Below are 113550 nucleotides of genomic sequence, written 5' to 3'. Positions count from 1 at the left end.
GAGGGAACGCTGGAATTTCATCGAAAGGTTTTCCGATGTCCCATGAGAAGATAGTCCATTTTGTCGGCGCCGGTCCCGGAGACGTCGAACTGATCACCGTGAAGGGGGCGCGCCTCCTGGGTGAGGCGGATGTCGTCGTTTATGCCGGCAGCCTCGTCGACCGCGAGCTGGTGCTCACCTATGCACCGGATGCGCGGGTCTACGACTCCGCGGGGATGGACCTGGAACAGACCACCAAGGTGCTGGTCGAGGCTGTGCTGGCGGGGCAGGTCGCGGTGCGGCTGCACACCGGCGACCCGTCTATCTACGGCGCCATCCAGGAGCAGATGGAGGAACTTGACAAGGTCGGCATCGGCTACGAGGTGGTTCCTGGCGTGACCAGCGCCTTCGCCGCCGCGGCCACCCTGAAACAGGAACTGACCCTTCCAGAGGTCTCTCAGACCGTGGTGATCACGCGCCTGGCCGGGCGGACGCCCGTACCCGAACGGGAGCAGTTGGGCAACATCGCCCAGATCGGCGCTACCTTGGTGATCTACCTTTCCATCTCCATGATCGAGAAGGTGGTGCAGGAACTCCTCTCCGGCGCCTACCAGGAGGACACGCCGGTCGCCGTGGTGGCCAAGGCTTCCTGGGCCGACGAGCAGGTGCTGACCGGGACGCTGGCGGATATCGCCGCCAAGGTCCGTGACGCGGGCATCGGGAAGCAGGCGCTCATCGTGGTCGGCGACGTGCTGCGGGCGCGCAGCGAGGGGATGAAGGCGAAGTCGCTCCTCTACGACAAGGGGTTCAGCCACGGGTGCCGGGAAGGGATCGTCACCTAGCAGCTGTTACAGGTTCTGCGTTACCCCTGGCCCTCACCCCGACCCTCTCCCGGAGGGAGAGGGGGGAATGGGGGGAGTGGGGGGAGTGGGGGGAGACACTGGGATTTACCCTCGCCCCTCGGGAGAGGGTGGCCGAAGGCCGGGTGAGGGCGGTGCCCCGATGAGACCAGTCCCCACGGCTGCGGCGGGAGAAGAACCAACTCTATGCGTGTTGCCATCATAGCCATAACCGCCAACGGCGCCAAGTTGGGGGCGACGCTCAAGCGCGGCCTGCCGCAGGGCACGCTCTTCGTCCTCGACAAACACGCGTCGTGCGACGGGGTGCCTTTCTCGGAACGTGTACCGGCACTCTTGGCGCGGTTGTGGCCGGAGTTCGAGGGTTTCGTCTGCATCATGGCCACCGGCATCGTGGTCCGCTCCATTGCGACGCTGCTGCAGGGCAAAGATAAGGACCCGGCCGTGGTGGTTATGGACGATGCCGGGCGCTTCGCTATCTCCCTCCTCTCAGGCCATCTCGGGGGCGCCAACGCGCTTGCCACGCAGTGCGCCGACCTTGCCGGCGCCACCGCGGTGATTACCACCGCGACCGACGTCAACGACCTCCCTTCCTTCGACATGCTGGCACAGGAAAACGGCTGGCGCATCGACGACCTGTCCCGGGTAAAGGTGCTCAACGCACTGCTCCTGGAGGGCAAGCAGATCGCAGTGGTCGACCCGACCGGGAAGGTGGCGGAGTACTGCGGCGGGAAGGGAAATCTCCTGTTCGTGGATGACTGCGAACTGGCGGCCCAAAGCGGCGCCAAGGGCGTGGTCCTGGTGACCAACAGGCTTGTGCCGGCCGGATTCAACCTGGAGCGGACCTTGGTACTGCGGCCGGTCGATCTTTGCCTCGGTATCGGCTGCAACCGGGGCACTACTGCCGACGAGATCGAGTCGGTGGTCACCCGTCACCTGGCGCAGCTCTCCCTGTCCGAGCGGAGCATCAAGTGCCTGGCGAGCGCAGAGGCGAAGGCTGATGAAGAAGGGTTGTTGGCCTATGCCAGTGACAAGGGTATCCCAGTGATCTTCTTCCGCAGCGACGAGTTGAACGGCGTCAGCGTTCCCTCGCCGCCGTCGGAGCATGCTTTCGCTGCCATAGGGGCGCGCGGGGTTGCCGAACCGGCCGCGCTCTTGGCCGCCGCGGGAGGCAAACTGCTGCTGCACAAGGTGAAGGACGGCAACGTCACCCTTGCTGTTGCGCAGGTAACAACTATGTAGCACCTTCATCCCACCACTCCTCCCCCCGGAGGGGGGAGGCTGGGAGGGGGGAAGTCGCATCAACCAGCCGCTGAGCGCCCCCTCCCCGACCCTCCCCCTCCGGGGGAGGGAGAACAGGTGCGGCAGTCGATGTGCAAAACCGTAATCCAGATAGAGGTTTCTGCTTAATGTCCAAGCTTTACGTAGTAGGCATCGGCCCCGGTGGGCTGAACCACATGACCTTCGAGGCGCGCCAGGCGATCGAGGACGCCGATGTCATTGTCGGCTACCAGGCCTACCTTGATTTCATCCAGCCGCTCCTTGCCGGTAAGATCCTTTACTCTTCGGGCATGATGCGCGAGGTGGAGCGCTGCTCCCAGGCCCTGACCATCGCCGCCACGGGCAAGACCGTTGCCCTGGTTTCCAGCGGCGACGCCGGGATCTACGGCATGGCGGGCTTGGCGCTGGAACTGGCCGACGAGCCGGACGCCCCCTCTGATGTGGAAGTTGTGGTGGTCCCCGGTGTCTCGGCGGTGCAGGCCGCGGCTTCGGTACTCGGCGCGCCACTCATGCACGACTTCGCCGTCATATCCCTTTCCGATCTGCTGACCCCGATCGACAAGATCCGCCAACGCCTCAGGGCTGCCGCCGAGGCTGATTTCGTGGTGGCGCTGTACAACCCGCGCAGCAAGGGGCGCACCACGCAGATCGAGGAGGCTGCCGCCATCCTGATCGCGGCGCGCGGCCCGCAGGTGCCGGTCGGCATCGTCCGTAACGCCTGCCGGGACGGCGAGGAGCGCATCATCACCACGCTGGGGGAGATGCTGAACCACCCCATCGACATGTTCTCCATCGTCATCATCGGCAACGCCTCGACCCGGCTCTGCAAGGACGGCAGGATTGTGACCCCGCGCGGTTACGCCACCCGAGGTGACAGCCAGAATCCCAACCGTAGAAAGCGGAGCGCCGGAGCGAGTAACGATACCCCCAGTAGCGATCCGCATGCGCTCATGTTCTGCGGAACCGGGTCGGACGTGGGGAAATCGGTACTCACGGCTGGTTTCTGCCGCATTCTCAAACGCCACGGTCTCACGGTCGCTCCCTTCAAGTCCCAGAATATGGCGCTTAACTCGGCGGTTACCCCGGAGGGTGGCGAGATCGGGCGTGCCCAGGGCGTGCAGGCCGAGGCGTGCGGCATCCCGCCCCACACCGACATGAACCCGATCCTGCTAAAGCCCAACTCCGATACCGGCAGCCAGGTAATCGTTCAGGGTAAGGTGGTGCGCAACATGGGCGTCAAGGAGTACAACGCCTACAAGCCTGAGGCATTCCTGAAGGTGAGGGAAAGTTTCCAGCGGCTGCGCGAGCGCTACTCTTTCATCGTCATGGAGGGCGCCGGGAGCATCGCCGAGATCAACCTGCGCGAGCACGACATTGCCAACCTCAAAGTGGCGGCCATGGCCGGTGCACCGGTGATCCTGGTGGCGGACATCGACCGCGGCGGTGTCTTCGCCCAGATAGTGGGCACCCTGGAATTGCTCACGCCGGAAGAGAAGGCGCTGGTGAAGGGCGTCATCATCAACAAGTTTCGCGGTGACGTATCGCTGCTCGACTCGGGCATCGAGTACGTCGAGCGGCGCACTGGCGTGCCGGTCCTGGGGGTGCTTCCGTGGTTCAAAGGGCTTGCGCTTCCCGAAGAGGACAGCGTTGCCTTGCAGAAGAAGCCGGCGGCCCCCACTGGGGTGGCGTCGGCTGAGAAACTGCGCGTGGGCGTGGTGAGGTTGCCGCGCATCTCCAACTACACCGACTTTTCCGTCCTCGAGGCAGAGCCCGACGTGGACGTCTACTACATTCACTCGCCGTGGCTGGTGGAGACCATGGACCTCGTCATCATCCCGGGGACCAAGTCGACTATCGCCGACCTCGTCGCCATCAGGGAGCAGGGGATCGCCGATGCCCTGTGCCGCTACCAGGGGCCGGTGGTTGGCATCTGCGGCGGCTACCAGATGCTCGGCGCGACGGTGAACGATCCGGACCGCGTGGAATCCAGCATGGAAAGCACTAAGGGGCTCGGACTTCTGGACGTGGTGACCACCATGCTAAAGGAGAAGCAGACGCACCAGGCCGTGGGGGAACTGCTGCCGGCAGGGCAGGGGGTAGCGCCGGGATGCAGCGCAGCTGTGGCCGGGTACGAGATCCACATGGGCGAAAGCGTGCTCGGCAGCGGTGCGAGCCCGTTCGCGCGGATCAGCAGCCGTTCCGGGGCCGGGACCGACCTGGAGGATGGTGCGGTTTCCGCCGACGGCAGGGTTTTCGGAACCTACCTGCACGGTATCTTCGACAACAACGCTTTCCGGACCGGGTTCCTGAACCGGATCAGGCGACACAAGGGGATCCCGGAGCGGGCGGAAGCAGCGCTCGCGCCCGACCCGTTCGATGAACTCGCCGTGCACATGGAAAAGCACCTCGACCTGGAGCGGATCTTCCAGATCTGCGGCATCTCGCACGGCAGATGACAGTCGCAGAGTCCCCCGTCGCGGTAGTGCTCGGAGCGGTGCTGCTGGACCTGGTCCTGGGTGACCCGCGCGCCTTGCCGCACCCGGTGATCGGTATCGGCGAGTTGATCTCGTCGCTGGAAGGTCCCCTGCGCCGCTTGATCCCGAATGCGCGCGTGGCGGGCGTTGCCCTGCTGGTTATCACCGTTGGCGTCAGTTATGCGCTGGCGGCGTCGCTCATATATGCCGCTTTCCAGCTTGCCCCGGCAGCGTGCTTTGTCGTCAGCCTCTACCTCGCCTGGGTTTCGCTGGCGGCGCGCTCGCTGCACCTGGAGTCGGCCAAGGTGGTGCGGGCGCTGCAGAAAGGCGATCTTCCCGCCGCCAGGGTGGCGCTGTCCTACATCGTCGGCCGCGAGACCACGGACCTGGACGAGCCGGAGATCATCCGGGGAGCGGTGGAGACGGTGGCTGAGAATACCGGCGACGGCGTCATCGCGCCGCTTTTTTACCTGGTGCTGGGCGGCCCCGCGCTGGCCATCGCCTACAAGGCGGTTAACACCCTCGACTCGATGGTGGGTTACAAGAACGACCGGTACCTCGAATTCGGTTGGGCTTCGGCCCGCTTCGACGACGTCGCCAACTATATCCCGGCGCGGCTGACCGGGCTACTCATGGTGCTGGCGGCTCCGCTTTGCGGGTTGAGCGGCGGCGGTGCCTGGCGGATCCTGCGCCGGGACGGCAGGAACCATTCCTCCCCCAACAGCGGCTTTCCCGAAGCGGCGGCCGCCGGAGCGCTCGGCGTCAGGCTGGGTGGGGCGAACCGTTATTTTGGCAGGATCGTGGCGAAACCCACCATTGGTGATCCGCTACAGCCGCTCTCTCAGGCGACGTACGCGGGTGTCGTACGGTTGATGTATGGCAGCGAGGCGCTGCTGGTGGCGGGCTGGCTTTCAGTTTTGGCAATAGCAGGAAGTTTCTGAATGCTGCCTCCCCCCTCCCTGACCCTTCCTCTCCGGGGGCGGGGAAGGATTTGCAGCGAGCAATAAGAACAGCGGGAGCTCGGAAAAAAGGTAAGCCTATGGCAATCCCACATGAACATGGCGGCAACGTTTTTGCCGTGGCCAGGAACCTCGGGCTAGCACCGGAGCGCATCATCGACTTTTCCGCCAGCATCAACCCGCTGGGTATGGCTCCGGGGGTGCGCGAGGCGCTGAATGCAAGCGTGGACCGTTTACTCCATTACCCGGATAAAGGCGCCACCGAGCTGAAACAGGCGCTGGCGGAGTATCACGGGATCGGATCCGCCGAGATCGCCGTCGCCAATGGCTCGACCGAGCTGATACACCTGCTGCCGCGCACCTTCCCTGGCAAAAAGGCGCTGGTGGTCGCGCCTGCCTTTGCGGAATACGCCCTGGCCCTGGAGCGGGCAGGGTGGGAGATCGACTACTACACCCTGTCGTCTGCCGACGATTTCGCCCTCGATACGATTGCACTCGGTCAAAAGCTAGCCGCCGGCTACGACATGCTTTTTCTCTGCAATCCGGGCAATCCGGCGGGGAACCTGCTGCCGCTGCGGGATCTCACCGGGGTGATCGATATCTGCCGGGAGAGCGGCACCTTCCTGGTGCTCGACGAGGCCTTCATCGATTTTTGCGAGGAGGAGTCGGCGAAGCACTTGGTGCGTGGCAACCCGCGTGCGGTCCTGCTCCGCTCCATGACCAAATTCTTCGGCATTCCCGGATTGCGCCTGGGTTACGCTATAGCAGCTGTGGAGACCGTGGCGCAGATAGTCGCGCAGCAGGATCCCTGGAACGTCAACACCGCGGCGCAGGTGGCCGGGGTGGCTTCGCTGGCGGATGATGATTACTGCCGCCGTACCAGAAGCTACATCGATGAGCAGCGTGCACGCCTCGCTACCGCCCTTGCGGGGATCCCGGGACTGCAGGTGTTCCCGGGGCGGGCAAATTACCTGCTGGTGCGGATACTGCGTCAGGGGGTGAGCGCGAGGCAGTTGCGCGAGGCGCTGCTCGCGAAGGGGATACTGATCAGGGACTGCGGCAATTTCCAGGGACTCGATGTCAGCTTCTTCAGGGTCGCGGTGCGGCTCAAGGAGGAAAATGACCTGCTAGTGCGGGCGCTGGCGGCGGAGTTGGGATAGGGGCGGTGCCTGGAGTGGTGGGAAGGCAAATCCCCTCTGTCTCCCCTTCGCAAAGAATAAAAAAAGGCCAACCGGATGCCCGGTTGGCCTTGTCAGTTGCGGCATTACACAAATTATCGCTGTCTTATCAGCGATTACGAAGCGTTGGATAGGGAGTAGAAATCCTTACGGCACAGCCTGATACGCTTGATCTCTTCGTTGCAGACGAAACGGACTATGGCGTCGCGATCCCGCTCGTTGATGTGCATGAACCGCAGGCCGGCGCTGTGGACCACGCCGTCGCCCCTGTCGATCTTCTCACAGTGCATAACCTGGGCGACCACCGGCACTACTTTCGGTTCGGGCAACGGCAGATGGAAGGTGGCATAGACAATGTCATCGCGCGTCATCTCCATCTCCGTCTCGGTGCGTAACCCGCCGCCGCTGATGTTGACGACCCGCGGCAGGCTGCTCTGCGTCGCCACCCGCAACCCGGCGGTGCCGCTTTCCTCGGCGGTCCCCGCGGTCACATTGAACAGGATGACGGGGATGTCGGTGCCGAGGCGGAAGTATTCCCTCTGGTCCTCGGGGGTCACCCGGTCGGTGAAGGCGATGCGGAGGTCTTCTTCGCCCTGGTCGTCGAGCACCACGGCCTTGCAGCGATAGCTGTTGCCACCTACGCCGACCCGGACTACCAGCGGCGCTTCGGGGCGCAGGAACACTCCTTCGGGGAGTTTCTCGCGGGACAGCCTCAGGCGGACCTCGGTGTCGTTTATCTCGGTGACTATCGCGCCGTCATTGAAAACCGTGTCCCCTGATAACGCCACTTCGACCCGCGCTTTCTGGCCGGGCTGAAAGTAGTCCTTATAGTTGTAGGTTCCGTTTTGCATGTGACGCCGCCCACCAAATAAAATAACTGCATAGCAACAGCTGTTTACAGATGCAATACAAACGCCAACGATCCCCACCACGACAATGGGACGTCCAACTAACCGATCTAACGAGGGTACCCCCTTCAGGCCCTCTAATCCTGGCGCCGGTTACTCCGCCAAAGACCGGAAATGTTGTGCCATATCACTGGAAGCGCTGGAATCTTAACGCAAAGTGTCTTTTAATTACAATATTTTTCTTGACAAGAAGACCATGCTGGCTATCCTAAAACGAAATCATTTCTATTTAGAGGCGGGTATGGACCAGCGTCACGCAACGGCCTTGAAGACCGCCGGCATGAAGGCGACGCCGAAAAGGCTGGCGATCCTCGAGATGCTCGAGGCGGAACCGGGATACGCGAGCCCCGAGGAACTGTGGAAGAGGCTGAAGGATCGCTTCGACCGGCTGGGTCTTCCCACGGTGTACCGCAACCTGGAGGAACTCGCCCAAAGCGGCGTCCTTTCCAAGGTGATCCACCCTAACCGCCAGCTTTACTACTATTTCTGCAGCAACCGGGAGCACCATCACCACTTCGTCTGCCTCTCATGCCGCAAGGTCGAGGACATCCCGGCTTGCGGCATCGATGCGTTGGAGCAGGAGGTGTCCAAGCGCAACGGGGGCAAGGTGCTCTCCCATATCCTGCAGTTAAACGGATTGTGCGGCGGCTGCGCCGACAACGGGGACAAACAATGAAATGGCTTATGGCCTTACTGCTGGCGCTGCTCTTGGTGACGCCGGGGTGTAGCAAAGAAAAGCAGCAATCCGACGGGAAACTCCAGGTGGTGGCGACCCTGTTCCCGCTCTACGACTTCGCGAGGACCATCGGCGGCGACCGGGCCACCGTCAGTCTGCTGCTCCCGCCGGGCGTCGAACCGCACTCCTTCGAGCCGCGCCCTGAGGACGTGGTCCGGGTGAACCGTGCCGACCTCTTCATCTACACCAACGCTGCCATGGAGCCCTGGGCGGCCAACATCATCTCCGGCTTGGACCGCGGCAAGGTCGAGGTGGTCGAGGGGGGAAAAGGTATCCCGCTGATGCAGGGGCCGGTGTCGGACCAGCATCGCGGGGAGCATGACGCCCACGAAGGGACCGGGGTGGATCCCCACATCTGGCTGGATTTCGACAACGCCCGTACCATCGCTAGGAACATCCTGGCAGCCTACATCGTGCGCGATGCCGCCAACAAGGCTTTCTACCAGCAGAACGCGGCCAAACTGGATCAGCAACTGGCCGAACTGGACCAGCGCTACAAGGAGACCCTGGCCCAGTGCCCCAAGAAGGTGCTGCTGCACGGCGGCCACTACGCGTTCGGCTATCTCGCCAGGCGTTACGGTCTGAAATACATCTCCGCCTCGGCGGTGAATGCCGATGCCGAGCCCACCCCGACCAAGCTAGCTGAACTGGTGCAGGTGATGCGTCGCGAGCATCTGAACTACGTTTATACCGAGGAACTGCTGAGCCCGCGGATCGCCGAGACCATCGCCCGGGAGACCGGCGCCAAGGTACTCATGCTGCGCGCGGGGCACAACGTCACCAGGGACGACCTGCAGCGCGGCGTCACCTTCATCTCCCTCATGGAAGAAAATCTCCGCAACCTGAAGACGGGACTGCAATGAACGACATAGCTCTCAGCGTGCGCAACCTCTGCGCCGGCTACCATGGCACCGAGGTGCTGCAGGACATCAGCTTCAGCGTGAACGCCGGCGACTACGTCGGGATCTGCGGTCCCAACGGGTCGGGCAAGAGCACCATGATCAAGATCATCCTGCAGCTCCTGGCACCGACCTCGGGCGAGGTGTCCCTCTTGGGGACTCCGCAGGCCTCCTTCCGCGACTGGCACAGGATCGGCTACCTGCCGCAGGGGCTGCAGTTCTTCAACCCGCACTTCCCGGCTACGGTGGACGAGGTGATCCGCCTGGGACGGCTCTCGGCGAAGAAGTTCCCGCGGCGCTTCAACCGCGATGACGCCCGGGCCGTGGAGCGGACCATGGAGTGGATGGGGATCTCCCACATCAGGGGGGCCATGATCGGCGAGTTGTCCGGGGGGCTTCGGCAGCGGGTGCTCTTGGCGCGGGCGCTGGTGAACGACCCGGCGCTGCTGGTCATGGACGAGCCGACTACGGCGCTCGACCCGGAGACCAGGGATAGTTTCTACAAGCTCATCTTCGAGATGAACCGGGAGAAGCGGTGCACCGTGCTCCTGGTCACCCACGACACGGCCACCATCGGCAAGTACGCTTCGCACCTCTTGTACCTGGACAAGAAGGTGGTCTTCTACGGCAGCTTCGACGACTTCTGCAACTCCACCGAAATGACCGGGTTCTTCGGCGAGCACGGCCAGCACCTGGTTTGCCATAGGCACTAGAGGTTTTTGAAATGAATCTGAACGAGATGCTCAGCTACGGCTTCATGCAGAGGGCACTTATCGGCGGGTCGCTGATCGCTATCCTCTGCTCGGTACTCGGGGTGTTCCTGGTGCTGCGCAGGCTTTCGCTGATCGGCGACGGCCTGGCCCACGTCACCTTCGGCAGCGTAGCGCTCGCGCTCTTTTTCCGGCTGCACTCGGTCTACATGACCCTCTCCATCATCCCGGTGGTGCTTGCTTCGGCCATGGGCATCCTCAAGCTTGCCCAGAAGGCGAGGATCTACGGCGACGCCGCCATCGGCATGGTATCTGCCATCGGCATTGCGACCGGTGTCCTCCTGGCCAGCGTCGCCGGCGGCTTCAACGTCGACCTCTTCAGCTACCTCTTCGGCAACATCCTTTCCATCAGTTCCAGCGAGCTCGCCATCGCAGCAGTACTCTTCTTCATCGTCATCGCCGGCGTGGTCATGTTCTACAACGAGCTCTTCGCCAGCACCTTCGACGAGGAACTGGCCAAGAGTTCCGGTCTCAACACGGACCGCATCAACACGGTGCTGGTGCTCTTGACCGCCCTGACCGTGGTGCTGGCCATGAAGGTGGTGGGCATCATGCTGATCTCGGCGCTCCTCATCCTACCGGCCGTCTCGGCCCTTCAGATTGCCAAGGGGTTCAAGACCGCTATCGTGTCCGCGGCCGGGATCGGCGTTGCAACCGTCATCTGCGGCATCTCTTTCTCCTTCGTAATGAACCTCCCCACCGGCGCCACCATCGTGCTGATCAACTTCGCGGTCTTTCTCTGCGCCTTCGCCGCCCGTACCCTGCTGCGTCACCACTGAGGCCTGCCCAGTTTTTTTACCTCCCCGGTTAACTTTCCGGGAGCACCGCCGATAAGGGCAATGGCGGAATTTTCCGCCATAACCTGACGAGGCGGCGGGATGATAGAGGCAAAGGGATGGGTAACTGCGCAGGTCGGCGAGAGATTCGCCGGCCATAACCGGGTGTTGGGAGTGATCGCGTCACTCCTGGTCGGGCTGGTGCTGCTCGACATCTACCTGGTTCCCCTGCCGCATCCCGGCGCCGTGTGGGTGGCTGTTGCTTCGCTCGTCCTGGCGATCTCCCTGCTCATCACGCGGGGGCTGCTCCCCAATGGCCAGCTCAAGGCCTCGCTGGAGCTGGTGCTGCTCCTGGTCTACCTGCTGGCCGTCTGCTGGTTTACTGGCAGGACCGACAGCCCCTTCATCTCGGCCATCTACCTGGTCCTGATGGCGACCTCGCTCACGCTGGGGAGGCGCATCACCTACCTCATGGCCGGGCTGGCCGTCGCCTCCTATTCGCTGCTGGCAGCTGGTGAGTCCCCACCGCTTTGGAGCCAAGTCCCAGGGTACCTGATCCGCGTCTTCCCCTTCATCCTGATTGCCCATGTCGGCGCCATCCTGGCCGGGGAGACCGAGGCCGCCCGCGCCGAGGTGGAGCACCTGTCGCTCACCGACGATCTAACTGAACTCAACAACATGCGCAGTTTCGAGGCGCTTGCCCTGCAGCAGGAGCGACTGGCGCGCCGCTACCAGACCCCCTTCGCCATCTGTATGCTGGACGCCGACAACCTGAAGCAGATCAACGACCGCTACGGCCACCTGGCGGGGACGGAGCTGATCAAGTGGACCGCGCAGGTGGTCCGTTCCAACATCCGGGAGAGTGACATCGCCGCGCGCTTCGGTGGGGACGAATTCATCATCCTGTTTGCCGATCACGACAAGGAGCAGATTCTCCCGGCCGTTGAGCGCATCGTCCGCGCCATGAGTTCCTGTCCTTTCAGTTACGATGGCGACCTGATCGACTGCACCCTTTCGGCGGGTATCGCCTCCTATCCCTGGGATGGTGACGACCTGAAGAGCGTGGTGAAGCAGGCGGACCTGGCCATGTATCGCAGCAAGCGCCTGGGCAAGAACCGGGTGTCACTGGCGGAAACGGATGCTGAGCACGCGGAGGAGCAAGAACACGCGGGGGCGCGGGAGCGAACGGGGGGACGGGAGCAGCTAAAGGTACGGGGAGAAAAGCTTGGCAGCGGCGTCCCGCAGCTTGACGGGAAGCGATCGAGCGTCCATCTCCGCAAGGGTGATCTCACGAGAGAGCGGTAGGATGGCCTGGCAGTGACCCTCGAGCTGGGCGGCGAAGTTCAGGTCGTAAACCTCGAGGTTGAATTCGAAGTTGAGCCTGAGGCTCCTGGGATCGAGGTTGGCGCTGCCGATCAGGCTCCAGCTGCGATCGATCACCATGAACTTGCTGTGCACGAAGGGGGCTGGCTGGGCGTAGATGCGCACCCCCTGTTGCAGCAGCTCCCACAGGTACGAGTTGCTGGCCCACTGCAGGTAGGGGAGATTGTTCACCTCGGGGAGCACCAGGGTGATCTCGACGCCGCGCAGGGCGGCGGTGATCAGGGCCGAGATCAGCGGCCGGTCCGGGATGAAGTAGGGGGTGACGATGGTGACCGTGCGCCTGGCGCAGGAGAGCGCGCCCAGGATGATCCAGTTCAGCTTCCTGAATTCCTTGTCCGGGCCGTCGCTGACCGCCCGCACGAAAGCGGTTCCGGTTCCAGTCAGCTCTGGGAAGTAGCGTGCGTCGGTGAGCTGTTTCCCCTTGGCGAAGTGCCAGTCCTCCAGGAAGGTTCGCTGCAGGTCGGCCACCACCGGCCCGGTCACCTGGAAGTGCAGGTCCTTGACCACCGGTGGCGGCCCCGTCACCATGTGCCTGCTGCCGATGTTCATTCCGCCGGTAAAGCCAATGGTCCCGTCCACCACCATGATCTTGCGGTGGTTGCGCAGGTTCAGGTACCCCCCCGGCCGCAGGGGGAGAAACCGCATGAATTCAACCTTCGACCCCTTCAGCAGCTCCCACGCCGTCGGTACCGAGTACTTCTCCCCCAGGCTGTCCACGATGACCCGCACCTCCACTCCCCGGTTCGCAGCCCGCGTCAGTGACCTGATGAAGCGTTTCCCGGTCTCGTCGCCGTCGAAGATGTAGGTCGAGAGGTGCACCGAGGATTGCGCCGCGTCGATGGCGGCGAGCATGGCGGGGTAGGCTTCCTCGCCGTCCTCGAGGGGGATCAGGTGGTTACCCGGCAAAAGCCTTGTGCTCACCACGCGCTCGGAAAGGTTGCGTAACTCCCGCAGGTAGGCGAGTTCTCCCGGGAGCTTGGTGGGGAGGAGGTCTGCCGGCGGCTGGGGAAGGACAGGGGCGGGGCCGGCTTCCCGGTGCCAGCGCTTGGCGCGGCTGTAGATCCGGTTCACCCCCATGCCCCAGTAGAAGATGGGGCCGAAGAACGGGATGGCGAGGCAGGTGAGGATCCACCCCAGTGCCGAGCGCGGGTCGCGCTTGTTGATCAGCGCGTGGCCGGCGGAAAGGATGGCCAGCGAGGTCAGGGAGACCAGAAGAAGAGTAGTGAAGATGTGGTCCAGCACGTGTGCCATAGGGGTCAGCCTGTCGTCAGCAAAGCATTCGGCGCAAAGGCCGTCATAGCATGTAAAAAGAGGGCGGCATGGCAGCCGCCCTCCGGTTGAACTGGCAACTGATGCGTAGCGCGGCGATCAAAGCAGCGTGAAGGGCTGGGCCCTCTTGGTCCAGTCGCTGTCCGGGTACTCCTTGGAGAGCTGCTGGTAGATGTCCTTCAGCGCCGCGGGGTCGTGGCTCGAACTGAAGCGGGCCACGCCGCGCAGGTAGACCGCCTCGGGCGCCGCCGCGCACTTCGGACAGCCGTTCAAAAGGGTCGTCAACTGGATCACCGCCTCGTTGTACTGGCCGTTGTCCAGGCTCGCCTTGGCCATCCCCAGCAGCACCGAGCCGACGATCTCGTCGGGGGGGAGGTAGCCGACCGTGCGCTGGTGCTCGCGCCCGTACAGGTCGAGGGTGATCAGGGTCGGGGTCCATGAGATGCGGAAATCGCCGGTCTGGGTGGTGGAGGAAACCGGGACCCTTACCGGGATGACGCGGTCCGCGATGAAGTTGACCACGTCCTCGTCGGCGAAGGTGACCTCCTCCATCTGTTTGCAGCCGATACATTGCGGGCTAAAGAATTCCAGCAAGACGGTCTTCTGTTCAGCCTTCGCCCGAGCCAGCGCTTTGCCCATGTCGGTTTCCCAAGGTATCATGGTTAAACCCTCCTCCCGGTTATCATTAAACCCACGCTAAAGGGTAGCCTTTGGATTTCCTGTGTCAAGTCCCCTAACCGCTTGCAGTTTTGGGCAAAATGCATATAATGAATCCGGCCCAGCCCAGACACTCACGCCTGAAAGGAAGTATTTTGTCCAGCAAAAACCCGCGCCGCGCCGCCTTTGAGATCCTGCTCCGCATCGAAAAAGAGAAGTCCTTCGCAGACATCCTGATAGACCACGAACTGTCCAAGGACATGATCAAGGGGGCTGACCGCGGCCTGCTTACCGAACTGGTGTACGGTGTGCTGCGCCGGCAGGGGACCCTGGACCACATCATCGGGCAGTTTTCCAAGCAGAGAACCGACAAGCTCGAGCTCTACGTGCTGCTCCTGCTGCGCCTTGGGCTGTACCAGTGCTTCTTTCTGGACCGCGTCCCGGTTTCGGCTGCGGTGAACGAGACCGTGAAGCTCGCCAAGGAACTCGCGCCGCGCGCCTCCGGCTTTATCAACGCCATCCTGAGAAACGCCGACCGCAACCGCGACAATATCAGCTACCCGGACCGCACCGAGAACCCCGCCGGCTACCTGGCGGTACGCTACTCCCATCCCGCCTGGCTCACCAGGCAGTGGTGCGACCAACTGGGTGTGGACGGGGCCGAGGAACTGGCCACCGCCATGTCAGAGCCGCCCCCGTTCACCATCCGGGTCAACACCCTGCGCGCCTCCCGCGAGGCGCTCATGGCGCGCCTGGCCGAGGAGGGGGTTAACTGCAGCGAGACCCGCTGGTCCCCCGACGGCATCCGGCTGAACCAGTCCGGGCTCATTTCACGGCTTCCCTCGTTCCGCGACGGCCTTTTCACCGTGCAGGACGAGTCCTCGCAGCTGGCGCCCCTGTTCCTGGCGCCGGCAAAGGGTGACCGGGTGCTGGACGCCTGCGCGGCCCCGGGCGGCAAGACCACCCAGATCGCGCAGCTCATGGGGAACTCCGGCGAGATCTATGCCTGCGACGTGAACCACAAGAAGCTAAGACTGATCAAGGAAACCTGCGACCGGCTCGGCATCACCTCGGTGCGCACCTTCACCATGGACGCCACGGCGCCTTCCCCGGCCATCAAGGAGGTCACCTTCCAGCGCATCCTGGTCGACGCCCCCTGCTCGGGGCTCGGCGTGATCCGGCGCAACCCGGAAGGGAAGTGGAGCAAGTCCCCGGATGACTTGCTGCCGCAGGCCCGCACCCAGGTCACCATTCTGGAGAACCTCTGCAAGTACCTGGAGAAGGAGGGGATCCTCCTCTACGCCACCTGCTCCACCAGCGTGCAGGAGAACGAGTACGTTATCGACACCTTCCTGCGCGAGCACCCCGAGTTCGTCGCCGAGGACCTGCGCACGCTCTTCCCCCAGTTCGCGCCGCTGTTCACCGAGCGCGGCTTCTTCAGGAGCTGGCCGCACCGCGACGGCATGGACGGCTTTTTCGCCGCCCGCCTCAAGAAAATCAAGTAGGAGAAGCCATGAAAAAGATCGCACCTTCCATACTTTCCGCCGACTTCGCGCGTCTGGGCGAGGAAATCAAGGCCATCGAGACCGCCGGCGCCGACTATGTCCACATCGACGTCATGGACGGCCAGTTCGTCCCCAACATCACCATCGGCCCGCTGATCGTGGAGGCCGCGCGTAGGGCGACCACACTGCCGCTCGATGTGCACCTGATGATCGTTGACCCGGACCGCTACATCCCGGACTTCGCCAAGGCGGGGAGCGACATCATCGTGGTCCATGCGGAAGCGACCAACCACCTGCACCGCACCATCCAGTTGATCAAGTCCTTCGGCAAGAAGGCGGGCGTGTCGCTCAACCCGGCGACCCCGCTCAACGTGCTCGACTACGTCATGGAGGAGCTGGACCTGATCCTGCTGATGACGGTTAACCCGGGCTTCGGCGGCCAGTCCTTCATCGAGGCCTGCATCCCGAAGATCCAGACGCTGCGCGCCACCATGGACCGTAGGGGCGTGGAGGCTGAGCTCGAGGTGGACGGCGGGGTGAAGACCGACAACATCGCCCGCATCGCCCATGCCGGCGCCGACGTCTTCGTTGCCGGCAGCGCGGTCTTCAATTCCCCCGACTACGCCGCCACCATCGCGGAGCTTAAGCGGCGGGCCAAGGAGCCGGTGCTCTGATAGCCGAGCACGGGCAGGAACGGCCGGGGTCTCCGGCCGCGATCAGGGAGAGGCTGAAGGCCTCTCTCGCCGCGCGCCGGCGCGTCCCCATGGAAGCGGGGCCGGTTCCCGCCGCCGTCCTGCTCCCCCTGTTTTTGAAGAACGGGGAGTACCACATCCTCTTCACCAAGCGCACCACCCACCTCACCCACCATAGCGGCGAGATCTCCTTCCCTGGCGGGCGCTGCGAGGAAAGCGACCGCGACAGCGCCGACACCGCCACCCGCGAGGCGTGGGAGGAGGTCGGCATCGTCCCCTCCGACGTCGAGATTCTCGGCGAACTGGACGACTGCCACTCCATCCACAACTACCTGGTCACCCCCGTGGTCGGTATCTTCCCGGAAAACTACACTCTCACCGTCAACGACGCCGAGATCGAGCGCCTGATCGAGGTGCCCCTGGCGCACTTCTCCAAGCCGGGCGTGTACCGCGTCGAGTACTGGGATCACAAGGGGATCAAGAACTACCCGATGTACTTCTACCTCTACGGGGATGACGAGATCTGGGGTCTGACCGCGCGGATACTGAAGAACTTCCTGGACGTGTTCTGGGGAGTGGAGCAGGCGGGCGAGGAGTCGGAGCAGTTTTAGCGGGCTTTAGCCACTAACATCCTCTTCAGGTCGATGGCCAGCCGCTGCTGATCCTTTTGCAGCACGAAGCCCCGCTTCAGCACTCCCGCCTCGATCCCTTTCATGTGCAGCGCACCCCACGGAATGACGACGGTGTCGTACTTCTTGAGCGCCTCGTCGAGATAGCCGAGCAGCACCTCGTTGCGCCGGGTCAGGATGTCATCCATGATCACCTCCTGCATCTGGGGGGTGACGTTCTGCTCCGCCCAGCGGTTCAGGTTGAGCGCTGCTTCCACAAAGGACGGGCTCTTCTTGAGCTCCTTGCCCACTTGGTCCAGAAAACGCAGCGTCTCCGGACGGAAGGTGCTCAGGTCGGTGTCCGCCACCAGGATGTCCGGCTGGTCCCCCGTCGCCGGCTTGGGCGGCGCCTGCAGCCCCTTCTGATCGATCAGCTTCCCTGAAAAGAGCATTTTGTCCTGCGAGGCAAGCCCGAGGAAGCTCGCCACACCTCGATAGTCGAAATGGTGCCGCAGCACCTGTTTCTTGTCGGTCACCCCTTCCGCCAGCACAACTGTCTGCCCCTTGCCCGGTACCCGTGCCACGTCTTCGTAATATCCCTTCTCCCCTACGTGCACCATGCCGGTGAGCCGAAGCGTCTGGTTCCCTTTGCGGTACACCCGCTCGGTCAGGTAAAGCCCGCGCGGCGTCACCCTGATGAAGCCGGCCGTGTTGCCGAGCGCCCAGGCGTCGGCAAAGAACAGGGTCAGCGTGGCGAGCAGCACGGGCAGGACCACGACGTTGACGCCGGTGAAGACCAGCGTGTTCCGCGCCCCGAAGAAGGGCCCCTCGAAGCGCCATGCGGGCAGCGTCAGCCCCGGATCCTTGGCGTCACGGTAGCGCGCGATCATAAGCGGTGGGACGCAGAGCTGCACGAACGACATGGCCAGCGGGTAAAGCTTGGACTCGCTCAGCACCGGGAACGCCCAGGCCGCAAGGGGACAGACGAACAGGAACGCGATCAGCGGGATGAAGAGATTTTTTGGGAGGCGCCGGTCGATGCCCAGGAAGAAGTAGAGGGGGATGGCCAGGAGCAGCAACGAGTTGGCGACCTGGATCCTGAACAAGGTGAGCGGCGCAACCGGGGCAACCAGTGAGGAGAGCTCATCCAAAACGGAGAGGAAGCCGTCGGCGAAGAAAAGGATCAAAAAGACGTTGGCGAATTTTTTCATGGTGTCCGTAGGTTAAGGAGTCGCGTAGCAGCAGGCCGGGGCAAGCGGGCAGCCGTCACAGGAAGGTTTCTTGCGGCAGTGGCGCTTGCACTGCTCGACGATCAGGGCGTGGTACTCGTTGAACAGCGGGACCTCGGGCGGCAGGTGTCCCATGAACAGGGCGCGCACCCGGTGGTAGTCGTCCTTATCACTGACCAGGCCCAGCCGGGAAAAGAGGCGCCTGGTGTAGGCGTCTACCACGAAGGATGGTTTGCCGCCTGCGTAGAGGAGGATGGAGTCGCAGGTCTCGGGACCGATGCCGGGGACCCTGATCAGTTCGTCGCGCAGCGCCTGCCAACTGCCGGCGAACATGGCGTCCAGGCTGCCGTGGCGGCGCAAGAACCACTCGACAAATCCCTTCAAGCGTACGCTCTTCACGTTGAAGAAGCCGGAGGGGCGGATCAGGTCAGCGAGGCGCTCCTGCGGAATTTCGTGGATCGCTTGCACCGAGATGAGCCCTTCCCGCTTCAGGTTGACTATGGCCTTCTCGACGTTGATCCAGTTGGTGTTCTGGGTCAGGATGGCCCCGATGCAGACCTCGAACGGGGTATCGGCGGGCCACCAGTTGAGGGCGCCGTAGCGCCGGTACAGGGAGTCGAAAATTTCGAGCAGGCGGGTTTGCGGGTCGTTTGCTGCCAATAGATGCTCCGGGCCGGGGAAGTGACGCAGGCGTTAGTGCCGGCGGTCAACGTGGCTACGGTAGCAGCATTGCGCCCTCGGTGTCCAGAGGTTGTTGCGCAGAGGAGCCGGGGGAGAGGGTAGGGGGCTGGGAAGCGCGTACTCGCAGGGGGAATTTGCCTGTGGGCAGTAAAAAGGGCCGGCTGGAAAGAGCCGGCCCTTGTGGGCAACGTGAGCTTTGAAGAGAGTCCTATGGGGTGTTATTGAGGTCCTGCGCCAGGGAGGCCTCATCTTCCAGGAACTCCCTCGAATACCGGACGTAGTTCCCGGCTGAGCGTCCCAGCCAGGCAATCTCGTTTTCGGTCAGGTCCCGCTTGTACTTGGCGGGCGCGCCGACCCAGAGGGTGCCGGGGGGGATGACGGTCCCCTCGGTAACCAGGGCGCGAGCGCCGACCAGGGCCCCCTTGCCGACCACGGCCTTGTCCATGATCATGGCCTGCATGCCGATGAAGGCGCCGTCCTCGATGGTGCAGCCGTGCAGGGTGACGCTGTGCCCGACGGTGACGTCGTTACCGATGATGAGAGGGGCGCCCGGGTCTTCGGCGTGTTTCTTGTGGGTCACGTGCAGCATGGAGAGGTCCTGGATGTTGGTCCGGTCGCCGATGCTAATCGAGTTCACGTCGCCGCGCACCACGCAGTTGTACCAGATGCTTGCTTCCTTGCCGATGGTCACATCGCCGATGACCACAGCCCCCTCCGCGATGAAGGCGGATGGGTCGATCTTGGGATGCATGCCTTTGAAGGATCGGATCATACGTGCTCCTTGCGAAAGAAAGGTTCTACCAGCCCCTAGTCCCTGCCCCCTGCTTTTAGTCCCTCGGGATGGCGAGCATCCGGTCCAGGGCGCGCTTGGCGGGGATGCGGACCTCTTCGGGGACCTTGACCACCGGGGTCATGCTGGTGAGCGCCTCGTGCACGTCTTCCAGCGAGGTGAGTTTCATGTTGGGACAGATGAGGGCGGGGGAGGCGAGGATGAACTCCTTGTCCGGGTTCTCGCGCTTGAGCCTCCAGAGGATGCCCGCCTCGGTGCCGATGATGAAGCGTTTGGCGTCGCTCTTATTACAGTAGTCGTACATGCCGGTGGTGGAGCAGACGTGGTCGGCGAGTGCCACGACGGCCGGATTGCACTCCGGGTGGCAGACGAAAGGCGCGCCCGGATTCTGCTCCTTCAGTTCCTTGACCACCTCGGGCCGGAGCCTCTCGTGGGTGGGGCAGTACCCTTCCCAGAGGTGGAACTTCTTGTCGGTGAAGCGGGCCACATAGCTCCCCAGGTTCTTGTCCGGAGCGAAGATGATCTCCTGCTCGCTCATGGACTGGACCACCTTGAGGGCATTGGCGGAGGTGCAGCAGATGTCGCTCTCGGCCTTGACCGCGGCGGAGGAATTCACGTAGGTCACCACCGGCACACCGGGCAGTTTAGCCTTGAGCTGCTTCAACTCATCGGCCGAGACCATGTCGGCCATGGGGCACCCCGCGTCCAGGCGGGGGAGCAGTACGGTCTTCTCCGGTGCCAGGATCGAGGCCGATTCGGCCATGAAATGGACGCCGCAGAAGACGATCACCTCGGCGTCAGTCTTGGCCGCCTCAATGGAAAGAGCTAGCGAGTCACCGGTTATGTCAGCGATCTCCTGCACTTCGTCGCGCATGTAGTTGTGCGCCAGGAGCACTGCTTTGCGCTCCTTGAGCAGCGCTTTAATGTTGGCTTTTAAAGAGTCCTGCGTCATGTCTGTCACCACCAAACTGTCGTTCTCATTTGAAATATATGGTAAACAGGACCGATCTTAGACAATGTTCGGGATCATGTCAAACCAATTAAGGTCCTACCTTTGCAAGCTTGACACCTGTCGGTAAAACCTCTATTATTTTCTGGACTTTTTGTATGACAAACGCGTGTTTGAACGCATACCAAGCGAGGTAAATAGTATGTTCGGAATCGGGATGCCTGAACTGGTCATCATTTTGGTCATAGCACTCATCGTCATCGGCCCGCAGAAGCTGCCGGACCTGGCGAAGTCGCTCGGGAAGGGGTTGGCGGAGTTCAAGAAGGCCACCGATGACTTCAAGCAGACCATCGAGGCTGACAGCAGGACCGAAGAAGAGAAGGAGCACCTGGCCAAGCTGGCCGAGGCCAAGAAGAAGGCCGAGGAGGAGAAGGTGCGCGAGGCCGAGGAGCTCAAAGCCAAGGTCGAAGGCACCACCGTCGCTGCCGAGCCGGTACCGGCCACCGCGGCCGCCGCGGAAGGCGAGAAGAAGGCCTAGTTTTCGCCGGATATCCGGACGCGAAAAAGGCGGGGTCACCCCGCCTTTTTTCTTACCCGCACGCTGCATTATGTGATGATCGGTCCTGAGTGGGCACAGGTGACGCCATGTTCAACTGGTTCAGGAAAAACAAAGAGGAACTGAAGTTCCCCGACAGCGCCGCCGCCTTTGCCCACGCCTGCTCCATTGGCTACACGCCGCTCATCGGCGGGCTGGTTCCGGCACTGGTAGAGGAATCGGGCGGCCTGAACCGGGACGGCGAGCGCACCTTCCTGGTCCGCCTGGCCTCCCCTGAGCGGCCGTTGCAGCTTTGGAGCTGCACACTGAAGGGGGCGCCGGGGTACCCGGAAGAGGGGGAATTCGTCGGCTTTCGCGTAGTGACCATCGCCTCGGACCTCCCCGAACCCGCCAACCTGATCGGCTACATCGCCTGCCGGCTGGAACCGAGACTGGTGCCGGGCAAGGGATGGGCCGTGGCCCAGAGTTATACCCCCGAGAACATCAAGCCCGATTTTCGCCCCATGTAGGCAAGGCGGGCGAATGATTGTTCGCCCCTACACCCCGAAGAAGCCTAACTCAGCTCTCCCCACCCATGCTCTCTATTTCTGCGCCAGCACCAACTCGGCCGGGACCGGGTCACTCTCCCAGGTAATCTCCGGGTAGAGCGACTTGTCCAGCTTCAGGTAGGTGCCGTCCACCCCCGTCTCAGCCCACCAGCATTCGTTCCCCTTCACCGGGAGTTTGTCGAAAAGGTACAGGTCGTTGTTCTTGTCTCTGGCGAGGAACATGGTGCTCTCCTTTTTCCGTGGCGGCCGCAGCCGCAAACGGGAAGGCCCTCCCGCTCTGGCAGGAGGGCCTTCCGGTAATCAGTCAGTAGCTTACAGCTACTTGATCTTGAACTTGTCTCTGGCGATCTTCGCCTCTTCTGACTTCGGGTGCTCGTCAACCAGCTTCTTCAGGATGTAGGCGGCGCTCTTGTTGTCACCCAGTTCCCTGAAGGCCATGCCCTGTTTCAGCATGGCGGCCGGAGCCTTCTCCTTGCCCGGGTAGTTCTTGATCACTTCCTGGAACTCCAGCACCGCCTGCTCGTAGTTCTTTTCCTGGTAGTAGCTCTCGCCGATCCAGTACTGGGCGTTGGCGGCCAGGGGGTGCTTGGGGTACTGCACAAGGAAGCTGGCGAAGTACTCGCGGGCTTTCGCCCCCTGTCCCGCTTTCAAGGCATCCTGCCCCTGCTGGTAGAGCGCCTCGGGGGATTTGAGGGCCGCTTGCGCCTTGGCCTGCTGCTCCTCGATCCCCTTCTCCAGCTTGGTCATGCGCGCTTCCAGCGCGGCCAGCCTCTTGTTCAGATCTTCCTTAAGAAGGGCGACGTCGTCGGCCGGTTTCTGCGCCAGGATGCGCACGTCGTCCACCTTGCCGGTCAGAAGCTGCATATCCACCCTGGCACTCTCCAGGGTCGCCTGCAGGTCCGCGCCACCCTTACGGATGGACGCCATGTCCTTCTGATATCCGGCCATGTCCGCCTGCAGCGCCTCAAGGCTCTGCCGGTAACCGGCCAGCGATTTCTCCACCCCTTCTTTCACCTCGCCGCGGACCTCGTTCAGACCCCGGTCCAGTGTGAAGAGGCGGTTCTTGATCTCATCGTTATCGCGGCGCACCGACTCCAGGTCGCTCTGGCTGGCACAGCCGAAAAACGTGAGCAGAACCAGCGCTCCCAGCGCCCCCCTCGTAAACCTCATGACAAAACCTCCTTTAAGGCCGGTCGATAAAAAAAGGAGCCCGTAGGCTCCTTTGAGCTGCGTGGCACTCGTCACTTCACAACGACGAATTCGTCCCTTCTGTTCTTGGCCCAGGCCGCCTCGTCGTGGCCGGCATCGACCGGTTTCTCTTCGCCGTAGCTGATGATGCTGATGCGCTCGGAGGAGATGCCCAGGTTGACCAGGTAATCCTTGGCTGCCTTGGCCCTTCTCTCGCCCAGCGCCATGTTGTAGTCGTCGGAACCGCGCTCGTCGCAGTTACCCTCGATGCGGATCTTGATAGACGGCTGCTTGCTCAGGTACTCGGCGTTCCGGGTCAGGATGTTGCGCGAGTCCTCGGAGAGGTCGGAAGAGTCGAAGTTGAAGTAGATCTTCTGCAACTGCCCCTGCAGGTCCCCCGTCGTCGCCTTGGGCGTCTCGCGTACCGGCTCCTGTGCCACCACCGGCTCGCGCACCGGGGTCTGCTCGGTGACCGGCGCCTTGGGCGTCGTGGTTTCCTTGGACGGCTTAGCTGCTTCGGGGGCGGGGGCCGTGACCGACGGAGCTGCCTCCTCGGGCTTGACCATGTCTTTCTTGGCGCAGCCTCCCGCTACCAAAGCTCCCATGCAGAGAACAACCAGGCATCCGGCGATATTCTTGCGCATTCCCCACTCCTTTTCATCTATGGAATATGGGCACCGCTGCTGCCGATGCCCCTTACAAAAAAACGACTGAAAGTATACCCACCTTTTTCAGGTTAGGCAACGGTAATGCTCCCGTCTTTACCAGTTCACCGACCAGGTCGGGTGGGTATTCTGCGCCCGGTCCGGGGAGATCCTGGTCTGGCCGCTGCCGTCGGCGCGCATCAGGTACAGCCCTTCGCCGCCGTCGCGGGTGGAGCTGAAAACGATGAAACGGCCGTCGGGGGAGTAGCGGGGATGTTCGTTGTTCCCCACGCTGGTGAGCTGGGTGTCGCCGGAGCCGTCCGGGTTGATGGCGTAGATCTGGAATCCACCCTCTTTGCGCGCGTAGACGATGCGGTCACCCTTGGGAGACCAGCGCGGGGTGACGTTGTAGGCGCCGTTGGTGGTGAGCCGCCTGACGTTGCTGCCGTTGGCGTCCATCACGAAGAGCTGCGGCTTGCCCAGCCGGTCGGAGACGAAGGCGATCCTGGAGCCGTCGGGAGACCATGCGGGGGAGACGTCGATGGCGTGGCTGTTGGTGAGCCGCACCAGGTTCTTGCCGTCCCGGCTCATCTGGTAGATCTCCGAGTTGCCGTCCTTGGAGAGGACCAGGGCGATCTTGTTGCCGTCGGGGGAGAAGACGCCCATGGCATTCAGGCCGCTCCTGGAGGAGAGGCGCGCCTCCTGGCCGGTGAACAACTCGCGGCGGTACAGATCCGGATTCCCCTTCTTATAGGAGGTGTAGATGATCTCCTTGCCCGAGGGGGCGAAGTCGGGGTAGAGGTTGATCGAGCCGTTGTTGGTGAGCCGCTGCGGGTTGTGCCCGTCGTAATCCATGATGAAGATCTCCTTGTTGCCGGAGGCCTTGGATACGTAGGCGATCTTGCCGGTGAACGGGCCCTTGGCGCCGGTCAGCACGCGCAGCACCTCGTCGGAGAAGGCGTGACCCATGCGGCGCAGATCCTTCACGCGGCCGCTGTAGCGCTTGGCGATGAGTTCCCGGTTCAGCACCTGGTCCACCAGGCGGCATTCCAGGATGGCCGTCTCCCCCTGCACACTGTAGGCGCTCTTTAAGAGCAGCGCGCCTGCAGCCTCGCTGGGGGCGATCTCGAAGGGGCCGGCGATGCCGAGGTCGAAGCCGAACAGTTCGGGGAGCTCACGCGCCACGTCACCGGGAACGGACCCGGAGAGTGCCGTGGTGGCCCCGATGGCCAGCTTCATTTTCCCGGAGGTTGGGGCGGTGACGTCGAGGTAGCTCTCCGCCGCGAAGCCCTGTGGACCGAGGACCAGTAACAGCAAAATAAGAAGGATTCTCATCATATCTATTTCACCCCTTCAGGCATGAAGCGAAACACGCGTTTGTACTGGGTGCGGTTGGGCGGCGGCACCAGTGTCTTGCCCGCCAGCGCGACCGCCCTTTGCACGGCCTCGTCGAAGAACGGATCTCCTGATCCCTTTTCCACTCGGTAGTCGATGCTCCCATCAGGAGAGACCGTGATGGTGGCGATCACCTGCGGCGCCTTGGTCTGCGTGGCGATGACCTGCTTGAGAGCGTCCCTGAGCCGGGACTGTAGGTACGAAGAATAATCGCTCCCCGCCTGGTTCCCGGTTGCCCCGGGCATCCCGGTGCGGGTGCTTCCTCTTTTCTTGAGGGCATCCAGCACCGCGGCCTGGCGGCGGTCCTCGGCCTTTTGCTGCAGCTTGGCCATCCGATCGTTGAAAGCCTTGTCCTCGGCCTCTTTCTGCTGCTGCTCGCTTTTGGCCTGGGATTTTTGGGGCGGCGTCTTGGCTGCGGGCTTGGTCGGCAGCGCCATGGCCGGCTTGGCAGGAGCCGGGGGGGCTGGGGGCGGCGCGGCGGGAGCCTTGGCCTCGGCCGGCGCCGGCGCTTGCGGCATGCCACTTTGCGGCGCAGCGACCGGCAGCGTCACCATGTCAACGTAGGTGACCGGGTTTTCGTCCCGATGGAACTCAGGGAGGAAGTGCCAGTTCGCGATGATCAGGAATACGACCAGGTGGCAGGCGAGGGAGAACGCCATCATCCCCCCCGGCCCCGGGTAGTTGCGCGTGAACGCGGTTTTCATCGGCGTTGCGGGGACTCCGTCACCATGCCCAGGCGCTCCACACCGGCTCCCTTGATCTGGGCCATGACCCGGACTACGTCGCCGTAGGGAACCGCCTGGTCCGCCTTGAGGAATACCTCGCGCTTCTCGCGGCCGGCCAGCATGGTGGTCAGTTTATCTTTGAGTTGGTCGGCCGGTACCTCGGTCGAGTTGATGAAGGTCTTGCCAGACTGCTCCACGGAGACCACCAGGGTGTCCTCCTTGGGCGCCAGCGCCTTGGTGTCCGCCTTCGGGAGGTTAACCTGAACCCCCTGCTGCATCATCGGCGCGGTGACCATGAAGATGATCAAGAGCACCAGCATGACGTCGACCAGAGGCGTGACGTTTATCTGCGACATGGTGCCGCGATCGCCGTTATCCCTGTTGCCGAACTCCATGGCTTATCTCCCCGCGAAGTTACGCTGTACGATGTTGAGGAATTCGGTGGAGAAGCTGTCCATCTCGGAGATGAGCACCTTGATCTTGTGCTGGAAGTGGTTGTAGCCCATAACCGCCGGGATCGCGGCGACCAAGCCGATGGCGGTGGCGATCAGCGCCTCGGCGATGCCCGGGGCTACGACTGCCAGGGATGCGGAGCCGCTCTGGCCGATCTTCTCGAAGGCGGTCATGATGCCCCAGACGGTGCCGAAGAGGCCGACGAACGGTGCGGTGGCGCCGGTGGTGGCCAGGAAGGTCAGGTATTTCTCCAGGCGGGTGATCTCGATGGTGGTGGCGCGGCGCAGGGCGCGGGCGATGTTGTCGATCCCGCCCAGGTCGGTACTGACGATGTTCGGGTCAGCCTTCTCCTCGACCTTTTCCTGCAGTTTCCGGAGCTCACCGTAGCCCTCCTGGAACAAGACGGTGAGGGGGGAGTGCTCGAAGCGGTCCAGTTGCGAGTTGATGGCGTCGAAGCGCTTTGCTTTCCAGAAGAATTCCAGGAAGCGCTCAGAGGCGCCATTGGCGCGGTACACCTGCAGCAGCTTGTAGAAGATGATGCCCCAGGATACCACCGAGAAATAGAGCAACAGCAAAAGTACCAGTTTTACGACCAGGCCGGTCGAAGCAAGCATGCCCACGTAACACCCTCCGCGGTTAGATGGAAATCAAACTGAAAAAATATGCTGAACCATTGGGGAAGTCAACAGGAAACACGTGCCGTACGGCGCTGGCGCGCGAACCCCGGAAATTTAACGCAAAGGCGCCAAGGCGCAAAGGTAAAACCTTTTTAGTGACTTTTGGTTCCTGCTTCTCTTCGCGCCTTGGCGTTCCTTAATTGTCTTTAGTCTTTAGTAGCACTCCGGGCGCCGGTCCTGGAAGCAGTTGATGCTTGCGCGCCAGGAGGTGATCTCGGCGGGGTCGAGAATGGCGGTCGGCTCGCAGTTCTCGTAGCCACCTTCGGCGAGGAGCTCTCCCTTCGGGTTGACGATCAGGGACGAACCGAAGAAGTCGAGTTTGCCGATCATGCCGCAGGTGTTGGTGGCGACCACGAAGAGCTGGTTCTCGATGGCGCGGGCGCGGATCAGGGTGCGCCAGTGCTCTTCGCGCGGCTTGGGCCACTCGCCGGTGATGACCAGGATCTCAGCGCCGTCGACGGCGAGCCTGCGTGAGAGCTCGGGGAAGCGAAGGTCGTAGCAGATGATGACGCCGATCTTGCCGACGCTCGTGTCGAGCAGGCAGACCGAGTCCCCGCGGTCCAGGTGCCGGTCCTCGTGCATCAGGCCGAAGAGGTGCATCTTCCGGTAGCTACCGACCAGCTTGCCGCGGTCGGCGACGTAGGAGGTGTTGTAGACCTTCTCGCCGTGGGGTTCCGGGAGGCTGCCGATGATTGTCATGCCGAGCTCGCCGGAAAGATCCACTACCTGCTCCACCAGGGCCGGGGTCCGCAGGGCCAGCTGGTTCAGCTGACGGTAGTCGAAAGCGCAACTCCACATCTCCGGCAGAACCGCAAGCTCCACCCCGTCCTTGGCGAGCTGGTGCAGCTTCTCCGTCACGTACGCGAGGTTCTTGTCGATGTCCCCCAGCGCTATGTTGAACTGCAGCGCGGCGGCTTTGATGCTCTTCTGCATGTCCCCTCCTGGTTTTCCCTTTGCGCCTTTGCGTCTTCGCGTGAGGGACTTGAGGTTTTGGGTTCTTACGGCGCTCGGAGTGTAATATTACTCCTCGGTAATTTCAAGCATCTTCGTGCAGTTGCAGCGCTTTTGCGTGACAAGGAGAAGGGTGATCTGCTAGAACGTTAGCTGGCGTGAAAGGAGCGCCGTACCCATGAGAGCCGGCCTCTATATACATTTCCCCTTCTGCCTTAAGAAATGCCTGTACTGCGACTTCAACTCCACCGCCTGGTCCGGCGGCGAGCTGGACGGCTACGTCGAGCTGTTGCTGCGCGAGATGGAGCTGCGCCAGGAGGCCCTTCCCGAGCCGGTGCAGGCGCCCACCCTGTACCTTGGGGGTGGGACGCCGTCGCTCATGGCGCCGGAGCTAGTGGGGCGTCTGGTCGAGCAGACGGCGCTCCGTTTCGGCCTGGAACAGGGGGCGGAGGTGACGCTGGAGGCGAACCCGGGCACGCTCACGCCGGAGCGGTTGGCCGGCTACCGGGCTGCGGGCGTGAACCGCCTGTCGCTCGGCATCCAGTCCTTCGAGGAGCGCTTGCTCGCGCGGCTTGGCCGGGTGCATACGGTGGACGAGGCGCTGGCGGCCTTTGAGCAGGCGCGCCGCACCGGCTTCGACAACATAAGCATCGACCTGATGCACTCCCTCCCCGGGCAGACCCTCAACGACTGGCGCGCCGCGCTGGCCCAAGGCATCGCGCTCGCCCCCGAGCATGTCTCCGCCTATGCGCTCTCCATTGAGGAGGGGACCCCCTTCGAAAGCCTCTACCAGCGCGGGGAACTCCAGCTACCGGGGGAGGAGGAGGCCGCGCGCATGTTCGAAGCGACCGCCGAGATGCTCACCGGGGCCGGCTATCTGCACTACGAGATCTCCAACTTTGGCCTCCCGGGCCGCTTTTCCCGCCACAACCAATCCTACTGGAGCCGGCAGAGCTACCTCGGCTTCGGCTCCGGGGCCCATTCCTTCTGGAACCCCGACGGCCTGGGGCGCCGCTGGAACAACGCCGCCGACCTCGACGGCTACCGCGCTGCCATCGCCGCCGGCACCCTTCCGGAGCGGGACGAGGTGCGGCTCTCACTCGATGATGCTGTCGCCGAGAGCTTTTTTCTCGGGCTGCGCGTCCTCACCGGGCTCGACCTTGCCCCCCTCAAGGTGCGCTTTGGCGAGCAGGCGCTGGTGGGCCAACTTGCAGAAGTGGAGCGGCTCCTTGGCGCCGGCCTCCTGGTCGCCGACGGCGATCGCATCCGCCTCGCCGACAGCTCGGTAATCATCGCCAACAGCATCTTTTCCCGCTTTCTGTAAATCCGCCACAATCCCGCCAGAGAACCCCTTGACAAAGCCCAGGTGCATTGCTAACTTGAAGCTCGTTTAGCACTCGAACTTTTTGAGTGCTAAAAGCTTTTGAGGGTCAAGGTTATGGAAGAGCAACTTTCTGAACGCGGTAAAAGGATCCTCGAAGCGGTTATCGAGGACTACATAGCGACTGCCGAACCGGTGGGGAGCAGGACCATCACGCGCAGCCATGCGCTGGCGCTTTCGCCGGCCACGGTGCGCAACGTCATGGCCGACCTGGAGGAGATGGGGCTGCTTGCCTCGCCGCATACCTCCGCCGGTCGCATCCCCACCGACAAGGCCTACCGCCTCTACGTCAATTCGATCCTGGAGGCGAAGCAGAACCTCATGCCCGGCAAGCGTGACGAAATCCGCAGGCGCTGCCGCATGGCGGGCAAGGACCCGGCCGAGATGCTCAAGGAAGCGAGCCGGCTCCTCTCCACCACCTCGAGCTACATGGGGGTGGTGATGGCGCCGCGCATGGCCGCCAACGTCTTCCACCAGATGGAATTCGTCAAGCTGTCCAGCCACCGCATCCTGGCCATCCTGGTGTCGCAGAACGGGACCGTGCAGAACCGGCTCCTGGAAACCGAGGAGGAGATCCCGCAGGAGGACCTGGTCCGCATGGCCAACTACCTGAACGGGATGCTTCAGGGGTTGACCATTGCGCAGGTACGCGAGCGGCTCCTGGCCGAGATGCAGAGCGAGAAGGTGCGCTACGACTCCCTGATGGCGCGGGCGCTCGCGCTTTCCGAGCAGACCATCAGGACCGACAGCACCGAGATCTTCCTGGAGGGGCAGGCGAACATCCTGGACCAGCCGGAATTCTCCGACGCCGCCAGGATGCGCGAGATCTTCCGGGCCTTCGAGAAGAAGAGTCTCCTTCTGGACCTGTTGGACCGCTCCATGCAGGCCGAGGGGGTGCAGATTTTCATTGGCTCGGAATCCCCCCTGCTCAAGATGGAGGGGATGAGCCTGGTTACCTCCACCTACCTGACCGGGAAGGACACGGTCGGGGTGCTGGGGGTCATCGGCCCGACCCGCATGGGTTACGGCCGAGTGATACCGATCGTCGACTATACCGCCAAATTGATAAGCCGCCTGCTCGAAAGCGAGTAGGGGAGAAAAGGAGAGTACAAGAGGATGGACAAGAAAAAACACGATGCGCACCAGCACGACAAAAAGGCAGAGGCGGCACAGGACAACGTGGAACTCGTCCAGCCGCTGTCGGATGCGGATCGGATCAAGGAACTCGAAGAGGCCCTGGCCGCCAAGGGGCTTGAGTCGGCGAGCAACTGGGACAAGTACCTGCGCGAGCGGGCTGACCTGGAGAACTATCGCAAGCGGGTGCAGAAGGAAAAGGAAGAGATCCTGAAGTACGGCAACGAGCAGATCATCATGGAACTGCTCCCCTCGGTGGACAACCTGGAGCGCGCCATAGATCACGCCAGTCAGGACGACCCCATCATCGAGGGGGTCAAGCTCACCCTGAACATGCTCCTTTCCACCCTGAAGAAGTTCGGTGTTACCCCGGTGGAGACCCCGGCCGGAACTCCGTTCGATCCCGCCTTCCACCAGGCCATGACACAGGTGCCGAGTGAGGAGCAGGAGCCCAATACCATCGTCAACGTATTCCAGAAGGGGTACATGCTGAACGACCGGTTGCTCCGCCCCGCCATGGTTACCGTCGCCGTTAAGCCTGCGGCTTAGACGGCAGATTGAGATGAAGATTAAGATATAGAAACTGCTTTTACTTAGTCTTAATCGTTGTCTTTATCTTTTTTTTTACCCCGCCCCTTGTTTTTTGCAGGGGGCATGACTAGCTTGCTGAGTGACAGTTACCATATGAGGAGGCAATCACATGAGTAGAGTAATAGGAATAGACCTCGGGACCACCAACTCCTGCGTGGCAGTGATGGAAGGTGGGGAGCCGGTTGTCATAGCGAACGCAGAAGGAAGCCGCACCACCCCTTCCATGATCGCTTTCGCCGAGAACGGCGAGCGGCTGGTGGGCCAGCAGGCCAAGCGCCAGGCGGTCACTAACCCCGAGAACACCCTGTACGCCATCAAGCGCCTGATCGGGCGCAAGTACGATACCGAGGCGGTCAAGAAGGACATCGCCATCTCCCCGTTCAAGATCGTCAAGGCCGATAACGCCGACGCGTGGGTCGAGGTGCGCGGTCAGAAATACTCTCCGCCCGAGATTTCGGCCATGGTGCTGATGAAGATGAAAAAGACCGCCGAGGATTACCTTGGTGAGACCGTCACCGACGCGGTCATCACCGTCCCGGCGTACTTCGACGACTCCCAGCGCCAGGCAACCAAGGACGCCGGCAAGATCGCGGGCCTCAACGTCCTGCGCATCATCAACGAGCCGACCGCCGCGGCGCTCGCCTACGGCCTGGACAAGAAGAAGGATGAGAAGATCGCCGTGTTCGACCTGGGCGGCGGCACCTTTGACGTTTCCATCCTGGAACTGGGCGAAGGCGTGTTCGAGGTGAAGTCCACCAACGGCGACACCTTCCTGGGCGGTGAGGACTTCGACCAGAAGATCATCGACTACATCGCCGACGAGTTCAAGAAGGACCAGGGCATCGACCTCAGGGGCGACAAGATGGCGCTGCAGAGGCTCAAAGAGGCGGGCGAGAAGGCGAAATGCGAGCTTTCCACCTCGCTCGAGACCGACATCAACCTGCCGTTCATCACCGCCGACGCTTCCGGTCCCAAGCATCTGACCATGAAGCTGACCCGCGCCAAGCTCGAGTCCATCTGCGCCGACCTGATCGCCAAGCTGGAAGGCCCCTGCCGCACCGCCCTCAGGGACGCAGGCCTCTCCGCTTCCGACATCGACGAGGTCATCCTGGTGGGCGGCATGACCCGCATGCCGATCGTGCAGAAGAAGGTGCAGGATATCTTCGGCAAGGTCCCCAACCGCGGCGTCAACCCGGACGAGGTGGTCGCCATCGGCGCTGCCATCCAGGGTGGCGTTCTGCGCGGCGACGTCAAAGACGTGCTGCTCCTCGACGTCACCCCGCTCTCCCTGGGCATCGAGACTCTGGGCGGCGTGATGACCAAGCTGATCGACAAGAACTCCACCATACCGTGCCGCAAGAGCCAGGTGTTCTCCACCGCGGCCGACAACCAGCCGGCGGTTTCCATCCACGTCCTGCAGGGCGAGCGCGAGATGGCGTCCGACAACAAGACCCTGGGCAACTTCGAGTTGTCCGGGATCCCGTCCGCACCGCGCGGGGTGCCGCAGATCGAGGTCACCTTCGACATAGACGCCAACGGCATCGTCCACGTCTCCGCCAAAGACCTCGGCACCGGCAAGGAGCAGTCCATCCGTATCACCGCCTCCTCCGGCCTTTCCAAGGAGGAAGTCGAGAAGATGGTGCGCGACGCCGAGGCCCACGCCGCGGACGACAAGAAGAAGCGTGAGCTGATCGAAGCCAAGAACCAGGGCGACAACCTGATCTACTCCACCGAGAAGTCCCTGAACGAGTTCGGCGACAAGATCGACGCTTCCGAGAAGCAGAAGATCGAGGAAGGGATCGCCGGCCTTAAGAAAGCCCTTGAAGGAAGCGACGCCGACGAGATCAAGAAGGCGAGCGAGACCCTGATGCAGGCGTCCCACAAGCTGGCCGAGGCGGTTTACGCCAAGGCACAGGCCGCCGGCGCCGAGGGTGCCGAGGCGCACGCCGAGCCGGAAGCCGGCGCAGCCAAGGGCGAGAAGGTCGTCGACGCAGACTTCGAGGAAGTGAAGGACGACAAGAAATAAGTAAAAGGTTGCAAACCGGTGCCGCTTTAGTGGAAGATGGCGCTGCATGTAGAAATTGAAAACCGCAACGGGCAGCGTCTCATGAGATGGGACGCTGCTCTTTGTGTTACGAGGGCTTACTTTGGCAAACGGCGACAAACAGGATTACTACGAACTGCTCGAGGTGAACAAGAACGCCTCCGAAACCGAAATCAAGAAGGCGTACCGGCGTCTGGCCATCAAATACCACCCGGACAAGAACCCTGGCGACAAGAGCGCCGAGGACAAGTTCAAAGAGGTCTCCGAGGCCTACGAGGTGCTTTCCGACCCCGAGAAGCGCGCGCGCTACGACCAGTTCGGCCACGCCGGCGTGGGAGGCGGTGGCTTCAACGGCTCTCCCTTCGGCGGTTTCAGCGGCTCCCCCTTCGGGGACATTTTCGGCGACATCTTCGGCGAGGTCTTCGGCGGGCGCCAGAAGAGCTCGCGCGGCAAGCGCGGCGACGACCTGCAGTACAACCTGGAGATCAACTTCGAGGAAGCTGCCTTCGGGGTCGAGAAGAAGATCGACATCCCCTACGCCAAGCGCTGCGAGACCTGTGGCGGTTCCGGCGCCAAGGCCGGCACCCAGCCCAAGACCTGCCCCACCTGTCAGGGCGCGGGGCAGATGCGTTTTCAGCAGGGCTTCTTCAGCGTTTCCAAGACCTGCTCGCACTGCAACGGCGAGGGGCGCGTGGTTGAACATCCCTGCGCGAGCTGCCGCGGCACCGGCACGGTGCGGGACAAGAAGACCATTTCCGTGAAGGTTCCCGCCGGCGTCGAGACCGGCATCCGCCTCAAGCTCTCCGGCGAAGGGGGGCAGGGGATCAAGGGGGGCGGCAACGGCGACCTGTACGTGGCGCTCACCGTGCGCGAGCACTCCATCTTCCGGCGCGAGGATAACGACGTCCTGTGCGAGATCCCCATCAGCTTCACCCAGGCCGCCCTGGGGTGCGAGATCGAGGTGCCCACCCTGGACGGCAGGGTGAACATGAAGATCCCAGAAGGGACCCAGTCCGGCGCCGTCTTCAGGATGCGCGGCAAGGGCGTTCCGGCGCTGCAGGGGTACGGGCGCGGCGACCACCTGGTCATCGCCAAGGTGGAGACCCCGATCAACCTGAACAAGCAGCAGCGTGAACTCCTGGAGGAGCTGGCGCGCATCAGCGGCGAGGACGTGAACCCGATGCGCAGGAACTTCTTCGCCAAGGTGATGGACATCTTCACGTGATCAGGACGCTCGCCCGGTGCATGGCGGGGCTTGTGGCCATGGGGTTCCTGGCCGCCCGTCCCGTGCCGGCCCTGGGTGCCCCCGCACAGGCGACGCTCTTGTCAGACAGTGCCTATTCCGGCGCGCTCCAGAAGCGGATACGCGGGGCCAAAAGGCGCATCATCTGCGCCTTTTACCTTTTCAAGGCGACCGGGCGCAGGGGGAACCTGCCCGCGCAGGTTGCGCAGGACCTGGCCCAGGCCAGGGGGCGCGGGGTGGATGTCACCGTGATCCTCGAAGGTGAAGATTCGGTGGGGAGCGATAACCGCGCCGCCGCCGGTTACCTGGCGCGCCAAGGGGTGCGGGTGATCTTCCCGCGCGGAAGGCGCACCACCCACGCCAAGGCGGTGGTCATCGACGACCGCTACGTCATGATCGGCAGCCACAACCTCTCCCACGCGGCGCTGACCCGGAACCGGGAGCTTTCGGTGCTGCTGGATGCGCCGGAGCTGGCGGCGCAGGTGACCAGGTACCTCGAGGGGGTCCGGTAATAAGGTCACGCCAAGCCGCGAAGCGGCAAAGCAAGACGCGGCATTTTCAGGTTAACCTTTGCGCCTTCGCGTCTTTGCGTGAGGCCTCCCAAAGGAGTAGCACCTTGTTCAAGAAGCTCTTCTCCCCGGTTCTCCTCGGTATCCTCCTGGCGCTCACCTGCGCCGTTTCCGCCCACGCCTCCATCGCGACCTATCCTGAACTCCCGACCGGCTACACCTCGATCCGGGTCTTTGACGGGCAGCAGCGTTACGTCGGGCGCATCCTCCCCACCCAGCGTTACTGGGTCTCCATCGATCGCATCCCGCTTTTCCTGCGCAAGGCCCTGGTCGCCACCGAAGACTCTCGCTTCTACGAGCATGGCGGCATCGACGTGCGCGGCATCGCCCGCGCCCTGGTGAAGGACGTGGTCAAGGGGCGCCTCGCCGAGGGGGGCTCCACCATCACCCAGCAGCTGATCAAGAACAAGTTCCTGACCGGCGAGAAGTCGTTGGACCGCAAGGTGAAGGAAGTGCAGCTGGCCATGGAATTCGAGAAGAAGTACACCAAGGACCAGATCCTGGAGATGTACTTCAACGAGATCTACTTCGGCAATGGCGCTTGGGGCATCGCGCAGGCGGCGCGGCAGTACTTCGACAAGAACCCGGAGGAATTGACCGAGGCGGAATGCGCCATCCTGGCCGGCGTACCCAAGAACCCGGGACGCTACAATCCGTTGGGTGACTTGGCCAAGGTAAGCGCGCGTCGCAGTGTCGTGCTCTCCCGCATGGTCGCGGTCAACATGATCACGGCACAGCAGAAAAGGGCCATCGAGGCGCATCCCGCCACCGTGATCAAGCCGGGGCAGGCGCAGGGGTATCTCGAACTGGTGCGCAAACAGCTAGAGGAGCGCTACGGCGCGCGCATCGTGGAGCAGGGCGGGCTGGACGTGATCTCGGCCATGGACGTGAACCTGCAGAAGCAGGCGGAACAGGTGCTGCGCGACGGGGTCAAGAAGGTGAACCCGAACCTGCAGGGGGCACTTATCTGCATGGATCTGAAGACCGGCGACGTGCTGGCCGCGGTGGGGGGCGTGGATAACGGCAAGGGGGGCTTCAACCGCGCCTTCTTGGCCAAGCGTCAGCCCGGCTCCTCCATCAAGCCGCTCATCTTTGCGGCCGCGCTGGAGCAGGGGTACACCCCGGCGAGCCTTTTGGACGACACCCCGGTTGCCTACAACAAGGGGAACGGCCAGACCTGGCGACCGCACAACTACGAGAAGAAGAGCTTCGGTGAGCTGTCGCTGCGGCAGGCGCTGGCGCACTCCAACAACGTGATCACGGTGAAGCTCCTCGAATCGCTCGGCGTGAACAACTTCGTCACCTTCGCCGGGCGCCTCGGGCTTACCCTGCGCACCCCCAACGACCTCTCGCTTGCCCTCGGCACCGACGAGGTCACCCTGAACGACCTAGTCTCCGCCTACTCGCCTTTGGCCAACAGCGGCATGCGCAGCGAGGGGCGCACCATCATCCGGGTCTACGACCGCAGCCGCAAGAGCTGGAACGAGACCCCGTCCCAGGTGACGCCGGTGCTCTCTCCGGCCACCGCCTTCGTCACCACCTCTATGATGAAGGACGTGCTGACCTACGGGACGGCCAAGGGGCTCAAGAATTTTGCCCGTCAGCGCCCCGCTGCCGGCAAGACCGGCACCACCGACGACTACCGCGACGCCTGGTTCGTGGGGTACACCCCGCAGCTGATCACGGGGGTCTGGGTGGGCTATGACAAGCCCAAGCCGGGTGGCAGGGGCTTCACCGGCGGCGCCGTTTCCGCGCCGATCTGGGAAAAGTTCATGCGGGTCGCCAGCGCCGGGAAGCCGGCGGTCGACTTCACGAAGCCCGACGGTGTAGTCACGGTCAACATCGACCCCACCACTGGCCAACTCGCCACTCCGGAGTGCCCAACTACCAAGGAAGAGGACTTCATCGCCGGGACCGAGCCGACCACGTACTGCTCCAAGCATGGCGGCGACACCATGCCGCCGGTCACGCCGGCCGCGCCGGCCCAGCCGGGTGTCACCGCTCCGGGGGAAGAGGCTCCGATCAACCAACCTGCCGGGGACGGCGCAGAGGACGGTGCTGACGGTGCTACCGGTCTTGAGGGGGATGTACTGCGCTAGGCGGGGCCGCCGGCTTCGGTGGCGTAGTAGTGGCGGATCGGTTTCAAGTCGTCGTCCAGTTCGTATACCAGCGGGGTGCCGGTCGGGATCTCGAGGCCGACGATGTCCGAGTCGGAGACCCGGTCCAGGTACTTAATCAAGGCGCGCAGGCTATTGCCGTGGGCGACGATGAGCGGGCGGCGGCACTCGCGCAATGCAGGGGCGATCACCTGCTGCCAGCACGGCAGCACCCGCTCCACCGTGTCCTGTAGGCACTCGGTCCTCGGGATCAGGTGCTGTGGCAGCCCGGCGTAGCGTGGGTCGTGGCCGGGGTAACGCTGATCCCCATCGGCGAGTGCGGGTGGCCGGACGTGGTAGCTGCGGCGCCACAGCTTCACCTGCTCCTCTCCGTACTTATCCGCGGTCTGCGCCTTGTTCAACCCCTGCAGCGCCCCGTAGTGCCTCTCGTTCAGGCGCCAGTCCTTGTGCTCCGCGATCCACATCAGGTCCATCTCGTGCAGGATAATCCAGAGCGTGCCGATGGCCCGGCGCAGCATGGATGTAAAAGCGACGTCGAAGACGAATCCTTTCTCCTTCAGTAGCCGTCCCGCGTTGTGGCTCTCCTCCTCGCCCCGCGGTGAAAGCTCCACGTCAGTCCAGCCGGTGAAGAGGTTTTCTTGGTTCCAGACGCTCTCGCCGTGTCGAATCAGTACCAGTTGCTGCATCGCTCCACCTCCGGAACTCCCTTTTCCCGGCTACTTGCCGCCTGCCACCTGTTTCGCCTCTTCCAGTTTCCCGATGACGTTGTTCTTAATCCAGGAAGGGTCCCACCACTCGATCGGGTTAACTTCCTGCCCCGAGACCACCACGCCGAAGTGGAGGTGGTCGCCGCCGGCAAGGCCGGTATCCCCAGTGTCGCCGATGATGTCGCCCTTTTTCACCTGGTCCCCTTCCTTGACGGCGATCCGGCTCAAGTGGCCGTAGAGCGTTTGCAGCCCCATGCCATGGTCGATGATGACGCACTGGCCGTAGATGCCGAGGTCTTCGGCCCAGACCACGTGCCCGCTGTTGGCCGCAGGGACCTTGGAATGCGCCAGTGAGGCGAGGTCGATCCCTAGGTGGTATTGCTCGTCCACCTGTTTCCCCTTGTAGAAGTAGCTGCGCAGTTGGCTGAAGCTTCCCCGGGGGGCGGAATTGGGGAGGCGCAGGAATTCGCTTTCCCAAAGCGGGGTGGGGGAGGTCTTGAGACCAACCTGGTCCAGGATCTGCCGGTCCGCCTTGCGCCCTTCCCCGTTGACCTTGAGAAACACCTCCAGCGGCGTCGCCGCCTTGGGGAAGCGGTCCTTGAATTCGCTGGCAACCTTCTCCAGGAACGTGTCGGTAAGCTCGATCCGGTCCCTCGGGAAGGATTTCTCCAGCACGTGGTAGTAGATGCCGGTCAGCCTCTCGTTTCCCGCCTGGTCGACAGCCAGCACCTTGGGGACGAAGCGCTCCTCCGGTAGGTCGCTGGGGAAGGGGAACAGGCAGGCGTAGAAGCCGCCGGGCTGGCGGTAGGCGGGGTAGAAGCGGTCGGCGAAGACCACGCCGGTCCGGACGACCTCGCGGTTCACCGTGTACACCACCAGCCCCGCGCCGCCGCGGGAGATGTTGTGCGCGGTGCTCAGGATGGCGACCGCCGGGGGCTTGTTCTGGTACTCGAAATTGAAGGCGTGCTCGGTGCGGTTGCCGGAGCCGAAACCGAAGATGGAGCGGTCCGCCACCTTCACCTCGAGCCGGACCGGCCCTTCTTTGAGACCGGGCTGGGCCGGCAGCCGGAAGGTCTCCGCCGCGTCCTTCGTGCCGGAGGGGTACTCCTTGGACAGAACGGGGAAGCTCTTCTGCCCCTGCACCAGGTTGACGCTCACGGATCTCAGCCCGGAGCGGTCCCGCAGCCTGAGTGTCACGTCGAGCCTGGAGGAGATGGGTCCGCTTTGCCGGGAGAGCGCGAGGGCGGGGCCCGTAGTGTCGAGAAAATAGTAAACTCCGAAGCCAACAAGAAGCAGGAGGATCAGGATAACCGCCACCGCTATCGTTTTCATGGCTCTCCCCTGGGTACGGCAGAGGCGCTTTCGCCATGCGGGCGCCCGTCGTTGTCAAGAATGGTTAATCCGGGTTAAGGCACCCACGGATTTTAGCACCCGCCACTTCGAAGTCCAGTCTGACGGCGCACGGTCACGGTCAACCCGGCGTGCATGAACCATAAAAAATGTTGCAGCTCTCTGTAAATTTTACAAGCAGGTGGTATATTACTCTCAGCTAGCTAGCTGTAACAGAATGTCTCGGAAAAGGAGGTAGCAGCATCGAGGTAACTTCCACTGAAGAGGATTCTAATTACGAAACAGCTGTACCAGCTTCGACGTCGCAAGCGTCGAGATGACCCCTGTAACGAGGGGATCGAGTAAAAGAAGAGGCCCTGCGGAACAACAGCGGGCCTCTTTTTCATTGTTACTGTTATAGACACGGATTTGAGGAGTGGCCTCAACTTCCTTAACAAGAAGAGAGAGTCTTCTGCTATATTGGTAGGGTCGGGATAGCAACATTTCCCTATTACATTCAACACTCAAGGAGGACGGAGTCATGAAACGAGTGACAGCTGCACTACTTGCCATGGTGGTCGCCATGGTTTCCCTGCAGGGGTGCTACGGCAAGATGGCGCTCACTAAGAAGGTGTATCAGGTTAACGGACAGGTAAGCGACAAGTTCCTGCGCAGCCTGGTGACATGGGCATTCATCATCGTCCCTGTTTACCAGATATCGGCGCTGGTTGACTTTGTTGTTTTCAACACCATCGAGTTCTGGAGCGGGCATAACCCCGTGGCCCAGGGAGAGAAGGACTTCCAGTACAGCGAAAACGGCGATACTTTCAAGGTGCACGCCCAAAAGAGCGGCGACATGCTGCGTTACACCTTCAACCGCTACCATGGTGACACCTATCTCGACACCCTCACCATCGACTGGAACGTGAAGAGCGGCAATTCGGTGGCGTTACTGCGGCAGGGGAACAACGCGACCCAGTTCCAGGCGATGAAAGTGAACGGAAGCGTACAGGTGACGAGTTCCGAGCCTGGTACTTTCGGTCCGGGACGGCAGATGGCGGCTCTGTATCAGTAAATGAGGATATACTCAGAGGTCTGGCAGTGGGATGGTAATGTTAGCGGGTTCAAACTCAGAGGAGAGGCAACTTAAGCAGTATATCCGGAAAAATTTTTTTTGGACAGACTGTTTCTTTGCCGTCACTGATGCTATGTTTGACTCAGCTAGCTAGCTAAGAGGGATCTCGGAAAAAAGGAGGTAATCAGCATCAAAGAAACTCCACCGATTCGGAATCTCACAACCTGAAGCTGTTAACCTCCCGGTGCCCACGGGCACTGGCAACCACCCTTGAAAAGGGTACCCAGTTAGACGCAACAAAGAAGGCCCGCCATCTCGGCGGGCCTTTTCACTTTGGGGTTATATCTGATTTAAGCTCATGACATCCCCCCTCAGAAGTTAACTGTCAAAAAAAACATAAAACCTTTGGCGGCAGGCCTGCTGCGACAGGCTGGAAGTTAGCAGAGCACAGTCTCAAGTACAGCGACAGTTCTCACAAGCCTAGCCCTGCTTTTGTCATAAAGTCGTTTGTGACGCGGGTACCGGACCCTGGCCATGATCAGGCGCCCTGCTGTAGTTGACAGGGTGCAGTGGAGTGGGAAAATAGGAGAATATAAAACATTTACATGCCGTCGACGTTGCACTCGGACTCTGTGATAAGTGTACGCACTGTGAGCAGTAATCGGGGGGCGCAATGAGAACCATTACGCTGCTGGCATCTGTCTTGTTGGCTTTATCTATACACGTTGCGATAAGCAGGGGGGATGACATTTTCCACAACGGCGGTACAGGCAACTGCTCGGGGTGCCATACCGTCCCGCCCCAACTGATCGGGTCCGATGCCGGATCCACCTGCCTTACATGCCACCAAGCCCCCATTGGGGTTGCCATCCCCTCAAAGCATTATGTTTCAACCAATTTGAATACCTTCTCCATCTGTGTTCAGCTTCCTTCTGGCGGAGACTTTTGCTGGCTCAGGAAAACGTACACGTGGTCAACCTTGAACGGAGCAAACGAACTGAGCCGTGGCGAGCGGCATGGACATAACATAGTTGCAGCGGACTTCGGGTATGAGGCCGATAGCACCTTTGCCTATTCTCCGGGTGGAAACTATCCCAGTTCAAGCCTCACCTGTATCAGCTGCCATGATCCTCATGGCAACTACCGGCGACTGGCCGACGGGTCAATCAGCGTTTCCGGCCCCCCAATAATAGCTTCTGGCTCTTATCCCGACAGCCCGGAACCTACCGCATATGTGTCGGTTGGCACCTACCGCCTGCTCGCGGGGAAGGGGTACCTACCCAGGAATGTCTCAGGAGCCCCTCTCCTGTCGGCAGATCCCCCTGCCGCTGTTGCTCCACGTCTTTTCAACAGGTCGGAGAGCAGCCACGATACCCAGATCGCGTACGGAAGTGGTATGTCGGAATGGTGTCTCAACTGTCACCCCGGACTTGCCGGCGTGCACAAACACCCCTCTGGTGTCAGAGCCACCTTTTCGCATGAGATTGTTAGTAACTACAATTCATACATGCGCTCAGGAGATCTAAGTGGAAACCACGACACGTCTTACACTTCGATGGTTCCATACGAGTTGAACACCAAGGATTACAAGTCGTTGAAGTCGGTTGTCGCATCTGCCGATCTTAAACGGAGTGGTCCTAACGGCGGCGAAAACGTTATGTGCCTGTCGTGTCACAGGGCCCACGCAAGCGGGTGGGATGCGAGCACTAGATGGAACACGCAGTCCACCTTCCTCGTGTACGAAGGGATGTATCCCGGCATCGACAACAGCGTCCCTGTTGAATACTCCCAAGGACGTCTCTCCATTGAAACAGCAAAGACTTTTTACGATAGACCTGTAACGAGCTTCTCCAATTTTCAGAAAAGCCTCTGTAATAAGTGCCATTTGAGAGATTGAGCCGGATCTCTCAAATGTAAAATTTGCTCCTGGTAATATCGTATTCTGCGATAAACAGCAGACGTTGACCCACGTTGCTGCAACCATTGGTCGCTTCGCCATCTGTAGTTATTTTTGCACTGCCGGAGTTTAAGGTCGCTTCTTTGTGGGGTGTCAGAGGCTGCAATGATGGCGTTTTGGGATGGAGGATTGCGAAAATATTCCAAACGAAAAGGCTAGGCTTTTTAGCCTAGCCTTTTGATTTTGTTGGAGCCGAAGAGCGGACTCGAACCGCCGACTTGCTGATTACGAATCAGCTACTCTACCAACTGAGTTACTCCGGCTAATTTTCGCGTAACCATTTGTAAACGGGTGGTGGACCTACATACCCTGTTGGCAAGGTTACGAGACACAAACTTTTACCGTAAATGGGCGTAGTCGTCAACCCCATTCTAGTTCTCTTGGCGGTGCAATTCTTTAGGTCTCGGGTCGAAAAGAGCAGCAGGGGGTGTGAATATTTTACTTCTGCGCTGGCAGTGGGAGGTACATCTTTACCTCCAGCCCCTGCCTCCTACGCTGCGCGCGGCGACGCTGCTGCATGCAGGGCGCCTTCTTCTCTGCGATGGGCAGCCAGATGCCGGTAAAAAAACAAAAGCCGCTGTCCCTCGGTGGGGCAGCGGCTTTTGTGTGGAGCAGCGCAGGCGTGCTAGGCGCAGGCGGCGGCGTTGGCGCGCTCGCGCTCGGTGGCGTCGTCCATAACCTTATAGGCGCAGAACTCGCCGCACATGGTGCAGGCACCGTGGTCCGCTACGCCGGACTCGTCGCGCAGACGGCGCGCCTTGACCGGGTCGATTGCCAACGCGAACTGCCCTTCCCAGTCGAGCTTCTTGCGGCAGCGCGCCATCTGGTTGTCCTTCTCGATGGCCCCTTTGACCCCCTTGACGATGTCGGCAGCGTGGGCGGCGATGCGCGACGCCATCACACCTTCACGCACGTCCTCGACGCTCGGCAGCTTCAGGTGTTCGGACGGAGTCACGTAGCAGAGGAAGTCGGCGCCGGCCGCGGCGGCGATGGTCCCGCCGATGGCGGAGGTGATGTGGTCGTAGCCCGGAGCGATGTCAGTGACCAGCGGTCCCAGCACGTAGAACGGCGCGCCGTGGCACAGACGCTTCTGCAGCAGGATGTTGGCCTCGATCTGGTTCAGCGGCATGTGGCCCGGCCCCTCGATCATGACCTGCACGCCGTACTCCTGCGCGCGCTGGGTCAGCTCGCCCAGGATGATCAGCTCGTGGATCTGGGCGCGGTCGGTGGCGTCGGCCAGGCAGCCGGGGCGGAAGCCGTCGCCCAGCGACAGGGTCATGTCGTAAGCCTTGGTGATCTCCAGCAGGCGGTCGAAATGCTCGTAGAGCGGGTTCTCAGCATTGTTGTGCGCCATCCACTCGATGGTGAAGGCGCCGCCGCGGGAGACCACGTCCATGATGCGCCCTTCCTTGCGCATGCGCTCTACGGTAGAACGGGTCACGCCGCAGTGCACGGTGATGAAGTCGACACCGTCTTCGGCGTGCTTGATGACGCCCTGGAAGATGTCCTCAACGGTCATCTCCACGATCGCTTTCTTGTGCTTTCTCACCGCGTCCAGAGCCGCCTGGTACAGCGGCACGGTGCCGATGCAGGCGGAAGTCTCGGCGATGACCGCGCGGCGGATCTCGTCGACCGGGCCGCCGGTGGAGAGGTCCATGATGGCATCGGCGCCGCTGGCTACCGCCACGCGTACCTTCTCCAGCTCCTTCTCGAAATTCAGGTCGTCGGCGGAGCTGCCGATATTGGCGTTGACCTTGGTTCTGAGGCCCTTGCCCACGGCGAGCGGCGTGCCGTTCACGTGCTTGTTGTTATGGCAGATGATGATGTTCCCGGCGGCGATCCCGGCGCGGATGAACTCGGCCTCCACCCCCTCGGCGAGGGCTGCAGTCTTCATCTTGTCGGTGATGATCCCCTTGCGGGCGTATTCCAGCTGGGTCATGGCTACTCCTTTTATGTTCGTGGATCTACACTTTTCGTTTCTATGAGCACTGAGACCATCCGCGTCCACTGTAGGGGCGAATAATCATTCGCCCCCCTTGTTGGCCGGGCGGGTAATCGGCGTGTCCTACTCCCCTTGGTCCCGCGCCGCCAGGAAATGGTTCACCGGCCCGTGTCCTTTGCCCAGGGGCTGCGAGAACTTGATGGCGCGGGTCACGAACAGCTTCGCCCTCAGTATCGCGCTCGGGAGCGGCTCGCCCTGGGCCAGGTTGGTGGCGATGGCAGAGGCCAGGGTGCAGCCGGTGCCGTGGGTGTTGCGGGTGAGCACGCGCGGCGCGCTGAAGCGGGTAAACCCGGTACCGTCGAACAGGATGTCGGTCACCACCCCTTCGGTCAGGTGTCCCCCCTTGACCAGCACGTGCTTGGCCCCCATGAGGTGCAGCGCGCGGGCGGCCAGCTCCATGCCGGCGCTGTCGGTTATGGTGAGGCCGGTGAGTGCCTCCGCCTCCGGGATGTTGGGGGTGACCAGGTAGCTCAGCGGCACCAGTCTTTTCTTCAGCACTGCGAGCGCCTCGTCCTCGAGGAGCGCCACGCCCCCCTTCGCGCTCATCACCGGATCGAGCACCACCATCCTCATCTCGTAGGCGGTCAGCTTGTCCGCGACGATCTCCGCGTTCTCCGGTGACGACAGCATGCCGATTTTCACCACGTCGATGGGGATGTCGGAGAGCACCGCATCGATCTGCTCCGCCAGGAAAGCCGGCGGTGACGAGTGGATGCCGGTGACACCACGGGTGTTCTGGGCGGTGAGGGCGGTGATCGCAGAAGCGCCGTAGCTCCCCAGGAGCGTTATGGTCTTCAGGTCCGCCTGGATCCCCGCCCCGCCGCCGGAGTCGCTGCCGGCGATGGTAAGGACGGCGCCGCGCGGTTGGGTCGTGGTGCGGTTGAAGAGCAGGGAAAGTTCGGTGGCGGCGAGACCGGGCGAGCGGGCGGAAAGGATGGCGGAGATGATCGCGATCGCATCAGCGCCGGCGTCGATCACCGCGCAGGCGTTGTCGCGGGTGATGCCGCCAATGGCCACAATGGGGATCTGTACCTTTTCCCTCAACTGGGCCAGCTCTTCCGGGCTCTGCAGGTGCTCGACGTCCTTGGTCTGGGTGGGATAGAGGGAGCCGAAGCCGATGTAGTCGGCACCCGCCTCCTGAGCGGCGAGCGCTTCTTCCACCGAGTGGGTGGAGATGCCGATCAGCTTCTTAGGGCCCAGGGCGGCGCGGGCCGCGGCCGGGTCGCCGTCCTCCTGGCCCAGATGCAGGCCGTCGGCGTCCAAGGCCAGCGCCAGTTCCAGGTCGTCATTGACGATGAACTGTGCCTGGAACTCCGCGCATAGATGTTTCAGGTCGTTGCCGAGCGTTAGGCGCTCCTCGTAGGTGCGCACCTTGTCGCGGTACTGCAGCAGAGCAACGCCGCCGCTGGCCAGTGCCTCCCGCACCCGCGGCACCAGACGTTCACCCTGGTCCGTGATCAGGTACAGTCCTGCTACGCGCCGCTCCTTCCCGCTATGGTCCACCACGAGTTTTAACAAGGCACACCTCGAAAAAGCATAAAGCCAAACCGGAAACTTCCGTGTGAAGGGGGCCCGGTTTTAAGGTTTAAAAAAACAAAAAGCCGCGACGGGGGTCACGGCTCACGATAAAAGGTCGGAGTACGCGCCGCTTCCCTACGCCGGTACTACCCGGATCAGGTTCAAAGGGTTCAGGAATCGACCTGTCTCAGTTCTGGCGAACTCCCCTAGCTGGCTTTTCGCTGAGGTCGTAAACATAATGGAATCCTCTTGCAAAGTCAATCGCTTTCGGGTTTTTGCCTTTACACTCCTGGGCTAAAGTGGTAGAAAAATCTCTGGCCGGGAATGTCCCGGCCTGATTTCATTCAGATATACCGATACGGGATTTCGAGATGGATAGTCGGCCTACGGTAGTTGAGATAGATCTCGCCGCACTGAGGCACAACTTCGGCCTGGTCCAGAAGAAGGTGCCCCAGGGGTGCGGCATCCTTGCCGTCGTCAAGGCCGATGCCTACGGCCACGGTTTCCAGTACGTCTCCGAGGAGTTGGAAAAGCTGGGAGTGGACGCTTTCGCGGTCGCTTTCCTCGCGGAGGGGGTGCAACTGCGCATGAGCGGCATCTACCGCCCGGTGCTGATCCTCGGCGGCATTTACCCCGGCGAAGAGAGACGCTGCATAGGTCTCAACATCTCCACCGCGCTCTATTCACTGGAGCAGGCGGCAGCGCTGGACCGGGCGGCCTTGGAAATCAAGTGCTACCGCAAGGCCAAGATCCACCTGAAGGTCGATACCGGCATGGGACGCCTCGGCGTCACCTGGGACAAGGTGCCGGAATTTCTGGAGCAGTTGAAGCAGTTCAAGAACCTTGAGATGGAAGGGATTTTCTCCCACTTCGCCAGCGCCGACGAACGCGACCCCGACGGCCTCGCCTTCACCAAGCTGCAGGCGGAGCGTTTCAACGCCGCCGTCATCGAGGCCCGCCGCCAGGGGTTCGATCCCGCCTACGTCCATGTTGCCAACAGCGCCGCCATCCTCGCGGCTGATCTTCCCTTTTGCAACCTGGTCCGGCCGGGGATCATCCTCTACGGCGCCGCCCCTTCCCGGGACTTCGTCGACGAAACAGCCTCGCTGCCCGTCATGAAGCTGAAGAGCCGGGTGGCGATGCTCAAGTGGGTGGAGCCCGGGACCAGTATCAGCTACGGCCGACGCTACGTCGCCGACAAGCGGGCGCTGATCGCCAGCGTTCCCGTGGGGTACGCCGACGGTTATTGCCGCAGTCTGACCAACAAGGGAGAGGCGCTCATCCGCGGCAAGCGTGCCCGCGTAGCCGGCACAGTGTGCATGGACTGGATCATGCTGGACGTGACTGACATCGAGGGCGTCGCGGTCGGGGATGATGTGACCCTGCTGGGTCCCGACCCGATGGGCGATCGCATCACCGCCGAGGAATTGGCCGAGAAAGCCGGCACCATCCCTTACGAGATTATGTGCGGCATCGCCACCCGCCGCGTACGCAGGGTGTATATCGGGTAGAACACGAGAAGAAAAAACGAGAACCTTTCACAAGGAGAAAGCCTGAGAACATCTGAGAAAACCAGGGAGCTTTTGATTTAACCCCAAAGTCTTTGGTTTCTCAGGAAGTGCAGTTCTTAGATATCATCAGAGTTCCTTCCTGTGAGAGGTTTCCGGTTTGTTTTAAGATTTTAGGGGTTTTTATGACTGACAAGGTACGCCTTACGACGATGGTGCAGGCGGCGGGTTGAGCTGCCAAACTGGGCCCGGCGGGCCTGGAAGATGCCATCCGCGACATAACCCGCTCGGACGACCCCAACCTCATCGTAGGTGTCGAGGGCGCCGAGGATGCGGGAATCTACCGCATAGGGGAGAGCCTTGCCCTGGTGGAGACCACCGACATCATCACGCCGCTCGTGGACGATCCCTTCACCTTCGGCCGCATCGCCGCGGCCAACGCCCTCTCCGACGTCTATGCCATGGGGGGCAAACCGGTGACGGCGATGAACCTCGCCTTCTTCCCGGCCTGCTCACTCCCCACCGCCGTGCTCGCCGCCATCCTCGCCGGCGGTGCCGACGCTCTCAAGGAGGCGGGCGCCTGCCTGGTCGGCGGCCACACGGTGGAAGACGACGAATTGAAATTCGGCATGGCGGTCACCGGCCTCATCGATCCCCCCCGCATCGTCAGAAACTGCACCGCCCGCCCCGGCGACGTCCTGGTGCTCACCAAGCCGCTTGGGACCGGTATCGTCTCGACCGCCATCAAGGCCGAGATGATCGACGACGCCCTCGCGACGGAAGCCATCGGCTGGATGACGGCGCTGAACGCCAAGGCATGCGAACTGATGATCGCCTGCAACGCTACCGCCGCCACCGACGTGACCGGCTTCGGTTTCATCGGCCACGCCTGCGAGATGGCGCTTGGCGCCAAGGTGACCTTCCGCATCGAACTCTCCCGGGTTCCGGTCATGGCTGGCGTCCCGGCCCTGATCCACGACGGCATGGTCCCGGCAGGCTGCTACCGCAACCGCCATCATTACGAATCCCACGTGACGGGCTCCGGCGGCGACGCGCTGCTGCCCCTCTTCGATCCGCAGACCTCGGGAGGGCTCCTCATCTCCTTCGCTCCCGGCGACGCCCGTGAATTCCTTGCCCGCGCTGAACAGTCCGGCCTCTTCGCCGTGTCGATCGGCGTGGTCGAACCTGCCGGGGGAAGCGCCATTGTCTTCGTCTAAGGGGCTCGCCGCCGCTTTTGACCTTGGCACCACCACCATAGCTGCGTCGCTTGTCGATCCTGCCACCGGAACCCGCTTGGCCGTCACCGGCGCCATGAACCCCCAGCGCCGTTGGGGAGCTGATGTCTTGGCCCGCCTCACCGCGGGGGGCGATCCCGGAACCCTGCGCGCCATGCAGGCCGCCCTGGCTGCCGAGATGGAGCGCATGACCGACGCACTGCTCGAACAGGCGGGTGCGTCGCACGCAGATCTCGCGCAGGTAGCCATCGCCGGCAACCCTTCCATGGAGACCATCGCGCTGGCCCTGCCGGTAGAGTCGCTGGCCCATCCTCCCTTTCGTCCCCTCTTTTCCGCCGGAAAGGCCGTAACCACCCTCGATCTCGGCTGGAGCCGCAAACACCCTTGCTACCTGCTGCCTCTTCCGGGCGGCTTCGTCGGCGGCGACCTGCTCGCCTTCCTCTTCGGCATGCCCGAGGCGCCCGCGCCCGGTACCCTGTTCCTGGACGTTGGCACCAACGCGGAGATAGCCCTTTTCGACGGCGAACGCTACCTCGCCACATCTGCCGCCGCCGGCCCCGCCTTTGAAGGGGGCAACCTGAAGTGCGGCATGGCGGCCCTTCCCGGTGCCGTGAGCGGCGTTCAGATAAAAGGGGACAGGCTACTTTTATCCACCATCACCGGCGCCGCGCCGAGCGGCATCTGCGGCACGGGCGTGCTGGACACCGTGGCTGCCCTCCTCGAAGCGGGTATCGTGGAAACAACCGGCCGCCTCCTCCCCGCAGCCGAGATAGACTCTAACCTCGGCAACCGCGTGCAGGAGGTGAACGGCATCACCAGTTTCGTACTGCACCGGGACGCCAAAAGTTTCGTCTACCTCGACCAGGAGGATATCCGCGCGCTGCAACTCGCCAAAGGCGCTATGCGGGGCGGAATGGAGATCCTCTTGGAGAAGGCGAACCTTGTGCTGGACGATGTTTCACGCGTGGTGCTCACCGGTTCCTTCGGGGCCGTGCTCTCGCCGGATGTGCTAAAAAAGGTTGGAATTTTCAACGAAAAAATGGTAAGAATCACCGGATTTATCAAGGAGGGGGCGCTGGCCGGCGTGGAGCGTGTATTGCTCAGCGCGGACGGCCGCGAACAGATGGAGGCCCTGGCGCAAAAGGTCCGTGTCATCCCCCTTTCCGGCACACCACTCTTCGAAAAGCACTTCCTGGCCAATATAGATTTCCCCAAAACAAAAGCCTGACTACAGAGGACTCGGAGGTCCATAAAGGTCCCAGAGGAAAGGCATAAGACTTTAAGGTTTTACCCCGATTTACTCTCTGTGTCCTCAGTGAACCTCTGTGTCCTCTGTGATAATACTTTTTCAACACCAAAATGTAGTAACAAAAGGAGTGGGCAAATGGCAAAGATTGGGCGCGCGCTGGTAAGCGTGTCGGAGAAGACTGGAGTGGTGGAATTTTCCCGGGCGTTGGCGGGCTACGGCGTGGAGATCCTCTCCACCGGCGGCACTGCGAAACTGCTGCGCGAGGCAGGTATCCCGGTGAAGGACGTCTCCGAGTTCACCGGTTTCCCCGAGATGCTGGACGGCAGGGTCAAGACGCTGCACCCGAAGGTGCACGGCGGCATCCTCGGCATGAGGGAGAACCCGGCGCACGTGGCCAAGATGCAGGAGCACGGCATCGAGCCGATCGACATGGTGGTGGTCAACCTCTACCCGTTCGAGGCGACCGTGGCCAAGGAGGACTGCACCATGGAAGACGCCATCGAGAATATCGACATCGGCGGCCCGACCATGCTCCGCTCCGCTGCCAAGAACAACCGCGACGTCACTGTCATCGTCGACCACGCCGACTACCAGGTGGTCCTGGACGAGATGAAAGCCAGCGCCGGCAGCGTCTCCCGTGAGACCAACTTCCGTCTCGCCGTCAAGGTGTACCAGCACACCGCCGCCTACGACGGCGCCATTTCCAACTGGCTGGGTGCCCGCACCGGTGAAGGTGTTGCCAAGTACCCGGACACCCTGACCCTGCAGTACCAGCTGGCCCAAGGGATGCGCTACGGCGAGAACCCGCACCAGTCGGGCGCTTTCTACGTCGAGAAGGGGGCCAAGGAGGCTTCCATCTCCACCGCACGCCAGATCCAGGGCAAGGAACTTTCCTACAATAACATCGGCGACACCGACGCGGCGCTTGAGTGCGTGAAGCAGTTCGACCAGCCCGCCTGTGTCATCGTGAAGCACGCCAACCCTTGCGGCGTCGCGGTTGCCGGCAACGTCATGGAAGCCTACGATCTCGCCTACAAGACCGATCCAGAGTCCGCCTTCGGCGGCATCATCGCCTTCAACCGCGAGCTTGACGAGACTACCGCGCGCGCCATCGTGGAGCGCCAGTTCGTCGAGGTGATCATCGCTCCCAAGGTCACCGAGGCAGCCAGCGAGATCGTCGCCGCCAAGAAGAACGTCCGTCTCATGGAGTGCGGCTTTTGGCCGGAGCAGCCCGCTGCCCGCTGCGACTTCAAACGCGTCAACGGCGGCATGCTGGTCCAGGACGCCGACCTTGATCTGTTCGCCGAACTCAAGGTGGTGACCAAGCGCGCTCCGACCGACCAGGAAATGGAGGATCTCCTCTTCACCTGGCGCGTCGCCAAGTTCGTGAAATCCAACGCCATCGTCTACGGCCGCAGCAACGCCACCGTCGGCGTCGGCGCAGGCCAGATGAGCCGCGTCAACTCCGCCCGCATCGCTGCCATCAAGGCCGAGCACGCCGGTATCCCGGTTCAGGGTGCCGTCATGGCCTCCGATGCCTTCTTCCCGTTCCGTGACGGTCTGGACAATGCCGCGAGCGTCGGCGTCACCGCCGTGATCCAGCCTGGCGGCTCCATGCGCGACGCCGAAGTCATCGCCGCCGCCGACGAGCACAACATCGCCATGGTCTTCACCGGGATGAGGCACTTCAGGCACTAAAAACGCAAAGCATTAACCACAGAGGACACAAGGTCCGCAGAGGATACTGCGAAGACAAAAGCCGACAGCCTTTGTTTTTGCTCCAGGAAGTTTTTGGATTCCCTCCGTGATCCTCTGTGTCCTCTGTGGTTCACAGCTTTTGAAGTCAAGGAGATTGATATGAAGGTATTGGTAGTAGGCAGCGGCGGGAGGGAGCACGCGCTGGTCTGGAAGATCGCCCAGTCCCCGCTGGTGGAGAAGGTGTTCTGCGCACCGGGCAACCCGGGCACCGCGACGCTGGCTGAAAACGTGGACATCGCCGTGGACAACCTCCAGGGGCTGCTCGACTTCGCCAAGAAGGAAGGGGTGGAACTGACCGTGGTGGGCCCGGAGCTGCCGCTTTCCATGGGCCTGGTTGACCTGTTCGAAGAGAACGGCCTGAAGGCCTTCGGTGCCCGCAAGAACGCCGCCATCATCGAGGCATCAAAGGCATTCTCCAAGGACCTGATGCAGAAGTACAACGTCCCCACCGCGGCCTACGGCGTCTTCACCGAGATCCCTGCCGCCATCGACTTCATCGACAAAACCGGGATTCCCATCGTGATCAAGGCCGACGGCCTGGCCGCGGGTAAAGGGGTGATTATCGCCCAGACCCGCGACGAGGCGGTGGCAGCGGTCACCGACATGCTTTCCGGTAACGCCTTCGGCGCCGCGGGCTCCCGCGTGGTCGTCGAGGAGTTCCTGAAAGGGGAGGAGGCATCCTTCCTCGCCTTCACCGACGGCGAGCGCATCATCCCGCTCGCCTCCGCCCAGGACCACAAGGCGGTCTATGACGGCGACAAGGGCCCCAACACTGGCGGCATGGGTGCGTACTCCCCGGCACCGGTGGTCACCCCTCCCATTCACGAGAAGGCCATGGCAGAAGTCATGCGCCGCACCGTGGACGGCATGAAGGCAGAAGGGCGCACCTATCGTGGTGTCCTCTACGCCGGCCTCATGATCGACGGCGACTCCGTGAAGACCCTGGAGTTCAACGCCCGTTTCGGCGATCCCGAGTGTCAGCCGCTGCTGATGCGCATGAAGTCCGACATTGTCCCCATCCTGATGGCGGTCGCCTCCGGCAGCCTTGAAGGCGTCGAGATCGAGTGGCACGACAAGGCAGCGGTCTGCGTGGTCCTGGCGGCAGAAGGTTACCCCGCAGACTACCGTAAGGGAGACGTGATCGAGGGGCTCGCAGAAGCGGGCAAGGTTGAGGACCTGGTCGTGTTCCACGCCGGCACCAAGGCCAGCGGCGACGCCATTGTCACCAACGGCGGCCGCGTCTTGGGCGTCACCGCCCTCGGTTCCACTGTTAAGGAAGCCATCGAACGCGCCTATAGCGGCGTGAAACTGATCACCTGGCCCGGCATGCACCACAGGAAAGACATCGGCGCCAAGGCGATGAACCGTTAAAACCCTTTTGTTCAAGGAGATTCCATGTCTGATCCGACCGTTTTGATTCTGATGGGAAGCGATTCCGACCTGACCACCATGGAGGAGACGGCCAGGGTTCTTACCGAATTCGACGTCCCCTACGAGATGCATGTTTCCTCGGCCCACCGCTCCCCCGCCAAGACCTCCAAGCTTACCCGCGAGGCCGAAGGACGCGGCATCCAGGTCATCATCGCCGCCGCCGGCATGGCGGCCCACCTGGCCGGCGTCGTCGCCGCCGAGACGCCGCTTCCGGTCATCGCCGTACCCATGCTGGGCGGCGCGTTGAACGGTGTCGACGCCCTCTACGCGATGGTGCAGATGCCCGGCGGCATGCCGGTTGCCACCATGGCCATCGGCAAGGCCGGCGCCAAAAACGCCGGGCTCCTCGCGGTGCAGATACTCTCCCTGGCCAACACCGGATTGCGCGCCAAGTTCGTCGCTTACAAAACGCGCATGGCCGAAGAGGTAGAAGAGAAGGACCAGGCACTGCAGGCCGCGCTGCGGAAGTGACAACTCGTTTGCGGTTGATTTTGCTTGACAATGAGCTCTAGGTTGTATACCTTCGGGCCGTTTTCAGATCCACAAATAATGGAGGGAACACTCATGAAAAAGATTTTCGCTGCAGTAGCTCTGACCCTCGCCTTTGCCGTTACCGCAATGGCCGCTGATTCCGTCGTTTACCCGGCTAAGAACGGCAACGTCACCTTCAACCACAAGGCTCACCAGGGCAAAAACGAGTGCAAAGTTTGCCACGGCGACGGCGCACCGGCCAAGATCGCTATCAACAAAGATGCGGCACACGGCAAAGCCTGCAAAGAGTGCCACGCTGCCAAGGGCGGCCCGACCAAGTGTGGTGACTGCCACAAGAAGTAATCCCCTTGGGGGAAGTTAAATTGCAGTGTTAGGGGTAACAGGCGAGCCTGTTACCCCTTTTTTTTGTTCCCTAGTGTATTCGTAATTTTTGTTTTGCGCTTATTGACAATTTGTCTATAATGGCAAACCTGCTACGACAGCTGTTACATAACCTTACCGGGAGACGGCCTTGACTACGACGAACAAACGAGGATTTGCACAAGAGGTTTGGGATTTTTTCTGCTCCTTGAAACTTTCGATTTTCCTGCTCATCGGACTGGCGCTGGTGTCGATCATCGGCACGGTAATTCCGCAGGGGCAGCCCCCCCGTGAGTACCTGGCGACCCTGAGCGAGACCAAGATCCGTCTCTACAGTTCCCTCGGCTTCTTCGACATGTACCACTCCTGGTGGTTCATTCTCCTGCTCTATCTGCTCACGCTGAACCTGATCTGCTGCTCTATTAAAAGGCTGCCGCGCGTCTGGAAGGTAGTTTCCGAGCCGGTGCTGGTAATGGACGACGGCTTGGAGAAGACGCTGGCCAACGTGAAGGACCTTAAGCTCAAAGGCTCCAAGGAGGAGTTGAAGGAGCGCATGGCGGCCTTCTTGCGGGCCGAGTTCGCCGCTCCGGTGATCACCGAGAAAAACGGCGAATTTCACCTGTTCGCCCAGAAGAGCCCCTGGTGCCGTCTCGGCGTGTACGTGGTGCACTTCTCCATCATCGTCATCTTCATCGGTGCGCTGGTCGGCTCCTTTTTCGGGTACAAGGCATACGTCAACATCCCTGAGGGGGGCGCGATCAACCAGGTGCAGACCCAAAGCGGCAAGATCATCAACCTGGGCTTCGATGTGCGCTGCGAGAAGTTTTCCGTCTCCTTCTACGACACCGGCGCTCCCAAGGAGTTCAGGAGCGTGCTCACTGTCGCTGAGAACGGCCAGCCGGTCCCCGGCTTCCAGAGCCGTGCCATCATCGTGAACGACCCGCTCACCTACAAGGGGGTCACCTTCTACCAGTCCAGCTACGGCCAGTCCGACGAAGGGTCCCTCTATCACATCACCGTGCGCGACCGCAAGGGTGGTGCGCCGCTCAAGCTGGACGCCCGTCAGGGCGAGCGCCTGGCGCTTCCCGGCGGCGCCTTCCTCTCCGTCATGGAAGCCACCATGGACGTGCGCCCCTTCATGAGGGGGTTCGATGGTCCGGGCGCGCAGGTCGAGTTCACCCCGGCGGGGGGTAACCCGCAGCCGTTTGTGATCCTTTCCGACAAGTACGAGTCCTTCAACGCCCAGCACGGCGGTGACCTCCTTATCAGTTTCGATGGGATGGACCAGAAGTTCTTCACCGGCCTGCAGGTGGCGCATGACCCGGGTGTCTGGGTGGTGTGGTTCGGCTGCTTGTTGATGGTGGTAGGTATCTGCATGGCGTTCTTTATGTCCCACAAGCGGGTGTGGGCGCGCGTTACCGATTCCGGGGTTACCTTGGGCGGTTCCGCCAGCAAGAACCCGGCAGGCTTTGAGATCTGTTTTGATGACCTTGTCGACAAGCTCGACAAGGCTTAAAGGATAACGACCGTAACTGGGGCTAGCCCCCATCGCCGCTCTAACTGAACAACCGGAGGGTAATATCGATGTCCAGTTCCATGTTTTTCAACGTGACCATGGTACTTTACATGGTCTCCACCTGCATATTTTTTGCTTTCCTTGCCTCGCGCAACAAGGCCGTCGGCCTTGCCGGTACCTACGCTGCCCTTTTTGGTTTCCTGGTTCAGACCGTAGCGATCGGTCTGCGCTGGAAGGAATCCTATGACCAAGGGCATGGCCATGCGCCGTTGTCCAACCTGTTCGAGTCCGTGGTCTTCTTTTCCTGGACCATCGTCCTGATCTTCTTGTTCATCGACTTCAAGTACAAGTACCGCGCCATCGGCTTCTTCGTTATTCCGTTTGCACTCTTTGGCATGGCCTGGGCCCAGCTTGGCCTTGACAGCGGTATCGAGCCGCTGGTTCCCGCGCTGCAGAGCAACTGGCTCATGTACCACGTCATCACCTGCTTTCTGGGTTACGCGGCCTTCGCGGTCGCCTGCGGCATCTCGATCATGTACCTGATCAGGGAATCTATGGAAAAAGGGGGCGCCGACGTACAGGCCGGCGGGCTGCTGTCCATGTTCCCCTCCATCAGGGTTCTGGACGACCTGAACTACAAGGCGATCATGATCGGCTTCCCGCTCCTGTCCCTCGGTATCATCACCGGCGCTGCCTGGGCTAACTACGCCTGGGGCACCTACTGGAGCTGGGATCCCAAAGAAACCTGGTCTCTGATCGTCTGGTTTGTCTATGCTGCCTTCCTCCACGCCCGCATTACCCGCGGCTGGGTCGGGCGTCGTGCGGCCATCCTGTCCGTGATCGGCTTTGCCGCCACCATCTTCTGTTACCTGGGGGTAAACCTCTTCCTTTCCGGCCTGCACAGCTACGGCAAGTAGGTTCCCGAGGGATCCGGTTCCATGCGACATTTTCTCCTTGCATACCCTATAGCATTCGTCGCGTCTCTCATCTGCGTCGGCGTCACCCTTTCATCGGGTGACGCCCTCGCAGATTCTTTTGACTGCAGCATTTGCCACAGGGATCTTATCCGCGGGAGCGTAGCGCATAAGCCGGTTGCCGCCGGGAAATGTCTGGATTGCCACCAGCAGTTCAACGATAACCACCCCATGGAGAAGGACAGCATGGGGTTCAAGATTCAGAAGGAGAAACTGTGTGCCTCCTGCCATGGGCAGTTGGTGCAGAAAGCCGTCCTGCACAAGCCGGTTGGCCTCGGCCAGTGTACCCTCTGCCACATGCCTCACAGCGCCGACGTCAAATCTCTCTTGAAGGATCCAAGTCCCACCCTTTGTTTTCGTTGTCATCCCAAGGCTAAATTCACCGGGGCATTCACGCACAAACCCGTTGCTGACGGTGATTGCTTGGCCTGTCACGATGCGCACCAGTCGGAGAGCAAATCCCTTCTGCGCAAGCCAGGCGCAGAGCTTTGTTTCATGTGCCATGATCGCAAGATCGCCACAGGCAAGTCGGTGCACCAGCCGGTGCGCAACGGCGACTGCATCAGCTGCCACCAGATCCACGGCGGCCCCTACAGAAAGCTGCTAAAGGATGATTACCCGACCGTTCTTTACAAGCCGTTCAGTAACGATGCCTTCCCGCTTTGCTTCCGCTGCCACGACCCCAAGCTTGTCTCGGCAGAGACCACTGACACGTTCACCAAGTTCAGAAATGGCCAGCGTAACCTGCATTCGGTTCACGTCAAGAAGGCGGCTAAAGGGCGCTCCTGCAGGATGTGCCACAATCCGCATGCCGAGCAGCAGGATCATCTCATTTATCCCAAAGCGGCCGGGTTCGGTGCCTGGGAAATCCCCATCCGCTACGAGTCAACCCCCGCCGGTGGAGGCTGCACCGTGGGCTGTCACAAAACCTTGCGCTACGACAGAGTGAAGGCTGTTGAACAGTAGCCGTCCATCTCCGGTGCCTCGCCACCTGGGATGCGATCTTCTTTGCCAGCCATCATCGGCCCCCCTGATGCTACCGACATTTTCCATCATAATCCCGATCAAACCTGGGGGGGAAGTGCACGCCCTTGCGGGGCTTGCCACTACGACGTACCCCGCACACCTTTTCGAGGTGCTCATTGCCTACGGGTGTCAGCCAAGCGTGCAGAGAAACGCTGCGGCGCGCGCGGCGCGCGGCGCTATCCTGTATTTTCTGGATGATGACTCGGTCGTAGAGCCTGATTTTCTCGAGAGGGCAGCCTGCCATTACCGGGATGGGCGTGTCGCTGCAGTCGGTGGGCCGTCGCTTACTCCAGCGTCCGATACCCCCCTGCAGCGTGCCATCGGCATTGCCTTTGCCTCGGCGGTTGGTGGCGGCGGCGTCCGGAACCGGTACCGGAAATCCGGCTCAGCACGTTACAGCAGCGACAATGAGTTGATCCTGTGTAACCTGAGCTTCAGGCGAGACTTGTTCCTGGCGCACGAAGGGCTGGACGAGCGGCTCTATCCGAACGAGGAAAACGAACTGATGGACCGGCTTCAGCGGGAAGGGCACCAGTTGGTGCACGACCCGGAACTTGCCGTCGAGCGCAGCCAGCGCCGTAGTTACCGCGCCTTCGTCCGGCAGATGTACGGCTATGGGCGCGGGCGCGGCGAGCAGACCCTCATCGCAGGGGCATTGAAGCCGATCACGCTGGCGCCGTCGCTTTTGCTGATCTACGCGTTAGTTGTACCGCTGCTCGGCATCCCCCTCTTGATGCTGCCGCTGCTGGCGTACTTTGCCATCGCGCTGCTGGCGTCGCTGCAGGGAAGTCTTGCCAGTAAGGATGCCGGTGTTTTCCCACGGCTTTTGCTGGTGTACCCGACCCTGCACCTGGTTTATGGTGCCGGTGTCATTCGCGGCCTGCTCCGCCCCCGCTACCGTGGCGGCAAGCAGACTCATTGGGATGTCGAGGTGCGGCGGGTGAAAGCCTTTTCGGACTAGCGAATTATGCCTGTTCCCTCTTTCTCCGGAAAGGGGGAGATGGGCCCATCTGTATCTTGAATTTGATGAACTTTCGAGGGTGATGAACGTGGACCTAAGCATAGTAGTTCCTATTTACAACGAAGAAGACAACATCCCGATCCTGCATGAGCGGGTCAGCAACGCGCTGGTCGATGCCGGGCTGGAGTACGAACTGATCCTGGTCGATGACGGGTCCTCAGACAACTCGTATCCTGCTTTGAAGCGCCTTGCCTCGAAGGACGACCGCGTCAAGGTGATCCGTCTGCGTCGCAACTTCGGACAGACCGCTGCCATGACCGCCGGGTTCAATTCCGCCAGCGGACGAGTCGTGGTCCCCATGGACGGCGACATGCAGAACGATCCGCTTGATATTCCGCTGCTTTTAAACCGGATAGATGAAGGGTTCGACGTCGTTTCCGGCTGGCGTAAGGACCGCAAGGACACTTTCGTGAACCGGAAGCTCCCGTCCATACTCGCCAACACCATCATCTCGAAGATGACCGGGGTGCACCTGCACGACTACGGCTGCACGCTCAAGGCGTACCGGCGCGAGGTGCTTGACGATGTGAACCTCTACGGCGAGATGCACCGTTTCGTCCCGGCGCTCGCCCACCAGGTGGGCGCGAGGGTGACCGAGATGCCGGTGCGCCACCATGAACGGCTGCACGGCAAGAGCAAGTACGGTATCTCCCGCACCATGAAGGTGATTCTCGATCTAATGACCGTCAAGTTTCTGCTCAGCTATTCGACGAAGCCGATCCAGCTTTTCGGCCGGTGGGGGATCTACACCCTGTGCGCTGGCATGCTGAGTGGGGCCGTGACGATATACATGAAGTTCTTCGAGCACACCAGCATGAACCGCAACCCGCTTTTGATCCTGACTGCCTTCCTGCTCTTCATGGGGGTGCAGTTCATCGTCCTGGGACTGTTGGCTGAGTTGAACGCCCGTACCTATTACGAGGCGCAAGGGAAACCCATCTACAACATCAAGGAAAAAATCAACTTTGGCTGATACCCCGCTGCGCGTTCTGATGCTGGCGCCGACCCCGTTCTTTGCAGATCGCGGCTGCCATGTTCGCATCCTTGAGGAAGCGAAGGCAGCCATCGCCTGCGGGGCGGATGTCCGCCTGATCACCTACCACATTGGGCGCGACGTCCCCGGAGTGCGTATCGAAAGGATCACGGGGGTCTCCTGGTACCGGAAGCTTGAGGCCGGCCCTTCCTGGGTGAAGCCCTTCCTCGATCTACAACTCCTCCTCAAGGCCTTCCAGATCGCACGCGAGTTCAAACCGCACGTGATTCACGCTCATCTCCACGAAGGTGCCTTCTTCGGTGCCTTCCTCAAGATGCTGATCCGCGTCCCCATGCTATTCGACTGCCAGGGGAGTCTCACCGCCGAGATCACCGACCATGGCTTCGTGAAGCCCGGTTCGCTGCTGCAACGCTTCTTCGCCGCACTGGAGTGCTGGATCAACCGCCGCTCCGACTTCATCGTCACCAGCGCCAGTCCGACGGTCGATTTGCTCCTGAAAGGCGGCGTCCCCAAGGATCGGGTGCGCGCTCTGATCGACGGCGTCGACACCGACGAGTTTGCTCCGCAACCCAAGGAGGCCATCCGCGCCAAGCTTGGTCTCCCCGAGAAGCGTCCCGTGGTCGCCTACCTCGGTCTCATGAACAGCTACCAGGGTGTCGACCTCCTTCTGGAAGCCGCAGCGTATCTAAAGGGGCAGGGGGCGAAGCTCCACTATCTGATCATGGGATTCCCCGACGGACCCTACCGGGAGAAAGCCGAGGCGATGGGGATAGCGGACATCATCACCTTCACCGGCAGGATCCCATATGACGAGGCGCCGCTTTATCTGAGTGCCGGCGATCTTGCCGTCTCCCCGAAAGTTTCCCTCACTGAAGCTAATGGTAAGCTTTTTAACTACATCGCCTGTGGCCTCCCCACCGTCGTCTTCGACACCCCCGTCAACCGAGAGATCCTTGGCGATGCTGCCCTCTATGCGAAGTTCGGAGATGCGGCAGACTTGGCCGGAGCCATTGGCCGTCTCGCCGGCGATCACGAATTGCGTGAGGAACTGGGGCAAGAAGGCCGCGCCCGCGCCGTTGAACTCCATTCCTGGCAAGCCCGCGGCCAAGAACTCACCCGCATCTATCGCCACCTCATCAACCCTCAAACCTCTCACAGGGAGAAAATCTGAGAAACCCTTGCCCTGTGCTAATCTTGTAGACTAAGGGCATCCGGCGTCTTCATCTCTAGCTTTTGTTTTTCCCAAAAGGATTTCAAGTTCTCTCCGTTTCTGTCTTTACTCAGATGTCCTCAGATTTTCTCCCTGCTAATGGTTTTAGGTTTTCTTGTTGAAAATTCGGCGAGTTTATACTACTGTTCAGCTCATGAACGGTGACGACGAAAAGGTTTTAGATACTTATCGCTCTTTTCTTCTCCTCTCGGAGATCTCCGGTGATCAGCAACTCTCGCAACGCGAGCTGGCCAAACGCCTCGGCATCGCGTTGGGTCTGGTCAACTCCTACCTCAAGAACCTGGTGGCCAAAGGGTTCGTCCGAGTCAACAACTTCCCCAAGAATCGCTACGCCTATCTCCTCACGCCCAAAGGCTTCGCCGAAAAAAGCCGGCTCGCTTACCAGCACCTGAGCTACTTCTCCGGCCTCTATACCGTTGCCCGCCAGGATTACCTGAAGCTGTTCAAGTCCATGGCGGCCAATGGCGTCAAGCAGGTAGCCTTTTGCGGCGTCGACGAAGTCGCCGAGATCGCCTACCTCTCATTGAAAGAAGCGGGAATGGAATTGACGGTGGCGATGGACGCCGAGGCGGCAGGGCGGAAGTTCTTCGACAAAACCGTGGTCACCCCGGCTATCGGCCTTTTGTCCGGCAACCACAATATCGTCATAACGTCAATGAAACGAGGCGATGCCCTGCGCGATGAGCTGCTGCGCATGGGGGTGGAGCCGATTCGTATTTACCAGGCTGGCCAAATCTGAACTTAGGAATGGTAAAAATGCGTATTTTAATTCTCGGCAGTACCGGTATGTTGGGGCATACGCTCCTCACCAAACTCTCTCGAAGAGCATCGTTGGAGGTGTACGGGACGGCGCGAAGCCGCGAAGGGCTGGATTGCTGGTTTGCACCGCACTTGATCGAGCGGATCCGGCCGGGTGTCGATGCCGACAACTTCGACTCTGTGCTTCGGGTGCTCGGCGAGGTTCGGCCCGATGTCGTGGTGAATTGCATCGGCATTATCAAGCAACTGCCGGTGGCGAAGGATCCTGTCATCTCCATAGGCATTAATGCCCTTTTCCCTAACCGGCTCGCGCTGGCGTGCAAGGTTGCCGGGGCCAGGCTTATCCATATCAGCACGGACTGTGTTTTCCGAGGGGACCGTGGTGGATATACCGAGGCCGATCAGCCCGATGCCGAAGATCTCTACGGGCGGAGCAAATTCCTGGGCGAGGTGGTCGAGCCTCATTGCCTCACCCTGCGCAGTTCCATTATCGGGCATGAACTCAAAGGGGGACACGGTTTGATTGACTGGTTCCTCTCCCAAACGGGAAGCGTTCACGGCTTTACCAAGGCCATCTACACCGGGTTCCCCACGGTCGAGATGGTCCGTATCATTGCCGATTATGTCCTCCCTAATCCCGAGCTGTACGGGCTGTACCAGGTGGCCTCTACCCCGATATCGAAGTACGCGCTTTTGAAGTTGGTAGCCGAGCGCTATGGCATCGCTACCGAAATCATGCCCGACGACAGCTTCCTTTGTGAACGCTCCTTGAACGGTTCAAGGTTTGCTGCTGTAACGGGGTATGTGGCACCGGCATGGCCGGAGATGGTGGATGCGATGTGGCAGGAATACTGTGAAATGAATGCTGCCCGCAGCTAGCGGGGCAGATCCTAACTAGAAGGAGACACCTATGTTTAAGAATAAGACCCTGCTGATAACCGGCGGGACGGGTTCTTTTGGCAATGCGGTGCTGCAGCGTTTCCTGAACACCGACATTGGCGAGATCCGCATCTTCAGCCGGGATGAAAAGAAGCAGGAAGACATGCGCATCGCCCTCAACAACCCGAAGGTGAAGTTCTACATTGGGGATGTGCGCACCTACGAGAGTATTGAATTCGCCATGAAGGGTGTCGATCTCGTTTTTCATGCGGCGGCCCTGAAACAGGTACCATCCTGCGAGTTCTATCCGATGGAGGCGGTGCGGACCAACATCCTCGGTGCCGAGAACGTCCTCAACGCTGCTTACGCCAACAAGGTGAAAAAGGTGATCGTGCTGAGCACGGACAAGGCGGTATATCCCATTAACGCCATGGGCCTTTCCAAGGCGATGATGGAGAAGCTGATGGTGGCAAAGGCGCGTGCCATGTCTGCCGGTGAAACCGTATATTGCGCTACCCGGTACGGCAACGTCATGGCGTCCCGCGGTTCCGTCATTCCTCTGTTTGTGAAGCAGATAAAGGAAGGAAAACCCTTAACCATCACGGATCCCAACATGACGCGTTTCCTCATGTCGCTTGAAGAGTCGGTTGATCTTGTTCTCTATGCCTTCCAACACGCAGCGTCCGGAGACATATTCATCCAGAAGGCGCCGGCGTCGACCATCCTTGACTTGGCCGTTGCCATAAAGGAGATCTTCCAGGCGGACAACGAGATCAAGATCATCGGGACTCGGCACGGGGAGAAACTGTACGAGTCGTTGGTGAATCGGGAGGAAATGGCCCGTAGCATAGATCTTGGCGGCCACTACCGGATTCCGGCGGACAACCGGGACCTCAACTACAACAAGTTCTTCATAGAAGGGCAAGTGGAGATAGCGCAGTTCGAGGATTACACCTCCCACAACACCAACCGTCTCACGGTGCCGCAGGTAAAGGAACTCCTCTTGACACTCCCGTTCATCCAGGAGGAACTGCATGCTTAAGGTTCTTACCATCGTGGGTACCCGGCCGGAGATTGTCAAGCTAAGCCGGGTCATTGCCGAACTGGACCGCCATGTAAAGCACGTCCTGGTGCACACCGGCCAGAATTTCGACTATGAACTGAATGAAATCTTCTTCCAGCAGCTCGAGGTGCGCCGGCCCGACCATTTCCTGGATGCGGCAGGTGAGAACGCGGCCCAGACCATCGGCAACATCATCACCAAGTTTGACCACGTGCTGGAGTTGGAGCAGCCCGACGCGGTACTGCTCCTTGGTGACACCAACAGCGCTCTTGCCGTGATCTCAGCGAAGCGCCGCAAGATACCTATCTTCCATATGGAGGCAGGGAACCGCTGTTTCGATCAGAGGGTGCCGGAGGAAATCAACCGGAAGATCGTCGACCACACAAGCGACATCAACCTGGTCTTTTCCGAGCATGCGAGGCGTTACCTGCTCGCGGAAGGGATCCGTCCCGAGACGGTGATGAAGACCGGTTCGCCGATGAAGGAGGTTCTCGATTACTACCGCCCCAAGGTAGAGGCTTCGAATATCGTGGCGGGTTTGGGGCTTATCCCTTCGCGTTACTTCGTGGTCAGCGCGCACCGCGAAGAGAACGTGGACAGTCCGAGGAACTTCAGCGATCTGCTCGCCTCCCTGAACGCGATGGCGGAGCGTTACGACCTGCCGGTAATCGTGTCGACCCACCCCAGGACGCGCAAGCGTTTGGAATCCCTGGATACGAGCGGTCTCGATGCACGTATCAGGTTCTTGAAACCGCTTGGATTTCTTGACTACGTGAAGCTGCAAAAGAATGCCTTTTGCGTTGTTTCCGACAGCGGCACCATCACCGAGGAGTCGTCCATTGAAGGATTCCCGGCCATCACCATTCGGCAGGCGCACGAGCGTCCCGAGGGGATGGACGAGGCGACCCTCATCATGAGCGGCCTGCAGCCGGAGACCGTGCTGGCGGCGATAGATGTCGTGACAGCTCATTATGCAGGGAGCGAGCGCCCCTTCAAGCTGCTGCCAGATTATGATACGGACAATGTGTCCCGCAAAATGCTACGCATCATCATGAGCTACACCGAGTACGTGAACCGGACGGTCTGGTCGAAGTGACGAGCATATGAACCAGGCGTGGGTTAGCTATCTGCCGGGATTCCTGCGCAAGCGGGTTGAAGGGCGACATGAACTGCAGCGAGTGCTTAACAACACAGGCTGGCTTTTCGGTGACCGCCTGCTCCGGATGGGGGTAGGGCTCCTGGTAGGGATCTGGATCGCCCGCTACCTCGGGCCGTCCCGGTACGGGCTGTTGAGCTACGCGGCGTCGCTGGTGGGGATTTTTACGTCGCTGGCGATTCTCGGGCTGGAGGGGATCATTGTCCGGGACCTGGTGCGTTTCCCGGATCGGGAAGGGGAGATACTGGGTACCACCTTCTCTTTGAGGCTGTTGGCCGGGATCTGTTCCTATCTGCTGGTCATTGCCACGGTCTTTATTCTCCGCTCTGACGATAGTGTCTCGCAGATGATGGTTGCGGTAATGGGGTCCGTGCTGGTCTTTAATTCTGCCGATACCATTGACCTCTGGTTCCAGTCCAAGGTGCGGTCGAAGTATGTGGTCTACGCCAAAAACGGCGCTTTTCTGCTGAGCTCCCTTCTCAGGCTGGCCCTGGTGCTGATGAAGGCTCCGGTGATTGCCTTTGCAACTGCCAACGCGATAGAGGCGGCTCTTGGTGCGGTTGGTCTGTTGTACGTCTATCACCGGGATGGACAAATGGTCAGGCGCTGGAAGACGAGCCTTGCTCTTGCTCGCGAACTGTTGAAGGATTCCTGGCCTTTGGTGCTTTCCGGGGTGGTTTACATGATCTCACTCAGGATAGACCAGGTAATGCTCGGCCAGATGGCCGATACGCATGAAGTCGGTATTTACGCTTCGGCCGTCAAGGTGGCGGAGATCTGGTTCTTCATTCCTACCGCGCTGGTCACTTCTGTCTTTCCCAACATCGTGAAGGCGAAGGAATCGAGCGAGGAGGAATTCTATGGCCGGCTGCAGAAGTTGTATAACCTGCTTGCATTCACAGGGTACGCAATTGCGATTCCGACCACGTTACTGGGCGGCGTCGTCATCCACCTGCTTTACGGCGATGCCTACATCGCCGCCGCACCGATGCTTACCTTCCTGATCTGGAGCGATTTGTTCATTAACATTGGTGTGGCACGAAACTCCTACCTGCTGGCCATGGGATGGTCCTGGTGTTACTTCTGGATGGCCGTCTCGGGGATGGTGATCAACGTCGCGTTAAATCTCGTCCTGATACCCCGTTACGGTGGGGCGGGGGCAGCAATAGCAACCTGTATTTCTTATTGGGTCGCGGCTCATGGTGCTTGTTACTTCTATAAACCTCTGCATAGGTCGGGAGGCATGATAACCAGGGCGCTGCTCTGCCCCAAGTTTTGGTAGATGGCAATGGCACCTCCCCCTTTGAAAAAGATCGGCATCGTATCCCACGTACTGCCGCCGTCGCCTTCGGGGCAATCGATGGTTCTACACCGGCTTTTAAGCCCGATAGGGCCGGAAAGCTATTGTCTCATTTCGAGTGGCCCCAAGCACGACACTGGAGAAGCCGCTTGCGCTCCACTCGATGCCGACTATTTTTACCTGCCAAAGACGAGGCTGTTGCCGCCCGTCGGTCTCCCGTGGCTGTCCGCCCTGTTCGTGTGCATTAACCTGCTGTGGGTAGTGTGGAGGCGATCCCGGCACATAGAAGATGTGGCAAGGCGCGAACAGTGCGAGGCGCTCGTGGCGTGCACTGGGGAATTTTATGATCTGCCAGCCGCGTTTCTGGCTTGTAAGCGCCTGAACATCCCGTTCATTGCGTATGTCTTTGATGACTACGCCTACCAGTGGCTAGGGGTCAGGCGCAGTATCGCAAAGCGGTTGGAGCGCATACTGTTGTCGGCAGCGGCTGCTGTTATCGTCCCCAACGAATACCTGCAGAAGGAGTACGGGGCCAGGCACGGCATCGGCTGCACCGTTATCCACAACCCCTGCGATCTGCCGGATCTGGAAAAGCTGGACAGTGGCCCGAAGGCATTCGGGGAGGGCGTGAGCATTGTATATACAGGTGCCATTTACCATGCCCATTACGACGCCTTTGCCAACCTCATCGATGCACTCCGGGTTTTGAGGCGGCACGACGTGAAGCTGCATCTGTTCACCGCCCAATCCGAACAAGAATTGGCGGAACATGGGATAGCGGGACCACACGTTGTCCATCATCCTCATGTTCCACAGCGCGAAGTCGCGAGGATTTTACGACAAGCCGACATTCTATTCCTCCCGCTGGCATTTCATTCCCCTATACCTGAGGTGATAAGAACGTCCGCACCTGGCAAAACGGGTGAATATCTCGCGGTGGGGCGCCCCGTACTCGTGCATGCATTGCCCGATTCGTTCATTGCCTGGTATTTCCGGGACAACGATTGTGGCGTCGTTGTTGACCGGCATGATGCGAAGATGCTCGCTGGCGCGATTGAAGCATTAGTGTCGAACCCACAACGGATGGCAGAACTGGGGCTCAAAGCAAGGAGACGGGCGCAGATCGATTTCGATGTGGTAGGCGCACGCTCGCAATTCATTGCGGTGTTGAGGGACGCCGGTTCTAGGGGGACAGCATGAAGCTGCTGTTAATTGCTCTTCCGGACAGCGTCCACACCGCGCGGTGGATATCCCAACTCTCAGATTTGGGTTGGGAAATCCACTTGTTCCCAAGTAAGGATCTGGGGCTAATCCATCCACAGATGGCTGGCGTAAAAGCGTATGTTCCTCTGTATGGGAAACGTAGGTGCAGTCGGACAGTCAGGATATGTGGTCTGCCGGTCTTTAACGATTTCCTCTCTAAGGGGATTAGTTCTGCGGTTTCAAAAATGGCGGGGTATCGGCAGTTCCAGTTGAACAGGCTTCTCAGAGTGATCCGAAAGGTGAAGCCGGACCTGATCCATTGTCTCGAGCTACAGCAGGCAGGGTACCTCGCTTTAGAGGCAAAAAAACTTTACAGTGGGACCTTTCCCCCCTTGATAGTGACGAACTGGGGGAGCGACATCTACCTTTTTGGACGTCTGCCTGGGCATGAGTCAAGGATTAGGGAGTTGCTGGCTGCTAGTGACTATTACTCGTGTGAGTGTCGGCGTGATGTCTGCCTTGCCAAGGCTTATGGCTTCAACGGCACCGTGCTTCCTGTGTTCCCTAATGCTGGGGGATTCGACATGGAGCAGGTGCAGCGGTTACGGCAGCGCGGACCAGTTTCTGACCGTCGCTTGATCATGCTTAAGGGGTACCAGCACTGGGCGGGGCGTGCCTTGGTCGGGCTTCGTGCCTTGGAGCGGTGCGCGGATGTCCTTGGAGAATATGAGGTCGCGGTCTATGGGGCATCAGCGGACGTGGTCTTGGCCGCGGAGCTGTTTTCAAAATCAACCGGAATTGCCACGAAGATCATTCCACTTAACTCTCCTCACGAGGAGATTCTGCGCCATCATGGGCTAGCGCGAGTTTCGATAGGGCTCAGCATCAGTGACGGTATCAGTACCTCCCTGTTAGAGGCTTTAGTCATGGGGGCGTTTCCTATACAGTCCTGGACTGCATGTGCTGACGAATGGATCGAAGACGGCGTGACCGGCCTGATGGTCCCCCCCGAAGACCCGGATGTCATTGAAAAGGCGATCCGCAGGGCACTTGCAGATGATGCTATGGTGGAAAATGCAGCCCAACGCAACTACGAGCTTGCACAAAATAGCCTCGCTCACTCGATCTTGAAGCAAAAGGCGGTGGAACTATACCAGACAGTCTTGGATGATCTGAGGTTATCTGGTGATGTGCGTTGTGAGGAGAAGCCTTGAGTCCCTTCAATCCTCGAATTTCCATTGTCATTCCCGTCTACAACGGCTCCGATTTCCTGCGTGAAGCAATAGATAGCGCGTTGGCTCAGACGTATAGGAATATTGAGATCTTGGTCGTCAACGACGGGTCTCGTGACGATGGAAAGACAGAAGCTATAGCAGTCTCATACGGTGACAAAATCCGGTATTTCCCCAAGCAAAACGGCGGCGTTGCGTCCGCCCTAAACCATGGCATCCGGGAGATGACGGGGGCGTATTTTTCTTGGCTTAGCCATGACGACCTTTATTATCCCGCCAAGACTGAAGAACAGGTTCGGCTGCTGGAAACATTGGGCAGGGAAACGATCATCTATAGCGACTTCGAATACATCGACTCCAAAGGAAACTTCCTCGGTATCAAGAAGGCCGGGGCCGCGCAGTCACACGGGATCAAATACTCGCTGGTCATGGAGGGGAGTATCAATGGCTGTACGGTGATGATCCCTCGTCAGTGCTTTGACAAGGTCGGCCTTTTCGATGAATCCCTCAGAACTACGCAGGACTTCGATATGTGGTTCCGGCTTGCTGCGCAATTCCCGTTTTGCCACCAACCGCTGCATCTGGTGAAGTCAAGAGTGCACCCTAATCAGGGGTCGTTGACGATTCCGGGGCACCAGGTGGAGCAGGACGATCTTTACTGTAATGCGATCTCCACCTTTTGTGACAAGGATCTCCCCCCCGGGCAAAGGGGTGCAATGGCGTCCTTCTACATAAAAGCCGCCATCCGTTTTACCAGCATCGGTTGCGATAAGGCGGCTGTTCTGGCCAGGGAAAGGTTTAGGTCCTGCTGGCTCAAGGATTCTCCTGGAAGGATTGCTGCAAATAGTGCTCTGGCTGCAGAACACGCGGTGCTGCGGTTGTTGTATCGGAACGAAGTGGCAAAAAAGGCAGTGAAGAAGCTGAACCGGTTGTTATCGGGGCTGAGGTAAGCATGTCTGTTCTCCTCTCCGTACTGATCCCTGTGTACAACTGGAATGTGTCGCGTCTAGTGCTGCAACTCATTGAAGAGGCTGACGCCTTCGGACTCTGGGAGAAGGTAGAGGTCATCTTGCTGGACGATGGTTCACCTGACCGCGAGGTCGCAGCTACCAACGAGGAGTTTTGTTTAAAGCACCCCCGCCTCCACTTGGAATATGGCTCATTGGGTCGCAATGTCGGGCGGTCTGCCATAAGGAACATGTTGGCCTCTAAGGCGAGCGGCGCTTTCTTGCTGTTTCTGGATTGTGACATCTTGCCGGACAGCGACAGGTTTCTTGGCAGCTACCTCGGGTATGCAGAAACAGATGACTTTGATGCGGTCTGCGGTGGTGTAAGCTACCGGACCCGGGTCCTATATGATGCGGGCTATGACTACCACGCCTATCTTGGCAACAAAAAGGAAGTCAAGTCCGCGTCGAAACGGAACCGGGAGCCTTGGCGTCACATTCTTACCTCCAATATCATGGTCAGAAAAAGCGTCTTTGAGGCTACTACTTTCGATGAGCGTTTTACTGGCTATGGCTATGAAGACATTGAATGGGGGATCCGTCTTTCCCAGCAGTACCGCATCTTGCACGCAGACAACACGGTTTCACACCTTGGGTTGGCATCGAAGGCGACGGTTTACCAGAAGATGCGCGCGTCGGTTCCAAATTACCTACTGCTCAAAGAACTCTGCCCCAAGGCTTTCCATGCTTCTGCTGTCAGCAGGTTGGTCCGCCTGTTGACAGCCGCTCCGGCACCGCTTCTGAGCGCGGCGGATCATTTGTTGAAAAATGCCTTCTCGTCGTGTGGCTCAAACAGGCTTTCTTTTATCTTGTTCCAGATAAACTTCGCAGTTTTGTTGGCAGCTGCCCTCAAGGCAAAAGGTATAGAAGGCCCACCGCGTGATGCCGCCGCTGGAGGTGCATCGTGAAGATCGTGTTTCTGGCGCCGTTCGGGATACGTCCCAAGGGGACCGTCATTGCCCGAATGATACCATTGGCCGCTGAGCTACAGACGTTGGGACATGAAGTCGTTATCGTCGCGCCTCCTTACACCAACCCCGAAGACTCCGGGAAGACCGAGGTGGTTCGAGGGGTGCGGCTTGTCAATGTCGAACTCGGACCTAAGCACAAGGCACTGGCAGCCCCATTTCTTGCCTGGCGCATGTTGCGGGCGGCGCTCAAAGAAAAACCTGATCTCGTCCATCTTTTCAAACCCAAGGGGTATGGCGGCATCACCGCGATGTTTCTCATTTCCTTACAGCGCCTTGGCATACGGACGCCGCCGCTGTTCCTGGATACTGACGACTGGGAAGGGGAAGGAGGCATGAACGAGCTCCATGACTACTCCAGCGTCGAAAAGCGCTTTTACCGTTTCCAGGAGCAATGGATCACCCGGCGTGCCCTGGGGGTAACGTTGGCGAGCCGTGGGTTGGAGCATCTGGTCCGCCAAATGGGGGTGCGGCAAGAGGACCTGCTGTACTTGCCCAATTGCGTCACGGCTGCACCGGCCGGCGACGGCAAGGCGGTCCGCGCCAGGCTGGGGATCGCAGCCGATGCCCCTGTCCTGTTGCTATACACCCGCTTCTTCGAGTTCAGCCAGGAGAAGCTGCATTTTATCTTTGCAGAGATACACAGGCGGGTTGCCGGTGTCCGATTCCTGGTGGTGGGCAAGGGGGGGTACGGCGAGGAAGACCTGTTGCTTCAGGCGGCCAGGGAATCAGGTTTTGACGATGCCTTGGTGATGGCGGGGTGGGTGGCACCTGAAACCATCCCGGATTACCTTGCCGCTGGTGATGTGGCGGTTTACCCGTTCGCCGACACGCTGGTGAACCGCACCAAGTGTCCGGCGAAACTGACGGAGATCCTTTTGGCGGGAACAGCTGTGGTCGCCGATCGGGTGGGCCAACTGGCCGAGTATATCGACGACGGCCGATCAGGTGTGCTGTGCGATCCTGACGACTGGCGCGAAATGGTGGACCGGGCCGTCGATTTGCTTAACTCCGGGGTGCGGCAGCGCGAGTTAGGGGAGGCCGGGCGGGTTCATCTTGTGACAAGGTTCAATTGGCGGGATGCCGCCCAATCCCTCCACCTTTTTTACCAGCGTGCCATGAGGATCATCCCGCACTGATCGTCACGCGTGCCGGTAAAGGTCGTGACGGAGTGTCTTCTCAATTGCACAAACTTGGAATTGTGTGGATAATGCGACGCTGGGCCGTAGCCTTGAACAACAGGCGAGGCCTGGATTTTTGTTTAGATCATGGAGTGTAAAAGTCATGACTGACCGCAAGAAAGACCTGCTGATCCTGTCCGGGCTCCTGGCAGTTCTCTTGATCGTTTTCTCAAAGATTCTTTTCACCACACAGATAGTTCGAGCTCCGGACATCCTCAACGAGTTCTATTGGGGCGTTAAGGATTTTGGCAGCAGGCCGTTGTGGTCGATGTTTAGGGTGGATCTCTCCAGTGCAGGCTGGAACCCGTTCATCAACTCCGGCCACACCAATGAAGGCGGGATGGCTTCCGAGCAATTCCTGTTTTTCCGCAATTTCGTCTTTTGGCTTATTCCAGCCCCGGAGAGCGTCGCCTGGTATATCGTGCTTCAGCTTTTTATCGGTGCTGCCGGTGTCTACTCTTTTTGCAGGCTGCTCGGTGTAGGGGCGTGGGGGTCGGTCCTTGGCGGCCTCGTCTTCGCCATTGCCCCGGAGAATGCCTCTTTGATCAATGCCGGCCACGTCATGAAGATAGCAACCATCACCTTTGCCCCTTGGGCTTTTTACTTCTTTGAAAAGGCGTTCAGGACCAGGAGGCTTATTTACTTTCTGGTGACCGCGTTCGTACTAGCCTACCAGTTCTTCCACACCCACTGGCAGATCGCCTATTACACCTGCCTCGCAATCGCCGTGTATGGTATTGCTCGTTCACTGTGCATCGTCTTTGCCGATGAGGGGGGCAAAAAGGAGTTCGGCCGCTTGCTGGCCTTGAACTTGGCCCTGTTGGTGTTCTTCCTCACGACGGTAGCCATGTCGCTGGTCCCCCTGGCCAACTGGTCCAAGGAGACCAACCGCGGGGTGAACAGCGGGGCAAACGTCACGGCTTCGGCCGGACAGGGTGCAGCGAAGGGTGGGCTTGCGCGGGAAGAGGCAATGTCCTGGTCCCTGCCCCCCGAGGAGACGGCTGCGTTCATCATCCCCGGTATGTTCGGATTCTCGCGCCAGGAGGCTGGGCCGAACCCTTCCAACATCGCCTCCTACTACTGGGGTAGGATGAACTTCACCCAGACGGTGAGCTACATGGGGCTGCTCCCCTGGCTGCTGCTCCCCCTGCCGCTCATCTTCCGCAGGGACCGCTATACGTGGCTGGCTTTCTCGGCGGTCGTGGTAGGGATTTTCTTCTCCATGGGGAAATACACTCCTTTCTACAACCTGCTCTTTGACCACTTCCCCGGCATCAACCGTTTCCGGGTCCCCAAGATGATGATGTTCATCCCTGTGCTGGGGCTGGGTGTGCTCTCCGCGTTGGGCATCGATCTGTTGCTCGACCCGACGGTGCGAGCCAGCCGAGCTTTCAAACGCTACCTGGTCGGCGTGGTAGCGCTTCCGGTGCTGCTGCTGGTGCTGGTTGGTGTGGAGGTGACCACCGGCAACTTCTGGATCGACAAGTTCCTCGACATCCTTGCACAACCGACCAGGTACGAGCCGCAAAGTGAGAAGCTGGTGTTGCAGCGCTGGACCAATTTGGTCAACGAGACCTGGATCGCCGCCGCTCTTGCTGCCATTTTCGCCATGGTCTTCGCCCTGTACGAACGCGGCAAGCTGACCGCGAAGCTGCTCCCCTTCGTGCTCATCGGGCTGTTCCTGGTGGATACCGGGCGGGTCAACGCCAAGTTCATGTTCCTGGTCGATGAGCCGCACAAGGCTACCGCGGCCAAGTCGCCCCTTGTTGCGTTTTTGGCCCAGCAGCCTAAGGAGTTCCGCACCTTGCCGTTGAATGGCGATCCCATGCCCTATGCCGCGGCCGGCATCCCGGTCATGTTCACCGCCAACGCGGTGCAGCAGCGGCGCTGGCAGGAATTCTTGGATAACTTCAACCTCGCCTCCAGCATGCCGGATATGTTGAATGTGCGCTATGTGGTGGCTACCAAGGAGCAGTACGAGCAGGACAAGGCTGGCCTTGCCGGTAAATATATCCCGGTCTTCTATTCTCCTGACGGAGCGATGGTGGTGCTGGAAAACAAGACGGTGCTGCCCAAGGCGTGGCTCGCCCCGGTAGCGGTGCAGGTCCAGAATCCCGCCGATGCCCTGGGGATGCTGCAGAGCCCGCAGTTCGATGCGCGCGTGAACGCCATTGTCGAGTCACCTCCGCCGATCCCGATGCTGGGGCCTGGTGCCACTGCCCCGGCGACCGGTCCCGGACTGGTGCGTATCAACAAGTACGAGGCCGAGAAGATAGATCTCGACGCCACGGTGACGGCGAACTCGATGCTGGTGATGGGGGAGAAATACTACAAGGGGTGGAAGGCGACAGTTGATGGCAAGCTGGCCGAGATCTATCCGGTCAACCACGTGCTGCGTGGCATCTACCTGACCCCCGGGATGCACAAGATCGAGTTTGTCTTCGATCCGACACCCTTCAAGATCGGCAAGACCCTGACCCTGATTTCCTTTGCCGTCTTCGCGATCTTCCTTGGCCGGGAAGTCTGGCAGAAAAGGAAACGTCAATTGACAATGGACAATTGACAAATGACGACGACGATGACCGACAAGCTTATTCATTGTGATGAGCGTGAAACCCTGGACGAACTGTCCGGGTATGACTTGCGCATCATCCAACCGCGGCATGGGTACCGTTTCTCGGTGGACCCGCTGCTTTTGGCGGATTTCGCCGGGGTGCAAGAAGGTGAGTCGTGCGCGGACCTCGGTACCGGCTGCGGCGTGATCGCACTGCTCCTGGCACGCCTGGCGCAAAAATCTTCGGTTACGGCGATCGAGTTTCAACAGGTGATGGCGGACATCGCTAGCCGCAATGTTGCGCTGAACGGGCTGTCCGACCGGGTCCAGATCGTCGAGGACGACGTCATCTCGCTGAAGTCACGCTTCCCGGTGGACAGCTTCGACCTGGTAGTGTCCAACCCGCCGTACCGTCGCCCGGGCACGGGGAAGATCAGCCCGCGTAGAGGGCGCGACGAGGCCCGCCACGAGACGAGCGCCACACTGGCCGATTTCCTGGCGGCGGCGAAATACCTCGTCAAGCCCTCCGGCCGTATCTGTCTCATCTACCATACCTGCCGGCTGGCGGAGCTGATGGCGCAGGCGGCCGGGCAAAAGCTCGCGCCCTTAAGGCTGCGCATGGTGCACGGCAACAGCCAGATGGACGCCCGCATGTTCATGATCGAATTGGCGAAAGGGAGAACCGGAGAGCTGAAGGTGGAGCCACCCTTACTGGTGCGCGGCGAGGACGGCGGGTACAGCAGTGAGAAGTTGAGGATCTATCGGAAAGTCGAAGAGCCGTAGACCCGTTACCAGTGAGTCGGGCAGGAACCTGAGATTTCCGCTTTTCCTCAGATGTCCTCAGATGTTCTCCCTGGTAATGGCTTTAGTCTTTCTTCTGGTGTTCTCTGTCTTTCCGGATCAGATTTTCGAAGACGGCGCGGAGTTCGGGGTCGGTGACGGTTTCGGCTTGCGCCTTGATCCAGACCCGTTCCTCCTCACTCAGCTTGCGCCGCTTGGGCGCCTGTTGCGGCTTGGCGGTAGTTGACCGGACCTTACCCCCCTTGAGCTGGATCTCTTTGATGAGTTCCTCGTCCAGGGCCTCGTTCACCTTGATGATCAACTCTTTCTTCAGGTAGTTGAGCTGCTGCAACCAGGGGGCGCTGTCGACGTGGAGGGTGAGGGTGCCTTCGCGGAAGGCGGCGGGCTGGGCATGGGTCGCGATCTTGGTGCCGACGGCTTCGTCCCAGACTTCCCAGATGCGCCCTTCCTTCAGCCTCACTTCGGCGGGGGTGCCGCGCAGGAGGGCAGTGAGGAGGTCGGTGACCGGCGCCGGCCGCTTCATCTTGGGACGCTTACTGCTCGTCGTCAACGGGGTGTCTCTTGCGGTATATCCTGCCGCCGATGATCTGCCCGAACACGGCGCTGGATATGCTGAAGGGGATGAAGCCCCACCCCAGCCCGGTCTTAATCCTGAAGTAGATGATGGCGGGAATGGAGATGTGGACGTAGAAATACCAGCCGAAAGAGAATTTCGGGTAGGACTGTCTCTGGTACCCCAGGGGAATGTTGATCAATGTGGCCACAACTACGAGCGCAGCTGCGTAAAGCACTGTTTCCATGTTTACCTCTCGGGTCGGTAATACTATGGGTTTGACCTCTCTTTGTCAATGTGCTTCTATTGCGTTGCTTTTCAACCAGGATAAGGAGTTGCCGTGATAAAAGACGGAGATTTCGTGGCCATCTTCAATTCCATCCATCGTGTGATGGAAGCGGAGAGGCTCTTAAAGGATAAGCAGCTCAAAATACAGCTCATTCCGGCACCGCGCGCACTCGCGGCGGATTGCGGCCTCGCCATCAGATACGCGGAGGACGTGAGGGGCGAGGTAGAAGGGGCGCTCGCTGCGGCGGGGCTCTTGCCGCGCGACCTGTACAGAAAAAACGGAGACGGCTTCGTAAAGATAGGAGACGAAAATGAACAAGCTTGACGTGAGGGGAATGGCATGTCCGCTGCCGGTAGTGCAGGTGAAGCGGGCACTCGAGTCGGCGCAGGGTGAGCTGCACGTGCTTCTGGACGACGGCGCACCGCGCGAGAACGTGAAGCGCTTCGCGCAGGGGCGCGGCTACCAGGTATTGGAGGAACAGCTCGAAGACGGCTTCGCCTTCACCATCACCGGCCCGGGCGTCAGCGCTGCGCGGGAAGCGGTCCCCGCACCCGCCGCTGCCGCAGGCCCCACCGTGATGCTGATCGGCTCCGACCGGATGGGGGACGGCGCGGACGAGTTGGGGCGCCTTCTGATGAAGAACTTCATCATGACCCTGTTGGACCTGAACGAGTTGCCGGACCGGATCTTCTTCATCAATTCCGGGGTACTGCTTGCCGCCGAAGGCTCCGAGGTGGTCGAGACGCTCAACGAACTGGGCAACCGCGGCGTCGAGGTCCTCTCCTGCGGTATCTGTCTCGACTTCTACAAGAAGAAGGAGACGCTCGCGGCGGGCGGGGTGACCAACATGTTCACCATTGCCGAAACGATGCTCGCGGCACGCTCGGTGGTGCGGCTGTAACTGAGGTTGTCACCGATAATTTCGCTTGACAATTTGCGACTATATCCACTAAAGTGACTCTCTTGCCGCGGGATACCTGTGCGCTTTTGCCGGCCCGTGCAATTTTTTCTGCAAAATAAACTCGTCATTTCGATGACTTATAGGTTTGTAGATGTTCGCGACTCTTTCCGATAAACTCGACCTGGTCTTCAAGAAGCTCCGCGGTCAGGGGGTGATGACCGAGGACAACGTCAAGGACGCGCTGCGCGAGGTCCGTCTTGCGCTGCTGGAAGCCGACGTTAATTTCAAGGTCGTCAAGGATTTTGTCGAAAAGGTACGCAGCCGTGCCGTCGGCACCGAGGTGCTGCAAAGCCTCGCCCCCGGGCAGCAGGTGATCAAGATCGTTCACGACGAGCTGGTGCTCCTCATGGGCGGCAGCGAGGACAACTCGCTCGACCTGGCGGCCAAGCCGCCGGTAGCGATCATGCTGGTCGGTCTGCAGGGTGCCGGTAAGACGACTTCGTGCGGCAAGCTGGCCAAGTACCTGAAGGCGCAGCGGAAGAAACCGCTCCTCGTCCCGGCCGACGTGTACCGCCCGGCCGCGATCGAACAGCTAAAGGTGCTCGGCCGCCAACTCGACATCGAGGTGTTCGGCTCGCTGGCGACCCAGAAGCCTTTGGACATCTGCCGCGAGGCGCACCGTTACGCGACACTGAACGGCTTCGACGTGGTCATCTTCGATACTGCCGGCCGTCACCAGATCGATGACTACCTGATGGAAGAGCTGGAAGGGATCCGCGACGAGCTGGCTCCGCGCGAGATCCTGTTCGTGGCCGACGCCATGACCGGCCAGGAAGCGGTCAACGTGGCGCAGGGCTTCAACGACCGTCTCGGCATCACCGGCGTCATCCTGACCAAGCTCGACGGCGACGCAAAAGGCGGCGCGGCGCTTTCCATCAAGGCTGTCACCGGAAAACCTGTTAAATTTGTTGGCTTGGGCGAGAAGCTGGACGCGCTGGACGTGTTCCACGCCGACCGACTGGTCTCCCGCATTCTCGGCATGGGCGACGTGCTTACCCTGATCGAGAAGGCGCAGGCCACCTTCGACGAGAAGGAAGCCGAGCGTCTGCAGCAGAAGATGAAGAAGAGCGGGCAGTTCGACCTCGAGGACTTCCGCAACCAGCTGCAGCAGATCAAGAAGATGGGCTCGCTGGAATCGATCATGAACCTGATCCCCGGCATGGGCAAGGCGATGAAGCAGATGCAGGGCGCTCAGCCTTCCGAGAAGGAGTTGAAGCGGATCGAGGCGATCATCGATTCCATGACCCCCAAGGAGCGCGCCAACCACACCATCATCAACGGCAGTCGCCGTTTGAGGATCGCCAAGGGTAGCGGCACCAGCATTCAGGAAGTGAACCAACTTTTGAAGCGTTTCACGGAAGCTCAGAAGGTCGTCAAGCAGTTACAGAAGATGGGACCCAAAGGTCTTATGAAAGGGATGAAAGGCATGGGTAAAGGGATGCTCCCCTTTTAAAGTTGCCTTTGACTATTGCAGCAACTCAGATACAGTTACCAGAATCGTAAACACAATACACGCAATGGCGGATCTCAAGGATCCGAGAATACCAGGAGGAAGAAATGGCAATAAAGATCAGACTTGCACGTGCAGGCGCTAAGAAGAAACCCTTTTACCAGGTAGTGGTTGCTGACTGCCGTAGCCGCAGGGACGGGCGCTTCATCGAGAACGTCGGTACCTACGACCCGAACAAAAACCCGGCGGTGTACAACCTGGAAGAAGGGAAGACTCTGGAGTGGCTCGGCAAAGGCGCTCAGCCGACCGACACGGTCAAGCAGATCCTTAAGAAGACCGGCATCTGGGAGAAGTTCGTCGCCCCTGCCGCTTAATATCTCTTAGTACCGGCCAGCCGGCATTCCACACTACAGAGGATAGCGACATGAAAGAGCTTGTTGAGACCATCGCCAGGGCACTCGTAGACGATCCCACCCAGGTGAGAGCAACCGAGGAGTTGGAAGAAGAGACCAACGTAATCAAGCTGACCGTCGCAAAAGAGGACATGGGGCGTATCATCGGCAAGGAGGGTCGCACGGCAAAAGCGATCCGTACTTTGCTCAACGCTGTCTCAACAAAGGATAACAAGAAAGCCATCCTTAAAATCGTAGAGTGATAGATGTCCGGTAGTAACAAAGTATTGATTGGCAAGATCCAGGGTACACACGGGATCAGGGGACAGTTGCGGGTCATTCCCTTCGCGGGGGATGCCTCGAGTATCTCGCAGTTAAAGTGCGTTTTCATCAAGTCTCCGAAAGGAGCCATGGAGGAATTCTCCGTGGTTTCCGCCAAGCCTAACGGCAAAAGGGTCATCCTGACCCTGAAGCCGTTTGACAACATCAACCAGGTGCTGCACCTGGTCGGCAGCGAGATCTACGCCGACCGGGTGGCGCTCCCGGAACTCCCTGACGACGAGTTCTACTGGTCCGACCTCCTGGGGCTCCAGGTTGTCACGTCGGAGGGGGAAGAGCTGGGTGAGCTGGTCGACATCATTGAAACCGGCAGCAACGACGTCTACGTGGTCAAGTACCACGGGCGCGAGGTGCTCATTCCCGCGCTCGATGACGTCGTATTGTCTGTTGACCTGGCAGCAGGTCGCATGACGGTCTCTCTTCCCGAGGGGCTGCTCGATCTATGAAATTCGACATCCTGACCCTGTTCCCGGCCATGTTCGAGGGTCCGATGACCGAGAGCATCCTGAAGCGCGCGAGCGACAAGGGGCTGATCGATGTCGGCCTGCACAACATCCGCGACTGGGCTTTCGACAAGCACGCCACCGCTGACGACTCGCCTTACGGTGGGGGCGCCGGGATGGTGATGAAGGTCGAGCCGTTGGCCGGCGCCATCGAGGCCGTCAAGCAAAAGCGGCCGGGCTCGAAGGTGATCCTCACTACACCGGGGGGGCGACCCTTCACCCACCAGGTGGCGCAGGAGCTTTCCCGCGAGGAAGGGCTCATCATCATCTGTGGCCGCTACGAAGGGGTCGACGAGAGGGTGCGTACCCTGTTCGTGGATGACGAGATCTCCCTGGGCGACTTCGTCTTGACCGGCGGAGAGATCGCCGCGATGGTGATCGTCGACGCGGTGTCCCGGCTGGTGCCGGGGGTTCTGGGGCACGAGGAGTCGGCCCAGTACGATTCATTTGCAGACGGGCTTTTGGAGTACCCGCAGTACACCAGGCCCCCCGAATTCAGGGGCGAGAAGGTTCCCGACATCCTCCTTTCCGGCAACCATGCCGAGATCGCCAAGTGGCGCAGGAAGGAGCAGATCAGGAGAACGCTCGCCTCCCGTCCCGAGCTCCTCGACGGGGTTGAGTGGAGCAAGCAGGACAAGAAACTTCTGAAAGAGCTGGGGCTGGACCCCCATGTGAGTAAGGGGCAGGCATGACCTCGGCAGCTAACTTCAGCATGGCGCTGATCCACTTCCCGGTGTACGACAAGCACAAGGACGTGGTGGCAACCTCGGTTACCAACCTGGACATTCACGACATGGCGCGGTTGACCCGGACCTTCGGTCTGGCCCGCTACTACATCGTGACTCCGGTTGAGGAGCAGATAAAGCTCGTTGAGAAGGTGCGGGAGCACTGGCTCACCGGTTGGGGCTCTACATACAACCCCAAGCGGAAGATGGCACTGGAAACCCTGCAGTGCGAAGAGTCGCTGGAATCGACCATCGCCGACATCGAGAGCCGCACCGGACGCAGGCCCAAGGTGGTCGTGACCGGAGCCTCCGGCAGGCCCAACAGCGTGACCTTCTCCGAACTGAAGGATCTCATCGACGCGGACCCCGAGCAGCCTTATCTGCTCCTTTTGGGGACCGGTTGGGGACTCATCGAGCAGGTGTTCAACAAAAGCGATCTGGTGCTGGAACCGATCAAGGGGGCGGGGGATTACAACCACCTCTCGGTACGATCCGCGGCATCGATCATGCTGGACAGGCTTTTCGGGCGCTAGGCGCCGGACGCATAGGTTGGTAGTCGAGTAACGCAGGTTCACTGTCAGTATTAAGTCTTATGACTAGAGGTTCCAGATAAGGGAGGAAGTACCAAATGAACAAGATTGACATGATTGAAATGGCACAGATGAAGAAGAACATCCCGGTTTTCGTTCCGGGCGACACCATCAAGGTGCAGGTAAAGATCGTCGAGGGTGACAAGAGCCGTATCCAGGCTTTCCAGGGCGTTTGCCTCGGCCGTCAGAACGGCGGTATCCGTGAGTCCTTCACCGTGAGGAAGATCTCCAACGGCGTTGGCGTTGAGAGGGTATTCCCGCTGCACTCGCCGTCCATCGAGGCGATCGAAGTTGTGACCCGCGGCCAGGTTCGTCGTGCGAAGCTGTACTACCTGCGCAAACTGCGCGGCAAGGCTTCCAGGATCAAGGAAAGGAAGTACGTCGCCGGTCAGTAAATCGGCACGCAGTTCCAAAAAGCCCCGGTCCGGCGACCGGGGCTTTTTTTGTTGAAACCAAAGCGGAAAACCGTTAGTCACGGAATCTGAGAAAATTTGATTGAAGTAAAAGTCTGCGAAGTTCTCAGATTTTCTCCGTGGCCAAAGGTTTCAGGTTTTTATCATGGCCGGTCTTTTCCCCGACAACCCGGATGCTCCTATCGACATGCTTGCCCTGGAGGGGCAGGCCTTGCGGCGCGGCTACACCCGCATTGCCGGTGTGGACGAAGCCGGGCGCGGCCCGTTGGCGGGGCCGGTGGTGGCGGCGGCGGTCATCCTCCCAACGGGGATAATCCTCCCCGAGGTGAACGACTCAAAGCAGCTCACCGAGGAGAAACGGGAAGAGCTCTTCGACGTGATCTACCGGGAAGCCCTGGCGGTGGGGGTCGGCATCGGCGACCACGCCCTCGTCGACCGCATTAACATCCTTCAGGCCACTCTCTCCGCGATGAGCGACGCCGTGCGCGGCCTGAGCATCACCCCCGATTTCCTCCTCATCGACGGCATCTCCAGCGTCCCCATGAACATCCCGCAGCGCACCGTGAAGAAGGGTGACTCGCTGAGTCTTTCCATTGCGGCTGCTTCCATCATTGCCAAGGTCACCCGTGACCGGATGATGGTGCAGTACGACGTGCAGTTCCCCGGCTACGGCTTCGCCAGCCACAAGGGGTATGGCGCCGCCTCGCATCTGGCCGCCATCGCCGAGCTCGGCCCCTGCCCGATCCATCGCAGAAGCTTCAGCGGCGTCAAGGAGCACTGCTCCGTTGATCCGGCTGCCGTAACCGACGCATCCAGCGGCCTTTTCTCCTTCTAACGCCACTATTTTCCCATTCTCAGCTATCCGCTCACTGGACTTGCTGTTACACTGTTGTCTTGTTCACCGGACGGCACTATCTCTGCGAGGGCGGCTATGCCATTCAGCAACAGCAACGGCTCTGTCGGCGGTACCGGCGAATCGATCGCTGCCACCTATCTGAAAGGGCAGGGCTTCAAGATAGTCGAGTGCAACTTCCGCTGTCCCTGCGGCGAGATCGACATCGTGGCGCGCGACGGGCGCACTATCGTCTTTGTCGAGGTGAAGTGCCGCAAGAACGACAACTATGGGCCGCCGCAACTCGCGGTGACGCCGTTCAAGCAGCGCCAGATTTCCAAGGCGGCGCTGGTCTGGCTGTCCAGGAAGAAGCTTTACGACGCCGAGGCCCGCTTCGACGTGGTCGCCATCATGCTGCACGACCACGATCTGCCTGACATAGAGCACATCAGGAATGCTTTCGACCTCGCCTACTGATATAGGCGAAGACAGTAGGGGCGAATAATCATTCGCCCTGCTTTAACTGGACCACTCAAGGAGGAAACGTAATGCAGGTCGTCGCAGCAATCTACCGTCTCGCCATCTCCCTTTGGCTGGGAGGAGCCGCTCTCTTCACCTTCGTGCTCACTCCCATCCTGTTCCGCTCCGAAAGCCGCGACGTCGCGGCACGCATCGTCGGGCTGTTCTTTCCAGGGTACTTCCGCTGGGGTGTTGCCTGCGGCCTCGTCGCCATCATCTGCCGTATCGTCATGGCAGGGAAGGGGACGGTACCGGCGGCCGTCATCATCGCGGTTATGCTGACGCTCGCTTCCGTCCAGGCGTTCTACATCGAGCCCAAGGCAGCCGAGATCAAGAAGCAGATCCCGTCTTTCGAGACCACTCCGAAGGAAGATCCCATGCGCCGCCAGTTCTCCAAGCTGCACGGCGTCTCAGCGGTCTGCAACCTCTCCGTCATCGCCGGCGGCGTCGCCCTGGTCATCCTGCTTTAGCTAACGTCAGCCCCTCGCCCGGAAGAGTGGATGCGCCCGCGCGTTTGCTCCCTCCCCTTGAGGGTGAGGGGCGGGGAGGGGGATGAAGTGGCAAGTCTCATGAAGCATTGAGGTTTACAAAGGCTCTTTCGCTGTGCTAGTAATGAGAAAAAAAATGCGGAGAAGCTCATGGATTTTACCGTTGCCCTGGCCCAGATAAAGCCTAAGCTGGGCTGCCTGGACGACAACATGGCGCTGGCCGAGGCCGCCATCGAGAAGGGTATCGCCGCCGGCGCCGACCTGGTCGTTTTTCCCGAGTTGGCCCTCACTGGTTATTTCCTCAAGGACTTGGTGCCCGAAGTCGCGTTGCGCCTGGACTCCCCACAGATAGAGAGGCTGAAGAAACTTTCCGAGCGGATCTCCATCGCCATCGGCTTCGTCGAGGTCTCGTCCGACTTCCGTTTCTTCAATTCAGCGGTCTACCTCGAGGGCGGCGAGATCCGCCATGTGCACCGCAAGGTCTACCTGCCCACCTACGGTCTCTTCGACGAGCAGCGCTACATGGCCCGCGGCGAGCGCTTCCGCGCCTTCGACACCCGCTTCGGCCGCATCGGCATGCTCATCTGCGAAGACATGTGGCACCTCTCCGCTCCTTACATCCTCGCGATGGACGGCGCCATGACCCTGCTCTGCCTCTCTTCCAGCCCGGGCCGCGGCATCACCGAATCGGAAGGGCTCGGCTCCGCGGCGGCATGGCAGAAACTTACCACCACGACGGCGATGTTCCTCAACTGCCGGGTCTTCTACTGCAATCGTGTCGGCTACGAGGACGGCATCAACTTCTGGGGTGGCTCCGAGGCAATCTCCCCCTCCGGCGAGATGACTGACCGCGGCGCCATCCTCGAGGAGGATTTCGTGCTGGCCAAGGTGGACGGCGGCGCGCTCAGGCGTGAGCGGATCTTCTCCCCGATGATGCGGGACGAGAACCTTGCCATCACCGTGAAAGAGTTGAAACGCATCGACAGGGAGAAGGACTGCTAATGGGTGGGTTGACTGTTAATACGAAGCTGTTGCGCCAGATCCTGGTCGGGTTTGTGCGTGACGAGGTCTATAAGGTCGGGGTCCGCAAGGGCGTGCTGGGCCTGTCCGGAGGCATCGACTCCGCGCTGGTCGCCTACATCGCGGCGGAGGCGCTGGGGCCGGAGAACGTTCATGCCTACTGCATGCCGTACCGCACCAGCAACCCCGAGAGCGAGGCGCATGCACGGTTGGTAGCCGAGAGCCTGGGGATCAACTTCAAGGTCATCGAGATCACCCCGATGATTGACGCCTACTTCACCATCACCCCGGATGCAGACAACATGAGGCGCGGCAACAAGATGGCCCGCGAGCGCATGACGATCCTGTACGACCACTCCGCCGCCGTCGGCGGTCTCGTGCTCGGCACCAGCAACAAGACCGAGCTGCTCCTGGGCTACGGCACGCTGCACGGCGACATGGCGAGCGCGTTGAACCCGATCGGCGACATCTACAAGAGCCAGGTCTGGGCGCTGTCCGAAGCAATGGGGGTGCCGAGCGAGGTGATCGAGAAGAAGCCCTCCGCCGATCTCTGGGCCGGGCAGACCGACGAGCAGGAACTTGGTTTCACCTACCGCGAGGCGGACGAGCTCTTGTACCGGATGGTGGATCAGCGTATGAGCCGGGAGGAGTTAATCGCCGCCGGTTTCGACCCCGCCTTCATCGACAATGTCGCCCGCAAGGTGCAGGGCTCCCACTTCAAACGCCGTCTGCCCATCATCGCCAAGGTCTCCAACCGTACCATCGACCGTGACTTCCGCTACGCGCGGGATTGGGGGAAATAAAACCGGTTCTACGTTCCGCGTTTTTACGTTCTACGTTAAAGTCCACGGCTGTAACCTAGAACGTTAGAACCTAGAACGTAGAACGGCTGCTGCCTTTATGCCCGGAACTCTCTACATAGTCGCCACCCCGATCGGAAACCTCGAGGACATCACCCTGCGCGCCCTGCGCATCCTGAAGGAGGTGGACCTGATCGCCGCCGAGGACACGCGCCACTCGCGCAAGCTCCTCACCCACTTCGGCATCTCCAAGCCGCTTACCTCCTACTTCGACCACAACAAGGAACTCAAGGGAGACCAGATCCTCGACCGTCTGCGCGAGGGGCAAAGTGTCGCCCTCATCACCGACGCGGGCACTCCCTGTATCTCGGACCCCGGCTATCAGCTCGTTCGCGACGCGGTGGCTGGTGGCATATCCGTGGTCCCCATTCCGGGCGCCTGTGCCGCGGTCACCGCACTCTCCGCCTCCGGCCTCCCCACCGACTATTTCAGCTTCGCCGGCTTCCTCCCCAACAAGCAGGGGAAGAGGCGGGAGCGGCTGCAGACGCTTACTAACGAGCGGGCCGTGCTGATCTTCTACGAGTCACCCAAGCGCCTGCTGGCGACGCTGGAGGACATGCTGGAGACGCTCGGGGACCGCGAGGTGGTGGTTGCGCGCGAGTTGACGAAGATGTACGAGGAGTTTCTGCGCGGGCGGCTCTCCGTGCTGGTGGAAGAGGTACGCGGGCGGGAGGTCCGGGGCGAGGTGGCCATACTGGTGAGCCCGGCGCAGGAGCCGGAGATGGACGACGGGCCGGGTATGGAAGAGTTGCTGCAGAAGTACCTGGGCTCCGGCGAGATGTCGCTCAAGGATGCCGTGAAGCGGGTGACCCAGGAAACGGGCCTGCACAAAAGCGCGGTCTACGCGGAGGCGCTGAGGATTAAGGGGTAGGTTCTCATCCTCCCTCTCCCTCCGGGAGAGGGTCGGGGTGAGGGCGCCTGTTGCCTGCGAGCTCGCGCCCCATAGTTTCAGAATTACCCATGCCATCGCCCTCACCCGGCCTTCGGCCACCCTCTCCCGGAGGGAGAGGGGATGGGGGAAGGATGCGGGAGGATCAGCAAAGCCTGCTGCCGTTGGGAACCTTACGTTCCGGGGCGGCGAGGACGATGTCGCCGTTCTCGTCGGCGAACCCGGTGATGAGCACCTCCGAGAAGAATCGCCCGATCTGCTTCCTCGGGAAATTGCACACCCCGATCACCTGCCTCCCCACCAGTTCTTCCCGGGTGTAGTGCTTGGTTATCTGCGCACTCGACCTTCTCACCCCGGCCTCGCCGAAATCAACCACTAGCTTGTAGGCTGGCTTTCTCGCCTCCGGAAACTCCTCCACCTCCAGCACGGTTCCCACCCTGATCTCCACCTGCTCGAAATCATTCCAGGTTATCTCGGCCATGTCACTTGTCCCGTTTCGCGAAGAAGCGCTTGAAGGCGGCCACGGTCCGCTCGACACCGGCGCCGTCCACGTCGAGATGGGTGACGAGACGGATCTCGTCGCCGCCACCGATCAGGATCCCCTCGGCGGCTAGAGCCTCGCGCAGTGCGGGGGCGGTGCCGGCCGGCGGGGTGACGAAGAGGATGTTGGTGCGGGCCTGGCTCACCAGGAGTTCGTCGATGTGGCCAAGACCGCTGGAGAGGATTTCGGCGTTCTCATGGTCCTCGGCGAGTCGCTCCACGTTGTGCTGCAGGGCGTACATTCCCGCCGCCGCCAGCAGGCCGGCCTGCCTCATGCCGCCGCCGGCGACCTTGCGCCAGCGGTGCGCGCGGTTGATGAGATCGGTGCTGCCGCACAGGACAGAGCCGACCGGTGCGCCCAGCCCCTTGGAGAGACAGACGGAAACCGAGTCGAAATGCCGGGCGATCTCGCGCACCGGCACCTTGAGGTAGACGGCGGCGTTGAAGACGCGGGCGCCGTCCAGGTGCAGGGCGAGGCCCAGTTCCCTGGCCACGGCTGCCGCTTCCTCGAGGTAGGGGAGGGGGAGTACCCGCCCGCCTTGCGTGTTCTCCAGGCACAGCAGCCTGGTCATCGCGTGGTGGTGGTCCGCCGGTTTCACGGCGCGGCGCACCTTGTTCAGGTTCAGCGTGCCGTCTTCATCGAAGTCGAGGGGTTGGGGCTGGATGCCGCCGAAGATGGCGCCGCCGCCCCCTTCCCAGCGGTAGATGTGCGCGTCCTGCCCGGCGATGTATTCGTCGCCGCGCCCGCAGTGGGACAGGAGCGCGGTCAGGTTGCTCATGGTCCCGCTGGGGACGAAGATCGCTTTCTCCTTGCCCAGCAGTTCCGCCGCCATCGCCTCCAGCCTGTTAACCGTCGGGTCCTCGCCGTAAACGTCGTCACCCACCTCGGCTGCCGCCATCACCCTGCGCATCGCCTCTGACGGGCGAGTTACCGTGTCACTTCTCAGGTCTACTGTCTTCATCTGTTCCCCTGCATCTACCGTAGTAATCATTCACTGTCTCTGCTTTGCGGCTTGGCGCCTTTGCGCCTTTGCGTTGAAGATTTCGCCTTTACCTGGCGGCGCGAAACCTGTTCTCCCAGACCTTCTCGCCGGGGGTGACGCTCACCCCGTGGCTCGGGTTGGCTGCCAGGTGCCGCAGGATGATGAATACCGTCTCCACCTCTTCGGGGCGCGCCAGGGTCATGGCCATGTCCGTGCAGGTAAAGTCGCGCTCGGGCTGACGCCGCAACATTTCGAGGATTTCCCCCTGCAGCTTGAGCACCGTCCCGGCGGCTTTCTTGCCCGCCTCGACCCCTGGCTGGTGGTACGCGTTCACGTTGATGAGCGAGGCATACAGCCCGACCGCCCGCTCGTACAGGGCGATCAGCGCGCCGATGCTGGCGGGGGAGATTTCGCGGATGGTGATAGTAACCGATTCGCGATTCTTTTCATAGAGCGCAGACCTAGTCCCCTGGAAAAAGCCGGACAGGTAGTCCCCGGAGGTGGCACCCGGCTCGACCAGCATGGAAGCCCCATCACGGTCCTTAAGTACTTCGATGAAGGTGACGAAGAAGTTGGGAACTCCTTCGCGCAGCTGCTGCACGTAGGCATGCTGATCCGTGGAGCCCTTGTTGCCGTAGACCGCGATCCCCTGCAGCACCTTCTTGCCGTCCCGGTCCAGTTCCTTGCCCAGTGACTCCATGATCAGCTGCTGCAGGTAGCGGGAAAACAGCAGCAGCCGGTCCTTGTAAGGGAGCAGCACCATGTCGCGCTTACCCTTGCCGGCGGTGGCGTGGAACCAGGACAGGGCCAGCAGTGCCGCGGGATTCTCTTTCGTGATACGGCTGCGGGTTGCCTGGTCGCAGATTCTCGCTCCCGCCAGGAGCCGGTCGATGTCGATCCCCTGCAGGGCAGCGGGGAGCAGCCCCACTGCGGAGGTCACCGAGGTGCGGCCGCCGACCCAGTCCCACATCGGGAGGATCCCCAGCCATCCCTCCTGCGAGGCGGTGCGGTCCAGTTCGCTGTCGCTGCCGGTCACCGCGACCGCGTGGGCGGCAAAGTGCAGCCCCGCCTTCTCGAAAGCCTGGCGTGCCTCGAGCATACCGTTGCGGGTTTCCTTGGTGCCGCCGCTTTTGGAGATGACCACGGTCAGCGTCCGCTTCAGGCCGGAGCCAATTTCGGAGAGGACCTTGTCCATGCCGTCGGGGTCGGTGTTGTCGAAGAAGTAGACTTTCATGCGGTCCTGCGGGCAGCCCAGGCTATCGGCGACGAACTGCGGGCCGAGGGCTGAGCCGCCGATGCCGACCACGAGCAGGTTTTCGAACGGATATCCATCCGGAGCAGCAATGTTGCCCTGATGCACGGACGAGGCAAACGCCTTCACCGAGGCGAGGGTCGCCCCGATCTCCTCGGTAAGCTCCGCTGTCGGCGCGAGTTCCGGTGCCCTGAGCCAGTAGTGGCCAACCATGCGCTGTTCGTCGGGGTTCGCTATGGCTCCCGCTTCCAGTTCGGCCATTTCCTCGAACGCCTTCTGCAGGCGCGGTTCCATATCGTCAAGGTAGGAGTCAGGGAAATTCATCCGGCTGGTGTCGACGCTCAGGTCCAGTTCGGCGTGGTGGTAGAGCCGGTTTTTGTAACGCTCCCAAAGCTGCAGCTTTTGCATGATGCCTCCTGCGTTGATTAGGGCCTTGCCCGCTTCGTCCTCATGTGCGTCGGGGCATGATACCATAGATTAGTTTTTATTCAAGTAGGAGTCGGCCGTGGCTGTGCATCAGCGGGGGGCCGCCGTCAGGGCTACTGGAATACCTCCTGGTCAGATGTGCACAGTCGGGCGCGCACTGTGCAAGTTGTGAACAAAAAGTCGGGCCGTGCAGATGCCGGTCGTGACATGGCGGTTATGAAAAGCGTGCCAAAACGCAGGCTTGTCCTCTGCCGCGGCAGTGTTGCGCAGTTGGTACGGCAGTTGAAAAGAGGAAGGTGCCATCAAAAAAAGAACAGGGGGCGCGTTGGCAGCGCCAGTTCGGTACCGCAACTGGGAGGTGGGGCATGGTGACCAATCATAGAGGGGCTTGTACGGCGAAAGACGGGTTCGGTGCGATGGAGGTGGTGCTGGTCAATCGACAACAGCATCGCGACGCCGAACGGGTAGCCGTGGTATTTTCTGTGGCCTACGACCCGGATGTCTGGCAACTGGTGAACGAGGAGATGGATCAGATAGCAGCCAACGTGATGAGGGTGAGAACCATGAATAAGGATCGCAAGATACACGTCGACGAGAGCGCACAGTTGTTCGAGAGAAGCCTGGAACCGTTTTTCACCCTCATCTCCGCGACTGCAAAGGAGCACGTCATGGACAAGCTCTCCGTCTCGCTCAGAAAGGCGTTGTTGCTCATGGCCATGGAGCGCTACGACTGTAACCGCGAAAGAATGTGCCGCGCCCTGGGGCTGACCAAGGCGAAGCTGGAAAAGGAACTCAAGCTCTGCGGCCTGGCGCCCCAGGAGCAACGTGCAGCCTGACCCCGGGGGCGGGGCCGCCAGGTCCCGCCCTTTTTCCGCTGTTTCTCGCACCCCCACCTCCCTGTTTCCCCCCCCTGCCGCCTCATCTTCGCAGACGAAATGCCTTGAATAATGAATACGGATTTGCTAGAGTGCTCCGTCGTTTCCAATTAAAATTTCCAGCCCTGCTGGTGTAAAAAAACGGCGCGATTTCGTGCCGTTAATATTTTCTAAGCGTAAGACTGCCTTAGTGCGAGTCGCAGAACCGAGGCCTTATTATGGATGCAGCGCTTGCCCTCATCGGCGAAGATCTGAAAAACGTGGAACTGCAGTTCAAGAAAGACCTGCAGTCTGATGTCCCGCTGATTCGCAAGGTGGGCGAGTATGTGCTTTCCAGCGGCGGCAAGAGGATTCGCCCGGCGCTGGTGCTGCTGGCAGCCAAGCTCTGTGGCTACGAGGGGAGCCGCAGCGTTCCCCTGGCCAGCGTGGTTGAGTTCATTCATACCGCGACCCTCTTGCATGACGATGTGGTCGACAACGCCAACCTGCGCCGCGGCCTGGCTTCTGCCAACACCCTTTGGGGCAACGAGGCCTCGGTCCTCGTAGGCGACTTCCTCTTCTCCAAGTCCTTCTCGCTCATGGTGGCCGACGGCGACCTGGGCATCCTCAAGGTTCTCGCTGACGCCACCACCATGATCGCCGAAGGCGAGGTGTTGCAGCTGGTCTGCACCAGTGACCTGGAAATCACCGTGGAGCGCTACATCGAGGTGGTGCGCAGCAAGACTGCTATCCTGCTGTCGGCCGCCTGCGAGGTCGGCGCCATCCTGGGGGGCGCGACCCCGGAACTCAAGCAGGCGGTCGCGGATTACGGCATGGACCTCGGCATCGCCTTCCAGCTCATGGACGACACCCTGGACTATACTGCCAGCGAAGAGCAGTTCGGCAAGAGTATCGGCCACGACCTCGAAGAGGGGAAGATCACGCTGCCTCTGATCCATACCCTGAAGCTGTGCAGCGACGCGGAACGCGATTTCATCGCCGCGGTGGTTGAGAAGGACCTCCTTTCCGACGAGGACTTCGGCCAGGTGTTGGCCCTGGTACAACGCTACGGCGGCATCGAGCATACCGTCGCCTCGGCCGGCGAGCATGTTGCCTTGTGCAAGAAACACCTGGAAAAATTCCCGGCCTCGGCTGCCAAGGAGGCCCTCGCCGAACTGGCCGACTACGTGGTGACCCGGTCCAAGTAGTCCCCTCGCCGCCATTTAGCGGTTTTCACGTCGAAATCTCGTAAAAAAACAGGCTTTTGTCTTTTCTTTCCTGCCTTAATGAACATTGGTTACTCGATGCTCATTTGTTTTTTTCAAGCTGAATGGCCCCTTTCCGCGTTTGGCGCTGCTATCTGCCCCCGCCGGTCCATTGCTTGGTGCAATTCTTGCTAATCTAACCCCGTCTTCATATTTAAAATGTTATCTTCGGGGGGAGATGTGGACGAAGAGATGCTGCTGCACTCGTCTGAATTGGAAGTGAATGGAGAGGTTTTTAGCATAAACGTCTTCTGCAGCGCCGCCGGGCGGTTCTTCGCCAAGACTTGTCTGGGCGAGGACGATTTCATCATAACCGACGGCCCCTCGCTGCCGGAGACGCTGAAGCGGCACGAAGGCCTGCTGCCTTTAGCGGTCGGCACCCGCGAACTCACCCAAAGCTACTTCGGTGGGCCGCGCAGACACCGGGGGCGTCGCCCCTAGCTCTGCCCGGTTCCGTGGCGTAGCTACCCCGCCCGTGCTGAACCGGGCGGAATCCTGGTGCCGCTCCCCGAGCGGCGTCGCTGTCCCCTTTTTTCCTCGATTTCCCCCCCCCAGGCACCTGCCCCGTCCTTTCTGCCTACACCATTTCGTCTTCTCATGTGACTTCGGCTGTGGCTCCTTGACCTGTTGTCCCAGCACGCCGTTTCCTCCGCGGCCTCGGCTGATCCCCTTTCACGTGGGTGGTGCGGGGAGATTAAGTTCATTATAAAAAGGGTTGCCCTCGGTACTCAAATCGGTTAAAAATTGAGCTGTCTCCTTATACGACCCCTTTCGTTCTCATCCGGGAAACCATGCCCCCAAAGATCCTGATCATAGACGACGACAGCTCACTCCGGCGGGTGCTTGAGTACAACCTGCAGCAGGAAGGATATGACGTCTATACTGCTGCTGACGGCTCCGCCGGGCTGCAACTCTTCGAGGAGAAGTCCCCGCAACTTGTGATCACGGACCTCAAGATGCCCGGGATCACCGGGTTCGAGGTCCTCTCCACGGTCAAGGAGCGCGCACCCTCCACCGTGGTCATCGTCCTGACCGCCTTCGGCGCCATCGATACGGCCGTCGAGGCCATGAAACTGGGAGCCTTCCATTACCTCACCAAGCCCTTCAACAGGGAAGAACTGAAAGTCACCGTGCTCAAGGGGCTGCAACTGCAGGGGCTCTCCGAGGAGAACCGCCTGCTCAAGGAGGAGCTCTCCGGCCGCACCGAGTTCAAGAGTATCGTGGGGACCTCACGCGCCATGGAAGGAGTTTTCTCGGTGGTGCGCAAGGTGGCCGATACCGAGGCCACCGTCCTGATCACCGGGGAATCCGGCACCGGCAAGGAGCTGGTGGCCCGTGCTATTCATTCCGGGAGCTCGCGCCGGGGCGCCCCCTTCGTGGCAGTCAACTGCGCCGCCATTCCCCGGGACCTTTTGGAAAGCGAGCTGTTCGGCCACGTCAAGGGAGCCTTCACCGGCGCCATCCGCGACAAGGAAGGGAAGTTCCAGTTGGCCGACGGTGGCACCATCTTCCTGGACGAGGTGGGTGACCTTCCCCTGGAGCTGCAGCCCAAACTGTTGCGGGTGCTGCAGGAACGGGTGGTAGAGCCGGTCGGCGGGACCTCGCTGCAGAAGATCGACCTCAGGGTGGTGGCGGCGACCAACGCCGACCTGGAGCGCTGGATCGCGGAGGGGAAGTTCCGCGAGGACCTCTACTACCGGCTTTCGGTGATCCCGATCCAACTCCCGCCGCTGCGCGAGCGCGTCGAGGACGTGCCGCTGTTGATCCGCTACTTCTGCACCAAGTTCGGCGCCGAGGGGGTGAGCTTCACCAAGGAGGCGCTGCAGCGGCTCCAGGAATACGCCTGGCCGGGCAACGTGCGCGAGCTGGAGAACACCGTGGAGCGCCTGTTGATCATGCGCGAGGGGGACCAGATCGGCATCGACGAGCTCCCCGCGAAGATTTCAGCGGCGGTGCCTCCTCCTGAGGGGAGCGTGCTCAGGCTTCCCGCCGGGGGGTATTCGCTGGAGCAGCTCGAGATGGAAGTGGTCTTGGAGGCGCTCAACCGCTGTGACTGGAACCAGACCGCCGCGGCGCGCTTTCTGCGCATCCCGCGCCATACGCTGATTTACCGCATGGAAAAGTACAATATTACGCAACCGGGGAGGAAATGATGAAACGCTTGATCGCTGCCGTGCTGCTGTTAGCCGCGCTGGCCGCCGCGGGATGCGCCAAAAAACAGGCCGAACTGCCTGCCGTCGAGGGCAACGCCGCCCCTGATTTCACGTTGAAGGACCTCTCCGGCAAGCCGGTGCAACTCTCCACCCTGAAGGGCAAGCTGGTGCTGGTCAACTTCTGGGCCACCTGGTGCCCCCCGTGCCGGGAGGAGATCCCGTCCATGGTCAAGCTGAACCAGGCCATGCAGGGTAAAAACTTCCAGATGCTCGCCATCTCCATCGACGAGGGTGGTAAAGGCGCCGTCGAGGACTTCTTCAAGCGCGGCGGCATCACGCTCCCCGCACTGCTCGACACCGACGGCCAGATCGCCCGGCGCTACGGCACCACCGGCGTCCCCGAGACCTTCGTGGTCGATCCCAAGGGGGTGATCAGGAAGAAGGTGGTGGGGGGGCTGGACTGGAGCCACCCCGAGGTGATCCAGGCCCTGAATGAACTGATGGCCGGCAAGTAACGCCGCACGTAGCCCCCGACCGTTGGGGGCGCAACCGCTAAACGCCAGGAGGAAAGTATGGAAACGAACAACATCAGCATGATCGGCGCTTTCGTAGCGGGGCTGCTGTCGTTTCTCTCCCCTTGCGTGCTGCCGCTCATCCCGTCCTACATCACCTACATCACGGGCCTCTCTTTCGCGGACCTGAACGCCGAGCACCCAAGCCACAAGGTCCGGCAGCAGACCATTATCCACTCCCTGCTCTTCATCGCGGGCTTCACCTGCGTCTTCGTGCTTTTAGGTGCGTCGGCAACCCTGGTGGGGGATTTCCTGCACGAGCACAAGACGGCGATCCGGCGCGTGGGCGGGATACTGATCATCATCTTTGGTATCCACGTCTCGGGGCTGTTCGACATCACCATGCTCCTGGGCGAAAGGAAGCTGACCCTGCATAGAAAGCCCGCCGGCTACCTGGGGAGCTTTGTCGTGGGGGTGGTGTTCGCCGCTGGCTGGACCCCCTGCATCGGGCCGATCCTGGCCACCATCCTGGCCGTCGCGGCCACTGAAGGGCGCGGCGTCTGGCTGCTGTTGTCCTACTCCATGGGGCTCGCCATCCCGTTCTTCATCGCGTCGCTGGCGCTGCACCAGTTCCTGGTCTTCTTCCGCCGCTTCAAGCGGCACATACGGCTCTTTGAGGTCATCACCGGGGCCTTCATGGTGGTGGTCGGCATCCTCATCTTCACCAACTCCATGGTCTTGATCAGCAGGTACACCAGCGCCTGGTTCGGGGAGTGACGGCGGCCCTGACCATACAGCTGTGCGTCTCGGACCTCATGACCTCCGAGGCCTTCTACGCCGGCATCCTGAGGCTGCCGCTGCAGCGCCCGATTACGGCGCTGGGCGCGCCGGAGCACCTGCTTCTGGAGACGGACGAGGTCAGGTTCATCTTCGTGGAGGACCAGGCGGTGGCGCAACTGCACCCCATCTTGCAGGCGCGCCTGGAAGGGTTCCCGCGCGGGGTTGGGATGACGCTGCATCTCGTGGTGGAGGGAATAGAGGATATCTACCAGGAGCTGTTGGAAGAGGACCTCGAGATTCTCTATCCCCTAGAGCGCAAGCCATACGGGACCTACGAGCTGTGGTGCTTCGATCCCGACGGCTACCTGGTGGTCTTGGAAGAGCCGGTCGATTGACCGGTCAGGGGGCGCTGATGGTGAAGAGGGCGCTCTCCTCGCCGCTTTGGTTCACCACCTGCAGGGTGATCTCCTTCGGAGTTGGGTCGTAGGGGAACCTTAGGTAGGTCAACTGGTTGCACCCGCCGTACACGAGCTGCTCCCGCTCACCCACCAGCTGTTTCCCCGTTGCGAGCCTCTTGCCGTCCACGACCAGCACCGAATTCTGGCGGAAGTTCCTCCCGGTCACGATCAACTCGTAGTAGTTCACGAATTCCCTGCCTACCGATACGTTGGCAATCTCGGGCTTGGCGTCGATAAAGAGCGCAAGGGCGCTGGAGGTTGCCTCGGACAGAGTTCTCACCTGTACCTGGTGCATCCCTGCCTGGAGCGTCGGGGCGGTGAAGGCTAGCGTGACCGGGGAGATGAAACGGGTGGCAACCACGGCGCCGTCCAAGATGACCCGGGAGCCGTTGCGGAAGTTGGCGCCGTTTACCAGCACCTCGCGCTCCCTGCCGGTGGCGCAGATGGTGATGGTGTCGGGGGTGAGCGAGGAGGCCACCGGCTTCTGCGCCTGCAGCACGAAGTTGAAGGGGCGGGTAGCGGCGCCGTCTTCGCGCTTGAGGGTGAGAGCGTATGCGCCCGGCGGCAGCTCCGGGAGCTCGAAGGTCATGACGCGCCCCCCGACGATCTGGGCCGGGAGTTCCTTGCTGCCTAGCATCACGGTGGTGGTGGAGGTGAACCCGGTGCCGTTGAGGGTGACTGTGGTTCCTGGCTCCCCTTGGGCCGGGAGGATGCTGAGCACGCTCAGTTGCGCCTGACGGCCAGCGTCAGCCGTGGGCGGGGACGCCTGCTGTGCCGGTGCCGCTACGGCGCAAATGAGCAGAAGCAGCACTATTAAGGTCAAGTTGCGGATCATGGTTCTCCTCCGTAAACCTCGATGTAATAGCAGTGACTGCTGGCCTGCCCATTTTCGGCCCGCGTCGGTCAGTTGTCAATGGTAAGAGCGAGCCATCCCCCTGCAGCCAGGAAGATGAAGTTGGTGGCCCAGGCGGCAACTATGGGGGGGAGCAGGCCGACCTGTCCCACCGAAATGATCACCGAGTTGGTGATTACGTAGAGAAAACCCACTCCGATGGAAAGCCCCACGCCGAAGGCGATGCCGCTCGACCTCCCGCCGCGTAGCGCGAAGGGGATGCCTAGGAAAGCCATCACGGCGCAGCCGAAGGGGAGCGAAATCCTGCTGTGGAACTGGGTGATATAGCGGGTGGCGTCATACCCCCCGGCCTGGATCTTCTTGCAGTAGCGGTTGAGCTGCCTGAGGGTCATGCTGTCGGAGTATTTTCCTAGCACCTTCAGGTCCGCCGGCTTCAGTTTCAGGGGGAGCGCCAGTTGCGGGTACTTCTTGGTCCCGGTGACTTCGCCGTCGCGGAAGTCCCGCACGGTCACCTCGTTGAAGGTCCAGCCGCCCCCCCCGAGTTCCCCTAGGGCTGCGTCCACCCGCCTGAGCGGCAACCCTGTTTTCGGCTGCACCTCCCAGAGCGTCACTCCCTTGAGCTGGTTCTGGCTTGGCTCGAACAGGCTCGCCCGTAGCACGGTTTCCCCCTCGCGGTACCAGATGTTGTGCTGCCGGAAGTACATGGATGGTGCCTTTTTCTGGATCAGCACCTCCTGGATGTAGAGGCGCTGAGCGTAGGTTTTCGGGATGACGAACTCCCCCAGCATCAGGACCACCAGGCTCATCAGGAGGGCGATGGCAAGGATGGGGGCACTGATGCGGACCAGGCTCACGCCGCAGCTGCGCATGGCGGTGAGCTCGGAGCTGAGCGACAAGGCGCCTAAGGTCAGCAGGGTCGCCATGAGCACCGCCAGCGGCGCGGAATCGTTGATCATCTCCGGGATCTTGGTGATGAAGAACAGGGCCAGGTGCTGCCACGAGGCGCCCGTGCGGGTGAAACGGCCAATCTTCTCCATGAAGTCGACTACCATGTAGATGGTAACGAAGGAACCAAGGCAAAGCCCCAGCATCCTCAGATACGCCTTGGCTACGTAGCGGGTCAGGATCCTCATGCCTTGGCCCCCTTGCGGGTGCGCGTCAGCACCGCTTCCTTCACGCGCTGGTACAGTGGGGTCAGTGGCAGCGGTTCCTCCGCCGCAGTCTTCATGAACAGGTACCCCCCCCCCAGCAGGAACAGCAGGTTCGGGCCCCAACCCGCGAGGACCGGCGGCAGGATCGCCTTTTCGCCGAGGGTGTCGAAGCCGGAGAGGACGATGTAGTAGCAGAGGATCACGGCGATGCTGAGCGAGAAACCGGACGCCTTGCCCGAGCGCCGGTTCTGGATGCCCAGAGGCACCCCCACGAAGGCGAACACGATGCAGGAGAAGGGGAGTGCGAGCCTGCTGTGCAGTTCCAGACGGCGCGCCAGCAGGTCGTTGCTGGGCGTGCCGGCAGGAGCGTGCAGCAGTTCGTCGATGGTCATTTCGCTCGCCTTCTTCGGCCCCTTGGGCGTGGAGTCGGCCAAGGCGACCCTCAGGATGTATTCCTGGAATTGGACCATCCGGTAGCCGGCGCCCGCCTCGTTGCGGTGAATAGAGCCGTTCTTGAGCTGGAATTCCATGGAGTGGCTGCGCGGGTCGGAGAAGAGCGTGCCGCTGGCCGCGAAGATGGTGGTGGGGGTCTTGGGGTCGCGCTCGTCGTGGACGATGACACCGGTCATGCTCTCACCCTTCGGGGTGAGGGTGTCGGCGTAGATCACCATGTCCGGAAAGGCGTTGTTGAACACCTTCTCCTTGATGGAGACGCCGGCGCTGCTCTGAGCGATGTCCAGCATCAGCTTCTTGAAGGAGCTGTTGCCCCAGGGGACTGCGTACACCGTGACCCAGAGGCAGGCCAGCGTCGCCAGCGCCGAGAAGAGCAGCGGCGGAGGGAACAGCCCGTACAGGCTGATGCCGCAGCTCTTCATGGCGGTTACTTCGCTGTCGCCGGAGAGGCGTCCGAAGGCGAGCAGTATGGAGAGCAATAAGGCCATGGGGATGGTGAAGAGCCAGAACGACGGGAGCAGGTAGCTTACCATGCGCACCACGTCGCCGAAGGGAACCCCCTTCTCGACCACCATCTCGGCCAGCTTCAGGAAACGCCCCATCAAAAGGACGAAGGTGAAGGTCACCATGCCTACCAGGAAAGGGGGCGGTATCTCGTTGAAAATGTAGCGGTACAGGGTCCTTTTCATGAACTGCCGATCTTACATGAGATGGCCGGGGAAGTAAAGGAGGGACACGGTCCAACTACTCCTTGACCTCGGTTTTCATTTTGGGTAAAAAGGTGGCATGGAAAACAAGGACATCATCAGGAAAGCCCTGCTGTTTTCGGGCCTGGAAGAGGAGTACCTGGTCGAGTTGGCCGAGATCGCGGTGCGCCGACCGTTCGCCAAGGGGGAGACGCTCTTTAGCGAGGGGGAGAAGGCGGAAGGGTTCTACCTGCTCGCCTCGGGGGCACTCAAGCTGTGCAAGATCTCTCCTGACGGGCGTGAGAAGGTGCTGCACATGGTGCACCCGGTGGAGACCTTCGCCGAGGCGGCCTTCTTCGGGGACGGCAAGTACCCCGCCGAGGCGCGCGGGGTGGAGCGGGGAGAGGTGCTCTTTTTCCCGCGCGGCGCCTTCATGGGGCTTTTGGAACGCAACCCGCGCTTCTCCATGAACCTGATCGCCTCGCTGTCGCTGCTGCTGCGCCGCTTCGCCCGGCAGATTGAGGAACTCTCCTTCGCCGATGCTCCCTCCCGGCTCGCCTCCTACCTCCTGGACCTGGCCGCGCGCAAGAGCACCAGTTACCAGGGCAAGACCTATCTGGAACTGGACATGCGCAAAGGGGAACTCGCCTCGCGCCTGGGCACGGTCAGCGAGACCTTGTCCCGGACCTTCAAGAAGATGAAGGACGAGGGGGTCATCGAACTGGAGGGCAACAAGATCACCATCATGCAGATGGAAAAGTTGAAGATGATCGCCGGCAAGTAGAACCGGCACGGATAGCAAAGATACAGAGATAGATTGCATGACGGGCCCCTCGGTTAGAACCGCGGGGCCCTTTGCGTTAATGTCACTTTACATCGTTTTTCCCCCGGCTACTTTCCCTTTTTCCTGCCCCTTTGGGCCCCGCATCACGCCAAGCCTTGCACCGCCTGCACCTTCGCTGGTCCTATCCTGTCGCGCAACCGATTGAAACTAAATTATTAATTAATATTTTCACGTAAAATGTCGATTTGCACTTGCTATGGCAGAAGTGGCTGCTATACTTTGGCACGTTTCGTCCTGTCATTTACTGTGCTGGACCCGGAGGGAGCTTGGATTGGGAATGCTGTTGGAGTAGGGAGCAGATCGAGCCCGAGAATTGCCCGTACATAGGCGAGGGGGAAGAAGACCTTCTGGTTTTCCAGCGCCGCAGGATCGTGGAGAAGTGCGTAGAGTGTCCCCGCTTCAAGAACGACCTGGCCCGGATGAAGGGGTCGGGTTACCCGCTTTCGGACGTACTCCCGTACATATTGACCGAGTTCCAGGAACAGAAGACCCAGATGGGGGCCATGCTGAGCTTCTTGAACAGCAAGACCCGCGAGATCAAGTTTTTGCGCGAGGTGGGCCTCGTGCTGCAGACCTCGCTGGACCTGGACGAAGTACTCTCCATCGCCATGACCGCCATCACCGCCGGCAAGGGGTTCGGCATGAACCGTGCCTTCCTGCTCATGACCGACAAGGACCGGCGCCACATCCGCGGCTACCTGGGGGTCGGCCCCAAAGACTACGAGGAGGCCTGGCGCACCTGGGAGGATATCAGTCGCAGCAACTTCACCCTGAGGCAGCTGGCTCGTGATTTCCAAAAGACGAAGCTCACCTCCGAGAAGGTCAAGTTCCATGACATCCTGAACCAGCTTACGGTTCCCCTGTCCGACCAAGGGCACATTTTCAACCGGGCGCTCACCGGCAAGAAGCCGATCCTGGTGGAAAACGCGCTCAACAACCCGGACCTGGACCGGGGGCTGGCCCGCATCCTCGGGGTTGATACCTTTCTGGTCATGCCGCTTATCTCCAGGAACCGCCGCATAGGCGTCATCATCGCCGACAACTGCATCACCCACAAGCCGATCACCCTGCAGGACATGCAGTCGCTGGAGACCTTCGCCTTCCCGGTTGCCTTTGCCCTGGAGCGCGCCTCCCTGTACGAGCGGCTCCAGGAGGAGGTGGCCAAGCAGAAGGCCGCCAACGTGAAGCTGCGCGAACAGCAGGAGCTGATCGTAAAGATGGAGAAGATGGCGCTGGTGGGCAAGATCACCTCCAGCATCGCCCACTCCATCAGGAATCCGCTCATGGTGATCGGCGGCTTCGCCCGGACCCTGTTGAAAGGGACCCCGGACGGGGATGACAAGCGCGGCTACCTGGAGTCGATCGTGCGCGAGACCCGGCAGCTCGAGGACGTGCTGAGCGAGGTGCTCGACTACTCCGAGTCCCTGTTCCCGGTCACCGACTTCTGGGACCTGAACGAACTGGTGGGCAAGGCGATGGGGGAACTGGAGGGGACGCTGGAACAGGCCGGGGTGCATTGTCGCCTGGAACTCGCCCCGGAGCTTCCCATGGTGCGCATCGACTACAAGCAGATCAGCTACTGCCTGAAGACCATCACCACCCAGGCGCTGGCTGCCATGGACCCGGGCGGGGAACTGCGTATCGAGAGCGTACTGGACGGGGACGGGGTGCTGCTGCGCATCAGCGACGACGGCAAGCCGCTCACCCAGACTGCGCAGGAGGCGCTTATCGCCCCCTTCTTCCAGACCCAGGAACTTGGCGAGGGGGTGGGCCTGTCCCTGTGCAAGTCCATCCTGGAGCGGCAGGGAAATTCCTTAACCATATTCAGCCGTCCCGGGGGTGGCAACACGTATAGCATCAGGCTTTTGACCAGAAAGGAGAATATCTGAGATGGCGAAACTGTTGGTAGTAGACGACGAGGCGAACATCAGGCTGCTGTACTCCCAGGAGCTGAGCGACGAGGGGTACCAGGTGGTGACGGCGGGGAGCGCTCTGGAAGCGGTGGAGAAGCTGGAGTCGGAGAGCTTCGACCTGGCCGTGATCGACATAAAGCTGAAGAACGAGAGTGGCATCGAGCTGCTGCAGCGCATCGTCAAGGAGCGTCATACTATCCCGGTGATCCTGTGCACCGCCTTCTCCTGCTACAAGGACGACTTCTCGGCCTGGCTCGCCGATGGCTACGTGGTGAAGTCGAGCGACCTGCAGGAGTTAAAGGACGAGATCGCCCGGGTCCTCGCCAAGCGTCAGCGCGGGGCGTACGTCTAGAACCGCAGACAAAGATTAAGATATAGATTTGGCCTAGCCACGATTGGAGGTCGCGTTTCGTGTCCCGGTCTCAGGAGCCCCTGAATCCCTTGTCTTAGTCTCAATCGTTATCTCAACCTTGATCTTGATCTCAATCTGATCCTCGGAGGCTGCACCTATGAAGGCCGTGATTATGGCGGGTGGCTTTGGTACCCGCATGCAACCGCTCACCTGCAACATCCCCAAGCCGATGGTTCCGCTCATGAACCGTCCCATCATGCTGCACATCGTGGAACTGCTCAAGAAGCACGGCATCACCGACCTGGTCATGCTCCTGTACCACCAGCCCAGCGTGATCAAGAACTTCTTCCGCGACGGCGCCGACCTGGGCGTCAGGATCACCTACGTGACCCCGCTGGAGGACATGGGGACCGCGGGGGCGGTCAAGTGCGCCGAGAAGTACCTCGACGAGCGCTTCCTGATCATCAGCGGCGACCTTCTCACCGACTTCAACCTGCAGAAAGTGATCGACTTCCACGAGAGCAACAAGGCGCTGGCCACCATCACTCTCACTTCGGTCAAAGATCCCCTGCAGTTCGGCGTGGTGATCACGGACAAGGAGAAGCGCATCACCCAGTTCCTGGAGAAGCCGGGGTGGGGCGAGGTGATCTCCGACACCATCAACACCGGCATCTACGTCCTCGAGCCGGAGATCTTCAAGTTCATCCCCGAGGGGGAGAACTTCGACTTCTCCCAGGACCTCTTCCCGCTCCTATTGAAGAAGAAGTCGGCGCTGTTCGGCTTCCCGGTCAAGGGGTACTGGAGGGACATCGGCAACACCGATTCCTACCGCGAGGCGCACCACGACATCCTTAAGGGTAAGGTGGGGGTCAAGGTGGACGAGCCGCGCCGCGAGATGGCCGGCGTCGACCTCCGGGTCGGGGTGGACGTGAGGCTGGGCGAGGGGACCGTGGTGGAAGGGACGGTCGTGGTGGGAGACAACTCTCAGATCCAGGGGGGCGCCGAGATCAAGGATTCCGTCATCGGCCGCAACTGCATCATCGAGCCGGGAGCGAAGCTGACCCGGGCCGTGGTCTGGGACAACGTCTATATCAAGAAGAGCGCCAAGATCAACGACTGCGTCATTTGCAACAACGTGAGCGTCGGCCCGGCGACCGTGATGGAGGAAGGGGGCGTCGTTGCCGACGACACCGCCATCGGCGAGGAGAGCTACATCAAGCGGGACGTGAAGATCTGGCCCCGTAAGCTGATCGAGGCGGGCTCCACCGTTACCGGCAACCTGATCTGGGGCGAGCGCTGGAAAAAGTCCCTGTTCGAGGGGGAGATGATCAAGGGGCTCACCAACATCGAGCTCACCCCTGAGTTCGTCGCCAAACTGGGCTGCGCCTACGGCACGTCGCTCCCCAAGGGGAGTCACGTCCTGGTCGGGCGCGACACGACCCTTTCCTCGCGCATGTTGAAGCGGAGCTTCCTGGGCGGGATTCTCTCCGCCGGGGTCAACGTGCGCGACATCAGGATGGTGTCGCTCCCGGTCCTGCGCTACAAGCTGCGCACGTTCGGCGAGGTGGGCGGGGTGCACTTCCGCCAGTCGCTTGAGGACCCGGCCACCACCGAGATCGTCTTCCTCGACGCCGACGGACTCGATTTCTCCTCCGCCATGGGCAAGAACATCGAGCGCATCTTCTACAAGGAGAACTTCCGGCGCGCGCACCACATGGAGCCTGGGGGGATCACCGAGCTGCCCCAGGTGATGGACTTCTACCGTGAAGGGTTCTTCCGCGGGCTGGACCAGCAGCTGATCAGGGGCTCCAAGGCCAAGGTGGTCATCGACTTCAACCACTCCCCGGCCGGGCAGATCCTCCCCCAGATCCTCAACGATCTCGGGTGCGAGGTGATCGGCCTCAACACCTACCTGGACGAGCAGCGCGGCTCCAAGACGGTGGACGAGAAGCCCAACTCCCTGCAGCAGCTGGCCAAGATCGTGATGACGCTGGAGGCCCGCGCCGGCTTCTGGCTCGACCCGACCGTCGAGGAGGTGGTGTTGGTGGACGAGACCGGCAGGATCTACCAGCCGGAGGAGTACCTCGCCCTCATGACCACGCTGATGCTGAAAAGCGGCGCGCGGGGTGCCTTCGCGGTCCCGGTATCGGCCCCCTCGGTGATCGAGGAGATCGCCCAGGAGAATGGTTCATCGGTGCGCCGCACCAAGAGCATGGACCGCGCCATGATCGAGGCGGCCATCTCGCCTGAGGTGGTCATGGCCGGCTCCATGACTGGGCGCTTCGCCTTCCCGAAGTTCCAGGCCGCCTTCGACGGCATGTTCACCATCGCCAAGACCATCGAACTCTCCAGCGCCACCGGGGTGCCGCTGTCGCGTGTCTTGAAGGAGGTCCCCAAGAGCTCCTTCCTGCAGGGGAAGGTTCCCTGCGTCTGGGAGAAGAAGGGGGGCATCATGCGCAAGATGAGCGAGGACAGCCTGGACAAGGAGGCCTCCTTCATCGACGGCATCAAGGTCTCTTTCGGCAACGACTGGGTGCTGGTGCTGCCCGACCAGTACCAGCCCGTGATCCACGTGGTGGCCGAGGCCAAGGATGCCAGGGCCGCGCAGAGGCTCCTCGAGGAATACATGCAGAAGGTGGAACGCTGGAAAAAGGAGCTCGCCCAGTAAGAGGCGCTGCGGCCTGCGCTGCATCATCAAGGGGATAGGATGAGCGAACCACTGTACCTCACGCTGCTTTGGCACATGCACCAGCCCTTCTACAAGGATCCGGTCCGGGGGGAGTACCTGCTCCCCTGGGTCTACCTCCATGCGGTGAAGGACTACTACGACATGCCTGCCATCGTCGCGGAGAGCCCCGGCGCCAAGGTGGTCTTCAACCTGGTCCCCTCGCTGTTGGAGCAGATTCTCGACTACGCCTCGGGGGAGGCGGTGGACCCGTACCTGAGCCTTGCGCGCAAGGCCCCGGCGGAGCTGGACCCGTCGGAGCGGCTCTTCCTGCTGGAGAACTTCTTCTCCGCCAACAAGCAGCGCATGATCGAGCCCTACCCGCGCTACCTGGAACTGTACCGGATGGGGGGTGACGGGATCCCGGGTACCGCAGCCTCCCAGGCACCGCTTTTCACCGAGCGGGATCTCCTCGACCTGCAGGTCTGGTTCTACCTCGCCTGGACGGGTGAGGCGGCCAGGCGGCGCTTCCCGCTCTTCGGGGAACTGATCCGCAAGGGGAGGGGGTTCGACGCCGGCGACAAGGCACTGCTCTTCGACACCCAGCGCGAGCTGATCTCCGAGATCATCCCGCTGTACCGCCGACTGCACCAGGAAGGGAAGGTCGAGCTTTCGGTGACCCCCTATTTCCACCCGATCCTGCCGCTTTTGTGCGATTCGCGCATCGCGCAGGTGGCGCTTCCCGGCGCGAGCCTTCCCAAGATCGACATTCGGTACCCGGAGGACGCGCGCGGGCAGGTCGCGCACGGCATCGAGAGCTTCGAGAAGCTGTTCGGTTTCCGGCCGCGCGGCATGTGGCCCGCCGAGGGGTCCGTGAGCGACGAGGCCCTCGGCATCATGGCCCGGGAGGGGCTTCGCTGGACGGCCTCCGACGAGAGGGTGCTGTCCCAGACCCTGCCGGGCGGGCTTGACGAGGAGCGTGAAGAGCTCTACCACCCCTACCTGTTTCAGCAGGGTGGCGAGGAGATCGCCCTCTTCTTCCGGGACCAGGTGCTCTCGGACCAGATCGGCTTCACCTATTCGCAGTGGGAGGCGGAGCGGGCCGTGGCGGACTTCGTCGGGCGGGTGAAGGCGGTCCGGCAGCAGTGCCGCGCCCCCCGGGTGATTTCGGTGATCCTGGACGGCGAGAATGCCTGGGAACATTACCACGACAACGGGCTCCCTTTCCTGTCCAGGCTCTACGCCGCGCTGGCACAGATGCCGGGTGTGGAACCCGCCACCTTCTCGGAGGTCTTGGAGCGGGTGCCGGAGCGCCGGGTGCTGCGCCACGTGCATCCCGGCTCCTGGATCAACGCCGACTACGGTATCTGGATCGGGCACCCCGAGGAAAACCTCGGATGGGAGTACCTGGCCAAGGCGCGCCAGGCCGCGGTTCACAACAGCACCGAAGTGGCCCAGCTCCTCGCGGGCGGGGACAGCAGTGACGAGGCTGCCCGGCGCGCCTGTAAGGCCCTCTACGCCGCGCAGGGGAGCGACTGGTTCTGGTGGTACGGCGACGACCACTTCTCCCCACACTCTGGCAGGTTCGATCTGCTGTTTCGCAGCCACCTGATCAACGTCTACCGGCTGCTGGCGCTGGAGGTCCCGGGGGAACTGCACGAGCCGATCAAGAAGCAGCGCCCCGCCGGCTTCGTCCGGGGACCGGCGCGGCTGATCACCCCCGCATTGGGGGGCGCGGGCGAAGATTACTTCGAGTGGCTCGCCGCGGGGTTGTACGACCTGACCCGGCAGGGGGCGGCGATGCATGCGGCGGAGCCCGGGCTGCAGTCCTTCTTTTACGGTTACGACCTGGACTATTTCTATTTCAGGATCGATGGCTCCCAGCCGCTGGAAAAGCTGTTGCAGCCGGGGGACCGCCTGTCGTTGCACCTCATGGGTGGGGGGGAGTACCGTGTCGAGATGCAGCCGGGCGACGGTGAAGGGGAGCTGCAGCTATTGCAGGAGGGAAGGTGGCAACCTTCCGGCGGGGTGGCGCGCTACTGGGTTGGCCGCAGCGCTCAGCTGCGTGTCCCGCTCCCGGCGCTGCGGGTCAACGCGGGGGATCGTCTCAGCTGCTACCTAACCCATTCTCGCGGAGTGAACCTGCTCGGTCGCTGGCCCACCGAGGCGCCGCTTGCCCTGGCGTACGCGGGGCCATGCCTCGGGCTGGAGCAGGGGACGCTCACGGACGTCTCTCCGCCGGAATCCAACGCATCTTAAATTTTTCTTTTACAAAAAAACTTTACCCGCGGGCAGTCTTAATCTAGACTATGCCTATAATTCCAGGGTGTTAGAGGTTTTACATGAAGATTTTGTTTGTTGCGTCGGAGGTTACTCCCTTCGCCAAGACCGGAGGTCTGGCGGACGTTGCCAGCGCGCTCCCGAAGACTCTCAAGACGCTTGGTCATGACGTGAGAATCATGATGCCCTTTTACTCCGTGGTCGAGCGGGGCGGCATGGCGGTCCGCAAAGGACGCAAGAGCGCCTCGGTCATGGTGGACGGCGTCGAAAAGAAAGGCTTTCTGCGCCAGGCTTCCCTCGGGGAGATCCCGGTTTACCTCATCGAGAACAAGGAATACTTCGCCCGCGAGGAGCTCTACGGCACCCCCAGCGGCGACTATCCCGACAACGCCCAGCGCTTCTCCTTCTTCTGCCGCTGCGTGTTGGAACTGCTGAAGAAGATGGACTTCCGGCCGGACATCATCCACTGCCACGACTGGCAGACGGCGCTGATCCCGCATTACCTGAAGCACGAGCGCAAGAATGATCCCTTCTTCACCAGGACCGGGGTCATCTTCACCATTCATAACCTCGCCTACCAGGGGCTCTTCCCCAAGGAGGAGCTTGCCACCATGGGGCTCTCCAAGGAGTGCTTCACCATCGACGGGCTGGAATTTTACGGCAAGGTCAACCTCCTGAAGGGAGGCATCCTCACCGCCGACCTGGTGACCACTGTCTCCGAGGCCTACTGCCGTGAGATCCGCACGCCGGAGATGGGGTGTGGCCTGCACGGGGTGCTGCAGACCAGGAAGGACGACCTGGTCGGCATATTGAACGGCCTCGACTACGAGGAATGGAATCCCGCCATGGACCGGGAGATCATGAAGAATTACAGCCACGCCTCCCTGTCCGGAAAGATGGTGGACAAGATCGGGCTGCAGCGACTCATGGGGCTTGCCAGCGCCCCCGATATCCCCGTCTTCGGCATGGTCTCGCGCATGGTGGCCCAGAAGGGCTTCGACCTGATCGCGGAGCTGTTGCCGATGATCGCCAAGGCCCCCATGCAGCTGGTACTCCTGGGCAACGGCGAGGACCGTTACCTCAAGGCTTTCAATGACATCAAAGCTGCCGGTGCCCGCAACATCGCCTTCACCAGCGGCTTCGACCATTCTCTCGCGCCCAAGATCTACGCTGGCAGCGACATGTTCCTGATGCCGTCCTTCTTCGAGCCGTGTGGGTTGGGACAGCTGATCGCCATGCGCTACGGCACAGTCCCCGTCGTGCGCAGGACCGGCGGGCTCGCCGACAGCGTTTTCGACCCCCGGGACAACGACAAGACGCCCAACGGCTTCTTGTTCGATGAGTACAGCGCCGAGGCGCTTTGGGAGGCTATCAATCGGGCGTTGACCGCCTACCAGGACAAGGCGTTCTGGAAGAAGCTGATGCGCCGCGGCATGAGCAGTGACTATTCCTGGCAGAACTCGGTACACAAGTATCTGGAGTTGTACCGCAAGGCCCTGCTGCGCAAGGGAGGGGAGGCGTAACCTGTGGAACACGAAGATCTCGACGAACTGGCCGGTGAGATCCGGAGGCTCATCGAAAGCAACAAGGAATTTCTGAAGCGCGTGGTCGAGGAGGACTATGACGACGAGGACGAGGCCGACGGCGAAGAGGAAACTCCGGAGGATCCCGAGGACTTCGAGGAGTTGTAATTAAGGCCGTGCACGTGAAATACAAAGGCGGCGCCGAGAACTGGTCTCGGCGCCGCCTTTGTTGTTTGTGGCTCTCGCGGAAGCTGCGTTGGTTCCCCTCCCGTTGCGAGAGGAGGGGGGCCGCTACTACTTCGCGGCAGGCTGTTCCGGGACGATGTCCACCGAGGTGATCGGGGCCGGACCCGCCGTTGCCGGCGCGGATGCCGGCGCCGCGGCCGGCTGGGGAGCCGGTGCCGCCGGTGCCGCAGCCTGGGGCGCCGGCGGGGCGGCCGGGGCCGGTGCCGGTGCCGCGGGGGCAGGAGCTGCCGGAGCCGCAGGCGGGGTGTAGTAGACCGGAGCGCTGGCCGGAGCCGGCTGCATTTCTTTTTCCTTCTCTTTCCCACCGAAGAGCGGCTTGTAGGTCTGCATCAGGGCGAGCATCTCGTCGAACTGCTTAACGTAGAGGGTGGAGACCTCGGGGCCGTTGGAAACGGAGGAGGGCTCGCTCTTGGCGAAGGCGGCGTTAACCCCCGCCACCGTCTTGAACTTCACGTCGACCTTCTCGGTCAGGTTCGCCGCGGCTTCGTCAAAGTCGGGGTACTGCAGCGAGAAGAACACCGGGTAGGACGGGACCTCACGACGGAAGTTGGGATACTCCCAGATGGTGCTTCCCTCGCGGTCCAGCATCACCGCGGACATGGAGAGGTAGTTGTAGTCCGTCTCCAGGTAAGAAAGGAAGTTGCTGGAATAGACCTTGCCCGGTTTGGTGAGGCCGCTCACGGTCACGAAGAGGACCGCGTCCAGGCCGTTCTCGGTCATCAGCTGTTTCAGGTCATCCTTTTTGAAGAAGTACTTGTTGTAGACGATGCGGGCGTCGTCGCGCTTCTCGCGGTTCCAGACCAGACTGCTGAAGAGCCGGTCCGGGTCGGCAGTCACCGGGCGCACTGCGTAGAATATGCCGGTGCTCCTGATTCTCGCCACCAGTTCTTTCTCGTTCCTGAGGTTGTAGCCGCGCACGATGGAGAGGATGGCCGCTTTTTCCGGGTGCCTGATGTCGCTGTCGGCATCCACGAAGAACGGCGCCACACCGATGGTGCGCACCTTCTTCTCCAAGGTATCCTGGGGGATGTTGTAGTAGTTGTGGGCACAGCCGAACAGCGCGCCGGTTACCACCATGAGCAGGGCAAGTCTTAACAAGATCCTCATCTGTTGACGCCTCCTGTAAAAGGTTCTAACTCTCCGCCGTCTTATATCAGAAGCTTAGCCGGAGTGCTACAGCTTATTGCTCACCTTCCAGCATGATGAAGCCCACCTGCCTGCCGGTGTCACCTTCGTCGCGGCGGTAGGAGAAGAACAGCTCCTGGTTGCAGCTGACGCAGTGCTCGCTCACCTGGATCTGGTCGGCGGCAAGGCCTGCGTCCAGGAGCAGTTGGCGGTTGGCTTTGCCCAGGTCGAGCATCCATTTGCCTTCCGCCTGCGCCGTGGCGCACAGGTCCCAGGCCATGCCCGCCTGTTTGAAGGCGTCGCGCACCGGGGCGTCCACCTCGTAGCAGCAGGCGCCGATGTGGGGGCCGATGGCAGCACGGATGTCCTTCTTGGCGCAGCCGAAGAGGTTCACCAGCGCTTCAACGCCCTTGGCGGCGATGTTGCCCGCGGTTCCCTGCCACCCTGCGTGCAGTGCGGCCACCACCTTCTGCACCGGGTCGTGCAGCAGGACGGGCACGCAGTCGGCGACGCAGACAGCGATCATGATACCGGGCTGGTTGGTGACGATGCCGTCGCACTCGAGCTTCAGGAAGTGGGACAGTTCAGGGTTGGGCGCGTCGATCACCAGGAGGTCGGTGCCGTGCACCTGGCTCACGGTGAGGAAGCGGTCCAGCGTCGCCCCCAGGCTGCGGGCGAGCAGGCTGCGGTTCCCCTCCACGTTGTGCGAGGAGTCCAGCGTGTTGCTCCCCAGGTTGAGCGAGTTGTACGGGGGACGCGACACCCCTTCGTGGCGCGTGGTGAAGCCTGCGACAGCGCCTGCGGCGAGTCGCGGTTTCAGGTACTGGATCTTTCCTGCTTTCTGCATTTCCATGTATGACACCTCTTTCTATGTATTAATTATTTCTCTAGCCCCTAGTCCCTGTTTTTCTCTTCCAGGTAGGCGATGATGCCCGCCATGTCCGGCGGCAGTTCCGTGTCGAACTCCAGGTATTCGCCGCTGACCGGGTGGATGAATCCGAGGGTCTTGGCGTGCAGCGCCTGGCGCCCCATCGCCCTGATCATCTGCTTGAGGACCGGGTCCTTCAATTGGGCCAGCCGACTGCCGCCGCCGTAGACCTCGTCCGCCAGCAGCGGGTGCCCAGACTCGGAGAGGTGCACCCTGATCTGGTGCGTGCGCCCGGTCTCCAGCTTGAGGCGTACCAGCGAGATGCCAGGGTAGCGGGCCTCGACGCGCCAGTGGGTGATAGCGTTCTTGCCGTGCCGCGCCTTGCCCGACATCTTCTTGCGCTCCACCGGGTGCCGCCCGATCACGCTCTCGATGCGTCCCCGGTCCTCCTTGGGATTGCCGTACACCAGCGCGAGGTAGATCCGCTTGATGGAGTGCACCTTGAACTGCTCGGCAAGCCCGTTGTGGGCCCGGTCACTCTTGGCGATCACCAGCGTCCCAGAAGTGTCTTTGTCAATGCGGTGCACGATGCCCGGCCTGAGCTCCCCGCCGATGCCCGACAGGTCTTTGCAGTGGGCGAGGAGCGCGTTGACCAGGGTTCCCTCGGCGTTGCCCGCGCCGGGGTGCACCACCATGCCCGCGCCCTTGTTGACCACGACGATGTCGCTGTCTTCATACAGGACCTCGAGCGGGATCTCCTCCGGTTGCGGTTGGGCTGGTGCCGGCGGGGGAATGGTCACCGTCACCGCTTCGCCTCCCTTGAGCTTGAGGGACGGCTTTTGCGGCTGGCCGTTCACCATGGCCTGGCCGGTTTCGATCAGCCGGAGGGCCGCGGAACGGGTGATTTCGGGGACGCTGCGGGCGATGAAGCTGTCCAGCCGCTCGGGGTCAGCGCCGCAGGGGAAGGTAAGTTCAATCGGTTCCATCTATGTTGGTTTCTCCTGGGAGAGGGACTCCCGTAAAAAAAGCGCGGGCGCGTTTCTGAATGGAAGCGCGCCCGGGACCTGTCAGTGTTGAAGTTGTACTGCTACCAGATGTTCGATTCGATCTTTCCCGCCCGCTTGATCAGTACGTCGACCACGGCGATATCGAAGATATTGGATTCCGCGAGTTCCTTGCTCACCCGCGACTGGAAGTGCTCCCGTCCCTCTGTCAGTTGCTCGTTCAAGAGCTCGAAGATGTTGTCTTCCTTGATCCCCTGTTCGACCTTCTCGCGGTTGTAAAGGGCTACGTCCGATACGATTGCCCTGGCCAGCCTTCTCGCCTGATCCTGGTTTTCTATGAGACTCATCGAAAATCTCCTGGCGGTCAAATAATCAGGGCACACTATACGCAGTTTTGCATCAAGATTCTATCTTAATTTTAAGGCGAAATAGATGTTGGCGTTTCCGCGCCTCACCAGGAGCGCCACCGCGCCCCGGTTGTTGGCGTCCTTCATCGCCTTTTGGTACTCCGCGAGGTTACGTACCTTCTTCTGGTTCACCGACACGATGACGTCGCCGCGCTGGATGCCGCTTTCCTCGGCGATGCCCCCCGGCTCGAGGTCGCTTACCACGACGCCAGTGATGCCGCGCCGGCGCATTTCCGGACCGACCTCCTCGACGGACAGGCCCAGCAGCCCGGCGTCGCGCTCCGGCCTTTGCATCTGAGACTGCGCGGGTGCGCTGTCCGCCGGGGCAGTGGTGACCGAGACCTTCACCTCTTTGCCGTCGCGGTACAGGGAGATGTCGACCTTCCTGCCGATGGGGGTCTCACCCACTAGGCGCTGCAGTTGCCGTACGTCCTTGACGCTCTCGCCGTTGAACGCGGTGATGATATCCCCCTGCAGGATGCCGGCCTTGGCTGCCGGGCCGCCGGGGACCACGTCGTTGACCAGGGCACCGCCGGCCTTGGGAAGCCCGAAGGATTTGGCCATCTCGTCGGTGACCGACTGGATCGAGACACCGAGCCAACCCCGGCTTACGTTCCCCTTGGTGATCAGTTGGGTGACGACCTGCTTGGCCATGTTTACCGGTATGGCGAATCCGATCCCCTGCCCGGCGGCCACGATCGCAGTATTGATACCGATCACCTCACCGTAGATGTTGAGTAGCGGTCCACCGGAGTTACCGGGGTTGATGGACGCGTCGGTCTGGATGAAGTCCTCGTAGGTCTCGATCCCCATGTTGGACCTGCCGGTGGCGGAGATGACACCGACGGTTACGGTGCGGTCCAGGCCGAAGGGGTTGCCGATGGCGACGGCCCACTGTCCGACCTGCAGTTTGCTGGAGTCCCCCAGCACTGCCGCCGGCAGCGGTTCTTTGGCGTTAATCTTGATGACGGCGATGTCCGTCTTGGGGTCCGAGCCGATCACCTTGCCGGGATAAACGCTCTCGTTGGAGAGCTTGACCTGGATCGTCTCCGCGTCCCTAACCACGTGGTCGTTGGTGACGATGTATCCTTCCTTGTTCAGGATGAAGCCGGAGCCGAGGCTGCTCTCCCTGCGGTATTGCGGGCGGCCTGAATCTCCAAAAAAATCCTCGAAGAAGGGGGAGCCTTCGAAGAACGGACGGACAAGTTTTTTCTTGCCGACAGTGGATATGTTTACTACTGAAGGAGTGACTTTTTTCACCAGGGAGGTGAATGCCTGCTGGGTGTTCAGTATGTCTTTGGGAACTTCCTGGACCGGAGCTGGTACAGATTCTTTTCTGTCCGATTCATACAGGAGAGCGCCTTCTTTCTTTTTGCACGAAGACAGGATTGTGGAAAGGATCAGGAAGACAACGAGTAGTCGGACGCTTTTCATTTGTCGCTCCTTTAAATGAAAGGCTTAGCGGGAAGCAAAAAGCGTAGCCAAAAACCAGATTGATGTCAACCCTTTCGGCAGATTCAGCAACTCTCTCACCGTTCTGTAAATACCCCTTGACGGCAGATGGGTATTTGCATATATATGCAGAGACGGGGGTGTCGCGTGCAAGAAAAGATCAAGCAGGAAATAAGAGAGATGAAGCTGGGTGAGAAGGTGCGTGGACTGCGCCAGGAACAACGGCTCACCCTCCAGGCCCTGGCTGATATGACCGGTCTGTCCAAGCCGCTCCTGTCGCAGATCGAGAACGACCAGGTCACGCCGCCCATCGCCACCCTGCTGAAGATCGCCAAGGGACTCAAAGTAGGTATTCACTACTTCTTCGAGGAGGCGGGGGACCGGCAGAAGTTCATGCTGACCCGCGGCGACCAGTCCCCGCTGGGCAGCCAGCGCCGTCCCGGCAAGGACGCCGTGCAGCAGGGGTATATGTATAAGCCCCTGGCACCCGGCATGCGCCAGAAGAAGGTGGAGCCTTTCCTGATCGAGTTCGAGCAGCGCGAATGGGATACCAGCCTCTTCTACAGCCACGAAGGAGTCGAGTTTCTCTATCTGCTCGACGGTGAGCTGGAGTTCCACTACGCCGACGAGGTCATGCGGCTCTATCCCGGCGACAGCATTTACTATGAATCCTCCGAGCCCCATGGCTATGTGTCGGTCGGAGAGGTTCGTGCCCGGGCCGTTGCCGTACTCTACACCAAGAGCTAGGCCTCCAGTTCTCCGTTAAACAAACAACGAAAAGCGTAACAGCAACTGGCCAGGAGTCTGAGTTTTTGACGCTGGCACTTGATGTTACGCTTTTTTAAGTTTGACAGTCTGGTATGGGCCGGCTATCATTTAACCTCGTCCCCCAGCCACCGTTGACAACTTGATACTTCCCGCATCGCTCCCTCTTCCAAACTGAATTGCGTGTTCTCTCCTTCTAGCTCATCTTCTCGGTGCTTTGTTGTCCTCGGGCTGTTCCGGTTGTCGTTGTGGGGAATTGGATGAGGTTAAAGAATTTTATTCATTAAATCGTTGACGGTGGGGATGCGCTTTGTTATAAACGTCGACTCCGCAGCAACGACGCTCTTTGCAACCGAATATTGAACCGGCAGGAAGAAGGGCCACAGGAGCACCTCGTGGTGTTCTGACAGTCTTTCGGGCACGATCTCTGGATCAGGCCACTGCAAAATGCCTCGAAAAATTTTTGAAAGAAAATGTTGACAGGCGGCAACGGTTCAGGTAGGGTGCTGAGTCTGTCGCAACACGGCGGCTTGGTCTTTGAAAACTAAATAGTAGACGAAACAGCATTTGCGAGTTTCAAAATGTAACAAGTCAGTTGTTTCAAACTAGAATCGGATTTTCCGGTTTCATTTTAA

The 113550-nt window shown here is 60.9% G+C and carries 110 protein-coding genes, 1 tRNA gene and 1 riboswitch; of the genes, 78 read left to right on the top strand and 33 right to left on the bottom strand.

The annotated features are described in order from the left end of the window. Positions 1–35 precede the first annotated feature (35 nt). From cobM to cobD, 5 genes are all read left to right on the top strand, one after another. Positions 36–821: a precorrin-4 C(11)-methyltransferase gene (gene cobM, locus K7R21_RS11920; RefSeq protein ID WP_224983542.1), complete on the top strand. Its 786-nt coding sequence runs from the start codon at positions 36–38 to the stop codon at positions 819–821. Between the two features lie 204 nt (positions 822–1025). Then, positions 1026–2078 (top strand): cobalt-precorrin 5A hydrolase, encoded by a 1053-nt coding sequence (locus K7R21_RS11915; protein WP_224983541.1) that lies wholly within the window; start codon positions 1026–1028, stop codon positions 2076–2078. Positions 2079–2245: 167 nt separating this feature from the next. Further along, positions 2246–4573, top strand: a complete 2328-nt coding sequence (locus K7R21_RS11910) for a cobyric acid synthase (protein WP_224983540.1) — start codon at positions 2246–2248, stop codon at positions 4571–4573. Then, positions 4570–5532: an adenosylcobinamide-phosphate synthase CbiB gene (cbiB, locus tag K7R21_RS11905; RefSeq protein ID WP_224983539.1), complete on the top strand. Its 963-nt coding sequence runs from the start codon at positions 4570–4572 to the stop codon at positions 5530–5532. Before K7R21_RS11910 ends, cbiB begins: the two co-directional genes overlap by 4 nt. Positions 5533–5630: 98 nt before the next feature. After that, positions 5631–6710 carry a threonine-phosphate decarboxylase CobD gene (gene cobD, locus K7R21_RS11900; RefSeq protein WP_224983538.1) on the top strand — a complete coding sequence of 360 codons (1080 nt, stop codon included), beginning with the start codon at positions 5631–5633 and terminating at the stop codon, positions 6708–6710. 134 nt (positions 6711–6844) lie between these two features. Here the strand turns inward: cobD and K7R21_RS11895 are convergent, their stop codons facing one another. Then, positions 6845–7579, bottom strand: a complete 735-nt coding sequence (locus tag K7R21_RS11895; protein ID WP_224983537.1) for a PilZ-like domain-containing protein — start codon at positions 7577–7579, stop codon at positions 6845–6847. A gap of 298 nt (positions 7580–7877) precedes the next feature. Here K7R21_RS11895 and K7R21_RS11890 point away from each other — a divergent pair, with 298 nt between their 5' ends. The 5 genes from K7R21_RS11890 to K7R21_RS11870 all read left to right on the top strand — a co-directional run bounded on the left by K7R21_RS11890 (position 7878) and on the right by K7R21_RS11870 (position 12122). Further along, complete coding sequence (locus tag K7R21_RS11890) at positions 7878–8312, top strand: Fur family transcriptional regulator (protein WP_224983536.1); 435 nt, start codon at positions 7878–7880, stop codon at positions 8310–8312. Further along, the gene (locus K7R21_RS11885; RefSeq protein WP_224983535.1) at positions 8309–9235 is read left to right on the top strand and encodes a metal ABC transporter substrate-binding protein; all 927 of its coding nucleotides are present in this window, start codon (positions 8309–8311) and stop codon (positions 9233–9235) included. Before K7R21_RS11890 ends, K7R21_RS11885 begins: the two co-directional genes overlap by 4 nt. Continuing rightward, the gene (locus K7R21_RS11880) at positions 9232–9984 is read left to right on the top strand and encodes a metal ABC transporter ATP-binding protein (RefSeq protein ID WP_224983534.1); all 753 of its coding nucleotides are present in this window, start codon (positions 9232–9234) and stop codon (positions 9982–9984) included. Before K7R21_RS11885 ends, K7R21_RS11880 begins: the two co-directional genes overlap by 4 nt. Before the next feature lie 11 nt (positions 9985–9995). Continuing rightward, entirely contained in the window at positions 9996–10820 is an 825-nt protein-coding gene (locus K7R21_RS11875; RefSeq protein ID WP_224983533.1) for a metal ABC transporter permease, read from the top strand. Between the two features lie 99 nt (positions 10821–10919). After that, complete coding sequence (locus K7R21_RS11870; protein WP_224983532.1) at positions 10920–12122, top strand: GGDEF domain-containing protein; 1203 nt, start codon at positions 10920–10922, stop codon at positions 12120–12122. Here the strand turns inward: K7R21_RS11870 and cls are convergent. Both cls and K7R21_RS11860 read right to left on the bottom strand, forming a co-directional pair. Further along, on the bottom strand, positions 12021–13451 hold the full coding sequence (cls, locus tag K7R21_RS11865; protein WP_224983531.1) for a cardiolipin synthase: 1431 nt from the start codon (positions 13449–13451) through the stop codon (positions 12021–12023). The genes K7R21_RS11870 and cls overlap by 102 nt on opposite strands. A 117-nt stretch (positions 13452–13568) precedes the next feature. Then, on the bottom strand, positions 13569–14129 hold the full coding sequence (locus K7R21_RS11860; protein ID WP_224983530.1) for a thioredoxin fold domain-containing protein: 561 nt from the start codon (positions 14127–14129) through the stop codon (positions 13569–13571). A 152-nt stretch (positions 14130–14281) separates the two neighbouring features. Between K7R21_RS11860 and rsmB the strand changes: the two genes are divergently transcribed. From rsmB to K7R21_RS11845, 3 genes are all read left to right on the top strand, one after another. Beyond that, positions 14282–15631: a 16S rRNA (cytosine(967)-C(5))-methyltransferase RsmB gene (rsmB, locus tag K7R21_RS11855; RefSeq protein ID WP_224983529.1), complete on the top strand. Its 1350-nt coding sequence runs from the start codon at positions 14282–14284 to the stop codon at positions 15629–15631. An 8-nt stretch (positions 15632–15639) separates the two neighbouring features. Next, the gene (gene rpe, locus K7R21_RS11850; RefSeq protein ID WP_224983528.1) at positions 15640–16305 is read left to right on the top strand and encodes a ribulose-phosphate 3-epimerase; all 666 of its coding nucleotides are present in this window, start codon (positions 15640–15642) and stop codon (positions 16303–16305) included. Positions 16306–16394: 89 nt separating this feature from the next. After that, on the top strand, positions 16395–16934 hold the full coding sequence (locus K7R21_RS11845) for an NUDIX hydrolase (protein ID WP_224983527.1): 540 nt from the start codon (positions 16395–16397) through the stop codon (positions 16932–16934). Here K7R21_RS11845 and K7R21_RS11840 read toward each other — a convergent pair. The 4 genes from K7R21_RS11840 to nadA all read right to left on the bottom strand — a co-directional run bounded on the left by K7R21_RS11840 (position 16931) and on the right by nadA (position 20583). After that, positions 16931–18142 (bottom strand): TraB/GumN family protein, encoded by a 1212-nt coding sequence (locus tag K7R21_RS11840; protein WP_224983526.1) that lies wholly within the window; start codon positions 18140–18142, stop codon positions 16931–16933. The two genes, K7R21_RS11845 and K7R21_RS11840, sit on opposite strands and share 4 nt — an antisense overlap. Positions 18143–18154: 12 nt before the next feature. Continuing rightward, positions 18155–18820 carry an endonuclease III domain-containing protein gene (locus tag K7R21_RS11835; protein WP_224983525.1) on the bottom strand — a complete coding sequence of 222 codons (666 nt, stop codon included), beginning with the start codon at positions 18818–18820 and terminating at the stop codon, positions 18155–18157. A gap of 229 nt (positions 18821–19049) precedes the next feature. Further along, the gene (locus K7R21_RS11830) at positions 19050–19613 is read right to left on the bottom strand and encodes a gamma carbonic anhydrase family protein (RefSeq protein WP_224983524.1); all 564 of its coding nucleotides are present in this window, start codon (positions 19611–19613) and stop codon (positions 19050–19052) included. A 55-nt stretch (positions 19614–19668) separates the two neighbouring features. Further along, positions 19669–20583: a quinolinate synthase NadA gene (gene nadA, locus K7R21_RS11825; protein ID WP_224983523.1), complete on the bottom strand. Its 915-nt coding sequence runs from the start codon at positions 20581–20583 to the stop codon at positions 19669–19671. 199 nt (positions 20584–20782) lie between these two features. On the opposite strand from nadA, the gene tatB reads away from it, so the two are divergent. Both tatB and K7R21_RS11815 read left to right on the top strand, forming a co-directional pair. Then, entirely contained in the window at positions 20783–21118 is a 336-nt protein-coding gene (gene tatB / locus K7R21_RS11820) for a Sec-independent protein translocase protein TatB (protein ID WP_224983522.1), read from the top strand. Between the two features lie 107 nt (positions 21119–21225). Then, positions 21226–21645 (top strand): hypothetical protein, encoded by a 420-nt coding sequence (locus tag K7R21_RS11815; RefSeq protein ID WP_224983521.1) that lies wholly within the window; start codon positions 21226–21228, stop codon positions 21643–21645. Between the two features lie 72 nt (positions 21646–21717). Here the strand turns inward: K7R21_RS11815 and K7R21_RS11810 are convergent, their stop codons facing one another. The 8 genes from K7R21_RS11810 to K7R21_RS11775 all read right to left on the bottom strand — a co-directional run bounded on the left by K7R21_RS11810 (position 21718) and on the right by K7R21_RS11775 (position 27699). Then, on the bottom strand, positions 21718–21906 hold the full coding sequence (locus tag K7R21_RS11810; RefSeq protein WP_224983520.1) for a hypothetical protein: 189 nt from the start codon (positions 21904–21906) through the stop codon (positions 21718–21720). A gap of 96 nt (positions 21907–22002) precedes the next feature. Further along, positions 22003–22854: a tol-pal system protein YbgF gene (gene ybgF / locus K7R21_RS11805; protein ID WP_224983519.1), complete on the bottom strand. Its 852-nt coding sequence runs from the start codon at positions 22852–22854 to the stop codon at positions 22003–22005. Positions 22855–22925: 71 nt separating this feature from the next. Beyond that, complete coding sequence (pal, locus tag K7R21_RS11800; RefSeq protein WP_224983518.1) at positions 22926–23516, bottom strand: peptidoglycan-associated lipoprotein Pal; 591 nt, start codon at positions 23514–23516, stop codon at positions 22926–22928. A 117-nt stretch (positions 23517–23633) separates the two neighbouring features. Continuing rightward, positions 23634–24851 carry a Tol-Pal system beta propeller repeat protein TolB gene (tolB, locus tag K7R21_RS11795; RefSeq protein WP_224984892.1) on the bottom strand — a complete coding sequence of 406 codons (1218 nt, stop codon included), beginning with the start codon at positions 24849–24851 and terminating at the stop codon, positions 23634–23636. Between the two features lie 5 nt (positions 24852–24856). After that, a complete protein-coding gene (locus K7R21_RS11790; protein ID WP_224983517.1) occupies positions 24857–25615 on the bottom strand; it encodes an energy transducer TonB in 759 nt (252 codons plus the stop codon). After that, positions 25612–26031 (bottom strand): protein TolR, encoded by a 420-nt coding sequence (tolR, locus tag K7R21_RS11785; protein WP_183350443.1) that lies wholly within the window; start codon positions 26029–26031, stop codon positions 25612–25614. The genes K7R21_RS11790 and tolR overlap by 4 nt, the downstream gene beginning before the upstream one ends. Positions 26032–26034: 3 nt before the next feature. After that, positions 26035–26709, bottom strand: coding sequence for a protein TolQ (gene tolQ / locus K7R21_RS11780; protein ID WP_224983516.1), 675 nt, complete (start codon positions 26707–26709; stop codon positions 26035–26037). Positions 26710–26919: 210 nt separating this feature from the next. Next, positions 26920–27699, bottom strand: coding sequence for a carbon-nitrogen family hydrolase (locus K7R21_RS11775; RefSeq protein ID WP_224983515.1), 780 nt, complete (start codon positions 27697–27699; stop codon positions 26920–26922). Between the two features lie 196 nt (positions 27700–27895). Between K7R21_RS11775 and hemW the strand changes: the two genes are divergently transcribed. From hemW to K7R21_RS11740, 7 genes are all read left to right on the top strand, one after another. Continuing rightward, positions 27896–29041: a radical SAM family heme chaperone HemW gene (gene hemW / locus K7R21_RS11770; protein ID WP_224983514.1), complete on the top strand. Its 1146-nt coding sequence runs from the start codon at positions 27896–27898 to the stop codon at positions 29039–29041. Positions 29042–29155: 114 nt separating this feature from the next. After that, on the top strand, positions 29156–30190 hold the full coding sequence (gene hrcA / locus K7R21_RS11765; RefSeq protein ID WP_224983513.1) for a heat-inducible transcriptional repressor HrcA: 1035 nt from the start codon (positions 29156–29158) through the stop codon (positions 30188–30190). A 24-nt stretch (positions 30191–30214) separates the two neighbouring features. Continuing rightward, positions 30215–30781 carry a nucleotide exchange factor GrpE gene (gene grpE / locus K7R21_RS11760; protein ID WP_224983512.1) on the top strand — a complete coding sequence of 189 codons (567 nt, stop codon included), beginning with the start codon at positions 30215–30217 and terminating at the stop codon, positions 30779–30781. A gap of 151 nt (positions 30782–30932) precedes the next feature. After that, a complete protein-coding gene (gene dnaK, locus K7R21_RS11755; RefSeq protein WP_224983511.1) occupies positions 30933–32849 on the top strand; it encodes a molecular chaperone DnaK in 1917 nt (638 codons plus the stop codon). Positions 32850–32970: 121 nt separating this feature from the next. Then, positions 32971–34092, top strand: coding sequence for a molecular chaperone DnaJ (gene dnaJ, locus K7R21_RS11750; RefSeq protein WP_224983510.1), 1122 nt, complete (start codon positions 32971–32973; stop codon positions 34090–34092). After that, positions 34089–34622 carry a phospholipase D-like domain-containing protein gene (locus K7R21_RS11745; protein ID WP_224983509.1) on the top strand — a complete coding sequence of 178 codons (534 nt, stop codon included), beginning with the start codon at positions 34089–34091 and terminating at the stop codon, positions 34620–34622. Before dnaJ ends, K7R21_RS11745 begins: the two co-directional genes overlap by 4 nt. Before the next feature lie 104 nt (positions 34623–34726). Then, entirely contained in the window at positions 34727–36778 is a 2052-nt protein-coding gene (locus K7R21_RS11740) for a penicillin-binding protein 1A (RefSeq protein WP_224983508.1), read from the top strand. On the opposite strand, the gene gpmA is transcribed toward K7R21_RS11740, so the two are convergent. Both gpmA and K7R21_RS11730 read right to left on the bottom strand, forming a co-directional pair. After that, positions 36775–37482: a 2,3-diphosphoglycerate-dependent phosphoglycerate mutase gene (gene gpmA, locus K7R21_RS11735; protein WP_224983507.1), complete on the bottom strand. Its 708-nt coding sequence runs from the start codon at positions 37480–37482 to the stop codon at positions 36775–36777. The genes K7R21_RS11740 and gpmA overlap by 4 nt on opposite strands. A 30-nt stretch (positions 37483–37512) precedes the next feature. After that, a complete protein-coding gene (locus tag K7R21_RS11730; RefSeq protein ID WP_224983506.1) occupies positions 37513–38835 on the bottom strand; it encodes a M23 family metallopeptidase in 1323 nt (440 codons plus the stop codon). Positions 38836–39373: 538 nt separating this feature from the next. Between K7R21_RS11730 and K7R21_RS11725 the strand changes: the two genes are divergently transcribed. Next, a complete protein-coding gene (locus K7R21_RS11725) occupies positions 39374–39907 on the top strand; it encodes a DUF3332 domain-containing protein (RefSeq protein ID WP_224983505.1) in 534 nt (177 codons plus the stop codon). 2144 nt (positions 39908–42051) lie between these two features. Here the strand turns inward: K7R21_RS11725 and K7R21_RS11720 are convergent. The 3 genes from K7R21_RS11720 to thiD all read right to left on the bottom strand — a co-directional run bounded on the left by K7R21_RS11720 (position 42052) and on the right by thiD (position 45384). Further along, positions 42052–42127: transfer RNA gene (locus K7R21_RS11720), tRNA-Thr, on the bottom strand. Between the two features lie 362 nt (positions 42128–42489). Further along, positions 42490–43803 carry a phosphomethylpyrimidine synthase ThiC gene (gene thiC / locus K7R21_RS11715; RefSeq protein ID WP_224983504.1) on the bottom strand — a complete coding sequence of 438 codons (1314 nt, stop codon included), beginning with the start codon at positions 43801–43803 and terminating at the stop codon, positions 42490–42492. Between the two features lie 126 nt (positions 43804–43929). After that, the gene (gene thiD, locus K7R21_RS11710; protein ID WP_224983503.1) at positions 43930–45384 is read right to left on the bottom strand and encodes a bifunctional hydroxymethylpyrimidine kinase/phosphomethylpyrimidine kinase; all 1455 of its coding nucleotides are present in this window, start codon (positions 45382–45384) and stop codon (positions 43930–43932) included. Positions 45385–45499: 115 nt separating this feature from the next. After that, positions 45500–45602, bottom strand: a riboswitch (TPP riboswitch). A gap of 153 nt (positions 45603–45755) precedes the next feature. Here thiD and alr point away from each other — a divergent pair. The 25 genes from alr (at position 45756) to K7R21_RS11585 (ending at position 74264) form a co-directional block, all read left to right on the top strand. Next, the gene (alr, locus tag K7R21_RS11705) at positions 45756–46895 is read left to right on the top strand and encodes an alanine racemase (RefSeq protein WP_224983502.1); all 1140 of its coding nucleotides are present in this window, start codon (positions 45756–45758) and stop codon (positions 46893–46895) included. 182 nt (positions 46896–47077) lie between these two features. Beyond that, complete coding sequence (gene selD, locus K7R21_RS11700) at positions 47078–48109, top strand: selenide, water dikinase SelD (protein WP_224983501.1); 1032 nt, start codon at positions 47078–47080, stop codon at positions 48107–48109. Then, positions 48096–49355 carry an ASKHA domain-containing protein gene (locus K7R21_RS11695; RefSeq protein ID WP_224983500.1) on the top strand — a complete coding sequence of 420 codons (1260 nt, stop codon included), beginning with the start codon at positions 48096–48098 and terminating at the stop codon, positions 49353–49355. Before selD ends, K7R21_RS11695 begins: the two co-directional genes overlap by 14 nt. A gap of 156 nt (positions 49356–49511) precedes the next feature. Further along, positions 49512–51074 carry a bifunctional phosphoribosylaminoimidazolecarboxamide formyltransferase/IMP cyclohydrolase gene (gene purH, locus K7R21_RS11690; protein ID WP_224983499.1) on the top strand — a complete coding sequence of 521 codons (1563 nt, stop codon included), beginning with the start codon at positions 49512–49514 and terminating at the stop codon, positions 51072–51074. 159 nt (positions 51075–51233) lie between these two features. Next, a complete protein-coding gene (purD, locus tag K7R21_RS11685; RefSeq protein WP_224983498.1) occupies positions 51234–52505 on the top strand; it encodes a phosphoribosylamine--glycine ligase in 1272 nt (423 codons plus the stop codon). Positions 52506–52529: 24 nt separating this feature from the next. Beyond that, positions 52530–53036 (top strand): 5-(carboxyamino)imidazole ribonucleotide mutase, encoded by a 507-nt coding sequence (gene purE, locus K7R21_RS11680; RefSeq protein ID WP_224983497.1) that lies wholly within the window; start codon positions 52530–52532, stop codon positions 53034–53036. A gap of 93 nt (positions 53037–53129) precedes the next feature. Continuing rightward, on the top strand, positions 53130–53399 hold the full coding sequence (locus K7R21_RS11675; RefSeq protein WP_224983496.1) for a cytochrome c3 family protein: 270 nt from the start codon (positions 53130–53132) through the stop codon (positions 53397–53399). Positions 53400–53568: 169 nt separating this feature from the next. Further along, entirely contained in the window at positions 53569–54933 is a 1365-nt protein-coding gene (resB, locus tag K7R21_RS11670; RefSeq protein WP_224983495.1) for a cytochrome c biogenesis protein ResB, read from the top strand. A gap of 68 nt (positions 54934–55001) precedes the next feature. Further along, complete coding sequence (gene ccsB / locus K7R21_RS11665) at positions 55002–55850, top strand: c-type cytochrome biogenesis protein CcsB (protein ID WP_224983494.1); 849 nt, start codon at positions 55002–55004, stop codon at positions 55848–55850. A gap of 21 nt (positions 55851–55871) precedes the next feature. After that, positions 55872–56873 carry a cytochrome c3 family protein gene (locus tag K7R21_RS20955; protein ID WP_224983493.1) on the top strand — a complete coding sequence of 334 codons (1002 nt, stop codon included), beginning with the start codon at positions 55872–55874 and terminating at the stop codon, positions 56871–56873. Positions 56874–56988: 115 nt separating this feature from the next. Then, the gene (locus tag K7R21_RS11655) at positions 56989–57894 is read left to right on the top strand and encodes a glycosyltransferase family 2 protein (RefSeq protein WP_224983492.1); all 906 of its coding nucleotides are present in this window, start codon (positions 56989–56991) and stop codon (positions 57892–57894) included. An 88-nt stretch (positions 57895–57982) separates the two neighbouring features. Continuing rightward, positions 57983–58927 carry a glycosyltransferase family 2 protein gene (locus tag K7R21_RS11650; protein ID WP_224983491.1) on the top strand — a complete coding sequence of 315 codons (945 nt, stop codon included), beginning with the start codon at positions 57983–57985 and terminating at the stop codon, positions 58925–58927. Continuing rightward, positions 58920–60119 carry a glycosyltransferase family 4 protein gene (locus K7R21_RS11645; RefSeq protein ID WP_224983490.1) on the top strand — a complete coding sequence of 400 codons (1200 nt, stop codon included), beginning with the start codon at positions 58920–58922 and terminating at the stop codon, positions 60117–60119. Before K7R21_RS11650 ends, K7R21_RS11645 begins: the two co-directional genes overlap by 8 nt. A 193-nt stretch (positions 60120–60312) precedes the next feature. Beyond that, the gene (locus K7R21_RS11640; RefSeq protein ID WP_224983489.1) at positions 60313–60918 is read left to right on the top strand and encodes a winged helix-turn-helix transcriptional regulator; all 606 of its coding nucleotides are present in this window, start codon (positions 60313–60315) and stop codon (positions 60916–60918) included. Between the two features lie 17 nt (positions 60919–60935). After that, positions 60936–61817, top strand: a complete 882-nt coding sequence (locus K7R21_RS11635) for a dTDP-4-dehydrorhamnose reductase family protein (protein WP_224983488.1) — start codon at positions 60936–60938, stop codon at positions 61815–61817. 31 nt (positions 61818–61848) lie between these two features. Then, positions 61849–62859 (top strand): polysaccharide biosynthesis protein, encoded by a 1011-nt coding sequence (locus tag K7R21_RS11630; RefSeq protein WP_224983487.1) that lies wholly within the window; start codon positions 61849–61851, stop codon positions 62857–62859. Further along, a complete protein-coding gene (gene wecB / locus K7R21_RS11625; RefSeq protein ID WP_224983486.1) occupies positions 62852–63976 on the top strand; it encodes a non-hydrolyzing UDP-N-acetylglucosamine 2-epimerase in 1125 nt (374 codons plus the stop codon). Before K7R21_RS11630 ends, wecB begins: the two co-directional genes overlap by 8 nt. Before the next feature lie 7 nt (positions 63977–63983). Beyond that, a complete protein-coding gene (locus K7R21_RS11620) occupies positions 63984–65318 on the top strand; it encodes a flippase (RefSeq protein WP_224983485.1) in 1335 nt (444 codons plus the stop codon). Positions 65319–65339: 21 nt separating this feature from the next. Beyond that, entirely contained in the window at positions 65340–66536 is a 1197-nt protein-coding gene (locus K7R21_RS11615) for a glycosyltransferase (protein WP_224983484.1), read from the top strand. Next, positions 66533–67753, top strand: coding sequence for a glycosyltransferase (locus K7R21_RS11610; protein WP_224983483.1), 1221 nt, complete (start codon positions 66533–66535; stop codon positions 67751–67753). The genes K7R21_RS11615 and K7R21_RS11610 overlap by 4 nt, the downstream gene beginning before the upstream one ends. After that, a complete protein-coding gene (locus K7R21_RS11605; protein WP_224983482.1) occupies positions 67750–68721 on the top strand; it encodes a glycosyltransferase in 972 nt (323 codons plus the stop codon). The genes K7R21_RS11610 and K7R21_RS11605 overlap by 4 nt, the downstream gene beginning before the upstream one ends. Before the next feature lie 2 nt (positions 68722–68723). Continuing rightward, the gene (locus K7R21_RS11600) at positions 68724–69686 is read left to right on the top strand and encodes a glycosyltransferase family 2 protein (protein ID WP_224983481.1); all 963 of its coding nucleotides are present in this window, start codon (positions 68724–68726) and stop codon (positions 69684–69686) included. Continuing rightward, the gene (locus K7R21_RS11595) at positions 69683–70885 is read left to right on the top strand and encodes a glycosyltransferase family 4 protein (protein ID WP_224983480.1); all 1203 of its coding nucleotides are present in this window, start codon (positions 69683–69685) and stop codon (positions 70883–70885) included. The genes K7R21_RS11600 and K7R21_RS11595 overlap by 4 nt, the downstream gene beginning before the upstream one ends. 145 nt (positions 70886–71030) lie before the next feature. Continuing rightward, complete coding sequence (locus K7R21_RS11590) at positions 71031–73490, top strand: YfhO family protein (protein ID WP_224983479.1); 2460 nt, start codon at positions 71031–71033, stop codon at positions 73488–73490. A gap of 3 nt (positions 73491–73493) precedes the next feature. Continuing rightward, on the top strand, positions 73494–74264 hold the full coding sequence (locus K7R21_RS11585; protein ID WP_224983478.1) for a tRNA1(Val) (adenine(37)-N6)-methyltransferase: 771 nt from the start codon (positions 73494–73496) through the stop codon (positions 74262–74264). An 82-nt stretch (positions 74265–74346) separates the two neighbouring features. On the opposite strand, the gene K7R21_RS11580 is transcribed toward K7R21_RS11585, so the two are convergent. Continuing rightward, entirely contained in the window at positions 74347–74832 is a 486-nt protein-coding gene (locus K7R21_RS11580; protein WP_224983477.1) for a DUF721 domain-containing protein, read from the bottom strand. Beyond that, positions 74816–75082, bottom strand: a complete 267-nt coding sequence (locus K7R21_RS11575) for a hypothetical protein (protein ID WP_224983476.1) — start codon at positions 75080–75082, stop codon at positions 74816–74818. The genes K7R21_RS11580 and K7R21_RS11575 overlap by 17 nt, the downstream gene beginning before the upstream one ends. A gap of 93 nt (positions 75083–75175) precedes the next feature. Between K7R21_RS11575 and K7R21_RS11570 the strand changes: the two genes are divergently transcribed. The 15 genes from K7R21_RS11570 (at position 75176) to rsmI (ending at position 85087) form a co-directional block, all read left to right on the top strand. Further along, positions 75176–75448 (top strand): DUF3343 domain-containing protein, encoded by a 273-nt coding sequence (locus K7R21_RS11570; protein WP_224983475.1) that lies wholly within the window; start codon positions 75176–75178, stop codon positions 75446–75448. Further along, the gene (gene yedF, locus K7R21_RS11565) at positions 75435–76025 is read left to right on the top strand and encodes a sulfurtransferase-like selenium metabolism protein YedF (RefSeq protein ID WP_224983474.1); all 591 of its coding nucleotides are present in this window, start codon (positions 75435–75437) and stop codon (positions 76023–76025) included. The genes K7R21_RS11570 and yedF overlap by 14 nt, the downstream gene beginning before the upstream one ends. Before the next feature lie 151 nt (positions 76026–76176). Continuing rightward, positions 76177–77538 carry a signal recognition particle protein gene (gene ffh, locus K7R21_RS11560; protein ID WP_224983473.1) on the top strand — a complete coding sequence of 454 codons (1362 nt, stop codon included), beginning with the start codon at positions 76177–76179 and terminating at the stop codon, positions 77536–77538. A gap of 104 nt (positions 77539–77642) precedes the next feature. Then, on the top strand, positions 77643–77909 hold the full coding sequence (rpsP, locus tag K7R21_RS11555) for a 30S ribosomal protein S16 (RefSeq protein WP_135869506.1): 267 nt from the start codon (positions 77643–77645) through the stop codon (positions 77907–77909). A gap of 50 nt (positions 77910–77959) precedes the next feature. Next, the gene (locus tag K7R21_RS11550) at positions 77960–78190 is read left to right on the top strand and encodes a KH domain-containing protein (protein WP_183351105.1); all 231 of its coding nucleotides are present in this window, start codon (positions 77960–77962) and stop codon (positions 78188–78190) included. Positions 78191–78193: 3 nt separating this feature from the next. Beyond that, on the top strand, positions 78194–78712 hold the full coding sequence (rimM, locus tag K7R21_RS11545) for a ribosome maturation factor RimM (protein WP_224983472.1): 519 nt from the start codon (positions 78194–78196) through the stop codon (positions 78710–78712). Beyond that, on the top strand, positions 78709–79461 hold the full coding sequence (trmD, locus tag K7R21_RS11540; protein ID WP_224983471.1) for a tRNA (guanosine(37)-N1)-methyltransferase TrmD: 753 nt from the start codon (positions 78709–78711) through the stop codon (positions 79459–79461). The genes rimM and trmD overlap by 4 nt, the downstream gene beginning before the upstream one ends. After that, positions 79458–80027: an RNA methyltransferase gene (locus K7R21_RS11535; RefSeq protein ID WP_224983470.1), complete on the top strand. Its 570-nt coding sequence runs from the start codon at positions 79458–79460 to the stop codon at positions 80025–80027. The genes trmD and K7R21_RS11535 overlap by 4 nt, the downstream gene beginning before the upstream one ends. Before the next feature lie 95 nt (positions 80028–80122). Continuing rightward, a complete protein-coding gene (rplS, locus tag K7R21_RS11530; RefSeq protein WP_129124523.1) occupies positions 80123–80479 on the top strand; it encodes a 50S ribosomal protein L19 in 357 nt (118 codons plus the stop codon). Between the two features lie 163 nt (positions 80480–80642). Beyond that, on the top strand, positions 80643–81332 hold the full coding sequence (locus K7R21_RS11525; protein ID WP_224983469.1) for a ribonuclease HII: 690 nt from the start codon (positions 80643–80645) through the stop codon (positions 81330–81332). Between the two features lie 96 nt (positions 81333–81428). Further along, the gene (locus K7R21_RS11520) at positions 81429–81806 is read left to right on the top strand and encodes a YraN family protein (RefSeq protein WP_224983468.1); all 378 of its coding nucleotides are present in this window, start codon (positions 81429–81431) and stop codon (positions 81804–81806) included. Between the two features lie 71 nt (positions 81807–81877). Further along, entirely contained in the window at positions 81878–82318 is a 441-nt protein-coding gene (locus K7R21_RS11515; RefSeq protein ID WP_224983467.1) for a DUF4149 domain-containing protein, read from the top strand. Positions 82319–82486: 168 nt separating this feature from the next. Then, positions 82487–83338, top strand: a complete 852-nt coding sequence (locus K7R21_RS11510; protein ID WP_224983466.1) for a nitrilase-related carbon-nitrogen hydrolase — start codon at positions 82487–82489, stop codon at positions 83336–83338. Further along, entirely contained in the window at positions 83338–84159 is an 822-nt protein-coding gene (locus K7R21_RS11505; protein ID WP_224983465.1) for an NAD+ synthase, read from the top strand. Before K7R21_RS11510 ends, K7R21_RS11505 begins: the two co-directional genes overlap by 1 nt. A 97-nt stretch (positions 84160–84256) precedes the next feature. Next, complete coding sequence (rsmI, locus tag K7R21_RS11500) at positions 84257–85087, top strand: 16S rRNA (cytidine(1402)-2'-O)-methyltransferase (RefSeq protein WP_224983464.1); 831 nt, start codon at positions 84257–84259, stop codon at positions 85085–85087. 163 nt (positions 85088–85250) lie between these two features. Here rsmI and K7R21_RS11495 read toward each other — a convergent pair whose 3' ends face one another. From K7R21_RS11495 to K7R21_RS11485, 3 genes are all read right to left on the bottom strand, one after another. Continuing rightward, positions 85251–85586 carry a tRNA-binding protein gene (locus K7R21_RS11495; RefSeq protein WP_216512276.1) on the bottom strand — a complete coding sequence of 112 codons (336 nt, stop codon included), beginning with the start codon at positions 85584–85586 and terminating at the stop codon, positions 85251–85253. A gap of 1 nt (position 85587) precedes the next feature. Beyond that, the gene (ltaE, locus tag K7R21_RS11490; protein WP_224983463.1) at positions 85588–86607 is read right to left on the bottom strand and encodes a low-specificity L-threonine aldolase; all 1020 of its coding nucleotides are present in this window, start codon (positions 86605–86607) and stop codon (positions 85588–85590) included. A gap of 88 nt (positions 86608–86695) precedes the next feature. Continuing rightward, a complete protein-coding gene (locus tag K7R21_RS11485; protein WP_224983462.1) occupies positions 86696–88288 on the bottom strand; it encodes a glucose-6-phosphate isomerase in 1593 nt (530 codons plus the stop codon). Positions 88289–88671: 383 nt separating this feature from the next. Here K7R21_RS11485 and K7R21_RS11480 point away from each other — a divergent pair, with 383 nt between their 5' ends. The 7 genes from K7R21_RS11480 to K7R21_RS11450 all read left to right on the top strand — a co-directional run bounded on the left by K7R21_RS11480 (position 88672) and on the right by K7R21_RS11450 (position 94265). Continuing rightward, positions 88672–89142 (top strand): hypothetical protein, encoded by a 471-nt coding sequence (locus K7R21_RS11480; protein ID WP_224983461.1) that lies wholly within the window; start codon positions 88672–88674, stop codon positions 89140–89142. A 257-nt stretch (positions 89143–89399) separates the two neighbouring features. Further along, the gene (locus tag K7R21_RS11475) at positions 89400–90368 is read left to right on the top strand and encodes a polyprenyl synthetase family protein (RefSeq protein ID WP_224983460.1); all 969 of its coding nucleotides are present in this window, start codon (positions 89400–89402) and stop codon (positions 90366–90368) included. Positions 90369–90605: 237 nt separating this feature from the next. Next, entirely contained in the window at positions 90606–90866 is a 261-nt protein-coding gene (locus K7R21_RS11470) for a hypothetical protein (RefSeq protein ID WP_224983459.1), read from the top strand. A 350-nt stretch (positions 90867–91216) separates the two neighbouring features. Then, positions 91217–92578: a sigma-54-dependent transcriptional regulator gene (locus K7R21_RS11465; RefSeq protein ID WP_224983458.1), complete on the top strand. Its 1362-nt coding sequence runs from the start codon at positions 91217–91219 to the stop codon at positions 92576–92578. Then, positions 92578–93093 (top strand): TlpA disulfide reductase family protein, encoded by a 516-nt coding sequence (locus K7R21_RS11460; protein WP_224983457.1) that lies wholly within the window; start codon positions 92578–92580, stop codon positions 93091–93093. Before K7R21_RS11465 ends, K7R21_RS11460 begins: the two co-directional genes overlap by 1 nt. Before the next feature lie 57 nt (positions 93094–93150). Further along, positions 93151–93867 (top strand): cytochrome c biogenesis CcdA family protein, encoded by a 717-nt coding sequence (locus K7R21_RS11455; protein ID WP_224983456.1) that lies wholly within the window; start codon positions 93151–93153, stop codon positions 93865–93867. Continuing rightward, positions 93864–94265: a VOC family protein gene (locus K7R21_RS11450; protein ID WP_224983455.1), complete on the top strand. Its 402-nt coding sequence runs from the start codon at positions 93864–93866 to the stop codon at positions 94263–94265. The genes K7R21_RS11455 and K7R21_RS11450 overlap by 4 nt, the downstream gene beginning before the upstream one ends. 4 nt (positions 94266–94269) lie before the next feature. On the opposite strand, the gene K7R21_RS11445 is transcribed toward K7R21_RS11450, so the two are convergent. From K7R21_RS11445 to lptF, 3 genes are all read right to left on the bottom strand, one after another. Then, positions 94270–95163 carry an IPT/TIG domain-containing protein gene (locus tag K7R21_RS11445; RefSeq protein ID WP_224983454.1) on the bottom strand — a complete coding sequence of 298 codons (894 nt, stop codon included), beginning with the start codon at positions 95161–95163 and terminating at the stop codon, positions 94270–94272. Between the two features lie 68 nt (positions 95164–95231). After that, a complete protein-coding gene (gene lptG, locus K7R21_RS11440; protein ID WP_224983453.1) occupies positions 95232–96314 on the bottom strand; it encodes an LPS export ABC transporter permease LptG in 1083 nt (360 codons plus the stop codon). Next, complete coding sequence (lptF, locus tag K7R21_RS11435) at positions 96311–97474, bottom strand: LPS export ABC transporter permease LptF (protein ID WP_224983452.1); 1164 nt, start codon at positions 97472–97474, stop codon at positions 96311–96313. Before lptF ends, lptG begins: the two co-directional genes overlap by 4 nt. 97 nt (positions 97475–97571) lie before the next feature. Between lptF and K7R21_RS11430 the strand changes: the two genes are divergently transcribed. The 7 genes from K7R21_RS11430 to K7R21_RS11400 all read left to right on the top strand — a co-directional run bounded on the left by K7R21_RS11430 (position 97572) and on the right by K7R21_RS11400 (position 107216). After that, the gene (locus tag K7R21_RS11430) at positions 97572–98255 is read left to right on the top strand and encodes a Crp/Fnr family transcriptional regulator (RefSeq protein WP_224983451.1); all 684 of its coding nucleotides are present in this window, start codon (positions 97572–97574) and stop codon (positions 98253–98255) included. Between the two features lie 326 nt (positions 98256–98581). Further along, complete coding sequence (locus K7R21_RS11425) at positions 98582–100204, top strand: sensor histidine kinase (RefSeq protein ID WP_224983450.1); 1623 nt, start codon at positions 98582–98584, stop codon at positions 100202–100204. Between the two features lies 1 nt (position 100205). Next, entirely contained in the window at positions 100206–100580 is a 375-nt protein-coding gene (locus K7R21_RS11420; protein ID WP_183351052.1) for a response regulator, read from the top strand. A gap of 157 nt (positions 100581–100737) precedes the next feature. After that, complete coding sequence (locus tag K7R21_RS11415) at positions 100738–103248, top strand: mannose-1-phosphate guanyltransferase (RefSeq protein ID WP_224983449.1); 2511 nt, start codon at positions 100738–100740, stop codon at positions 103246–103248. Positions 103249–103287: 39 nt separating this feature from the next. Continuing rightward, the gene (locus tag K7R21_RS11410; RefSeq protein WP_224983448.1) at positions 103288–105504 is read left to right on the top strand and encodes a glycoside hydrolase family 57 protein; all 2217 of its coding nucleotides are present in this window, start codon (positions 103288–103290) and stop codon (positions 105502–105504) included. Positions 105505–105587: 83 nt separating this feature from the next. Continuing rightward, on the top strand, positions 105588–107048 hold the full coding sequence (glgA, locus tag K7R21_RS11405; protein ID WP_224983447.1) for a glycogen synthase GlgA: 1461 nt from the start codon (positions 105588–105590) through the stop codon (positions 107046–107048). Between the two features lie 3 nt (positions 107049–107051). Beyond that, positions 107052–107216, top strand: coding sequence for a hypothetical protein (locus K7R21_RS11400; protein ID WP_224983446.1), 165 nt, complete (start codon positions 107052–107054; stop codon positions 107214–107216). A gap of 126 nt (positions 107217–107342) precedes the next feature. Here K7R21_RS11400 and K7R21_RS11395 read toward each other — a convergent pair whose 3' ends face one another. The 5 genes from K7R21_RS11395 to K7R21_RS11375 form a co-directional block, all read right to left on the bottom strand. Next, on the bottom strand, positions 107343–108401 hold the full coding sequence (locus tag K7R21_RS11395; RefSeq protein ID WP_224983445.1) for a hypothetical protein: 1059 nt from the start codon (positions 108399–108401) through the stop codon (positions 107343–107345). Between the two features lie 73 nt (positions 108402–108474). Then, positions 108475–109272 (bottom strand): peptidoglycan editing factor PgeF, encoded by a 798-nt coding sequence (pgeF, locus tag K7R21_RS11390; RefSeq protein ID WP_224983444.1) that lies wholly within the window; start codon positions 109270–109272, stop codon positions 108475–108477. A gap of 41 nt (positions 109273–109313) precedes the next feature. Further along, on the bottom strand, positions 109314–110273 hold the full coding sequence (locus tag K7R21_RS11385; protein WP_224983443.1) for an RluA family pseudouridine synthase: 960 nt from the start codon (positions 110271–110273) through the stop codon (positions 109314–109316). A gap of 101 nt (positions 110274–110374) precedes the next feature. Continuing rightward, a complete protein-coding gene (locus K7R21_RS11380) occupies positions 110375–110638 on the bottom strand; it encodes a hypothetical protein (protein ID WP_224983442.1) in 264 nt (87 codons plus the stop codon). Between the two features lie 60 nt (positions 110639–110698). Beyond that, on the bottom strand, positions 110699–112132 hold the full coding sequence (locus tag K7R21_RS11375; protein WP_224983441.1) for a DegQ family serine endoprotease: 1434 nt from the start codon (positions 112130–112132) through the stop codon (positions 110699–110701). A 144-nt stretch (positions 112133–112276) separates the two neighbouring features. Between K7R21_RS11375 and K7R21_RS11370 the strand changes: the two genes are divergently transcribed. Next, complete coding sequence (locus K7R21_RS11370; protein WP_224983440.1) at positions 112277–112897, top strand: helix-turn-helix domain-containing protein; 621 nt, start codon at positions 112277–112279, stop codon at positions 112895–112897. Positions 112898–113550: the final 653 nt, after the last annotated feature.

The sequence above is a fragment of the Geomonas agri genome, from assembly GCF_020179605.1.
Classification (GTDB): Bacteria; Desulfobacterota; Desulfuromonadia; order Geobacterales; family Geobacteraceae; genus Geomonas; species Geomonas agri.
This window is presented reverse-complemented; position numbering and strand designations above follow the sequence as displayed.

What these genes read in the sequence shown, in the direction of transcription:
- cobM (WP_224983542.1), top strand. Translation starts at nt 36, where the DNA reads ATGTCCCATGAGAAGATAGTCCATTTTGTCGGCGCCGGTCCCGGAGAC.
- K7R21_RS11915 (WP_224983541.1), top strand. Translation starts at nt 1,026, where the DNA reads ATGCGTGTTGCCATCATAGCCATAACCGCCAACGGCGCCAAGTTGGGG.
- K7R21_RS11910 (WP_224983540.1), top strand. Translation starts at nt 2,246, where the DNA reads ATGTCCAAGCTTTACGTAGTAGGCATCGGCCCCGGTGGGCTGAACCAC.
- cbiB (WP_224983539.1), top strand. Translation starts at nt 4,570, where the DNA reads ATGACAGTCGCAGAGTCCCCCGTCGCGGTAGTGCTCGGAGCGGTGCTG.
- cobD (WP_224983538.1), top strand. Translation starts at nt 5,631, where the DNA reads ATGGCAATCCCACATGAACATGGCGGCAACGTTTTTGCCGTGGCCAGG.
- K7R21_RS11895 (WP_224983537.1), bottom strand. Translation starts at nt 7,579, where the DNA reads ATGCAAAACGGAACCTACAACTATAAGGACTACTTTCAGCCCGGCCAG.
- K7R21_RS11890 (WP_224983536.1), top strand. Translation starts at nt 7,878, where the DNA reads ATGGACCAGCGTCACGCAACGGCCTTGAAGACCGCCGGCATGAAGGCG.
- K7R21_RS11885 (WP_224983535.1), top strand. Translation starts at nt 8,309, where the DNA reads ATGAAATGGCTTATGGCCTTACTGCTGGCGCTGCTCTTGGTGACGCCG.
- K7R21_RS11880 (WP_224983534.1), top strand. Translation starts at nt 9,232, where the DNA reads ATGAACGACATAGCTCTCAGCGTGCGCAACCTCTGCGCCGGCTACCAT.
- K7R21_RS11875 (WP_224983533.1), top strand. Translation starts at nt 9,996, where the DNA reads ATGAATCTGAACGAGATGCTCAGCTACGGCTTCATGCAGAGGGCACTT.
- K7R21_RS11870 (WP_224983532.1), top strand. Translation starts at nt 10,920, where the DNA reads ATGATAGAGGCAAAGGGATGGGTAACTGCGCAGGTCGGCGAGAGATTC.
- cls (WP_224983531.1), bottom strand. Translation starts at nt 13,451, where the DNA reads ATGGCACACGTGCTGGACCACATCTTCACTACTCTTCTTCTGGTCTCC.
- K7R21_RS11860 (WP_224983530.1), bottom strand. Translation starts at nt 14,129, where the DNA reads ATGATACCTTGGGAAACCGACATGGGCAAAGCGCTGGCTCGGGCGAAG.
- rpe (WP_224983528.1), top strand. Translation starts at nt 15,640, where the DNA reads ATGAAAAAGATCGCACCTTCCATACTTTCCGCCGACTTCGCGCGTCTG.
- K7R21_RS11845 (WP_224983527.1), top strand. Translation starts at nt 16,395, where the DNA reads ATGGAAGCGGGGCCGGTTCCCGCCGCCGTCCTGCTCCCCCTGTTTTTG.
- K7R21_RS11840 (WP_224983526.1), bottom strand. Translation starts at nt 18,142, where the DNA reads ATGAAAAAATTCGCCAACGTCTTTTTGATCCTTTTCTTCGCCGACGGC.
- K7R21_RS11830 (WP_224983524.1), bottom strand. Translation starts at nt 19,613, where the DNA reads ATGATCCGATCCTTCAAAGGCATGCATCCCAAGATCGACCCATCCGCC.
- nadA (WP_224983523.1), bottom strand. Translation starts at nt 20,583, where the DNA reads ATGACGCAGGACTCTTTAAAAGCCAACATTAAAGCGCTGCTCAAGGAG.
- tatB (WP_224983522.1), top strand. Translation starts at nt 20,783, where the DNA reads ATGTTCGGAATCGGGATGCCTGAACTGGTCATCATTTTGGTCATAGCA.
- K7R21_RS11815 (WP_224983521.1), top strand. Translation starts at nt 21,226, where the DNA reads ATGTTCAACTGGTTCAGGAAAAACAAAGAGGAACTGAAGTTCCCCGAC.
- K7R21_RS11810 (WP_224983520.1), bottom strand. Translation starts at nt 21,906, where the DNA reads ATGTTCCTCGCCAGAGACAAGAACAACGACCTGTACCTTTTCGACAAA.
- ybgF (WP_224983519.1), bottom strand. Translation starts at nt 22,854, where the DNA reads ATGAGGTTTACGAGGGGGGCGCTGGGAGCGCTGGTTCTGCTCACGTTT.
- pal (WP_224983518.1), bottom strand. Translation starts at nt 23,516, where the DNA reads ATGCGCAAGAATATCGCCGGATGCCTGGTTGTTCTCTGCATGGGAGCT.
- tolB (WP_224984892.1), bottom strand. Translation starts at nt 24,851, where the DNA reads ATGAGAATCCTTCTTATTTTGCTGTTACTGGTCCTCGGTCCACAGGGC.
- K7R21_RS11790 (WP_224983517.1), bottom strand. Translation starts at nt 25,615, where the DNA reads ATGAAAACCGCGTTCACGCGCAACTACCCGGGGCCGGGGGGGATGATG.
- tolR (WP_183350443.1), bottom strand. Translation starts at nt 26,031, where the DNA reads ATGGAGTTCGGCAACAGGGATAACGGCGATCGCGGCACCATGTCGCAG.
- K7R21_RS11775 (WP_224983515.1), bottom strand. Translation starts at nt 27,699, where the DNA reads ATGCAGAAGAGCATCAAAGCCGCCGCGCTGCAGTTCAACATAGCGCTG.
- hemW (WP_224983514.1), top strand. Translation starts at nt 27,896, where the DNA reads ATGAGAGCCGGCCTCTATATACATTTCCCCTTCTGCCTTAAGAAATGC.
- hrcA (WP_224983513.1), top strand. Translation starts at nt 29,156, where the DNA reads ATGGAAGAGCAACTTTCTGAACGCGGTAAAAGGATCCTCGAAGCGGTT.
- grpE (WP_224983512.1), top strand. Translation starts at nt 30,215, where the DNA reads ATGGACAAGAAAAAACACGATGCGCACCAGCACGACAAAAAGGCAGAG.
- dnaK (WP_224983511.1), top strand. Translation starts at nt 30,933, where the DNA reads ATGAGTAGAGTAATAGGAATAGACCTCGGGACCACCAACTCCTGCGTG.
- gpmA (WP_224983507.1), bottom strand. Translation starts at nt 37,482, where the DNA reads ATGCAGCAACTGGTACTGATTCGACACGGCGAGAGCGTCTGGAACCAA.
- K7R21_RS11730 (WP_224983506.1), bottom strand. Translation starts at nt 38,835, where the DNA reads ATGAAAACGATAGCGGTGGCGGTTATCCTGATCCTCCTGCTTCTTGTT.
- K7R21_RS11725 (WP_224983505.1), top strand. Translation starts at nt 39,374, where the DNA reads ATGAAACGAGTGACAGCTGCACTACTTGCCATGGTGGTCGCCATGGTT.
- thiC (WP_224983504.1), bottom strand. Translation starts at nt 43,803, where the DNA reads ATGACCCAGCTGGAATACGCCCGCAAGGGGATCATCACCGACAAGATG.
- alr (WP_224983502.1), top strand. Translation starts at nt 45,756, where the DNA reads ATGGATAGTCGGCCTACGGTAGTTGAGATAGATCTCGCCGCACTGAGG.
- purH (WP_224983499.1), top strand. Translation starts at nt 49,512, where the DNA reads ATGGCAAAGATTGGGCGCGCGCTGGTAAGCGTGTCGGAGAAGACTGGA.
- purD (WP_224983498.1), top strand. Translation starts at nt 51,234, where the DNA reads ATGAAGGTATTGGTAGTAGGCAGCGGCGGGAGGGAGCACGCGCTGGTC.
- purE (WP_224983497.1), top strand. Translation starts at nt 52,530, where the DNA reads ATGTCTGATCCGACCGTTTTGATTCTGATGGGAAGCGATTCCGACCTG.
- K7R21_RS11675 (WP_224983496.1), top strand. Translation starts at nt 53,130, where the DNA reads ATGAAAAAGATTTTCGCTGCAGTAGCTCTGACCCTCGCCTTTGCCGTT.
- ccsB (WP_224983494.1), top strand. Translation starts at nt 55,002, where the DNA reads ATGTCCAGTTCCATGTTTTTCAACGTGACCATGGTACTTTACATGGTC.
- K7R21_RS20955 (WP_224983493.1), top strand. Translation starts at nt 55,872, where the DNA reads ATGCGACATTTTCTCCTTGCATACCCTATAGCATTCGTCGCGTCTCTC.
- K7R21_RS11640 (WP_224983489.1), top strand. Translation starts at nt 60,313, where the DNA reads ATGAACGGTGACGACGAAAAGGTTTTAGATACTTATCGCTCTTTTCTT.
- K7R21_RS11635 (WP_224983488.1), top strand. Translation starts at nt 60,936, where the DNA reads ATGCGTATTTTAATTCTCGGCAGTACCGGTATGTTGGGGCATACGCTC.
- K7R21_RS11630 (WP_224983487.1), top strand. Translation starts at nt 61,849, where the DNA reads ATGTTTAAGAATAAGACCCTGCTGATAACCGGCGGGACGGGTTCTTTT.
- wecB (WP_224983486.1), top strand. Translation starts at nt 62,852, where the DNA reads ATGCTTAAGGTTCTTACCATCGTGGGTACCCGGCCGGAGATTGTCAAG.
- K7R21_RS11620 (WP_224983485.1), top strand. Translation starts at nt 63,984, where the DNA reads ATGAACCAGGCGTGGGTTAGCTATCTGCCGGGATTCCTGCGCAAGCGG.
- K7R21_RS11610 (WP_224983483.1), top strand. Translation starts at nt 66,533, where the DNA reads ATGAAGCTGCTGTTAATTGCTCTTCCGGACAGCGTCCACACCGCGCGG.
- K7R21_RS11600 (WP_224983481.1), top strand. Translation starts at nt 68,724, where the DNA reads ATGTCTGTTCTCCTCTCCGTACTGATCCCTGTGTACAACTGGAATGTG.
- K7R21_RS11590 (WP_224983479.1), top strand. Translation starts at nt 71,031, where the DNA reads ATGACTGACCGCAAGAAAGACCTGCTGATCCTGTCCGGGCTCCTGGCA.
- K7R21_RS11585 (WP_224983478.1), top strand. Translation starts at nt 73,494, where the DNA reads ATGACGACGACGATGACCGACAAGCTTATTCATTGTGATGAGCGTGAA.
- K7R21_RS11575 (WP_224983476.1), bottom strand. Translation starts at nt 75,082, where the DNA reads ATGGAAACAGTGCTTTACGCAGCTGCGCTCGTAGTTGTGGCCACATTG.
- yedF (WP_224983474.1), top strand. Translation starts at nt 75,435, where the DNA reads ATGAACAAGCTTGACGTGAGGGGAATGGCATGTCCGCTGCCGGTAGTG.
- ffh (WP_224983473.1), top strand. Translation starts at nt 76,177, where the DNA reads ATGTTCGCGACTCTTTCCGATAAACTCGACCTGGTCTTCAAGAAGCTC.
- rpsP (WP_135869506.1), top strand. Translation starts at nt 77,643, where the DNA reads ATGGCAATAAAGATCAGACTTGCACGTGCAGGCGCTAAGAAGAAACCC.
- K7R21_RS11550 (WP_183351105.1), top strand. Translation starts at nt 77,960, where the DNA reads ATGAAAGAGCTTGTTGAGACCATCGCCAGGGCACTCGTAGACGATCCC.
- rimM (WP_224983472.1), top strand. Translation starts at nt 78,194, where the DNA reads ATGTCCGGTAGTAACAAAGTATTGATTGGCAAGATCCAGGGTACACAC.
- trmD (WP_224983471.1), top strand. Translation starts at nt 78,709, where the DNA reads ATGAAATTCGACATCCTGACCCTGTTCCCGGCCATGTTCGAGGGTCCG.
- K7R21_RS11535 (WP_224983470.1), top strand. Translation starts at nt 79,458, where the DNA reads ATGACCTCGGCAGCTAACTTCAGCATGGCGCTGATCCACTTCCCGGTG.
- rplS (WP_129124523.1), top strand. Translation starts at nt 80,123, where the DNA reads ATGAACAAGATTGACATGATTGAAATGGCACAGATGAAGAAGAACATC.
- K7R21_RS11525 (WP_224983469.1), top strand. Translation starts at nt 80,643, where the DNA reads ATGGCCGGTCTTTTCCCCGACAACCCGGATGCTCCTATCGACATGCTT.
- K7R21_RS11520 (WP_224983468.1), top strand. Translation starts at nt 81,429, where the DNA reads ATGCCATTCAGCAACAGCAACGGCTCTGTCGGCGGTACCGGCGAATCG.
- K7R21_RS11515 (WP_224983467.1), top strand. Translation starts at nt 81,878, where the DNA reads ATGCAGGTCGTCGCAGCAATCTACCGTCTCGCCATCTCCCTTTGGCTG.
- K7R21_RS11510 (WP_224983466.1), top strand. Translation starts at nt 82,487, where the DNA reads ATGGATTTTACCGTTGCCCTGGCCCAGATAAAGCCTAAGCTGGGCTGC.
- K7R21_RS11505 (WP_224983465.1), top strand. Translation starts at nt 83,338, where the DNA reads ATGGGTGGGTTGACTGTTAATACGAAGCTGTTGCGCCAGATCCTGGTC.
- rsmI (WP_224983464.1), top strand. Translation starts at nt 84,257, where the DNA reads ATGCCCGGAACTCTCTACATAGTCGCCACCCCGATCGGAAACCTCGAG.
- K7R21_RS11495 (WP_216512276.1), bottom strand. Translation starts at nt 85,586, where the DNA reads ATGGCCGAGATAACCTGGAATGATTTCGAGCAGGTGGAGATCAGGGTG.
- ltaE (WP_224983463.1), bottom strand. Translation starts at nt 86,607, where the DNA reads ATGAAGACAGTAGACCTGAGAAGTGACACGGTAACTCGCCCGTCAGAG.
- K7R21_RS11485 (WP_224983462.1), bottom strand. Translation starts at nt 88,288, where the DNA reads ATGCAAAAGCTGCAGCTTTGGGAGCGTTACAAAAACCGGCTCTACCAC.
- K7R21_RS11480 (WP_224983461.1), top strand. Translation starts at nt 88,672, where the DNA reads ATGGTGACCAATCATAGAGGGGCTTGTACGGCGAAAGACGGGTTCGGT.
- K7R21_RS11475 (WP_224983460.1), top strand. Translation starts at nt 89,400, where the DNA reads ATGGATGCAGCGCTTGCCCTCATCGGCGAAGATCTGAAAAACGTGGAA.
- K7R21_RS11465 (WP_224983458.1), top strand. Translation starts at nt 91,217, where the DNA reads ATGCCCCCAAAGATCCTGATCATAGACGACGACAGCTCACTCCGGCGG.
- K7R21_RS11460 (WP_224983457.1), top strand. Translation starts at nt 92,578, where the DNA reads ATGAAACGCTTGATCGCTGCCGTGCTGCTGTTAGCCGCGCTGGCCGCC.
- K7R21_RS11455 (WP_224983456.1), top strand. Translation starts at nt 93,151, where the DNA reads ATGGAAACGAACAACATCAGCATGATCGGCGCTTTCGTAGCGGGGCTG.
- K7R21_RS11445 (WP_224983454.1), bottom strand. Translation starts at nt 95,163, where the DNA reads ATGATCCGCAACTTGACCTTAATAGTGCTGCTTCTGCTCATTTGCGCC.
- lptG (WP_224983453.1), bottom strand. Translation starts at nt 96,314, where the DNA reads ATGAGGATCCTGACCCGCTACGTAGCCAAGGCGTATCTGAGGATGCTG.
- lptF (WP_224983452.1), bottom strand. Translation starts at nt 97,474, where the DNA reads ATGAAAAGGACCCTGTACCGCTACATTTTCAACGAGATACCGCCCCCT.
- K7R21_RS11430 (WP_224983451.1), top strand. Translation starts at nt 97,572, where the DNA reads ATGGAAAACAAGGACATCATCAGGAAAGCCCTGCTGTTTTCGGGCCTG.
- K7R21_RS11420 (WP_183351052.1), top strand. Translation starts at nt 100,206, where the DNA reads ATGGCGAAACTGTTGGTAGTAGACGACGAGGCGAACATCAGGCTGCTG.
- K7R21_RS11415 (WP_224983449.1), top strand. Translation starts at nt 100,738, where the DNA reads ATGAAGGCCGTGATTATGGCGGGTGGCTTTGGTACCCGCATGCAACCG.
- K7R21_RS11410 (WP_224983448.1), top strand. Translation starts at nt 103,288, where the DNA reads ATGAGCGAACCACTGTACCTCACGCTGCTTTGGCACATGCACCAGCCC.
- glgA (WP_224983447.1), top strand. Translation starts at nt 105,588, where the DNA reads ATGAAGATTTTGTTTGTTGCGTCGGAGGTTACTCCCTTCGCCAAGACC.
- K7R21_RS11395 (WP_224983445.1), bottom strand. Translation starts at nt 108,401, where the DNA reads ATGAGGATCTTGTTAAGACTTGCCCTGCTCATGGTGGTAACCGGCGCG.
- pgeF (WP_224983444.1), bottom strand. Translation starts at nt 109,272, where the DNA reads ATGGAAATGCAGAAAGCAGGAAAGATCCAGTACCTGAAACCGCGACTC.
- K7R21_RS11385 (WP_224983443.1), bottom strand. Translation starts at nt 110,273, where the DNA reads ATGGAACCGATTGAACTTACCTTCCCCTGCGGCGCTGACCCCGAGCGG.
- K7R21_RS11380 (WP_224983442.1), bottom strand. Translation starts at nt 110,638, where the DNA reads ATGAGTCTCATAGAAAACCAGGATCAGGCGAGAAGGCTGGCCAGGGCA.
- K7R21_RS11375 (WP_224983441.1), bottom strand. Translation starts at nt 112,132, where the DNA reads ATGAAAAGCGTCCGACTACTCGTTGTCTTCCTGATCCTTTCCACAATC.
- K7R21_RS11370 (WP_224983440.1), top strand. Translation starts at nt 112,277, where the DNA reads ATGCAGAGACGGGGGTGTCGCGTGCAAGAAAAGATCAAGCAGGAAATA.